General features: G+C 72.0%; 81 protein-coding genes, 2 pseudogenes and 1 riboswitch (1 of these 84 running past the window's edge). Of the genes and pseudogenes, 31 read left to right on the top strand and 52 right to left on the bottom strand.

Going from position 1 to position 114126, the window contains the following annotated elements:
• A pseudogene (locus ABD330_RS03780) lies at positions 1 to 184 on the top strand (ATP-binding protein); the annotation flags it as partial.
• A gap of 54 nt (positions 185 to 238) precedes the next feature.
• Here the strand turns inward: ABD330_RS03780 and cimA are convergent.
• The 3 genes from cimA to ABD330_RS03765 all read right to left on the bottom strand — a co-directional run bounded on the left by cimA (position 239) and on the right by ABD330_RS03765 (position 4580).
• Positions 239 to 1837, bottom strand: a complete 1599-nt coding sequence (gene cimA / locus ABD330_RS03775; RefSeq protein ID WP_344460582.1) for a citramalate synthase — start codon at positions 1835 to 1837, stop codon at positions 239 to 241.
• A gap of 446 nt (positions 1838 to 2283) precedes the next feature.
• Complete coding sequence (locus ABD330_RS03770) at positions 2284 to 3396, bottom strand: branched-chain amino acid aminotransferase (protein WP_344460580.1); 1113 nt, start codon at positions 3394 to 3396, stop codon at positions 2284 to 2286.
• A 146-nt stretch (positions 3397 to 3542) separates the two neighbouring features.
• Positions 3543 to 4580, bottom strand: a complete 1038-nt coding sequence (locus ABD330_RS03765; RefSeq protein WP_344460578.1) for a 3-isopropylmalate dehydrogenase — start codon at positions 4578 to 4580, stop codon at positions 3543 to 3545.
• 214 nt (positions 4581 to 4794) lie between these two features.
• Here ABD330_RS03765 and ABD330_RS03760 point away from each other — a divergent pair, with 214 nt between their 5' ends.
• Together ABD330_RS03760 and ABD330_RS03755 are read left to right on the top strand one after the other, a co-directional pair.
• Positions 4795 to 7377 carry a YfhO family protein gene (locus tag ABD330_RS03760; RefSeq protein ID WP_344460576.1) on the top strand — a complete coding sequence of 861 codons (2583 nt, stop codon included), beginning with the start codon at positions 4795 to 4797 and terminating at the stop codon, positions 7375 to 7377.
• 32 nt (positions 7378 to 7409) lie between these two features.
• The gene (locus ABD330_RS03755) at positions 7410 to 7814 is read left to right on the top strand and encodes a GtrA family protein (RefSeq protein WP_344460649.1); all 405 of its coding nucleotides are present in this window, start codon (positions 7410 to 7412) and stop codon (positions 7812 to 7814) included.
• On the opposite strand, the gene ABD330_RS03750 is transcribed toward ABD330_RS03755, so the two are convergent.
• The 19 genes and pseudogenes from ABD330_RS03750 to ABD330_RS03660 all read right to left on the bottom strand — a co-directional run bounded on the left by ABD330_RS03750 (position 7761) and on the right by ABD330_RS03660 (position 35161).
• Positions 7761 to 11099, bottom strand: a complete 3339-nt coding sequence (locus tag ABD330_RS03750; RefSeq protein ID WP_344460574.1) for a S8 family serine peptidase — start codon at positions 11097 to 11099, stop codon at positions 7761 to 7763. The two genes, ABD330_RS03755 and ABD330_RS03750, sit on opposite strands and share 54 nt — an antisense overlap.
• 254 nt (positions 11100 to 11353) lie before the next feature.
• Positions 11354 to 11521 (bottom strand): hypothetical protein, encoded by a 168-nt coding sequence (locus tag ABD330_RS03745; RefSeq protein WP_344460651.1) that lies wholly within the window; start codon positions 11519 to 11521, stop codon positions 11354 to 11356.
• 276 nt (positions 11522 to 11797) lie between these two features.
• The gene (locus tag ABD330_RS03740; protein ID WP_344460572.1) at positions 11798 to 12421 is read right to left on the bottom strand and encodes an LURP-one-related/scramblase family protein; all 624 of its coding nucleotides are present in this window, start codon (positions 12419 to 12421) and stop codon (positions 11798 to 11800) included.
• Positions 12422 to 12572: 151 nt separating this feature from the next.
• The gene (serA, locus tag ABD330_RS03735; protein WP_344460570.1) at positions 12573 to 14153 is read right to left on the bottom strand and encodes a phosphoglycerate dehydrogenase; all 1581 of its coding nucleotides are present in this window, start codon (positions 14151 to 14153) and stop codon (positions 12573 to 12575) included.
• Positions 14154 to 14361: 208 nt separating this feature from the next.
• The gene (gene ilvC, locus ABD330_RS03730) at positions 14362 to 15360 is read right to left on the bottom strand and encodes a ketol-acid reductoisomerase (RefSeq protein WP_344460568.1); all 999 of its coding nucleotides are present in this window, start codon (positions 15358 to 15360) and stop codon (positions 14362 to 14364) included.
• A 242-nt stretch (positions 15361 to 15602) separates the two neighbouring features.
• Positions 15603 to 16127, bottom strand: coding sequence for an acetolactate synthase small subunit (ilvN, locus tag ABD330_RS03725; RefSeq protein ID WP_344460647.1), 525 nt, complete (start codon positions 16125 to 16127; stop codon positions 15603 to 15605).
• A 36-nt stretch (positions 16128 to 16163) separates the two neighbouring features.
• A complete protein-coding gene (locus ABD330_RS03720) occupies positions 16164 to 18017 on the bottom strand; it encodes an acetolactate synthase large subunit (RefSeq protein WP_425555427.1) in 1854 nt (617 codons plus the stop codon).
• 304 nt (positions 18018 to 18321) lie between these two features.
• On the bottom strand, positions 18322 to 21345 hold the full coding sequence (locus ABD330_RS03715) for a putative bifunctional diguanylate cyclase/phosphodiesterase (protein ID WP_344460643.1): 3024 nt from the start codon (positions 21343 to 21345) through the stop codon (positions 18322 to 18324).
• A 692-nt stretch (positions 21346 to 22037) separates the two neighbouring features.
• A complete protein-coding gene (gatB, locus tag ABD330_RS03710) occupies positions 22038 to 23537 on the bottom strand; it encodes an Asp-tRNA(Asn)/Glu-tRNA(Gln) amidotransferase subunit GatB (protein WP_425555438.1) in 1500 nt (499 codons plus the stop codon).
• An 89-nt stretch (positions 23538 to 23626) separates the two neighbouring features.
• The gene (locus ABD330_RS03705) at positions 23627 to 23884 is read right to left on the bottom strand and encodes a hypothetical protein (RefSeq protein WP_344460564.1); all 258 of its coding nucleotides are present in this window, start codon (positions 23882 to 23884) and stop codon (positions 23627 to 23629) included.
• A complete protein-coding gene (gene gatA / locus ABD330_RS03700) occupies positions 23881 to 25374 on the bottom strand; it encodes an Asp-tRNA(Asn)/Glu-tRNA(Gln) amidotransferase subunit GatA (RefSeq protein ID WP_344460562.1) in 1494 nt (497 codons plus the stop codon). The genes ABD330_RS03705 and gatA overlap by 4 nt, the downstream gene beginning before the upstream one ends.
• Positions 25375 to 25379: 5 nt before the next feature.
• Entirely contained in the window at positions 25380 to 25676 is a 297-nt protein-coding gene (gene gatC / locus ABD330_RS03695; RefSeq protein ID WP_280719380.1) for an Asp-tRNA(Asn)/Glu-tRNA(Gln) amidotransferase subunit GatC, read from the bottom strand.
• A gap of 212 nt (positions 25677 to 25888) precedes the next feature.
• Positions 25889 to 27484: pseudogene (locus ABD330_RS03690) on the bottom strand (putative bifunctional diguanylate cyclase/phosphodiesterase); the annotation flags it as partial.
• 366 nt (positions 27485 to 27850) lie between these two features.
• Positions 27851 to 30181 (bottom strand): NAD-dependent DNA ligase LigA, encoded by a 2331-nt coding sequence (ligA, locus tag ABD330_RS03685; protein ID WP_344460558.1) that lies wholly within the window; start codon positions 30179 to 30181, stop codon positions 27851 to 27853.
• Between the two features lie 21 nt (positions 30182 to 30202).
• Complete coding sequence (locus tag ABD330_RS03680) at positions 30203 to 31216, bottom strand: methionine synthase (protein WP_425555426.1); 1014 nt, start codon at positions 31214 to 31216, stop codon at positions 30203 to 30205.
• Between the two features lie 134 nt (positions 31217 to 31350).
• The gene (locus tag ABD330_RS03675) at positions 31351 to 32040 is read right to left on the bottom strand and encodes an SDR family oxidoreductase (protein WP_344460556.1); all 690 of its coding nucleotides are present in this window, start codon (positions 32038 to 32040) and stop codon (positions 31351 to 31353) included.
• Positions 32041 to 32053: 13 nt separating this feature from the next.
• The gene (locus ABD330_RS03670) at positions 32054 to 32584 is read right to left on the bottom strand and encodes an LOG family protein (protein ID WP_344460554.1); all 531 of its coding nucleotides are present in this window, start codon (positions 32582 to 32584) and stop codon (positions 32054 to 32056) included.
• Positions 32585 to 32646: 62 nt separating this feature from the next.
• Complete coding sequence (gene mnmA / locus ABD330_RS03665) at positions 32647 to 33783, bottom strand: tRNA 2-thiouridine(34) synthase MnmA (RefSeq protein WP_344460552.1); 1137 nt, start codon at positions 33781 to 33783, stop codon at positions 32647 to 32649.
• 193 nt (positions 33784 to 33976) lie between these two features.
• Positions 33977 to 35161 (bottom strand): cysteine desulfurase family protein, encoded by a 1185-nt coding sequence (locus ABD330_RS03660; RefSeq protein ID WP_344460550.1) that lies wholly within the window; start codon positions 35159 to 35161, stop codon positions 33977 to 33979.
• 163 nt (positions 35162 to 35324) lie between these two features.
• Between ABD330_RS03660 and ABD330_RS03655 the strand changes: the two genes are divergently transcribed.
• Positions 35325 to 36146: an IclR family transcriptional regulator gene (locus tag ABD330_RS03655; protein ID WP_344460548.1), complete on the top strand. Its 822-nt coding sequence runs from the start codon at positions 35325 to 35327 to the stop codon at positions 36144 to 36146.
• Here the strand turns inward: ABD330_RS03655 and ABD330_RS03650 are convergent.
• On the bottom strand, positions 36082 to 36741 hold the full coding sequence (locus ABD330_RS03650) for a trimeric intracellular cation channel family protein (RefSeq protein WP_344460546.1): 660 nt from the start codon (positions 36739 to 36741) through the stop codon (positions 36082 to 36084). The genes ABD330_RS03655 and ABD330_RS03650 overlap by 65 nt on opposite strands.
• A 216-nt stretch (positions 36742 to 36957) precedes the next feature.
• Between ABD330_RS03650 and ABD330_RS03645 the strand changes: the two genes are divergently transcribed.
• Complete coding sequence (locus ABD330_RS03645) at positions 36958 to 37314, top strand: YciI family protein (protein WP_344460544.1); 357 nt, start codon at positions 36958 to 36960, stop codon at positions 37312 to 37314.
• A 101-nt stretch (positions 37315 to 37415) separates the two neighbouring features.
• On the opposite strand, the gene ABD330_RS03640 is transcribed toward ABD330_RS03645, so the two are convergent.
• The 10 genes from ABD330_RS03640 to ABD330_RS03595 form a co-directional block, all read right to left on the bottom strand.
• Entirely contained in the window at positions 37416 to 37859 is a 444-nt protein-coding gene (locus ABD330_RS03640; RefSeq protein ID WP_344460542.1) for a hypothetical protein, read from the bottom strand.
• A gap of 75 nt (positions 37860 to 37934) precedes the next feature.
• A complete protein-coding gene (locus ABD330_RS03635) occupies positions 37935 to 42386 on the bottom strand; it encodes a LamG domain-containing protein (RefSeq protein ID WP_344460540.1) in 4452 nt (1483 codons plus the stop codon).
• Between the two features lie 354 nt (positions 42387 to 42740).
• The gene (locus ABD330_RS03630) at positions 42741 to 43571 is read right to left on the bottom strand and encodes a class I SAM-dependent methyltransferase (RefSeq protein WP_344460538.1); all 831 of its coding nucleotides are present in this window, start codon (positions 43569 to 43571) and stop codon (positions 42741 to 42743) included.
• A 127-nt stretch (positions 43572 to 43698) separates the two neighbouring features.
• Positions 43699 to 44748, bottom strand: coding sequence for an ABC transporter ATP-binding protein (locus tag ABD330_RS03625; RefSeq protein ID WP_344460536.1), 1050 nt, complete (start codon positions 44746 to 44748; stop codon positions 43699 to 43701).
• 28 nt (positions 44749 to 44776) lie between these two features.
• Positions 44777 to 45871 carry an ABC transporter ATP-binding protein gene (locus ABD330_RS03620; RefSeq protein ID WP_344460534.1) on the bottom strand — a complete coding sequence of 365 codons (1095 nt, stop codon included), beginning with the start codon at positions 45869 to 45871 and terminating at the stop codon, positions 44777 to 44779.
• Entirely contained in the window at positions 45868 to 46866 is a 999-nt protein-coding gene (locus ABD330_RS03615; protein WP_344460532.1) for an ABC transporter permease, read from the bottom strand. Before ABD330_RS03615 ends, ABD330_RS03620 begins: the two co-directional genes overlap by 4 nt.
• 118 nt (positions 46867 to 46984) lie before the next feature.
• Positions 46985 to 48751 (bottom strand): ABC transporter substrate-binding protein, encoded by a 1767-nt coding sequence (locus ABD330_RS03610; RefSeq protein ID WP_344460530.1) that lies wholly within the window; start codon positions 48749 to 48751, stop codon positions 46985 to 46987.
• 126 nt (positions 48752 to 48877) lie between these two features.
• Entirely contained in the window at positions 48878 to 49876 is a 999-nt protein-coding gene (locus tag ABD330_RS03605; protein WP_344460528.1) for an ABC transporter permease, read from the bottom strand.
• A gap of 578 nt (positions 49877 to 50454) precedes the next feature.
• Positions 50455 to 51255, bottom strand: a complete 801-nt coding sequence (locus tag ABD330_RS03600; protein ID WP_344460526.1) for an enhanced serine sensitivity protein SseB C-terminal domain-containing protein — start codon at positions 51253 to 51255, stop codon at positions 50455 to 50457.
• Positions 51256 to 51435: 180 nt separating this feature from the next.
• Entirely contained in the window at positions 51436 to 52236 is an 801-nt protein-coding gene (locus tag ABD330_RS03595; RefSeq protein WP_344460524.1) for an enhanced serine sensitivity protein SseB, read from the bottom strand.
• Positions 52237 to 52427: 191 nt separating this feature from the next.
• A riboswitch (glycine riboswitch) is annotated at positions 52428 to 52531 on the top strand.
• 193 nt (positions 52532 to 52724) lie between these two features.
• Here ABD330_RS03595 and gcvT point away from each other — a divergent pair.
• From gcvT to ABD330_RS03575, 4 genes are all read left to right on the top strand, one after another.
• On the top strand, positions 52725 to 53858 hold the full coding sequence (gene gcvT / locus ABD330_RS03590; RefSeq protein ID WP_344460522.1) for a glycine cleavage system aminomethyltransferase GcvT: 1134 nt from the start codon (positions 52725 to 52727) through the stop codon (positions 53856 to 53858).
• Positions 53859 to 54018: 160 nt separating this feature from the next.
• Positions 54019 to 54396, top strand: a complete 378-nt coding sequence (gene gcvH / locus ABD330_RS03585; protein ID WP_344460520.1) for a glycine cleavage system protein GcvH — start codon at positions 54019 to 54021, stop codon at positions 54394 to 54396.
• Between the two features lie 133 nt (positions 54397 to 54529).
• Positions 54530 to 55795: a serine hydroxymethyltransferase gene (locus ABD330_RS03580; protein WP_344460518.1), complete on the top strand. Its 1266-nt coding sequence runs from the start codon at positions 54530 to 54532 to the stop codon at positions 55793 to 55795.
• Between the two features lie 175 nt (positions 55796 to 55970).
• Positions 55971 to 57338 (top strand): L-serine ammonia-lyase, encoded by a 1368-nt coding sequence (locus ABD330_RS03575; RefSeq protein ID WP_344460516.1) that lies wholly within the window; start codon positions 55971 to 55973, stop codon positions 57336 to 57338.
• A gap of 243 nt (positions 57339 to 57581) precedes the next feature.
• Here ABD330_RS03575 and ABD330_RS03570 read toward each other — a convergent pair whose 3' ends face one another.
• From ABD330_RS03570 to ABD330_RS03545, 6 genes are all read right to left on the bottom strand, one after another.
• Complete coding sequence (locus ABD330_RS03570; RefSeq protein WP_344460514.1) at positions 57582 to 58346, bottom strand: helix-turn-helix domain-containing protein; 765 nt, start codon at positions 58344 to 58346, stop codon at positions 57582 to 57584.
• 254 nt (positions 58347 to 58600) lie between these two features.
• Positions 58601 to 58930, bottom strand: a complete 330-nt coding sequence (locus ABD330_RS03565; protein ID WP_344460512.1) for a hypothetical protein — start codon at positions 58928 to 58930, stop codon at positions 58601 to 58603.
• Positions 58927 to 59196 carry a hypothetical protein gene (locus ABD330_RS03560; RefSeq protein ID WP_344460510.1) on the bottom strand — a complete coding sequence of 90 codons (270 nt, stop codon included), beginning with the start codon at positions 59194 to 59196 and terminating at the stop codon, positions 58927 to 58929. Before ABD330_RS03560 ends, ABD330_RS03565 begins: the two co-directional genes overlap by 4 nt.
• A gap of 481 nt (positions 59197 to 59677) precedes the next feature.
• A complete protein-coding gene (locus ABD330_RS03555) occupies positions 59678 to 60145 on the bottom strand; it encodes an ATP-binding protein (protein WP_344460508.1) in 468 nt (155 codons plus the stop codon).
• 309 nt (positions 60146 to 60454) lie between these two features.
• Complete coding sequence (locus ABD330_RS03550) at positions 60455 to 61675, bottom strand: L,D-transpeptidase (protein WP_344460506.1); 1221 nt, start codon at positions 61673 to 61675, stop codon at positions 60455 to 60457.
• 220 nt (positions 61676 to 61895) lie between these two features.
• Entirely contained in the window at positions 61896 to 63095 is a 1200-nt protein-coding gene (locus tag ABD330_RS03545; protein ID WP_344460504.1) for a L,D-transpeptidase, read from the bottom strand.
• 235 nt (positions 63096 to 63330) lie between these two features.
• Here ABD330_RS03545 and glgX point away from each other — a divergent pair, with 235 nt between their 5' ends.
• The 4 genes from glgX to ABD330_RS03525 are packed head-to-tail and all read left to right on the top strand — an operon-like array spanning position 63331 to position 69835.
• Positions 63331 to 65565: a glycogen debranching protein GlgX gene (glgX, locus tag ABD330_RS03540; protein WP_425555424.1), complete on the top strand. Its 2235-nt coding sequence runs from the start codon at positions 63331 to 63333 to the stop codon at positions 65563 to 65565.
• 43 nt (positions 65566 to 65608) lie between these two features.
• Positions 65609 to 67459: an ABC transporter ATP-binding protein gene (locus ABD330_RS03535; RefSeq protein ID WP_344460502.1), complete on the top strand. Its 1851-nt coding sequence runs from the start codon at positions 65609 to 65611 to the stop codon at positions 67457 to 67459.
• Positions 67456 to 69285: an ABC transporter ATP-binding protein gene (locus tag ABD330_RS03530; protein ID WP_344460500.1), complete on the top strand. Its 1830-nt coding sequence runs from the start codon at positions 67456 to 67458 to the stop codon at positions 69283 to 69285. Before ABD330_RS03535 ends, ABD330_RS03530 begins: the two co-directional genes overlap by 4 nt.
• A gap of 40 nt (positions 69286 to 69325) precedes the next feature.
• The gene (locus tag ABD330_RS03525; protein ID WP_344460498.1) at positions 69326 to 69835 is read left to right on the top strand and encodes a DinB family protein; all 510 of its coding nucleotides are present in this window, start codon (positions 69326 to 69328) and stop codon (positions 69833 to 69835) included.
• Between the two features lie 82 nt (positions 69836 to 69917).
• Here ABD330_RS03525 and glgP read toward each other — a convergent pair whose 3' ends face one another.
• On the bottom strand, positions 69918 to 72593 hold the full coding sequence (glgP, locus tag ABD330_RS03520; protein WP_344460496.1) for an alpha-glucan family phosphorylase: 2676 nt from the start codon (positions 72591 to 72593) through the stop codon (positions 69918 to 69920).
• A gap of 1079 nt (positions 72594 to 73672) precedes the next feature.
• Between glgP and ABD330_RS03515 the strand changes: the two genes are divergently transcribed.
• The 7 genes from ABD330_RS03515 to pyk all read left to right on the top strand — a co-directional run bounded on the left by ABD330_RS03515 (position 73673) and on the right by pyk (position 86781).
• The gene (locus ABD330_RS03515; RefSeq protein WP_344460637.1) at positions 73673 to 75628 is read left to right on the top strand and encodes an alpha-1,4-glucan--maltose-1-phosphate maltosyltransferase; all 1956 of its coding nucleotides are present in this window, start codon (positions 73673 to 73675) and stop codon (positions 75626 to 75628) included.
• Positions 75625 to 77346: a maltose alpha-D-glucosyltransferase gene (gene treS, locus ABD330_RS03510; RefSeq protein WP_344460494.1), complete on the top strand. Its 1722-nt coding sequence runs from the start codon at positions 75625 to 75627 to the stop codon at positions 77344 to 77346. Before ABD330_RS03515 ends, treS begins: the two co-directional genes overlap by 4 nt.
• Before the next feature lie 252 nt (positions 77347 to 77598).
• Entirely contained in the window at positions 77599 to 79074 is a 1476-nt protein-coding gene (locus ABD330_RS03505; protein WP_425555423.1) for a maltokinase N-terminal cap-like domain-containing protein, read from the top strand.
• A 38-nt stretch (positions 79075 to 79112) separates the two neighbouring features.
• Positions 79113 to 81542 (top strand): 1,4-alpha-glucan branching protein GlgB, encoded by a 2430-nt coding sequence (gene glgB / locus ABD330_RS03500; RefSeq protein ID WP_344460490.1) that lies wholly within the window; start codon positions 79113 to 79115, stop codon positions 81540 to 81542.
• A 354-nt stretch (positions 81543 to 81896) separates the two neighbouring features.
• Positions 81897 to 84029, top strand: coding sequence for a phosphate acetyltransferase (pta, locus tag ABD330_RS03495; RefSeq protein ID WP_344460488.1), 2133 nt, complete (start codon positions 81897 to 81899; stop codon positions 84027 to 84029).
• 10 nt (positions 84030 to 84039) lie between these two features.
• A complete protein-coding gene (locus ABD330_RS03490) occupies positions 84040 to 85248 on the top strand; it encodes an acetate kinase (RefSeq protein ID WP_344460486.1) in 1209 nt (402 codons plus the stop codon).
• 102 nt (positions 85249 to 85350) lie between these two features.
• On the top strand, positions 85351 to 86781 hold the full coding sequence (gene pyk / locus ABD330_RS03485) for a pyruvate kinase (protein WP_344460485.1): 1431 nt from the start codon (positions 85351 to 85353) through the stop codon (positions 86779 to 86781).
• 86 nt (positions 86782 to 86867) lie between these two features.
• Here the strand turns inward: pyk and ABD330_RS03480 are convergent, their stop codons facing one another.
• From ABD330_RS03480 to trxA, 4 genes are all read right to left on the bottom strand, one after another.
• Positions 86868 to 88349: a hypothetical protein gene (locus ABD330_RS03480; RefSeq protein WP_344460483.1), complete on the bottom strand. Its 1482-nt coding sequence runs from the start codon at positions 88347 to 88349 to the stop codon at positions 86868 to 86870.
• A complete protein-coding gene (locus ABD330_RS03475) occupies positions 88346 to 88840 on the bottom strand; it encodes a DUF6114 domain-containing protein (RefSeq protein WP_344460481.1) in 495 nt (164 codons plus the stop codon). The genes ABD330_RS03480 and ABD330_RS03475 overlap by 4 nt, the downstream gene beginning before the upstream one ends.
• Before the next feature lie 125 nt (positions 88841 to 88965).
• Positions 88966 to 89622 (bottom strand): DUF6230 family protein, encoded by a 657-nt coding sequence (locus ABD330_RS03470; RefSeq protein WP_344460479.1) that lies wholly within the window; start codon positions 89620 to 89622, stop codon positions 88966 to 88968.
• A 669-nt stretch (positions 89623 to 90291) separates the two neighbouring features.
• Positions 90292 to 91290 (bottom strand): thioredoxin, encoded by a 999-nt coding sequence (gene trxA / locus ABD330_RS03465; protein ID WP_344460477.1) that lies wholly within the window; start codon positions 91288 to 91290, stop codon positions 90292 to 90294.
• 387 nt (positions 91291 to 91677) lie between these two features.
• Here trxA and ABD330_RS03460 point away from each other — a divergent pair, with 387 nt between their 5' ends.
• The 3 genes from ABD330_RS03460 to ABD330_RS03450 all read left to right on the top strand — a co-directional run bounded on the left by ABD330_RS03460 (position 91678) and on the right by ABD330_RS03450 (position 98302).
• Positions 91678 to 92397: a TetR/AcrR family transcriptional regulator gene (locus ABD330_RS03460; RefSeq protein ID WP_344460475.1), complete on the top strand. Its 720-nt coding sequence runs from the start codon at positions 91678 to 91680 to the stop codon at positions 92395 to 92397.
• Positions 92398 to 92628: 231 nt separating this feature from the next.
• Entirely contained in the window at positions 92629 to 97656 is a 5028-nt protein-coding gene (locus ABD330_RS03455; RefSeq protein WP_344460473.1) for a polymorphic toxin-type HINT domain-containing protein, read from the top strand.
• Between the two features lie 10 nt (positions 97657 to 97666).
• Entirely contained in the window at positions 97667 to 98302 is a 636-nt protein-coding gene (locus ABD330_RS03450; protein ID WP_344460471.1) for a hypothetical protein, read from the top strand.
• Positions 98303 to 98394: 92 nt separating this feature from the next.
• Here ABD330_RS03450 and ABD330_RS03445 read toward each other — a convergent pair whose 3' ends face one another.
• Together ABD330_RS03445 and ABD330_RS03440 are read right to left on the bottom strand one after the other, a co-directional pair.
• Positions 98395 to 99381, bottom strand: coding sequence for an SDR family NAD(P)-dependent oxidoreductase (locus ABD330_RS03445; protein ID WP_344460469.1), 987 nt, complete (start codon positions 99379 to 99381; stop codon positions 98395 to 98397).
• Positions 99378 to 100556 carry a UDP-N-acetylglucosamine--N-acetylmuramyl-(pentapeptide) pyrophosphoryl-undecaprenol N-acetylglucosamine transferase gene (locus ABD330_RS03440; RefSeq protein WP_344460467.1) on the bottom strand — a complete coding sequence of 393 codons (1179 nt, stop codon included), beginning with the start codon at positions 100554 to 100556 and terminating at the stop codon, positions 99378 to 99380. The genes ABD330_RS03445 and ABD330_RS03440 overlap by 4 nt, the downstream gene beginning before the upstream one ends.
• Positions 100557 to 100621: 65 nt before the next feature.
• Between ABD330_RS03440 and ABD330_RS03435 the strand changes: the two genes are divergently transcribed.
• Both ABD330_RS03435 and ABD330_RS03430 read left to right on the top strand, forming a co-directional pair.
• Positions 100622 to 101332 carry a response regulator transcription factor gene (locus ABD330_RS03435; protein WP_344460465.1) on the top strand — a complete coding sequence of 237 codons (711 nt, stop codon included), beginning with the start codon at positions 100622 to 100624 and terminating at the stop codon, positions 101330 to 101332.
• Positions 101329 to 102699, top strand: a complete 1371-nt coding sequence (locus ABD330_RS03430) for a sensor histidine kinase (protein WP_344460463.1) — start codon at positions 101329 to 101331, stop codon at positions 102697 to 102699. The genes ABD330_RS03435 and ABD330_RS03430 overlap by 4 nt, the downstream gene beginning before the upstream one ends.
• 38 nt (positions 102700 to 102737) lie before the next feature.
• On the opposite strand, the gene icmA is transcribed toward ABD330_RS03430, so the two are convergent.
• The 3 genes from icmA to ABD330_RS03415 form a co-directional block, all read right to left on the bottom strand.
• Complete coding sequence (icmA, locus tag ABD330_RS03425) at positions 102738 to 104438, bottom strand: coenzyme B12-dependent isobutyryl-CoA mutase large subunit (RefSeq protein ID WP_344460461.1); 1701 nt, start codon at positions 104436 to 104438, stop codon at positions 102738 to 102740.
• Positions 104439 to 104610: 172 nt separating this feature from the next.
• Entirely contained in the window at positions 104611 to 104943 is a 333-nt protein-coding gene (locus ABD330_RS03420; protein WP_344460459.1) for a DUF3817 domain-containing protein, read from the bottom strand.
• A 186-nt stretch (positions 104944 to 105129) separates the two neighbouring features.
• Complete coding sequence (locus ABD330_RS03415) at positions 105130 to 105648, bottom strand: MarR family winged helix-turn-helix transcriptional regulator (RefSeq protein ID WP_344460456.1); 519 nt, start codon at positions 105646 to 105648, stop codon at positions 105130 to 105132.
• Positions 105649 to 106155: 507 nt separating this feature from the next.
• Here ABD330_RS03415 and ABD330_RS03410 point away from each other — a divergent pair.
• On the top strand, positions 106156 to 107802 hold the full coding sequence (locus tag ABD330_RS03410; RefSeq protein WP_344460454.1) for a M4 family metallopeptidase: 1647 nt from the start codon (positions 106156 to 106158) through the stop codon (positions 107800 to 107802).
• A gap of 84 nt (positions 107803 to 107886) precedes the next feature.
• Here ABD330_RS03410 and ABD330_RS03405 read toward each other — a convergent pair whose 3' ends face one another.
• Complete coding sequence (locus ABD330_RS03405; RefSeq protein WP_425555437.1) at positions 107887 to 108213, bottom strand: DUF3817 domain-containing protein; 327 nt, start codon at positions 108211 to 108213, stop codon at positions 107887 to 107889.
• 231 nt (positions 108214 to 108444) lie between these two features.
• On the opposite strand from ABD330_RS03405, the gene ABD330_RS03400 reads away from it, so the two are divergent.
• From ABD330_RS03400 to ABD330_RS03380, 5 genes are all read left to right on the top strand, one after another.
• Entirely contained in the window at positions 108445 to 109230 is a 786-nt protein-coding gene (locus ABD330_RS03400) for a DUF2127 domain-containing protein (RefSeq protein WP_344460450.1), read from the top strand.
• Positions 109231 to 109304: 74 nt separating this feature from the next.
• Positions 109305 to 109943: an AIM24 family protein gene (locus ABD330_RS03395; protein ID WP_344460448.1), complete on the top strand. Its 639-nt coding sequence runs from the start codon at positions 109305 to 109307 to the stop codon at positions 109941 to 109943.
• Positions 109943 to 110593: an AIM24 family protein gene (locus ABD330_RS03390; RefSeq protein ID WP_344460446.1), complete on the top strand. Its 651-nt coding sequence runs from the start codon at positions 109943 to 109945 to the stop codon at positions 110591 to 110593. The genes ABD330_RS03395 and ABD330_RS03390 overlap by 1 nt, the downstream gene beginning before the upstream one ends.
• On the top strand, positions 110593 to 111546 hold the full coding sequence (locus ABD330_RS03385) for an AIM24 family protein (RefSeq protein ID WP_344460444.1): 954 nt from the start codon (positions 110593 to 110595) through the stop codon (positions 111544 to 111546). The genes ABD330_RS03390 and ABD330_RS03385 overlap by 1 nt, the downstream gene beginning before the upstream one ends.
• 88 nt (positions 111547 to 111634) lie before the next feature.
• Positions 111635 to 112156 carry a MarR family winged helix-turn-helix transcriptional regulator gene (locus tag ABD330_RS03380; protein ID WP_344460442.1) on the top strand — a complete coding sequence of 174 codons (522 nt, stop codon included), beginning with the start codon at positions 111635 to 111637 and terminating at the stop codon, positions 112154 to 112156.
• Positions 112157 to 112364: 208 nt separating this feature from the next.
• Here ABD330_RS03380 and meaB read toward each other — a convergent pair whose 3' ends face one another.
• On the bottom strand, positions 112365 to 113321 hold the full coding sequence (gene meaB / locus ABD330_RS03375; protein WP_344460440.1) for a methylmalonyl Co-A mutase-associated GTPase MeaB: 957 nt from the start codon (positions 113319 to 113321) through the stop codon (positions 112365 to 112367).
• A 76-nt stretch (positions 113322 to 113397) separates the two neighbouring features.
• A protein-coding gene (locus ABD330_RS03370) for an acetyl-CoA C-acetyltransferase (RefSeq protein ID WP_344460438.1) crosses the window boundary here: on the bottom strand, positions 113398 to 114126 show its 3' portion. 459 nt of this gene lie beyond the right edge of the window; the window shows 729 of its 1188 coding nt (coding positions 460-1188); its start codon lies off the right edge, out of view; the stop codon is at positions 113398 to 113400.

The following is a 114126-nucleotide window of genomic DNA, read 5'->3' as shown; positions in this document are numbered from 1 at the left end:
CCCCTTCGTCGTCGCCCTCAACGGCTTCGACGGACACCAGCCCCACACCGCCGACGAAGTCCGCGAAGCACTCCAGCTCGGCCCCGACACCCCGGTCATAACGCTGGACGCGCGCCGCCGGGACAGCGCCAAGAGCGCCCTCATCACCCTGGTCGAGCACGCCCTGCTCGCCCGGCTCCGCTAGGGCCGGCAACGGAAAGGCCCACGGACGGCAGTCCGTGGGCCTTCTGGTGATGCGTCAGGCGGACGCCGGGTCCAGGCCTGCCCGGATCAGCCCGTAGGTGTAGGCGTCGTCCAGGGCCCGCCAGGAGGCGGCGATCACGTTGTCCGCGACACCCACCGTCGACCAGGACGCGGTCGAGTCCGAACTCTCGATCAGCACCCGGGTCTTGGAGCCCGTACCGTGCTGGCCCTCCAGGATGCGGACCTTGTAGTCGACCAGCTCCAGCCTGCCCAGCTGCGGGTAGATGTGCTCCAGGGCCGTCCGCAGCGCCTTGTCGAGGGCGTCCACCGGGCCGTTGCCCTCGCCGGTGGCGATCCGGCGCTCGCCCTTGGCCCAGAGCTTGACGGTGGCCTCGTTGCCCGGGTTCCCGTCCGGTGACTGCTCGCTGATGGTCCGCCAGGACTCCAGCGTGAAGAACCGCTCGCGCCGGCCCCGGACCTCGTCCCGCAGCAGCAGCTCGAAGGAGGCGTCGGCGGCCTCGTAGGTGTAGCCCTGGTTCTCCTGCTCCTTGACCTTGGCGACCACCCGGCCGAGCAGGTCGCGGTCGGCGGAGAGGTCGTACCCGAGCTCCTTGCCCTTCAGCTCGATCGAGGCGCGGCCCGCCATGTCGGAGACCAGCATCCGCATGGTGTTGCCGACCAGCTCGGGGTCGATGTGCTGGTAGAGGTCCGGGTCGACCTTGATCGCCGAGGCGTGCAGGCCGGCCTTGTGCGCGAAGGCGGAGAATCCCACGTACGGCTGATGGGTGGAGGGCGCGAGGTTGACCACCTCGGCGACGGCGTGCGAGATCCGGGTCATCTCGGGCAGCTTGCCCTCGGGCAGCACCCGCCGGTCGTACTTGAGCTCCAGCGCGCCGACCACCGGGAAGAGGTTGGCGTTGCCGACCCGCTCGCCGTAGCCGTTGGCGGTGCACTGGACGTGGGTGGCGCCGGAGTCCACGGCGGCCAGGGTGTTGGCGACGGCGCAGCCGGTGTCGTCCTGGGCGTGGATGCCCAGTCGCGCGCCGGTCTGCTTCAGCACGTCGGCGACGGTGTCGCGGACGCCGGCCGGGAGCATGCCGCCGTTGGTGTCGCAGAGCACGACCACGTCGGCGCCGGCCTGGTGGGCGGTGCGGACGACGGCGAGCGCGTAGTCGCGGTTGGCGCGGTAGCCGTCGAAGAAGTGCTCGCAGTCGATGAAGACCCGGCGGCCCTGCGCGCGCAGGTACTCGACGCTGTCCCGGACCATCTCCAGGTTCTCTTCGAGCGTGGTGCGCAGGGCCAGTTCGACGTGCCGGTCGTGCGATTTCGCGACCAGGGTGACGACGGGTGCGCCGGAGTTGACGAGCGCGGCCAGCTGCGGGTCCTCGGCGGCCTTGCCGCCGGCCCGGCGGGTGGCGCCGAAGGCGACCAGCTGGGCGTGCTTGAGGTCGAGTTCGGCCGCGGCGCGGGCGAAGAACTCGGTGTCGCGGGGGTTGGCGCCGGGCCAGCCGCCCTCGATGAAGCCGACGCCGAAGTCGTCCAGGTGCCGGGCGATGGTCAGCTTGTCGGCGACGGTGAGGTTGATGCCCTCCCGCTGGGCGCCGTCGCGCAGCGTGGTGTCGAAGACGTGGAAGCTGTCGTCGGGGTGACTCATGGCCCTGGATTCTCCGTTCGGCGAGTACTGCGAATTGCCGGGTTTCTACTGTCCACCATCCCCGCGCGCCACCCGGTGTCCCACGACCCCTCGTGGGGGTCACGTTCCGTCCGGGTCCTGCTCCCGGCGGCTGGAGATGGGCCGGCCGGGGCAAAACAAAAGACCCCTCGCGGGTGCGAGAGGTCTGCGCGCGGGTCTGACGCTGATGGTCGCTCCGCGAGGGTCACTGCGGAGCGGTCACTGCGGACCGGCGCGCCTGCTGCTAATAATGAGCGCGAGCGAGGACACACCCGGAGTCTGGCACACCATCCGGAATGCGGCTGCCGTGTCTCGCGATCCGGGACGGGACCGACGGGCGGCGCGGGCCGGGCGGCGCGGGCGGACTTGACCGAGCCGACGCGGGCGCCGGGCCGGGCGCCCCGCCGCAGCGGAGCGCCCGGGAGGCGTCAGACCAGCTTGTGCAGCCAGTTGTGGGTGTCCGGGATCTGGCCGCTCTGGAGCGCCAGCAGGGTCCGGCGGAGCTCCATGGTGATCGGGCCCGGGTTGCCCTCGGCGACGGTCCAGTCGGCGCGGGCGGACTTGACCGAGCCGACGGGGGTGATGGCGGCGGCGGTGCCGCAGGCGAAGACCTCGGTGAGGGTGCCGTCGGCGTTGCCCTGCTTCCACTCGTCGGTGGAGATCCGGCGCTCCTCGACGGCGTAGCCGAGGTCGGCGGCGATCGTCAGGAGCGAGTCACGGGTGATGCCGGGGAGCAGCGCGCCGGAGAGCTCGGGGGTGACGATGCGGGCGTCCTTGCCTTCGCCGAAGACGAAGTACAGGTTCATGCCGCCCATCTCCTCGATCCACCGGTGCTCGGCGGCGTCGAGCCAGACGACCTGGTCGCAGCCCTTCGCGGCGGCCTGGGCCTGGGCGACGAGCGAGGCGGCGTAGTTGCCGGCGCACTTGGCGGTGCCGGTGCCGCCGGGGGCGGCCCGGACGTACTCCTCGGAGAGCCAGACCGAGACCGGCTTGACGCCGCCGGGGAAGTACGCGCCGGCCGGGGACGCGATGATCATGAAGAGGTACTCGTTGGCCGGGCGGACGCCGAGGCCGACCTCGGTGGCGAACATGAACGGGCGCAGGTAGAGGCTCTGCTCCGGCTCGCTGGGGACCCAGGCCTGGTCCTGCTGGACGAGCAGCTCCACGGCCTCGACGAACGCCTCGGTCGGCAGCTCGGGCATCGCGAGGCGGCGGGCGGAGGCCTGCATGCGCTCGGCGTTGGCGGTCGGCCGGAAGGTCGAGACGGACCCGTCGGTCTGGCGGTAGGCCTTGAGGCCCTCGAAGATCGCCTGGCCGTAGTGCAGCGTCATGTTCGCCGGGTCGATCTCCAGCGGCGCGTACGGGGTCAGCTGGGCGTCGTGCCAGCCGCGGCCCTCGGTCCAGCGGATGGTGACCATGTGGTCGGTGAAGACCCTGCCGAAGCCGGGATTGGCCAGCCGGGCCTGGCGCTCCGCGTCCGAGAGCGGCTGCGCGGAGGGCTTGAGGTCGAACGTGATGGGCGCCTGGGTGGGCGTACTCATGGCTGTCTGTCCTTCACCGTGGGGTTCGTCCGGGCGCGGACCGGTCGGTGATCGAACACACGACGGCACGGCCCACTGTTGATAGTCGCATCTAGAGGGCCGTGCCGAACAGCTGGCGTGTCAGCTGTGGAGGTAGTACCGGCCCGTCAGCCGGATACTCGGGCGGCGAGCGCGTCGCCGACCTCGGAGGTGCTGCGGGTGCCGGTGCGGGTGGCGAGGTCGGCCGCGACGGCCGCTTCCACCGTCGCCGCCTCGGCGGTGAAACCGAGGTGCTCCAGGAGCATGGCGACCGAGAGCACGGTGGCGGTCGGGTCGGCCTTGCCCTGGCCGGCGATGTCGGGGGCCGAGCCGTGGACCGGCTCGAACATCGACGGGAACTCGCCGGTGGGGTTGATGTTGCCGCTGGCCGCGAGGCCGATACCGCCGGTGACAGCCGCGGCGAGGTCGGTGAGGATGTCGCCGAACAGGTTGTCGGTGACGATCACGTCGAAGCGCTCGGGCTGGGTGACGAAGAAGATCGTCGCCGCGTCCACGTGCAGGTAGTCGGTGCTGACCTCGGGGAACTCCTCGCCGACCGCGGCGAAGATCCGCGTCCAGAGGCCGCCCGCGTGGACCAGCACGTTGTTCTTGTGGACCAGCGTCAGCTTCTTGCGCGGCCGCGCGGCGGCCCGGCGGTATGCGTCACGGACCACCCGCTCGATGCCGTACGCGGTGTTGAGGCTGACCTCGGTGGCGACCTCGTGCTCGGTGCCGGTGCGCAGCGTGCCGCCGTTGCCGACGTACGGGCCCTCGGTGCCCTCGCGGACGACCACGAAGTCGATCTGCGGCTGACCCGCGAGCGGGGAGTCCACGCCGGGGAAGAGCTTGCCGGGGCGCAGGTTCAGGTAGTGGTCGAAGGCGAAGCGCAGCTTGAGCAGCAGCCCGCGCTCCAGCACCCCGGACGGGACGCTCGGGTCGCCGATGGCGCCGAGCAGGATCGCGTCGTGGGTCTTCAGCTCCGCCAGCACGCCGTCCGGCAGGGTCTCGCCGGTGCGGTGGTAGAGGCGGGCGCCGAGGTCGTACTCGGTGGTCTCCACCTTGACGTCGGCGGGGAGGGCGGCGGCGAGCACCTTGAGGCCCTCGGCCACGACTTCCTGGCCGATACCGTCACCGGGGATCACTGCGAGACGAAGGCTGCGAGACATGGTCCGACCCTACTCCCGCGTCCCAGTCAGTGACATCAGCTGTCCACCATTCGGACCCTCGGGTCGGAACGCCGTCCCCCCGGGGGCCGGCGCGGAAGCGGGAGCGACGGCGCGCGCCCCCGCCTCGCGCGGCTCCGCGCTCCCCTGCCGCATATGCTCGGTCCGATTGGTCAGTTATGTCACGATTCGCACCCTTACCAGGAGCCACCGCGCCGTGAGCCGGACCGCCGCAGCCGCCCGTCGACGGCTCCGCAGCCCCGAGACCCGGGCGGCCGCGCTGGCGGCGGCGCTCCCCACGGCGGCCTACTGCCTGGCCTCGGCGTTCCACGGCACCTACCCGTTCGGCGGCCGGTCGCGGGCGGTGGGCGACCTCGGCGACCGGTTCGTGCCGTTCCACGCGCACCTGTGGGACCTCCAGCACGGCACCGCCACGGGTGACCTGCTGTTCAACTGGAACAGCGGCTACGGCTCACCCTTCCTCGCGGACTTCCTGGCGTACCTGGCGAACCCGTTCTCCTGGCTGGTCGGGCTCTTCCCGCGCGCGGCCGTGAACCTCCCGGTCTTCCTGGTCACACTGCTCAGCATCGGGCTGGCCTCGGCGCTGATGACGGTCTTCCTCGGCCGGCTGCACCCCGGCCCGCCCTGGCTGCGGGCGCTGCTCGCGGCCGGGTACGGCGGGTGCGCCTGGGTACTGGAGGACGGCGCGCCCGCGCCGATGTGGATGTGGGGCCTGGTCTCGCTGCCGCTGGTCTGTCTGGCCTTCGACCGGTGCCTGGCCGAGCGGCGCTGGGCGGCGGGCACCCTGCTCGTCGCGGCGGCCTGGGCGGGCAACCTGCACACCGGCACGATGGCCGTCCTCGGCGCCGGCCTGGTGCTGCTGACCCGGGTGTTCCTGGCCCGGACCACGGTCCGGGCCAGGCTGCGGGTGCTGGGCCGGTCGGCGGCCATGGCGGCGACCGGGGCGCTGCTGGCCGCGCCCGTGATCGTGGTCGGCTACCAGGCGGGCAAGGAGGCCCAGCCCGCCCGGGTGGCCCACTACGCCGGAGCACCCGGGGTCGCGGAGTACCTGGCGCAGCTGCTGCCCGGCGGGCGTCCGGACCATCCGCTGCCGAACGTCTTCGTGGGCGTGCCGGCCCTCCTGCTGGTCGCCTCGCTGCCGTTCAACCGCCGGGTGCGGGTCCGCGAGCGGGCCGCCTGGTACCTGCTCCTGGCGGCCGTCGCGGCCAGCTTCACCTGGACGCCGGCCATCATGCTCTGGCACGGACTGGCGCTCCCGAACGGCAGCCCGTACCGGGCGGCGTTCGTACTCAGCGGGATGCTGGTGATCGCGGCCTGGGTCTCGCTGGCGCACCGCCCCGACGCGTTCGCGCTGCTCGGCGGGGCCGGGCTGGTGGCGCTGGTGGCCCTGTCGGCGCGCGGGCAGCACTCGGTGGGCTCCGCCACCTGGGTCCTGGCCGCCGCCGGGGCCGCGCTGGTGGCGGGCGCGTTCCTGGCCGTCCGGCGCCGGCCCGACGACCCGGCGGTGCGGCGGATCGTCGGCGCGGCGCTGGCGGCCGGCGTGCTGGCCGGGTCCGTGTACGCCGCGTACCGGGCCGCCGTGCTCCGTGACGGGCCGCCGGCGCCGCGTACCGTCACGACGGCTGGTGCGCGGCCTCTCGCCGCGTACGGGCTGATCCGGCGGGCGGACGACTGGCCGGGCAGCCGGACGGACCCGGGCCCGCACGAGTTCACCGGCAACGACCCGCTGCTGCTCGGCGGCGAGGGCGGTGCGTACGACAGCGCCCACGTGCCCGCCGTCACCGCCCAGCTGCTGCACGACCTGGGCGCCGGGTGGACGCTGTCGGGCCGGCACACCCTCAGCCCCGCCGACCCGGTCGGGCGGGCCCTGTTCGGGGTGACCACCTACCTGGACCCGGCGCCGGGGGGCTTCGCCGCCGGGCGGGCCACGGCGGCGCCGCTGGTCACCGTGCACCCCGCGAGCCGACCCGGCACCTCCTCCGTCTGGGCCCGGCAGGAGTCGCTGCTCGGCACGGCGGTGTACGAGGTCCCGAAGCTGGCCCCGGCCGCCGGGCCCGCGCCCACCCTGCACGGGACCAGCGGCTGGTCGATCCCGGCCACGCCCGAGGGCGGCGCCGGGACGGTGTTCGCCGGGGTCTGCACCCCCGGCAGCACGGCGTACTTCTACGGGCCGTGGTTCGCGGGCACCGTGGCGGGGCTCGGGACGGCCTTCGAGAGCCAGGGTCTCCAGCCGGCGACCGCGATGCCCGTCCGCGAGCTGGGTACCGTGCCCGCCGACGGCGCCGTCCGGCTGCTGCTGCGGGCCGGGTCGGCGGCACAGGTCCCGGTGCAGCCGGTCGGCTGCCTGGCCCCGGGTGCGCTGGATGCGGCGCTCGGGCGGCTCAGGGGCGCCGTCTCCGTCCGGGCCGGCGGGCACGGGATCGAGGCCGTGCTGCCCCCCGGGTCGGCCGGCACCGCGCTGGTGTCCGTGCCGGCCGTCCGGGGCTGGCGGTGCTCGGTGGACGGCCGGGCCGAGGCACCGCCGACGCCGCTGCTGGGCATGGTCTCGCTGCCGCTCGGCGCGGGCGCCACGCGCTTGTCCTGCACCTACCGCACCCCCGGGCTCGACACCGGGCTGGCGGTCGGCGGCGCGGCGCTGGCGGTGCTGGCGGGTGCCGCGGTAGCCGGCCGGGTGCGGGTGCGCCCGGGGCCCGGGCTCCGGCCGCCGGCCGGCCGGGCCGAGGAGTCCCGTGCTACCTTCCGCGCCGAGGACGGCCCGTGCCCGGAGGAGGAGCGGTGAAACCCCAGTTCTGGCAGATCGTCAGGTTCGGCATGGTGGGTCTGGTGAACACCGCGGTCTTCTACACCTGCTACCTGCTGCTCCACCCGCACCTGCCGTACTTCGCCGCGTTCACCGCCGCGTTCCTGGCCAGCATGGTCGGGTCGTTCTTCATGAACACCTACTTCACCTACCGGACCAGGCCCACCTGGCGGAAGTTCCTGCTCTTCCCGCTGCCCAACGTCACCAACTACCTGGTGCAGAGCGGCGGCGTGCTGGCGCTGGTCCAGTGGTGCGGGGTGGACGACCGGATCGCGCCGCTGCTGGCGGCGGTGGTCGCGCTGCCGGTCACCTTCGTGCTGTCGAAGCTGGTGCTGACCGGCCGCGACCCGGGCCGGCCGGCCTCAGCCGACGATCTCGACGCGCCGCCCGTCCACGTTGAGGTGGTGGACAAGTAGCAGCCGGGTGGTGTCCCCCGGCGTGCGGCGGACCTCCAGCACCGAGCCCGGCCGCTCCGGGGCGGTGACCGCCGCCGGGCCGCCGAAGCCGCTGCGGACGTCGAGGGCCGGGTGCAGCACGTCGATCGCCAGCGTCGGGCGCTCACCGTCCAGGCCGATCGAGGAGACCGCATCCTTGGCCTTGGGGGTGCCGGCCTGGTCCAGGCCCGTCCAGAGGGCGTAGTGCACCGTGCCGCCGCCCTGCTTCAGGCCCGGCAGGGCCGACAGCCGGACGGGCAGCACGACGGTGTCGCTGTCCAGCAGGTCGGTGTCGGTGTCACCCCAGTGCGCGTTCAGCGGCTGGACGTCCAGTTCCTTGCCCGTCCGGGCGTCCAGGGCGCGGGCCACCAGGACGTCGCTGCCCGTCAGCCGGTCGCCGACCACGATCACGTCCGGCACGCCGTCGCCGTCGGTGTCCAGCGAGGCGCGCACGCCGAAGCTGCTCACCGGGGTGGCGCCCGGGGCCCAGAAGCTCGCGACCAGGTAGAGGGTGCCCTCGGCCAGCGGGTCGCCGCCGACCGCCGGGGCGTCGCTGGCGGCGCCGGCCACCCGCAGGTTGGCCGCGCGGTCACCGGCCCGGGTGACGCAGAGGTCCTTGCTCTTCTCGCTCTCCCGCATGTCCGCGGGGCAGTCGGGCCAGCGGGCGGCCTCCCCGCCGAGCGCGAAGGCGCTCACCAGCGCGCCGCCGCCTTCGGCCGGCGCGCCGGAGCCGGTCAGGGTGAGCAGGGTGGAGGTCTGCGAGGCGCGGGCCTGCGGACCGGCCGACAGCTCGGAGGCGGGACGCGGCGCGGCGAACAGCGGGACCCGCAGGGCCGGCAGCCCGGCGGCCGCCGGGGTGAGCAGCAGCCGTCCGGACAGCTCGGCCCGGTAGCTGCGGGCCCGGCCCGCCTGGGTGAGGTCGATGGTCGGGTCGGGCGCCCGGCCGAGCTGCCCGGGGACCCGCAGTGTGACGGTGACCCGGGCCGTCCCGCCCGCCGGGACGGTGACCCGGGCCGGCGACAGGTCGAAGGCGGCACCGGGGACTTCGGTGGACGGCAGGTAGCCGGTGTCGTAGTCGAGCGGCTGGTCCGAGAAGTTGCGGATCTCGACCTCCCGGCTCTGCTCGGTCGGCCCGGTCACCGGGACGGGGCCGAACGAGACGCCGACCGCGCCGTCGACCGAGCCCTCCCCCGCCGCGTACGCCACGGCCGGGGTGCGGACGGCGAGGTCCACCCGGGCCCGCCCGGCGCCCGTCCGCTCCGGGCCGTAGGACGGGCCGGACCGGTTCTCGCCGAGCCAGGTGTCGCCCGCCGTGTTCATCAGCGCCGCCTTGACCTCGGCGACCGACCAGTCCGGGTGGGCGGCGCGGACCAGCGCGGCCAGCCCGGTGACGTGCGGGGTGGCCATCGAGGTGCCGTCCTCGCGCATACCGCCGGCGCCGGTGCCGACCCGCGCCGACCAGATGCTCTCGCCGGGCGCGGCGACGTCCGGCTTGACGACGCCGGGCACCCCGATGCCCCGGGAGGTGAAGGCGGCCAGGGTGTCCACCCGCTGCGGCTGGTCCTCGGCGACCGAGCCGTGCAGCGTGTTGCCGGGGGCGGCCAGCTGCACCCGCACCGGGCCGTCGGCCATCGCCTTGACCAGCCGGTCGCCGTCGGCGCGGGCCAGGATCGCGGTGGGGATCTTGTCGTCCCCCGCGATCTCGACCAGGTTGCCGCCGTCGGAGGCGAACAGCGCGCCGACCGCGCCGGCGGCCGCCGCGTGGTCGGCCCGGGCGGCCGAGCCGCAGGCCCGGTCCGGGTCCTTGGCGTGCCAGCCGAGCACCGCGACCTTGCCCTTGAGCCGGGCGGCGTCGGCCGCGTCGAAGGCCGTGCAGCCGTCCACCTGGTCCGCCGGCAGGGCCAGCTCGCCGCTGACGTCCGCGGTCGACCAGCCCGGGTACTTGGCGCTCCAGTACGCGGGGACGGGCCCGGCCAGTGACTGGGGGGCGAGCACCCGGATGCCGTCCGCGTCGCCGTGCCCGTCCACCGAGGCGGCCACCGCGATGGCGCGGGCGGCGGTGCCCGGGCTGCCGCCGACGCCGTACTGGTCGCCCTCGTTGCCGGCCGCCGCGACCACCACGGTGCCCAGTTCGGCGAGGTGGTCGGCGGCCAGCGCGTCGGCGTCGTCGGGGTCGCCGAAGCGGCTGCCGAGCGAGAGGTTGACGACGTCGAGGCGGTCCGAGAGGTCGCCGTCGCCGTTCGGGTCGGCGGCCACGTCCAGGGCCTGGGCGAGCTGGTCGGTCGAGCCGTCGCAGCCGAAGACCCGGATCGCGTACAGCTTCGCGCCGGGCGCGGCGCCCGGGCCGACCTTGAAGCCGGCCGGGTCCAGCCCGGGGTGGTACGGGCCGGTGTAGGGCTTGCCGTCGGCGGTGACGCCGAGGCCGGCCGCGGTGCCCGCGACGTGGGTGCCGTGCCCGTTCAGCGCGCAGTCCAGCGGGTTGCCGCTCGGGTGCGGCACCGGCTGGTAGCCGGCGGCGGACGGGTCCGGGTTGTAGTCGTCGCCGACCAGGTCCTTGCCGCCGATCACCTTGGCGGTCGGGAACAGCGCGGCCGGGGCCGGCTTGCCGCGCTCGACCGAGCGGAACGCCTGCTCGGTGCCCGGGCCGCCGAAGTCGGCGTGGGTGTAGTCGATGCCGGAGTCGATGATGCCGATCCGCACGCCCGCCCCGGTGTTGCCTGGCAGCCCGGCGTCGGCGAGCTCGCCGGACCAGACCGAGGGCGCGCCGGTGAGCGGGACGGAGTACGCGTTGCCGCGCTCCTTCCGGGTGATCGGATGCACCGCCCGCACGCCGGGCAGCGCGCGCAGCGCGGCCAGCCGCGCGGGCGGGGCCGTCACCGCGAGGCCGGTGATCAGGGTGCGGGTGCGGTAGAGCTCGCGGGCTCCCGGGGCGGCCCGGCGGACGGCGCCGGCCAGACGGTCCAGTGCCTGGTCCACCCGCCCGCGCTGCTCGGCCCCGGCCCGGGCGGCCGCCCGGCGGATCTCCTCCGGAGTGCGGCTCGCCCGGCGGGCATCGGCCCCGGCCCGGCGCCAGGCCGGGGCGGCGGCCTCGGTGTCGAGTTCGAGCAGGACGCTCTGCGGGAGGCCTTCGGCGCGGGCGCCGCCCGCGAAGGGGCCGCCCCCGAAGGCTCCGGCCGCGGCGCCGGTGGGCGGCAGGGCCAGCGCGGCGGAACCTGCGACGACGGCGAGGGTGATCCCGATCCGGGTCAGAGCAGCGTGGGTACGCACAGGTCCGCCTCCCCCAGCAGGGGTGGGCACCCTCCCGGAGGCACCAAATTAGGATCACCGCGTTGACCCTGGCCAGCGGTTTCCCTCTTCCGGGGAGGGCATGCACTCCTGTGGGTGACGACCCGTCAGGCATTCGGCCCAGTGGTGACCCGGCGCCCGCGGAGAACCACGACAGGGGCGCGTGGGGGTTCTCCCCCAGCCTTCGGCCGGGAGGTACCCCCATGCGCCCCTGCTTCGTGCGTGAGCGTGTGCGGCTACTGGCCGTGGCCGGTGGCGCCGCCGTTGTCGCGGCGGTCGAGGGCGCGCTGGAGGGCGGCCGCCGCGTGCGGGTCGGGCTCGGCGCGACGGTGGCGGCGCGGGGTGCGGGCGGTGGTGGTGGGGGCGGCGTGGTCACGGTGGGTGAGCAGGTTTGCGTGGGGCATACCGGGCTCCTCGGTTCAGGGCACAGGAACGTGCTGAGGGTGGGGAGAAGTTGGTACGCCGAGCAGGGGTCGCCTGTCGATGCGCGTACGGCACGGAGGGGCCTCGCGCTCTCGTTTGAGAGGGGTGGGCTCACCATCCGGCCCTTACAAGGTACGACGGACCCACCGTCGCTGTCTGCACAACTACTTGGATTTCCTACTATCTGAGACACCGCCGGGAACGCGCCGGGGCCCGGGCCGCCGCAGCGGTCCGGGCCCCGGCGGGGCGGTGCGGGATCAGTCGTCCAGCACCATGGCCTCGGCGCAGGCCGCGATGGTCAGCAGCAGGGCGTCGTCCTGGCCCGGGACGATGGTGACGCCGTAGTGCTCGCTCAGCAGCGACCACTTGCGGGCGATGTGCGCGACCTCCTGCTCGCCGTAGGTGATGGCGTACTGGTGGTCGGTGATGTTGCCCGTGACGTGCAGCTCGGCACCGTTCTCGAAGGTCACGGTGAACTTGTAGACCAGCGGCGAGAAGAGCGACTTCTTCACGGTGGCGATCCGCTGCTCACCGCGCTGGATGTAGCGGATGTCCCGGAGCGTCATGATCTTCTCGGAGATCCGGTACAGCTCGTTGCCGTTGACGTCCTGCAGCGCGATGACGCCGCTGAAGCTGAACATCTTCTCGTCGACCTGGAAGACCCGCTCGCCGCCACGCTTGATCCAGAAGTCGTGGGTGGGCGAGAAGAACTTCTCGTCGATCTCGTAGGTGACGCCGTTCTGGACCGGCTCGTGGCCGTCCAGGAGGCGCTGGCTGAGCCCCTCCAGGAAGTTGTCGTGCTGCTCCCCGTGGCCCTGCTGCTGGGCGTTCCCGAGCAGCTGCTGCGCTATGCCGAACAGGCTGCCGATTCCGTCGCTCATGCCGGGTTTCCTCCCCTTGGTGCGGTGATGACGGGGATGAGCATAGAGAGTCCGGATTCGACGACGACAGCCCCCCTGGTCTGCTGTTGCACAATCAGCACAACAGGCCTGGAGGGCTGTCGGGAAGTGAAGGAAAAAAGGTGGCGAACGGTCAGCCGAGGTTGACCGCGCGGGCGAACTGGGCACCGATCGCGGCGGCGATCTCGGTCAGGACCTCCTGCGAGACCTCGCTGTCCACGGTGATCGAGGCCAGCGCGCGGTCACCGTCCCGGGCGACCTGCATGCCCGCGATGTTGATGCCGGCGTTGCCGAGGATCTGGCCGAGGGTGCCGACCACGCCGGGGCGGTCCTCGTACTTGAAGAAGGCCATGTGGTCGGTGAGCGCGACGTCCACGTCGAAGGCGTCCACACCGACGATCTTCTGGATCTGCTTCGGGCCGGAGAGCGTGCCCGAGATGGCGATCTCGCCGCCGTCGGCGAGGGTGCCGCGCACGGTGATCACGTTGCGGTGCTCGGGGCTCTCGCTGCTGGTCGTCAGGCGGACCTCGACACCGCGCTCCTGCGCGAACAGCGGGGCGTTGACGTAGGACACCGTCTCCGCCACGACATCCTCGAACACGCCCTTGAGAGCCGAGAGTTCGAGCACCTTGACGTCGTGCTGGGTGATCTCGCCGCGGACCTCGACATCGAGGCGGACGGCGACCTCGCCGGCCAGCGCGGTGAAGATCCGGCCGAGCTTCTCGGCGAGCGGCAGGCCCGGGCGTACGTCCTCGGCGATCACACCGCCCTGCACGTTGACCGCGTCCGGGACCAGCTCGCCCGCGAGCGCGAGGCGCACCGACCTGGCGACGGCGATGCCGGCCTTCTCCTGGGCCTCGTCGGTGGAGGCGCCGAGGTGCGGGGTGGCGACCACGTTGTCGAAGGCGAACAGCGGGGAGTCGGTGCACGGCTCCTTGGCGTAGACGTCCAGGCCCGCGCCGGCCACCCGGCCGTCGCGCAGCGCGCTGGCGAGCGCGGCCTCGTCCACGATGCCGCCACGGGCGGCGTTGACGATGCGCACGGTCGGCTTGACCTTGTGCAGCGCCTCGTCGCCGATCAGGCCGATCGTCTCGGGGGTCTTCGGGAGGTGGACGGTGATGAAGTCCGAGACCTCCAGCAGCTCTTCGAGCGAGAGCAGCTTGACGCCCATCTGGGCCGCGCGGGCGGCCTGGATGTAGGGGTCGTACGCGACGATCTTCATGCCGAAGGCGGACATCCGCTGGGCGACCAGCACGCCGATCCGGCCGAGGCCGACCACGCCGAGGGTCTTCTCGCTCAGCTCGACGCCGGTGTACTTGTTGCGCTTCCACTCGCCCTGCTTGAGCGCGGCGTTGGCGGGCGCGATGTGCCGGGCGCTGGCGATCAGCAGACCGCAGGCGAGCTCGGCGGCGGTGACGATGTTGGAGGTCGGGGCGTTCACGACCATCACGCCGGCCTTGGTGGCGGCGGAGACGTCCACGTTGTCCAGACCGACGCCCGCGCGGGCGACGACCTTCAGCTTCTTCGCGACGGCCAGCGCCTCCGCGTCCACCTTGGTGGCACTGCGGATCAGGATGGCGTCCACGTCCGCGATGGCGGTCAGGAGTTCGTTCCGGTCCCCGCCGTTGCAGTGGCGGATCTCGAAGTCGGGGCCCAGCGCGTCGACGGTGGCGGGCGACAGCTCTTCGGCGATGAGAACTACGGATTTGCTCACGACAGTGTCCTTAACTGTCCGGTTCCCCTCGGCATGTGGCTGGCACGACGAACAGGGGGAAGGTGGCATAGCCGCGTAGGTAGACGCACGACGCTGTGGGCCTGACGCGCACTCGGAAGTGTATCGACGGGCAGAGGGCGGGGCTGCTCCCGACCGGCGAAATCACCCGGACGGGAGCAGCCTGGTTGTACAAGGCAGTTAGCCCTTGTTACGCCTTCTCGTCGACCCAGCTCATCAGCTTGCGGAGCTTCTTGCCGGTGGTCTCCAGCAGGTGCTCGGAGTCGGCGGTCTTGTACTCGTTGTACTTGGGCAGGCCCGCCTTGTACTCGGCGATCCAGGTGTTGGCGAAGGTGCCGTCCTGGATCTCGGCGAGGACCTTCTTCATCTCGGCCTTGGTGTCGGCGGTGATGATGCGCGGGCCGGTCACGTAGTCGCCCCACTCGGCGGTCTCCGAGATGGACCAGCGCATCTTCTCCAGGCCGCCCTCGTACATCAGGTCGACGATGAGCTTCAGCTCGTGCAGGCACTCGAAGTAGGCGATCTCCGGCTGGTAGCCGGCCTCGACCAGGGTCTCGAAACCGGCCTTGACCAGGGCGGCCGTACCGCCGCAGAGGACGGCCTGCTCACCGAACAGGTCGGTCTCGGTCTCCTCGGTGAAGGTGGTCTTGATGACGCCGGCCTTGGTGGCGCCGATGCCCTTGGCGTACGAGAGCGCCAGCTCCAGGCCCTTGCCGGTGGCGTCCTGCTCGACCGCGACGATCGCGGGGACGCCACGGCCCTCCTCGTACTGACGGCGGACCAGGTGGCCCGGGCCCTTCGGGGCGACCATGCAGACGTCGACGTCCGACGGCGGCGTGATGAAGCCGAAGCGGATGTTGAGGCCGTGGCCGAAGAAGAGCGCGTCGCCCGCCTTCAGGTTCGGCTCGATCGCCTCCTTGTAGACATCGCCCTGGATCGGGTCCGGCACCAGGATCATGATGACGTCGGCCCAGGCGGCGGCCTCGGACGGGGTGGCGACCGTCAGGCCGGCCTCCTCCGCCTTCGCGCGGGACTTGGAGCCCTCCAGCAGGCCGACCCTGACGTCCACGCCCGAGTCGCGCAGGGACAGCGCGTGGGCGTGGCCCTGGCTGCCGTAGCCGATGACCGCGACCTTGCGGCTCTGGATGATGGACAGGTCGGCATCGTCTTCGTAGAACAGCTCGGCCACGGGGGCACATCTCCTTGCGTGTGGTGTACCAGGTGCGTTGCGTACTTACCGTACGTCGGCCCGGCGGTGGTGTGGGGCGGTGCTTCAGGGGGTGAGACGGGGGGGCTCCGGGGAGGCAACCGGTCAACCGGTGGGGGCGCGAGGAACTGCGCGAAGTGGGAACCTGCGGACCGTAGCCTTCCGGTCCCGCGCAGTTCCCCGCGCCCCTGTCTGTGGCTCACCAGTTGCCTGAGAGCGAAGCTCTAGGCAGAGCGGTCCAGGGCCCGGAGGGAGCGGTCGGTGATGGAGCGGGCGCCTCGGCCGATCGCCACCAGGCCGGACTGGACGAGCTCCTTGATGCCGTACGGCTCCAGCATCCGCAGCATCGCCTCCAGCTTGTCGGAGCTGCCGGTGGCCTCGATGGTCACGGCGTCCGGGGAGACGTCGACCGTCTTGGCGCGGAAGAGCTGGACGATCTCCACGACCTGCGACCGGGTTTCGGCGTCGGCGCGGACCTTGACCAGGACCAGTTCCCGCTGGATCGCAGCGGCCTGGTCGAGTTCGACGATCTTTATCACGTTGACCAGCTTGTTCAGCTGCTTGGTGACCTGCTCCAGCGGCAGGTCCTCGACGTTGACCACGATCGTCATCCGGGAGATGTCCGGGTGCTCGGTCGGGCCGACGGCGAGGGAGTCGATGTTGAAACCCCGACGGGAGAACAGGGCGGCGATGCGGGCGAGCACGCCGGGCTTGTTCTCGACCAGGACGGAGAGGGTGTGCTTGGACATGATGGTCATGAGCTCTCTATCGGTTGGTCGGGGCTGTTAGTCGAGGTCGTCGCCGAAGTCGGGGCGGACGTCCCGGGCGGCGAGGATCTCGTCGTTGCTGGTGCCGGCGGCGACCATCGGCCAGACCATGGCGTCCTGGTGGACGATGAAGTCGATGACCACCGGGCGGTCGTTGATCGCCATCGCCTGCTCGATCACCGCGTCCAGGTCCTCCGGGCGCTCGCAGCGCAGGCCGACGCAGCCCATCGCCTCCGAGAGCAGCACGAAGTCGGGGATCCGGGTGCCCTGGGCGGGGGCGGCGATGCCGTCGTGCTCGGGACCGGAGTGCAGCACGGTGTTGGAGTACCGCTGGTTGTAGAAGAGCGTCTGCCACTGGCGGACCATGCCCAGCGAGCCGTTGTTGATGATCGCGACCTTGATCGGGATGTTGTTCAGCGCGCAGGTGACCAGCTCCTGGTTGGTCATCTGGAAGCAGCCGTCGCCGTCGATCGCCCAGACCACGGCCTCCGGCTTGCCCGCCTTGGCGCCCATCGCGGCCGGGACGGCGTAGCCCATCGTCCCCGCGCCGCCGGAGTTCAGCCAGGTGGCCGGCTTCTCGTAGCTGATGAACTGCGAGGCCCACATCTGGTGCTGGCCGACGCCCGCCGCGTAGATGGCGTCCGAGCCGACGAGCTGACCGATCCGCTCGATCACCTGCTGCGGGGAGAGCTCGCCGTTCGGGGCCGGCTCGTAGCCCAGCGGGTAGGTCTTCTTCCACTCGTTGAGCTTGACCCACCAGTCGGCGTAGTCGCTCTTGTGCCCGGCGTCGTACTCGGCCTGGACGGCGACGATCAGGTCGGCCAGCACCTCGCGGGCGTCGCCGACGATCGGCACGTCCGCCGGGCGGTTCTTGCCGATCTCGGCCGGGTCGATGTCCGCGTGCACGACCTTGGCGTACGGGGCGAAGCTGTCCAGCTTGCCGGTGACCCGGTCGTCGAAGCGGGCGCCGAGGGTGAACAGCAGGTCGGACTTCTGCAGGGCGGTGACGGCCGGGACGGAGCCGTGCATGCCGGGCATGCCCAGGTGCTGCGGGTGGCTGTCGGGGAAGACGCCCAGAGCCATCAGGGTGGTGACCACCGGCGCGCCGGTCAGCTCGGCGAGGATCCGCAGCTCGGTGGCGGCACCCGCCTTCAGGACGCCGCCGCCGACGTAGAGGACCGGCTTCCTGGCGCTCACCAGCATCCGCGCGGCCTCGCGGATCTGCTTGGCGTGCGGCTTGGTGACGGGCCGGTAGCCCGGCAGCGACATCTCGACCGGCCAGCGGAAGACGGTGGTGGCCTGCAGCGCGTCCTTGGCGATGTCGACCAGCACCGGGCCCGGGCGGCCGGTGGCGGCGATGTGGAACGCCTCGGCGATCACCCGGGGGATCTCGGCCGGGTCGGTGACCAGGAAGTTGTGCTTGGTGATCGGCATCGTGATGCCGCAGATGTCCGCCTCCTGGAAGGCGTCCGTGCCGATCGCCTTGGAGGCGACCTGCCCGGTGATCGCGACCATCGCGACGGAGTCCATGTAGGCGTCGGCGATCGGGGTGACCAGGTTGGTCGCGCCCGGCCCGGAGGTCGCCATGCAGACCCCGACCTTGCCGGTGGCCTGCGCGTAGCCGGTCGCGGCGTGGCCGGCGCCCTGCTCGTGCCGGACCAGGATGTGGCGCACCTTGGCCGAGTCCATCAGCGGGTCGTACGCCGGAAGAATGGCCCCACCCGGGATGCCGAAGACCGTGTCCGCGCCTACGGCCTCGAGCGAGCGGATGAGCGACTGCGCGCCGGTCATCGTCTCGACGACGGTGGTGGGACCCGGAGCGTGGGCGGCCGGGTTGTCCCCACGGCGGGGGGATGCGGCGTGCTCAGTCATCTGCCTGTCTCTTCTCGGGTTCTGCCGGCCGGGCGAGTACGGGTCTCGCCTTGGGTGACCGGTCTCCGGCTCTGCCTCCATCGTCCGCCCGTCTGGTGCCGATCGGGCGGGGTCTGGAGGCCAGGTGTATTGCGGGTTTCAACAGTTCCGGTGCAACAAAAAACCCCTCGTGCCAAGGGCATGCGAGGGGTGGCGCGTCGGTCTGTCAAAGTAGGGCACGATGGCCCACTCAGCCGACGCGCCCGCCAAGTACGAGAATTCGGGTGCGCATGGCAACGACCTTCCTCCCCGTAGGTGGGGAGTGTCAAGCAGGTGGGACGGAGGTCTCACCATGCGGACCTGTCAACGGACTGGTGGGCATCCGGCGTTCGGGCAGGTCGGGGGCCCCGTGGCGGTGTACGACCCGCCCCGAACCCGGGTCCGCACGGCCACCCGAACGGGTGTCGACCGCTAGGTAGGCGCGTCTGGCCGACAGCGATCCGAGCGGGCGCGGCAGCGGGTACACCCGGCGGGCCAGCGCCCGGCGCAGCCGGTGCTCGTCCAGCGGCTGCGCGAAGGCCAGCCCCTGTGCCTGGCGGCAGCCCAGCTCCTGGAGCGCCACCACCTGCCGGGCGTGGTCGACCCCCTCCGCGAGGGTGACCAGGCCGAGGTCGCGGCCCAGCCGCAGCGCGTGCCCGGCCAGCGCCCTGGTGACCGCCGAGTCGGCGACGTCCTGGACGAGGCTGCGGTCCAGCTTGAGCGCGTCGAACGGGAGCCGGGCCAGCGCGCCGAGCGAGCCGTTGCCCGCCCCGAAGCCGGCCACCGTGGTGCAGACCCCGGCCCGGCGCAGCGCGGCCAGCCGGCGTCCGAGCTCGTCGGCGAGGGTGTCCGGGCCCGTCCGGGCCAGCTCGATCACCAGGTGCTCGGCGGGCAGCCTGGTCTCGCGGAGCACCGCGACGATCGCCTCGTACATGCCGGGCGCGCAGAGCCGCTCGGCGCTCAGCCGGACCGAGACCGGGACGGGGACGGATCTGGGCGGGTCCAGGTCGGCCCGGCGGGCGGCGGCCGTGGTGACCGCCTCCTGGAGCATCCAGCGGGCGAACCGGGTGGCCGCGTCGCCCTGCTCGGCGGAGCGCAGGAACTCGGCCGGGGTGAGCAGCAGCCCCTGGGCGGAGCGCCAGCGGGCCTGCGCCTCGACGGCGGTGACCGCGCCGGTGCGCAGGTCCACCACCGGCTGGTGGAGCAGGGTGAAGCCGCCCTCCCGGACGGCGACCCGCAGCCGCTCCTCCAGCTCGGCCCGGCGGTCGAGCTCGGTCCGCATGGCCGGGGTGTAGAGCACCACCCGGCCCTTGCCCTGGGACTTCGCCCGGTACATCGCCAGGTCGGCGTTGCGCATCAGCTCGTCGGTGGCGGCCTTCGGGTCGGTCATCGCCGGATCGGCGGCAGGCGCGTGGCCGCGGGGCCCGAAGGCGATGCCGATACTGGCGGCGACGCCCAGTTCGGCGCCGCCGATCCAGTACGGCTCGGAGAGCGCGGAGCGCAGCCGTTCGGCGAGTTCGTGGACCTGGGTGCGGCCGAGCCGCCCGCAGACCAGGGCGGCGAACTCGTCCCCGCCGAACCGCGCGACGGTGTCCCCGGCCCGTACCGCGCCCTGGAGCCGGCGGGCCGCCTGCACCAGCAGCTCGTCGCCGACCTGGTGCCCGGCGGTGTCGTTGACGGCCTTGAAGCCGTCCAGGTCGAGGAAGAGCACGGCGATGGCGGGGCTGTCCTGGGCGGGGTGCTCGCGGGAGCCGTCCGGGCCGGTGTAGACGCTGTCGGCCGGGCCGTCGAGGCCGCAGCCGTACTGCTCGGCGGCCCGTCGGCCGGGCACCGCGGGGGCGGCCAGGGCGGCGCGGACGCGCTGGGTGAAGAGGGCGCGGTTGGGCAGGTCGGTCAGCGGGTCGTGGAAGGCGTTGTGCTGGAGCTGGGCCTGCAGTATCACCCGCTCGGTGACGTCCCGGCTGTTGAGGATCAGCCCGTCCCGGTAGCGGTTCACCGTGGACTCGACGTGCAGCCACTCGCCGCCGCCGGAGCGGATCCGGCACTCGACCCGGGCCGACGGCTCGCCGCCGGCCTCGCCCGTCCGGCGGCCGTGGCTCTTGACGAGCAGCCGCCGGACCTCCAGCAGCATCCGGTCGACGTCGTCGGGGTGGACGAGGTTGAGCAGGTTGCCGCCGACCAGCTCCTCCGGATCCCGGCCGTAGACGCCGAGGGCGGCCGGGCTCACGTAGCTGAGCGCGCCGTTGGCGCCCGCGATCATGATGACGTCGCTGGAGCCCTGCACCAGCGAACGGAAGTGCGCCTCCTTCTGGGCCAGTTCCTGCGCCAGCTTGAGGTTGTCCACCAGCATCACGCCCTGGCGCAGGATCAGCGCGAAGCCGACCGTGCAGGCGGTGGCGATCACCACCCGGTCCAACGGCTGCCCGCCCAGGGCGTTGTAGAGGATCCCGGCCGTGCAGACCGCGGCCGCGACGTACGGCGTCAGGGCGCTGAAGGTGGAGGCGACCCGCCGGCGCGGGGTGCCGCCGGCCGAGGGGTGCTCGCGGCTCGGGCGCCGGCTGGCCGACCAGGGGGCCCGGGCCAGCAGCACGCTCCCGGAGAACCAGCCCGCGTCGAGCAGCTCGCCGGAGTGGTAGCTCATCCGCAACTCCGGCGAGGTGAAGAGGGCGTCGCAGACCACGGTCACCGCGAGGGCGACCATCGCGGTGTGGACGGCGGCCCGGTTGCCGTCCCGGCTGCGCAGGCGCAGGCCGACCACCAGGCTGATCAGCAGGATGTCCAGCACCGGGTAGGCCAGGCCGAGCGCGAGCCGGACGGGGTCGTCGCCCTCGCCCGCCGCGACCCGGCCGAGCGCGAGGCTCCAGCTGAGGGTGAGCAGCGAGCCCGCGACCAGCCACCCGTCCAGCAGCAGGCAGAGCCAGGCGGCGGCCGTCCGGGGGCGCTGGGCGAGCACCAGCAGGCCGGTGATGGCGAGCGGGGCGAAGAGCAGGAAGGCGTACTCGGCGGGCGAGTTCTGCGGCACGTCGGTGTGGAGCACGAACTCGTACCAGCCCCAGGTGCCGTTGCCGAACGCCACCACGGAGGAGGACAGGCCGAACAGCAGCCAGGCCGGGCGGGACGGGCCGCCGACGGTGCAGCCGTGCAGCAGGCAGGAGAGGGCGGCGGCGAGGGCGGCGGCGGCGAGCCCGAAGTCGCCCATGAAGGTCGCCAGCGGGGGTGACCCCCAGTCCAGGGCGGCCCCCAGCGCGTACCCGAGGCAGAGCGCGACCAGGGCCGCGTCGGGCGTCCGGACGGCGCGGGTGGCCAGCACCCACGGGGTCAGGTACCAGGGGCTGCCCCACCAGGCCCTGGCCGCCGCCGACTTGGCGGCCCAGGAGGTGGCCAGCCAGCACTTCACGACTTCGGAGCGGCCGGGCGGGGGCTCGGCCGCCCAGGGGTGCAGGTGGTGCGGGCAGGTGCGGGCCTCCCCCGCCGGGGCCGGCCCGGGCGTGGGCGCGGCAGGCAGCACCGCATCGGTGGAGTTCACTCGACATCTCCCCCTCCGGCCCGGGGCCGCAGCGCGCCCGGACCTCGGCTGTGCCACCGCACGAAGCGACCTGACGCCGCGTCATCACAGTGCCCCCGAAGGCCCGTTCCGGCACCTCCGGGGCGGGCCGGCGAAGTCGATCCGCCGCGCCGTACCGGTGTTCCCACTCGGGACACTACACCACTCTGGTCACTCAATGACACATACACTCAACTTAGAGTAATGGTCAGGGTGCTGGGTTCTGCATCCGCTTCGCCCGGATCAACCCGGTCGGGTGGGGGTTGCCCTGCGGGCGGCTTCGCGGGGAGCGCTGCGCGGAGCGGGAGGTGCGGCGGCGTTGCTCCCGGTCTCGCGCAGTCCCACGCGGCCCTGGAGAGGCGCCCGGTCCCCTGAGAGGCGGCCCGCCGGGTGGGGAACAGCGAAGGGGCACGGGAAACCGGGTGGTTTTCCGTGCCCCTGGGGTCGTCGGCCTGGGGTCAGGCCTGGACGCCGAGCTTGGCCAGGATGAGGTCCTTGACGCGGGCGGCGTCGGCCTGGCCGCGGGTGGTCTTCATGACCGCGCCGACCAGGGCTCCGACGGCCGCGATCTTGCCGTCGCGGATCTTGTCGGCGATGCCGGCGTTCTCGGCGATCGCCTGGTCGACGGCTGCGCCGAGCGCGGAGTCGTCCGAGACGACGGCCAGGCCGCGCTGCTCGACGACCGCGTCCGGCTCACCCTCGCCGGCGAGCACGGCCTCGATGACCTGGCGGGCCAGCTTGTCGTTGAGCTTGCCCTCGGCGACGAGCGCGCAGACCCGGGCCACCTGGGCCGGGGTGATCGGCTGCTCGGCGAGGTCGGTGCCGGTCTCGTTGGCCCGGCGGGCCAGCTCGCCCATCCACCACTTGCGGGCCTGGTCGGCGGGGGCGCCGGCCGCGATGGTGTCCAGGATCGGCTGGACGGCGCCGGCGTTGAGCACCGACTGCATGTCCTTGTCCGACAGGCCCCACTCGCCCTGGAGGCGCGCGCGACGCAGGCGCGGCAGCTCGGGCAGCCCGGCCCGCAGCTCCTCGACCCACTCGCGGGAGGGGGCGATCGGGACGAGGTCGGGCTCCGGGAAGTACCGGTAGTCCTCGGCGTTGTCCTTGATCCGGCCGGCCGTGGTGGAGCCGTCCTCCTCGTGGAAGTGCCGGGTCTCCTGGACGATCGTCCCGCCGTCGTCGAGCACGGTGGCGTGCCGCATGATCTCGAACCGGGCGGCCCGCTCCACGCTGCGCAGCGAGTTGACGTTCTTGGTCTCCGAGCGGGTGCCGAACTTCTCCCGGCCGTGCGGGCGCAGCGACAGGTTGACGTCGCAGCGCATCTGGCCCTTGTCCATCCGGGCCTCGGAGACGTCCAGCGCCTTGATCAGCTCGCGCAGCTCGGCGACGTACGCCTTGGCGACCTCGGGGGCGCGGACGCCCGCGCCCTCGATCGGCTTGGTGACGATCTCGATCAGCGGGATGCCGGCCCGGTTGTAGTCGAGCAGCGAGTGCGAGGCACCGTGGATGCGGCCGGTCGCGCCGCCGATGTGGGAGGACTTGCCGGTGTCCTCCTCCATGTGGGCGCGCTCGATCTCGACCCGGAAGATCTCGCCGTCCTCCAGCTGCACGTCGAGGTAGCCGTTGAAGGCGATCGGCTCGTCGTACTGCGAGGTCTGGAAGTTCTTCGGCATGTCCGGGTAGAAGTAGTTCTTCCGGGCGAACCGGCACCACTCGGCGATCTCGCAGTTCAGCGCGAGGCCGATCTTGATCGCGGACTCGACGCCGATCGCGTTGACCACCGGCAGCGAGCCGGGCAGGCCGAGGCAGGTCGGGCAGGTCTGGCTGTTCGGCTCGGCGCCGAGCTCGGTCGAGCACCCGCAGAACATCTTGGTCTTGGTGCCCAGCTCGACGTGGACCTCAAGGCCCATCACCGGGTCGTAGGAGGCCATGGCGTCGTCGTAGGACACCAGGTTCATGACGCTCACAGCGTCCCCTTCGCTATCACTGAAAGTCTTGGGAGGTACGGGCCCGGCCCCGCTGCAAGGGGGCCGGGCCCGGCGGGCACTCAGCCCAGCAGGATGTCGTCGTCCCCGAGCTGCCTGAGCTCACGGACCAGCAGGGCGGTGCCGGTGACCAGGGCCACCGCGCCGACCACCGCGTTGATCAGCTTCAGGGTGTCCTGGTCGCCGCGGGCCTTCTTGACGTCCTTGACGACCGAGATCGCGCCGAACGCGCTGGTCCCGATGGACAGCCACAGGCCGGCCTTCGAGTGCTTCCACCCCTTGATCGAACCACTGGCTTTTGCCTTGGCAATCTTGCTCACAGTGCCGGTGCCTCCTCCAGCAGGGTGTGCCCCCACTTGTCGTTGAGCGCGGCCTCGACGGCGCCGCCCACGCGGTACAGGCGGTCGTCCGCCATCGCGGGAGCGATGATCTGCAGGCCGACCGGGAGATTGTCCTCCGGCGCGAGCCCGCAGGGCAGCGACATGGCCGCGTTGCCCGCGAGGTTGGACGGGATGGTGCACAGGTCGGCCAGGTACATCGCCAGCGGGTCGTCGGCGCGCTCGCCGATCGGGAAGGCGGTGGTCGGCGTGGTCGGCGAGACCAGCACGTCCACGCCCGCGAAGGCCGCGTCGAAGTCCCGCGAGATGAGCGTGCGGACCTTCTGCGCCGAGCCGTAGTAGGCGTCGTAGTAGCCCGAGGAGAGCGCGTACGTGCCGAGGATGATGCGGCGCTTGACCTCGTCGCCGAAGCCGGCCTCGCGGGTGAGGGCGGTGACGTCCTCGGCCGAGCGGGTGCCGTCGTCGCCGACCCGCAGGCCGTACCGCATGGCGTCGAAGCGGGCCAGGTTGGAGGAGGCCTCGCTCGGCGCGATCAGGTAGTACGCCGGCATCGCGAGGGTGAAGGACGGGCAGGAGACCTCGACGACCTCCGCACCCAGCTCGCGCAGCAGCTCGACGCTCTCGTTGAAGCGCTGCATCACGCCGGCCTGGTAGCCCTCGCCCGCGAACTCCTTGACCACGCCGATCCGCATGCCGCGGATGTCGCGGCGCTTGGCGGCCTCGACCACGGCCGGCACCGGCGCGTCGATCGAGGTGGAGTCGAGCGGGTCGTGTCCGGCGATCGCCTCGTGCAGCAGGGCCGCGTCGAGGACGGTACGGGCGCAGGGGCCGCCCTGGTCCAGCGAGGACGAGAAGGCGACCAGGCCGTAGCGGGAGACCGAGCCGTAGGTCGGCTTGACGCCGACCGTGCCGGTGACGGCGCCGGGCTGGCGGATCGAGCCGCCGGTGTCGGTGCCGATCGCCAGCGGGGCCTCGAACGCGGCCAGCGCCGCGGCCGAGCCGCCGCCGGAGCCGCCGGGGATCCGGGAGAGGTCCCACGGGTTGCCGGTGGTGCCGTAGGCGCTGTTCTCGGTGGAGGACCCCATGGCGAACTCGTCCATGTTGGTCTTGCCGAGGATCACCACGCCCGCGTCCTTCAGACGCGTCGTCAACGTCGCGTCGTACGGCGGGATCCAGCCTTCGAGGATCTTCGAGCCGCAGGTGGTCGGAACGCCCTTGGTGGTGAAGACGTCCTTCAGCGCGAGCGGGACGCCGGCCAGCGGGCCGAGCTCCTCGCCCTTGGCGCGCTTGGCGTCCACCGCGCGGGCGGCGCTCAGCGCACCCTCGGTGTCGACGTGCAGGAAGGCGTTGACCTTCTTGTCCACGGCGTCGATGCGGTCCAGGTGCGCCTGGGCCACCTCGACGGCGCTGACCTCACCGGAGGAGATCGCGGCGGCCGTCTCGGCGGCGGTGTAGCGGATGAGATCGGTCATCGGAACTAGTCCTCCCCGAGGATCTGCGGGACACGGAAGCGCTGCTCCTCGGCGGCGGGCGCGCCGGAGAGCGCCTGCTCCGGGGTGAGCGACGGCCGGACCACGTCCGCGCGCATGACGTTGGTCAGCGGCAGCGGGTGGGAGGTGGGCGGTACGTCCTGTCCGGCGACCTCGGAAACGCGGGCGACCGCGCCGATGATCACGTCGAGCTGCTCGGCGAAGTGGTCCAGCTCTTCGGCCTGCAACTCAAGACGCGACAGCCGAGCGAGGTGGGCGACCTCCTCGCGCGTGATGCCAGGCATGCAGCGATCCTCAGGGGGTGAGTTCTGGTGAGGCCGGGCACCGGGGGCGCCCACGGTCTCATGGTCTGTGAGGCCATCCTATGGGGCGCGGGAACTCGTCAGAGCAACCAGAGCAGGGGCGCGGGGAACGGCGCGCGCAACCGGGCACCTTCGTGGTGCCCTGGTCGCGCGCGCAGTTCATCAAAAGGGGCCCCGCGCCCCTGACAGTGCAACTACTGGGGGGTCGTCGGTGCGGGTGACGGGAGTTCGGCCTGGACCACCGGGCGCAGGGCGCGCGGGGTGAGCCACTCGACCGTCGGGGCGTTGTTGCGGTGCACCATCAGCCACGCGGTGGCCTGGTCGGCGGGCAGCGCGGCCGAGACCAGCCAGCCCTGGACGGCGTCCACGCCCATGCTGTGCAGGCGCTCCCAGGTCTCGTCGTCCTCGACGCCCTCGGCGACCACGGTCAGGCCGAGCGAGTGCGCCAGCTCGACCGAGCAGCGGACGACGGCGGCGTCGTGGTGGTCGGCGACCATCCGGGAGACGAAGGAACGGTCGATCTTGAGCTCGCCGACCGGCAGGCTGCGCAGCCGCACCAGCGAGGAGTGCCCGGTGCCGAAGTCGTCCAGCGACATCCCGACCCCGTAGCGGCGCAGCTCGGCCAGGGTGTCGGCGGCGAGCCGGGAGTCGTCCAGCAGCAGGCGCTCGGTGATCTCCAGCTGGAGGGCGTGCGCGGGCACCCCCTGCCGGGTCAGGTGGCCGGCCACCCGGCCGGCGAACCCCGGGCTGAGCACGTCGCGCGGCGAGACGTTGACGGCGACCTGCACCTCCAGCCCCTGGCGGCGCCAGGAGGCGAGCTGGCCGACGGCCGCCTCCAGTACGTAGTCGGTGAGCCGGGGCATCAGCCCGCTGGACTCGGCGAGGCCGATGAACTCGTCCGGGCCGACCCGGCCGCGGCCCGGCCGGTCCCAGCGCAGCAGCGCCTCCAGGCCGACCACCCGGCCGTCGAAGGCGACCTTGGGCTGGTAGTGCAGCTGCACCTCGTTGGTCTCCAGCGCCCTCCTGAGGTCGCCGAGAAGTCCGATCCGGTACGGCGTGTCGAGGTCCCGGGCCTCGTCGTACTGCTCGACGCCGCTGCGGCGGCGCTGGGCGTGGGCCATCGCGACGTCCGCCCGGCGGAGCAGCGCCTCGGCGTCCTGGGCGTGCCTCGGGTAGACACAGAGGCCGGCACTGGCCTCCAGGACGAGCAGCAGCCCGTCGAGCCGGATCGGCGCGGCGAGTTCGGCGATCAGGGCCTTGGCGACCCGCTCCAGGGTGTCCGCGCAGCCGACGCCGGGGAGCAGGACGGCGAACTCGTCGCCGCCCATCCGGGCGACCACCGGACGGCCGCCGCGCTGGACGGCGGGCGGCAGGCTGGAGAACACGTCGTCCGGATCGCTACGGGCGGGGTTGTGGGTGCCCGAGCGGAGCGCCCGGTGCAGTCGGCGGGCGATGTGCACGAGCAGCCGGTCGCCCGCCGTATGTCCTAAAGCGTCGTTGAGCGACCGGAACCGGTCCAGGTCGAGCAGGATCAGCCCGACGCTGAAGTCCTCCTCGTCCTGGTGGTCCGCGATCGCGTCCTGGGCCGCCAACAGCAAGGCGTGACGATTCGGCAGATCCGTCAGCGGGTCGGTGAGCTGGTCCCGGGCCCGGTCCCGGGCGATCCGCCAGGCGGCCACCAGGACGGCGAGCGGGACCGCGAAGAGCGGCAGCAGCTCGGGTTCGTGCCGGTAGACCAGGACGGCCAGTGGGATGAGCGGCGCCGCCCCGGCCAGCAGCACGCCGAGCAGCAGGACCGCACCCGCCACCCCCTGCGGCGGGCGTGTGGGCGCGCCGCCGGTCGAACGATCCATAAGCCCTGTCCTCCGTCGGGCCCGCCCCGTCAGGCCGCCTTTCGGTGACGGCGCCTCAATGGCGCCGATGGGCGTCAGTGACGGGTGTCCCCTACGGCTCCGGTCACAGGACCCTTGCCGATCACCCTTGCTGACACACTGTTGCGCTCAAGGGTAAGCCGGTGTCCGCCGGAAGGGCGGACTTTCGGACATCCGTGAGCGCCTCACCGACAGAACATCCATGAGTCACCGCCACACAGTGACAGAATGCCCCCTTTACGGCGCCGGGATCCCGGTGACGCGGCATCAGGACGGTAACGAGTGTCAGCCCTCCGCGGGGGCCGCAGCGGCCTCGGCCGGCGCCGCGGGCCCGGCGCCGTCTGCCGCGCCGTCCGGGGCGGCCTCGGCGGCCCCGGTGTCCTGGAGCCCGAGGTGTGCCCGGGCCGCCGCCGGACCGCCGGCCAGCAGGACGGCGAAGCCCGCGTCGTCCAGCACCGCGAGGCCCAGCTGCACGGCCTTGTCGTACTTGGACCCGGGGTTGTCACCGGCCACCACGAAGTCGGTCTTCTTCGAAACCGAACCCGTCACCTTGGCACCCTGCGAGGTCAGCGCCTCCTTGGCACCGTCCCGGGTGTGCCCGGCGAGCGTGCCCGTGACCACCACGACCAGCCCCTCCAGCGGACGCGGGCCCTCCTCCTCGGCCGCCTCCTCGGTGAACCGGACGCCGGCCGTGCGCCACTTCTCCAGGATCTCCCGGTGCCACTCCTCCTCGAACCACTCCTTGATCGAGCGGGCGATGATCGGGCCGACGCCCTCGGTGGCGGCGAGCTCCTCCTCGGTGGCGGCGAAGATCCGGTCCAGGTCCCGGAACTCCCGGGCCAGCGCCTCGGCGGCCACCGGGCCGACGTGACGGATCGACAGGCCGTTGAGGTAACGCGACAGCGGGCGCTGCCTGGCCTTGTCCAGGTTCTCCAGCAGGAGGGTGGTGGTCTTCTTCGGCTCGCCCTTGAGATTGGCGAAGAACGTAACCGTCTTCTCCTCGCCGGTCTCGTCGTCGAGCTTCGGCATGCCGGTCTTCTGGTCGCGGACCTTGACCGTGATCGGGAGCAGTTGCTCCAGCGTCAGCCCGAAGATGTCGCCCTCGTTCTTGACCGGCGCGTCGGCGGGCTCCAGCGGCTGGGTGAGCGCGGTGGCCGCGACGTAGCCGAGGCCCTCGATGTCCAGCGAGGAGCGACCGCCGAGGAAGGCGATCCGCTCGCGTACCTGGGCCGGGCAGAACTGGGCGTTCGGGCAGCGCAGGTCGATGTCCCCCTCGGACAGCGGGCGCAGCTCGCTGCCGCACTCGTGGCAGTGCGACGGCATCACGAACTCCCGCTCGGTGCCGTCCCGCAGGTCCTCCACCGGGCCGAGGATCTCCGGGATCACGTCACCGGCCTTGCGGAGCACCACGGTGTCGCCGAGCAGCACGCCCTTGGCCTTGACGATCTGCTGGTTGTGCAGCGTCGCGTACTGGACCATCGAGCCGGCCACCTTGACCGGCTCCGCCATCACCGCGTACGGCGTGGCCCGGCCGGTGCGGCCGATCCCGATCTTGATCGAGGCCAGCTTGGCGGTGACCTCCTCCGGCGGGTACTTCCAGGCGATGGCCCAGCGCGGGGACTTGGAGGTGGCGCCGAGCCGGCCCTGCAGCGGGATCTCGTCCACCTTGACGACCACGCCGTCGATCTCGTGCTCGACGGAGTGCCGCTGCTCGCCGTACTGCTTGATGAACGCACGGACCTCGTCCAGGGTCCCGACCACCCGGTTGTGCCGGGCGGTCGGCAGGCCCCAGTCCTGCAGCAGCTGGTAGGCGTGCGACTGGCAGTCGATGTCGAAGCCGACCCGGGCGCCGATGCCGTGCACCACCATGTGCAGCGGGCGGGACGCGGTGACCAGCGGGTCCTTCATCCGGAGCGAACCGGCGGCGGCGTTGCGCGGGTTGGCGAACAGCTTGACCAGCGCCTGCGGGCGCTTGCCCTCCTTCGCGCGCTCCTCGTTCTCGGCCCGGCGGCGGTCGTTCTCGGCCGCGAAGGAGGCGTTCAGCTCGGCGAAGGCCTCGGTCGGCAGGTAGACCTCGCCGCGGATCTCGACCAGCTCGGGGATGTCGTCGCCCTTGAGCTGGTGCGGGATCTCCTTGATGGTGCGGACGTTGGCGGTGATGTCCTCGCCGATCCGGCCGGTGCCGCGGGTGGCGGCCAGCACCAGCCGGCCGCGCTCGTACGTGAGGTTGACGGCCAGGCCGTCCACCTTGAGCTCGCAGAGGTAGTGGTATTCCAGGCCGTCGAGCTCCTTGGCGACGCGCTCGGCCCAGGCGGCGAGCTCCTCGTCGTCCATCGCGTTGTCCAGGCTGAGCAGCCGCTCCCGGTGCTCGACCTTGGTGAAGACGTCGGTGGCCGCGCCGCCGACCTTCTGGGTCGGCGAGTCAGGGGTGACCAGGACCGGGTGCTCGGCCTCGATCCGCTCCAGCTCGCGCATCAGGGTGTCGAACGCGGCGTCGCTGATGGTCGGCGCGTCCTGCTCGTAGTAGCGCGCGCGGTGCTCCTCAAGCTCGGCAGCCAGCTCGACGTGCCGCTTGCGCACCTCTGCCGGAACCTCTTCCCAGCCCTCGACCGCCACCGCGTCCTCCAGATCTTCTGACTACTCCGGGTTGTCCACCAGGCTCTGCGCGGCCTGCGCGCTGAGTGACAGCGCCTTGCGGGCGTAGGCGGGGCTCGCCCCGGCCAGACCGCAGGTCGGCGTCACCAGCACGCGGCTGCCGAGCAGCTCCGGGGACAGCCCCAACCTGCGCCACAACGTCCTGACACCCTGGACACTACCGGCCGGGTCCGACAATCCTTGGTCGGTGGAGGGCACCACACCGGCCAGGAAGCGCGTCCCCGCCTCGACCGCCTCGCCGAGGTCGTCGTCGTCACGCTCCGTCAGGAGCGAGAAGTCCAGGGACACTCCGGCCACCCCCGCCCGGCGCAGCAGCGGGATCGGTACCCCGGCCGCACAGCAGTGCACCAGGACGGGCGCGTCCAGGGCGGTCACGACGGAGCGCAGCACCTCCTCGGCGACCTGCCGGTCGACCGGGCGCAGGCGGGAGAAGCCGCTGGCGGTCTTCACCGAGCCGGCCAGTACGGCGGGCAGCGAGGGCTCGTCCAGCTGGAGCACGAGCTGCGCGCCCGGGATGCGCCCCCGGACCTCCGCGAGGTGGCGGCGCAGCCCCTCGGTGAGCGACTCGGCGATGCCCCGGCAGGCCCCCGGGTCCTTGAGCGCCTTCTCGCCGCCCCGCAGTTCGATCGCGGCGGCCAGCGTCCAGGGCCCGACGGCCTGCAGCTTCAGCGCGCCCCGGTACCCCTGGGTGAACTCCTCCAGCGCGTCCAGGTCCTCGCCCAGCCAGGAGTGCGCCCGCTTGGTGTCCCGGCCCGGCCGGTCGGCGAACCGCCAGCCGCTCGGCTCGGTCTGTGCGAACAGCTCGACCAGCAGCCCCGCCCCACGGCCGATCATGTCCGCACCGGGCCCGCGCGCGGGCAGCTCCGGCAGGTGCGGCAGCCGCTCCAGCGCGCCGACGGCGGTCTTCGCGGCCTCGCGGGCGTCGGTACCGGGCATCGAGCCGACACCCGTCGCGGCGCCGGTCAACTCGGGAAAGGTCTGTCCATCAGTGCTCACACGGCTGAGCCTACGCAACCGGGCAACCGGAAGGGGCGCGGGGAACTGCGCGAGCGCGGAAGGCAACGGTCTGCACTCTTCCGGTTTCGCGCAGTTCCCCGCGCCCCTCAATGGTCGGCCCGACCCGCAGGGTCCTACTTGCCCGGGCGGACGGTGATCTCGGTGATCTCGGCGTCGCGCGGCAGGTCGAGGGCCGTGAGGATGGCGGTGGCCACCGACTCCGGGGCGATCCAGCGGGTGGGGTCGTACTCCTTGCCCTCCTGCTGGTGCACCTTCACCTGCATCGCGGTGGCGGTCCGGCCCGGGTAGACCGTGGTCACCCGAACGCCGTTGGCGTGCTCCTCCGCCCGCAGCGAGTCGGCGAGCGCCCGCAGGCCGAACTTGCTCGCCGCGTACCCGCCCCAGGTCGGGCCCGCGCTCAGCCCGGCACCGGAGTTGACGAACACCACGTGACCCCGGACGAGGCGGACCGACGGCAGCACCAGCCGGGTCAACTCGGCCGGCGCGACCAGGTTGACGTTCAGCTGCTCCTGCCAGGCCTTGACCGGGAGGTCGCCGATCTCACCGAGCTGGACCACCCCGGCGATGTGCAGCAGCGAGTCGATCTCGACCGGCAGCTCCTGGTGCCCGAGCGTCCAGGAGAGCTTGGCGGGGTCGGCCAGGTCCGCGACCAGGGTCTGTGCGGTGGGGAAGCGCTCGCGCAGTTCGGCGGCCCGGCGGGCGTTGCGGGCGAACAGCCAGATGTTCTCGCCGCGCTCGGCCAGCCGCTCGGCGACGACCGCGCCGATGCCCGAACCGGCGCCGGTGATCAGGTGGTTACCCATGGTCCGTACCCTCTCAGGCGGTGGCTTCGAGGTGCGCGAACACCTCGGCCGGGTCGGCGGTGAAGGTGATCAGCTCGGCGACCGGCCGGGGCAGGAAGCCCTCCTGGTCCATCCGCACCAGCTGGGTGTGCAGGCCCTCGTAGAAGCCGTCGGTGTCGAGCACCACGACCGGCTTGTCGTGCAGGGCGTGCTTCTTGAGCTCCAGCACCTCGGACACCTCGTCCAGCGTGCCGAGCCCGCCGACCAGCACCACCACGGCGTCCGCACGGGCCAGCAACTGCGCCTTGCGCTCGGCGAGGTCGCGCGTCATCACCAGCTCGTCGGCGCCCTCGTACGTCTTGTGGGCGAGCAGGTCGACCGAGATGCCGACCAGCCGGCCGCCGGCCTCCTTCACCCCGTCGGCGAGCAGGCCCATCAGCCCGGCGTGCGAGCCGCCCCAGACCAGGGTGTGCCCGCGCTCACCGAGCAGCCGGGCGAAGTCGGCGGCGGGCGCGGTGTAGCGCTCGTCGAGCGAGTAGGCGGAACAGAACACGGTGATATTCATGATGCCCCCAGGTTTACCACTTGCGGCCCGCCCGCCCCGCACGGTTTCGGCGCCGTGCGCGGTTACGCGCTGACCGCGCGCCGCGCGGTGGTGGCGATGGTGGCCGAGCCGACCACGCGGGTGCCGTCGTAGAGCACGACCGCCTGCCCGGGCGCGATGCCCCGGGCCGGGGTGGCCAGCTCGACCCGCAGCTCGCCGTCGACGACCGAGGCGGTCACCGGCACCTCGGCGCCGTGGGCGCGCAGCTGGGCGGTGTACGCGCCGTCGGCCAGCGGCTCGGTGCCGCACCAGCGCGGCCTGATCGCGGTGAGCGACAGCACGTCCAGGCCCTCGGCCGGACCGACGGTGACGGTGTTGTCCACCGGCGAGATGTCGAGCACGTAGCGCGGCTTGCCGTCGGCGGCCGGGCGGCCGATCCGCAGGCCCTTGCGCTGGCCGATGGTGAAGCCGTACGCGCCCTCGTGCTCACCCAGCTTGGTGCCGTCGGCGTCCACGATGTCGCCGGTGGCGGTGCCGAGGTGCTTGGCCAGGAAGCCCTGGGTGTCGCCGTCGGCGATGAAGCAGATGTCGTGGCTGTCCGGCTTCTTCGCGACGGCCAGCCCGCGCTGCTCGGCCTCGGTCCGGATGACGTCCTTGGTGGTGTCGCCGAGCGGGAAGAGCGAGTGCGCGAGCTGGTCGGCGTCGAGCACGCCGAGCACATACGACTGGTCCTTGGCCATGTCCACGGCGCGGTGCAACTGCCGCTCGCCGGAGGGGAGGTCGACGATCCGGGCGTAGTGGCCGGTGCAGACGGCGTCGAAGCCGAGCGCGATCGCCTTGTCGAGCAGCGCGGCGAACTTGATCTTCTCGTTGCAGCGCAGGCAGGGGTTGGGGGTGCGGCCGGCCGCGTACTCGGCGACGAAGTCGTCGATCACGTCCTCGCGGAACCGCTCGGCCAGGTCCCAGACGTAGAACGGGATGCCGATCACATCGGCGGCGCGGCGGGCGTCCCGGGAGTCCTCGATGGTGCAGCAGCCGCGCGCGCCCGTCCGGAAGGACTGCGGGTTCGAGGAGAGCGCCAGGTGCACCCCGGTCACCTCGTGGCCCGCCTCGGCGGCGCGGGCGGCGGCGACGGCGGAGTCCACCCCGCCGGACATCGCGGCCAGCACGCGCAGGCGGCCGTTGCTTGCGGCGGTCGGGGCACCAGGGAAGTCAGTCATGATTCCCCAAGCGTACGTGGTGCCCGGAGGTGCCTTCCAAGGTGCGGGTCACCCCAGGGGCGCGTGGGGGTACCTCCCGGCCGAAGGCTGGGGGAGAGCTGCGCGAGGCGGGAGGGTGCGGACCGTTGCCTTCCGATCTCGCGCAGTTCCCCGCGCCCCTGTCCGAAGCTGATCGGGTGCGCAAAGTGGCACGTCAGCGCCGCGACGCCGCCGCGAGGCCCGCGTTCCGGGCCCGCTGGACGGCGGGGCCGATCGCCTCGGTCAGGGCCCGCACGTCCGCACGGGTCGAGGTGTGGCCGAGCGAGAAGCGCAGGGAGGCGCGGGCCGTCAGCGGGTCGGCGCCCATCGCCAGCAGGACGTGGCTGGGCTGCGGCACCCCCGCCGAACACGCGGAGCCGGTCGAGCACTCGATGCCCTGGGCGTCCAGCAGCATCAGCAGGGCGTCGCCCTCGCAGCCGGGGAAGGAGAAGTGCGCGTTGGCGGAGAGCCGCCCGGCGCCGGACGGGTCGCCGTTGAGCACCGCGTCGGGGACGACCCCGAGCACCCCGGCGATCAGCTCGTCCCGCAGCGCCGCCACCGCGGCGGCGTGCTCGGCCCGGCGCTCCACCGCGATCGCCGCCGCCGCCGCGAACCCGGCCGCCGCCGGCACGTCCAGCGTGCCGGAGCGCACGTCGCGCTCCTGGCCGCCGCCGTGCAGCAGCGGGACGGGGGTCGCGCTGCGGGCGAGCAGCAGCGCTCCGACGCCGTACGGGCCGCCGATCTTGTGGCCGGTCACGGTCAGCGCGTCCAGGCCCGACTCGGCGAAGGAGACCGGGACCTGACCGAGCGCCTGTACCGCGTCGGCGTGCATCGGGATGCCGAACTCACGAGCGATCGAGGAGAGTTCGACGATCGGCTGGACGGTGCCGACCTCGTTGTTGGCCCACATCACGGTGATCAGCGCGACGGAGGCCGGATCGCGCTCGATCGCCGCCCGCAGGACCTCCGGGTGCACCCGGCCGTAGGCGTCGACGGGCAGGTACTCGACCAGCGCGCCCTCGTGCTCGGAGAGCCAGTGCACCGCGTCCAGCACCGCGTGGTGCTCGACCGGGCTGCTCAGCACCCGGCGCCGGGCCGGGTCGGCGTCCCGGCGGGCCCAGTACAGGCCCTTGACGGCCAGGTTGTCCGACTCGGTACCGCCGCCGGTGAGGACGATCTCACTCGGCCGGGCGCCCAGGGACTGCGCCAGCGACTCCCGGGATTCCTCGACCACCCGACGGGCGCGGCGTCCGGCGGCGTGCAGGGAGGAGGCGTTGCCGACGACCCCGAGGTGCGCACTCATGGCGGTGATCGCCTCGGGCAGCATCGGGGTGGTGGCCGCATGATCGAGATATGGCATGGCGGCTCCCAGTGTAGGGGCCGCCCGGGCCCGTCCCGGCCGGAGGCCGGCCGACGGCCCGCCGAGAGTCACGATTTGGCCATTGCACGCACTGCAACAGGCCGTTAGCCTCCTGCCACACCAGCGGGGCGGGACCGGCGGGGCGTGGATGGGGTGGGTGCGGATGTCGCAGTCGGTCGACCGGGCGCTGACGATCCTGGCCTCGCTCGGCGACGGCCCGGCCTCCCTGGAGCAGGCCGCCGCCAAGGTCGGCGTGCACAAGTCCACCGCCCTGCGCCTGCTGCGCACCCTGCAGGAGCACGGCCTGGTGGACCGTCGCTCCGACCACCGCTACCGGCTCGGCGGGCGGCTCTTCTCGCTCGCCCAGCAGGCCCTGGAGGGCATCGACGTACGGCAGGTCGCCGCGCCGTACCTGGCCTCGCTCAACGAGCGGTACGGGCACACCGTCCAGCTCGCGGTACTGGAGGAGGGCGAAGTCCTCTACCTGGACCGGGTGGACGGCCGCTACCCCGACCGGCCCGGTTCCTGGCCCGATCCGGTCGGGCGGATCGGGCGGCGCGTCCCGGCGGTCGCCACCGCCGTCGGCAAGGTCCTGCTGGCCGACCTGCCGGAGGATCAGCTGACCGTCTTTCTGGCCGGGCAGGACTTCCCCGCCCGGACGGCGCACAGCATCCGCTCGGCCGAGCAGTTCCGGGCCGAGCTGACCGGTGTCCGGCGGCAGGGCTGGGCGGCCGACCAGGCCGAGTACCAGGAGAGCGTCAACTGCATCGCCGCGCCGATCGTCGGGACGGACGGCACCGCCATCGCCGCCTGCTCGATCTCCGCGCCGGTGCGGCTCACCCCGATCACCGAGCTCAGCCGGCTGCTGCCGGAACTGCTCTGCACCGTCGAGGCGATCTCACTGGCGTACGGCGGGGCGCCTACTCCTCGCTGGTGCGAGAACCGTTGCGGTGCCAAGCACGAGGTGCGCGCCAGCCGTACCTGAGCGCGAGCATCCGGATCACGAAGGCGCAGAGCGCGGCGGCCGTCGCCGTCCAGGCGTCGAGGTGGCCGGTTCCGATCAGGACGGCCACCGCCGTGGCGCCGACCAGCGCGGGCACGGCGTAGATCTCGCGGTCCCAGCGGAGCAGCGCCGGGCTCTCCAGCGCCAGCACGTCGCGGATCACGCCGCCGCCGGCCGCCGTGAGTATCCCGAGCGCCACCGAGGGCACGAAGGAGAGCCCGTAGTCGTGCGCCTTGACGGTGCCCGTCACGCAGAACAGCCCGAGCCCCATCGCGTCCAGCGTCTGCACCGCGCGGTTGATCCGCTCCACCTCGGGGTGCAGGAAGAACACCACCAGCCCCGCCGCGAGCGGCGTGGAGAAGTACCCGACGTTGCTGAACGCCGCGACCGGCGTGGCCCCGATCACCAGGTCCCGCAGCACGCCGCCGCCGAGCGCCGTCACCTCGGCCAGCACACAGATGCCGAAGATGTCCATGTTCTTGCGGACGGCCATCAGGCCGCCGGACAGGGCGAAGACGAAGATGCCGATCAGGTCCAGCGTCTGCTGGAGCCCCGGCGAGAAGATCTGCGAGGTCACCTGGACAGTCTCCACCGGAAACCGTTGCCCGGCCGAACCCGCCCCGGGACACGCCACGCCACGGCCGCCCGCAGCGGTCCGGCCGGCCCCGCCCGGTCCGGTCCGGCGGAGAGCTCCGGAAAACCGCGTCCGGCCGGCTGTCGATCCGGCCGCCTCCCGTTCGACGCATGGGTGAGAGGCGGGGAGAAGCCCCGCCCGGCCGACCGAGGAGCCACCATGCCGCGCTACCTTTCGCTGATCCGCGTCGACGAGCAGAACCCGCCCGCGCAGGGCCTGAGCCCCGAGTTCCACGAGCGGATGGGAGCCCTTTTCGAGGAGGTCACCAAGGCCGGGGTGATGGAGCAGACCGCCGGGCTCACCCCGACCTCCGAGGGCACCCGGGTGACCTGGTCCGGCGGCCGGCTCAGCTACACCGACGGGCCCTTCACCGAGACCCGCGAGGTGATCGGCGGCTACGCCATCCTGCGGGCCGAGAACAAGGCCGAGGCGCTGGAGTGGACCAAGCGCTTCCTGGAGATCCACGACGACTACATCACCGTCACCGCCGAACTCCGCGAGATCGCCGAGGGCTGACCGGGCCGCTCGGCCCGACGGCCGGGCCGCGCCGCCGTCGGGCGGCGGCCCGGCCGCCGCCGTGCCCGGCGGGTCCCGTGGTCCGAAGCGGCCGCGGGCGGTCAGCCGAGACGTCCCCAGACCGCCTCGAAGTCCGCGCAGGTGACGGCGACGACACCGGCGATCAACTGGATGGTGTGCGTGCAGCCGCCCGGTACGGGCAGCGTCTCGTCGAGCTGGACCGGGCCGAGGCGGCCTGCCTCGCCGTCCAGGCGGAGCTGGGAGACCTGCCGGTAGGAGAGGGTCAGGATCTCGTCGGACACCTCGTTCCACCTGAGGACCAGCTCCACGGCGAGCCCCTCCGGCGGGTGGGTGACGGCGAGCCGGTGGACCTTCAGGTCCTTGACACAGTGCTCGTCGTGGAAGTCGTAGTGGGCGGGGTCCGAGGCGAACCGCCGGGCCCCGGGCGGCAGGGCGGCCGCGATCTCGGGGAGCTTCGCCAGGTAGGCGGACGGGTCCAGGAGGAACCCGGTCCCGGTGGACTCGATGGTGATGAACTGCAGCACGGGTCTCCTCGGGTGGACGGGGTGGGCGGCACCGCAGGCGCCACCCACCCCGGAAAAACGCTGGAGCAAGGCTACTCAGCAGGAACGCGGGCGCATCCAGTCGTCACCCTTGATGCTGTCACCCGCCCTCAGCACACCGGCACGCCGCATCCAGTCCACGGCGTAGCCCTTGAGCACCGACACCAGCTGCGCCGGCGCGTCCTTCGGGATCGGCAGCCCGTGCTTGGAGAACCAGCCGTTGCTGCTGTAGAAGCCCCACTCCACGCCCTGCTTGTAGACGTGGATCTCGAAGTCCGACTGACCGCCCTTGGCGGGGAACTGGTCGAGCCGGCCCGTGAAGTCCTGGAAGAACGTCAGCGGGTCGAGCGGACCGCTGACGGCCCGGGAGCCGATCCCGGCCGGCGCCTGCGCCGACCGGAGCGGTGCGGCCGAGGCGGTCCGCGCGCTGAGCGCGAGGCCGGCCGCCAGCGGGCAGGACGGCACCTTGCGGGCGTCCTCGATCAGCTTGCGGAGCCGGTCGAGCGTCCGCTTGGCGAGCTCGCACTCCTCGAAGAACTTGGCCAGCCCCTCGCTGATCCGCACCACGGCCTTGGCCACGGCGGGCGCCTTGCCCACGACCGCGACCAGGCTGGCCACGTTCAGGGCCGTCCACAGGCACCCCTCGATGTCGGCGTCCGCGAAGCACTTCTTGGCGTCGGTGACCCCGAGGACGTCCAGCAGGATCTGCCCGCCGTTCGCCTGGACCCACTGCAGGACGTCGCGCCCGGCATCGCTCTTGGCCTGGTTGAACTGGTCGACGCAGGTCTGGCCGCACTGCGCGAGCAGCACGGACGCGTCGTCGGTGCTGAGGCCCGGCCCGGTGTTCTGGCTGCCGGCCGCCACCATGGCGGCCTGCGCGGCCTGCTGGTCCTTGCGCTGCTGCTCCTCCGCACGCTGGGCGGCCTGGTCGGCCTGGGTGGCGTCGCCCTGGGCCCGGGACGCCGACTGCTCGGCCAGCCCGGCCTGCTGGTCGGCGGTGCCGGCCACCGTACGGGCGGTGGAGGCGTCCTGCTCCGCGCCGTTCGCGGCGCCTCGGGCGCTCGCGGCGTTCTGCTCGGCGTCGGTGGCCGAGGCCCGCGCCGCCGTCGCGTCCGCCGCCGCGTCGCGGGCCGCGACTCCGGCGTAGAACGCGTCGGTCTGGGCCTGCAGGTCGGACGCGGTGGTGGCGGCGTCCGCGTCCTTGGTGGCCTGGGCGTCGGCCGCCGCCTGGGCCGCGAAGGCCCGGGCGCGCTGCAGGGACACGGTGGCGGCAGCGGCGTCGGCTGCGGCGTTGGCGCTCAGCTGCGCCGCGGCCTTGGCGTCGGCGGTGGCCTTGGCCGCGAGCGTGGCGGCGTCCTTGGCGGCCTTGGCCGCCTCGTCGGCACGGGCCTTCGCCACGTCGGCCTGCTGCTGGGCCAGGGTCTTGCCGACCTGGCCGACCAGCACCGCGAGCCCGGCGGAGGAGTCGCTCTCCCGGAACGGCGTACCGAGGGTGATGGCCGTGTTCCCGGCGTCGACCGCCGACGCGGCCGCGTCCCGGGCCGCCACGGCGGACTGCGCCGCCGCGAAGGCCTGACCCGCCGTACGGGCGCTGTCGGCGTTGGCCTGGACGGCCTCCGCCCTGGCCGCCTGCGAGGCCGCCAGCGCGGCGGCCGAAGCCGCCTCCGCCTTCTGGACCTGGGCCTCGGCGTTCTTGACGTTCTGCGCGGCCTGCTCGGAGGCCGCGATGGCGTCGGCTGCGGCGGCGTGCGAAGTCGCCGCCGCCGCAGCGGTGGTGGTGGCGTCGGCCTGGGCGGCCGAGGAGGCGGCGTCGGCCCGGAAGGCCGCGCCGTCCGCCTGGGTGGCCGCGGCGCGGGCGGAGACCGCCGCGCCACCGGCCTGGTCGGCGGCCGTCCGCGCGCCGGTGGCGGCGGTCGCGGCCTGGCCGGCGGCGGTCGCCGCGTCGTTCGCGGCCTGCCGGGTCTCCTGCGCGTCCGAGGTGCCGGCGGCGGCTGCCGCGAGCGCCTCGGTGGCCTTCTGCCGGGCCGCGGTGGTGTCCCGGTTGTGCTCGGCGGTCACCGCCGCGTCCCGCGCGGCCGCGGCCTGGCCCTCGGCCGCCTCGGCGGCGGCCTCCTTGGCGGCGGCGGTCTGTCCCGCGCTCTGGGCGGCACCCAGTGCGGCGTCGGCCGCCGTCTGCTGGGTCTTCGCGGTGGCCTCGGCCGCGACGGCCTTGGCGCGCTCGGTGTCGGCCTTGGCCCGTGCGGTGGCCGCGTTGGACCGCTCCGTCTCGGCGATGCCGCGTTGGGTGTGCGCGTCGGCGGCGGCCGCCTGCGCGGTCTGCTGGGCCTGCTGGGCCTTCACCTTGTCGGCGGCGGCCCGGGCGGCGGCCTGCCCGGCCTGGTCCGCCTGGGCGGCGGCGGCAGCGGCGGCGGCGTGCGCCTGGTCGGCCGCCTCCTGGGCGGCGGCGCGCTGGAACTCGGCCTTGGCGGCGTGCGACTGGGTGTCGCCGAGGGCGTAGAGCGCGGCGCTGTCGGCCTGGGTCGCCGAGACGGACGCGAGGGTCGTCTCGACCGCCTTGGACGCGGACAGCGCGGCGGCGGCCGAGGCCTTGACCACCTGCGCCGACTGCCTGGCGTAGCCGAGGCCGCGCCCGTACGGGGTGTTGTTCGCGGTGGCGGTCTTCCCGGCATCGGCCTCCGCCGCGGTGGCCTTGTCCGCCTGGGACTTGGCGGAGGCGGCGGCGTTCCTGGCGATCGTCAGCTGGGCGGCGACCGCCTTCTTGGCGTTGGCGATGTTGGTGGTGGCCTGGGCGAGCACGGCCGGCTTGGGGTAGAGGATGTTGGACTTCGGCTGGCCCTGCCAGTACTTCTGGAAGACCAGCATCCGGCTGACGATGTACGCCTGGCCCTGGGCCTCGACCATCGCGTCCGAGGCGGTCTGCACGTCCTTGGCCGCCTGGAGGTCGGCGGCGGTGATGTCGGCCCGCTGCTTGGCCTGGGCGGCCTGCTCGGCCTGCCACTCGGCGTCGGCGGTGGCGATCACGTCACCGAACACGTGGAACGGGTCGAACGGTTCGGACGGGTCGCAGCCGGCCCACTGGATCTTGAGGTCCTCGACCTCCATCCGGAACTCGACCGAGTCCTTCGCCGGAGCCACCGACGGGAAGCCGCCGAGGCGGATCCAGCGGGCTATCTGGTACGAGGACATCGCCTTCAGCGAGTCCGCCGACACCCAGAAGCCGTAGACCCCGCCCCACGGCTGGCTCGCGGTCTCGGCCTTGCGCTGGTTCATGATGGCGGTGGCCTGGTCCAGCACCGCCTGGGTCGGCTTGGGGAGCGGCGGCGGGTCGAAGCTCTTGTCCCCGCTCTGCATCAGGAAGTCGCGCATCGGCTTGCCGTAGTCCGGCGGCGTGTAGAACGACTGGTAGTCGGGCGCCACCGCGAAGGACTTCGTGGTGGTGGACCAACCGGTCTGCCGGGCCGCCTCGGCCGCATTGGCGTCGTGCTGGGCGCTCTGGTCGGCCATCCGGGCGGCGCCGAGCGTACCCGTGCCCCACCACTGGATGGCCCGGCGGACGTCGGCCGGTGTACCGCCCAGGGCCTGGCCCGCCAGCGCCTTGACCTGCGGACCGCCCGCGTGCAGCCAACTGCCCGTGGTGCAGCGGTCGGCGCGGGTGGTGGAGGCCGGGATCGCGGCCTCCCCGGCCTCGATGTCCGGCAGCGCGCGCTGCCAGACCCGGACCTCGTCCATCCGGCCCGGGAAGTAGTCGGACGGCTGCCCGGCCCACATGCCCCGGCCGACCTGGACCTGGCCGGTGGCCTGCCAGGTCGCCGTGTGCGGCGCGGTGGCGACCAGGTCGCCGTTCACGTACAGCTTGATCTGACCGGCCGCCGCGTCGAACACGCCGGTCAGGTGCGTCCAGTCGTAGGAGGTGGGGGTGGCGACGGCGACGACGGCCGGGCCGCCCGCCGTGTCCCAGCCGGCCTTCTCGTCGTCACCGCGCGGCATGCCGAACAGCGGCTTACCGTCCGGGTTGACCTTCAGGTAGAAGCCGGAGACCCGGCTGCCGTCCTCGGACACCACGGTGTAGGACTGGCCGCTCTTCGACAGCTGCACCCAGGCCGAGACCGAGAACGACTGGTCGGTCGGCAGCGTGACCGGGACGGTCAAGTAGGCGGCCGTACCGTCCAGCCGCAGCGTCCGGCCGCCCGAGCCCGGGTTCCCCCAGATCGCCTCGTTGTCCGTCCGGGGCCCGGCGAACGCGCCGTTGTGGTGGACGGCGTTCGGACCGCCGTCCACCAGGTTCGGCGAGGAGTCGGGCTGGCTGTTCTCGAAGTCGTAGTGCGCGAGTTCGCCGTTGGCCGCGTAGGCCGGAGGCGGGGTGGCCGCCGCCCTGGGGGCGGGCTTGACCGGGACGGCATGGGCCTCGGTCACCACCAGCGCCGTGGACGTCACCAACGCGGTGACCGTCAACGTCCGGGCGAGGGCGCGCCGCGCCCACCCCGCACGTAGGGGAAGTCTCTTCTGCATGTGTGTCAGTCGCCGTTTCCTGGGTGAGTGAACTGCACTCCAGGAGGAGGCGGAACAGCCTGACCGCCTTGGCCGGACCGAGCTGCCGTCAACTACTCGCGCTCGGCCCGGGATGATGATCCTGCGGCGGTCGAGTGTGCGGTCGGCACAGCCCTCCCCCGAAGGCGACCACATCCTCACACGACTTCCGGACCACCGACACCCGCCCGACGGCGGGCCGCCACCCCGCCGAACGGGGGGTCAGCCGACCGCGCGGGCCGGGCCGGGGGCCCTCAGGCGCCGGATCCCTCCGGCCGCTGACCAGCCGTCACCCGACGGCCTGCCACCCCCCGCCGGCCGGGCCCGGCGGGCCGCTTACGGGCGCTCCGGCCGGGTCCCCACCGCGAGCAGCGCCGCGACCGGGAGATCGACCGTGCCGTCGCCGCCCGCCGGCGCGTGGGCCGCCACCAGGCCGTCGTAGGCGGCGCGGATCCTGGCGAGCGTCCCGGCCGGCTGCCCCTCGATCAGGGAGGAGGTGAGGACCGTGCCCGTCAGGACGTCCCGCCACCACCGGTCCGGGTCGACCCGGTGGGTCCAGGTGACGTGCTCGACCCGGACGTCGGTCAGGCCGGCGGCGCCGAGCAGGGCGGCGAACCCGGCCGGGGCCGCGTGGCGGGCGAAGGGGGAGGCACCGGGGAGGCCGGCGGGCGGGGTGGCGCCGACGGCGGTGACGGCGTCGAAGAAGACGCCCTGGGCGCGGTTGCGGGCGAGGGTGTCCCAGCAGGACAGGGCGACCCGGCCGCCCGGGCGGACCACCTGGGCCAGTTCGCGGACGGCGGCGGGCGGGTCGGGCACGTGGTTGATCACGAACGCCCCCACCGCCGCGTCGAACCCGCCGTCCGGGAAGGGCAGTCCGGGCAGCTCCGCGTGCAGCACCCGGACGCCCGGCAGCGCCTCGGCGGCGACCGCGACCATCTGCCGCACCCCGTCGGTGGCGACCACCTCGGCGCCCCGGGCCACCGCCCCGGCGGCCAGCCGGCCGGTGCCGCAGCCGACTTCGAGCAGCCGGACGCCCGGGGCGGCTCCGGCCGCGTCGAGCAGGGCCTCGTGCAGGCCGGCCGTCATCGCGCCGAACCCGCCGTCGTACGTACCGCTGCGCCGCGCCCACCCGCTGCGCTCGAACTCCGCGAAGTCCGTCGTGCTCATCTGTGTTCTCCTACGCCGTCCGGCCCGATGGCCGTCCGGTCGTGCCCCGGCCACCCTACCTATGCCGGAGGCCGGGCCGGACGTCCCTGGGGACGTCCGGCCCGGCCTCGGTACGGCTGGGATCAGCTCACTTGGCGGCGGTCTCCGAGCCGGTGTTCTCCGGGAAGTGGCAGGCCACCTGGTGGCCGGTCTTCATGAGTGCCAGCGGCGGCTCCTGGGAGGCGCAGATGTCCTGGGCCTTCCAGCAGCGGGTGCGGAAGCGGCAACCGCTCGGCGGGTTGATCGGCGACGGGACGTCACCGGTCAGCAGGATGCGCTCCCGCTGCTCCTTGCGGCTCGGGTCGGGCGTCGGGACGGCCGACATCAGCGCGTTGGTGTACGGGTGCAGCGGCGCCTTGTACAGCGAGTCCCGGTCCGCGATCTCGACGATCTTGCCCAGGTACATCACCGCGACCCGGTCCGAGACGTGCCGGACCACCGAGAGGTCGTGCGCGATGATCAGGTACGTCAGCCCGAGTTCCTTCTGCAGGTCGTCGAGGAGGTTGACGACCTGCGCCTGGATGGAGACGTCCAGCGCCGAGACCGGCTCGTCCGCGACGATCATCTTCGGCTTCAGGGCCAGGGCACGGGCGATGCCGATGCGCTGGCGCTGGCCGCCGGAGAACTCGTGCGGGTAGCGGTTGTAGTGCTCCGGGCTGAGACCGCACAGCTCCAGCAGGTCCTGGACGGCGCGCTTGGTGCCGTGCTCGGTCTCGACCTTCTGCAGCTTGAACGGCGCACCGACGATGGTGCCGACGGTCTGCCGCGGGTTGAGCGAGGAGTACGGGTCCTGGAAGATCATCTGGATGTCGCGGCGGAACGGACGCATCGCCGAGGTACCCAGGTGGGTGATGTCCTTGCCGTCGAACTCGACCTTGCCGTCGGTGGGCTCGTCCAGCCGGGTGACCAGTCGGCCCATGGTCGACTTGCCACAGCCGGACTCGCCGACCACGCCGAGGGTCTCCCCCGCGTTCACGGTGAAGTCGATGCCGTCCACCGCGTGGACGGCGCCGGTCTTGCGCGCGAACAGACCCTTGGTGATCGGGAAGTGCCTCTTGAGGCCCGTCACCTTGAGCAGCGGCTCGCGGTCGGACGCAGGTGCCGGCGCGGGGATCGTCGCCGTCTGACTGTCCGTCATGAGTTTTCTCCTGAAAGGTGGTACGGGCTCACAGCCGGGGCGCGATCTCGTCGGTGAAGATCCGGTGCCGGTCGGCCGCCGGGATGTGGCAGGCGGCGAAGTGCTTCGGGCCGGCCTCGGCCAGCACCGGCAGTTCGCTCGTCGACCGGCCCCCGGTCAGCTCCGCGTACGGGCAGCGCGGGTGGAACGCACAGCCCGACGGCACGTTGATCAGGCTGGGCGGGGTGCCCTTGACCGGGATCAGCCGCTCCTGGAGCTCGCGGTCCAGGCGCGGCATCGAGCCGAGCAGACCCCAGGTGTAGGGGTGCTCGGGGGACTCGAACAGCTGCGCCGCCGGGCCCTTCTCGATGCACTTGCCGCCGTACATCACCAGGATGTCGTCGGCGAGTTCGGCCACCACGCCGAGGTCGTGCGTGATGATGATGACCGCCGAGCCGAACTCCTTCTGCAGGTCCCGGATCAGGTCCAGGATCTGCGCCTGGACGGTGACGTCCAGGGCGGTGGTCGGCTCGTCGGCGATCAGCAGCGACGGGTCGTTGACCAGGGCCATCGCGATCATCGCGCGCTGGCGCATACCGCCCGAGAACTCGTGCGGGTAGCCGTCGACGCGCTTGTCGGGCTGCGGGATGCCGACCCGGTCGAGCATCTCGATGGCCCGGGTGCGGGCCTCCTTCTTGCTCGTGCCGGGGTGGTGCGCCCGGTAGCCCTCGATGATCTGCTGGCCGACCGTGTAGTACGGGTGCATCGCGGTCAGCGGGTCCTGGAAGATCATCGCCATCTTCTGGCCGCGCAGCTTCCGGACCCGGTCGGGGTCGGCGGAGATCAGCTCCTCGCCGTCCAGCCAGACCTCGCCGGAGATCTTCGGGGCGCCGCGCTTGGTGCCCATCCGGTGCAGGCCCATGATGGACAGCGAGGTGACGGACTTCCCGGAGCCGGACTCGCCGACGATGCCGAGGGTCTTGCCCTTCTCCAGCGAGAAGTTGAGCCCGTCGACGGACTTGACCAGGCCGTCGTCGGTGGGGAAGTGCACCCGCAGGTCGCGCACGGTGAGGAAGCCCTCGGGGCCTTCCGCACTCGGCACCGACAGCGCGGAGGTGGCGGTGGAGTTCTGGGTCTTGCTCATGCCAGCCTCACCCGAGGATCGACAACGGCGTACAACACGTCAACCAGCAGGTTTGCCAGGATGATGAAGAATCCGGCGAAGAGGGTCACACCCATGATCACCGGGAGGTCGCTGGCGCTGATCGCCGCGACCGCCTCGTAGCCGAGCCCGCGGAAGTTGTACGTGGTCTCGGTGAGGACCGCGCCACCGATCAGGCCGCCGAGGTCCATGCCGAAGACGGTGAGGATCGGGGTGAGGGTGGAGCGCATGGCGTGCTTGCCGATGACCGTCCGCTCGCCGAGGCCCTTGGCCCGGGCGGTGCGGATGTAGTCCTCGCCGAGTACCTCCAGCAGCGTGGCCCGGGTGAGCCGGGCGTACGTCGCGGCGTACAGGAAGGCGAGGGTGACCCAGGGCAGCACCAGGTTCTGGAACCAGGCGACCGGGTCCTTGGCCAGCTCGACGTAGCCGTTCGGGAACCAGCCGAGCTGGTGCACGAAGATCGCGATGCTGATCATGCCGGTGAAGTAGATCGGCAGCGAGACACCGGCGAGCGCGGTGGTCATGGTGAAGCGGTCGAGCAGGGTGCGCCGCTTGAGGGCGGAGACGACACCGGTCAGGGTGCCGAACACCAGCCACAGGACGGCCGCGCCGGCAGCCAGCGAGGCGGTGACGCCCAGCCGGTCGAGCAGCAGGGGCCACACCTCCTGCTCGGTCTTGAAGGAGTAACCGAAGCACGGGGCGGAGCAGTGGGTGACGTCCACGCCGGTGCTGTAGTCGCGCCCGACGAACAAGCCCTTCAGGAACAGGAAGTACTGCTCGATGATCGACTTGTCGAGGCCCATCTTGTGCCGGATGCCCTCGATCGCGGCCTTGTCGGCGATCTTGCCGACGTACAGCAGGGCCGGGTCGCTACCGGTCAGCTTCGGCACCATGAAGAAGATGCCGAACGTGACTGCGGAGACCACCAGCAGCATGGCGACGACATTGACGAGCCGTCGAATGAAATACACGAGCATTGCGGTCGGCGCCGCCGGGCGCCGGCCGGTCCCCCTGTAGGAGTCCCGGCCGGCCCCGGCGAAGCCCTCACCTGCCCTTCGGACTAGCTGAGCGAACTACGGAAGCGGGCGGTTCAGGTCACTTGCCGTCGGAGACGCCGAGAGCCTGGAAGTCGACCTCGCCGAAGGCGTCGGTGACGTAGACGTTGGTCAGACGCGGGTTGCGGTAGTTCAGCGCCTTGTCGGCGACGATCGGCAGCCACACCGCGCTGTCGGTGACCTTGTGGTTGATCTGGGTGTAGAGCGCCGCAGCCTTGGCCGGGTCGGTCTCCGCAGCAGCCTGGTCGAACAGGGAGTTGATCTGCGGGTCGTTCGTCTCCGGGTAGTTGCTGTTGCCGTTCTGCGTGATGAAGCGGCCGTCCATCAGCGGCTGCATGAAGCCGGCGCCGTTCGGGTAGTCGGCACCCCAGCCCATGACGATCAGGCCGTAGCCCTTGCTGTGGACGACGTCGGGCGCACCCACGACGGACTGGTACAGCTTGCCGTCGTACTGGTACACGTCGATCGTGACGCCGATGGCCTTCATGGCGGTCTGCAGGGCGATGGCCGAGTTGACCTCCTTGGCCTTGTTCCCGCGGACGGCGATGGTGGTCTTGAAGCCGTCAGGCTTGCCACAGGCCGCGAGCTCCGCCTTGGCCTTGGTCAGGTCGGGCTTGCCCTTGGTCAGACCGAACGGGTCGTAGTCGTCCGAGCCGAGGATGTTCGGGGGCAGCATCGAGCCGAACAGCGAGCCGGCCGACGAGCCGCCGCGGGCGGTCTGCAGCGCGGTGGTGTCCGCCGCGTACATCACCGCGTTGCGGCAGTGGATGTTGTCGAAGGGGGCGACCTTCGGCTGGATCGAGATGAAGCGGATGAAGCCGTTGTACGGGTCGTCCGAGTTGGCCTTCAGCTTCGGGTCCTGGAGGACCTTCACCTGGGCGGCCTGCGAGAGACCGGTCTGGCTCCAGTCGAGGTCCGCGGTGCCGTCCAGCAGACGCTGGTCCATGTCGTCGGAGTTGGTGGTGACCGTGAGGTCGACCTCGTCCGGCAGGGCCTTGCGGAACGGGTCCGAGGCCGGGTCCCAGTTCTCGTTGCGGACGAGCGTGTAGCTCTTGCCCGGCTGGATGGTCTTGAACTTGTACGGGCCCGAGGAGACCGGGTGGTCGCCGTACTTGGAACCGGTGTCCTGCTTCTGCGGGACCGGCGCCGAGGTGCCCATGGCCAGCAGGTACGGGAAGGACGAGTCGGCCTTCGCCAGCGAGAAGACGATGGTGGTGTCGTCCGGGGTGGTGACCGTCTTGAGCCCCAGCTTGTTGGGGTCGGTGTCGGTGTACGGGCCCTTGTAGTTCTGGCCCTGGTCCAGCTCGTTGATCATGTACGTCGGGCCGCCGGAGACGACGTCCTGCGCGAAGACGCGCTCGATGCCGTACTTGATGTCCTTCGAGGTGATCGGCGAGCCGTCCTCGAACTTCAGGCCGGAGCGCATCTTGAAGGTGTAGGTCTTGCCGTCGGCCGAGACGGTCGGCTGCGCGGAGGCGAGGTCCGGGACGAGCTTGAGGCCGTCCTTGCCGGGCTTGCCGTCGAACGCGAGCAGCGTACGGGCGTAGTAGCGCTCGTAGTTCCAGACCGAGGCGTAGTACGCGCGGCCCGGGTCGAGCGAGTCGACGTCCGTGCTGGTCCAGAGGTTGAGCGTGCCACCCTTCTTGTCAGAGGGGTTCAGCACCTTGTCGACGGCGCCGTTGAAGCCGCCGGCGCTGGCGCTCGCGGAGGCGCCGGAGCCGCCACTGCTCGAACCGCCGCACGCGGAGGTGGTGAGGGCCAGCGTCGCCACCAGAGCGGCGGCTGCGAGCGTCCTGTTACGCGTCATGGGTACGGATCCTCCTGAAGGGTGTGCGGGCCTGAGCGGTCCGCCGAGGGTGTGGTGACGCCCCCGAGTTGGTGGGCCGGTTCATGGGGGTGCGGCCGGCCGCAGGGGTTGGGAAGTGCGGCGGGCTCAGTTGCCCTTGGGGTCGAGCGCGTCGCGCAGGCCGTCGCCGAACAGGTTGAAGGCGAGGACCGTGATGAAGATCGCCAGACCGGGGACGACCATGTAGGTCGGGTCCGCGGTGTAGATCTTCGTGGCGTCGGAGAGCATCTGACCCCAGGAGGGAGTCGGCGGCTTGACACCGGCGCCGAGGAAGCTGAGAGCGGCTTCGCTCAGGATGTTGGTGGGGATGATCAGGGTCGTGTAGACCAGGATCGGGGCCACCAGGTTGGGGAGCAGCTCGCGCAGCAGGATGTGGACACTGCCGGCGCCCAGGCTGCGGGCCGCGTCGACGAACTCGCGTTCGCGCATCGACAGGGCCTGGCCACGGACGATGCGCCCGATGTAGGGCCAGCCGAAGAAGCCGATGACCAGGACGAGGATGGCCATCCGGACGCCGCTGCCGGTCAGTCCGAAGAGCGTGTTGGGCATCACGGAGACCAGGGCGATGCTGAAGAGCAGCTGCGGGAAGGCCAGCAGCACGTCCATCGTCCGGCTGATCGCCGCGTCCACCCAGCCGCCGAAGTAGCCGGCCGCGATACCCATCAGCACACCGATGACCACCGAGACGCCGGCGGCCAGGAAGGCCACGGTCAGGGAGATCTGGGCGCCGTAGACGATCCGGCTGAAGACGTCGCGGCCGAAGGTCGGGTCGACGCCGAGCAGGTAGTCGCTGCTCATGCCGCCGAACGCGCCCTTGGGCAGGCCGAGGTCCGGGTTGATCTGGTCCGGGTGCGGCTGGTCGACCGGGTGACCGAAGAGCGCGGTCAGCACCGGGGCGAAGATCGCCGCCAGGATCAGCAGGATCACCACGATGCCGCCCGCGAGGGCGACCTTGTCTCTCTTGAGGCGGTCCCAGGCGATCCGGCCGGGCGACCGGCCTTCGATCTTCTTCGGCGTGACGGCGGCCACGGCCGGGTCAGGCTCTGCCCCGGCGGCGGTGCCGGTGGTCTCGGTGGGTGTGATCATGAGTCAGTTCGTTCCCCTCGCCGACGGTGGCCGGCCCACGGTCCAAGCCGTACACGATGCGCCCGGGCCCGATCAGGACCCGGAGCCGAGGACGGTCCGGTTGTCGCGTACTGGTGCGGTGCGGTGCGTCGGTGCGGTGGTGCCGTTGCCGGTTCGGCAGTTCGGCGGTGCAGAAATCGTTGTCAGGGGTACGCACCTGGCCGGCGCGCTGTGTGGGGGGCGCGTCGTCGGGTGCGGGCGGTACGGAGAGCTACGAGTGGAGCTTGGAGGTAGGGCTCTTGCAGGCGGAGCAGGGCGCACCGGGGTGCTGCCGCGCGGAGGTGCACATCGCGCGGTGATCATGCGTCCAGGATGCGCGTTCGCCTTTTTGAGGCCCGTCCCGCGCACTGCACTGCGCAGACTCTCCGTCATTCGGACGGACTTACGCCAGACCTGGCCGCCGAAGGATGCCCAACTGTGATCTGTCGACATACACCGGTGATCTTGCGGCATAGGCCTCTTCACGCGCCCGCAACAAGTCTGTCAAGACCCGTGCACCATTGTGACTGAGAGTCAACCCGGTTGGGTACGAACGTGGTTCAGCGCGCGGGGTGCCCTGTCCAGGGCTGCTGCGGCCAGCCGTACCCGGGCTGGGCGGACGTCTGCGACGGGCCGGGCCGGGCCTCGCGGTCGAAGAACGGCCGGGCGTGCGCGCGCATCCACAACGCGACCGGATCGTAGTCGTCGGCCAGCACCACGGTGGAGACGGCGAGGCCCTCGGGCGCGTGCGGGAGCGCCCGCTGCACCAGGGCCCGGACGGCCTCGACGGCGGGCGGCGAGGTGTCGTACAGGTCGAGGCCGATCGCGAGGTACGGCTCGCCGAGCGCGGGGCGCACCCAGGCCCGGCGGAGCGCCCGGACGGGCCGGACGTCGACGGCCTGCTGTTCGAGCAGCGCGTAGAACTGCGGCGCGGACACCTGCGGCTCGCTCAGCCCGAGCGGCCCGGCCGGCAGCCGGTCCAGGCCGCCGGCCACCCGTCTGAGGTCGGCCCACGGGATGCCGACGCCGCCGCCGGGGACGTGCGGGTCGAGCCAGAGGCCCCAGCGGGTGCGGTAGAGCGCGGCGGCGATCTCCGGGCCGGAGATCACCTCGTGCGCCCGGGCCCAGCCGCTGGCGGCGAGCTGCCCGGAGGAGGTGGCGGCGGGGGCGTAGCCCTGTCCGGCGACGTCCATGTTCCCGTACTGGGCGTCCGGGCTGCCCGGACTGCCGTGCCAGAGCAGCATCCAGACCTGGCCCTCGGCGAGGGCGCGGAGCAGGTTCTCGTACGCGTCGTAGCGCTCCGGCGCGACCTCGCGCAGGGCGCGTTCCAGCGCGTTGCCGCCTGCCGCTCCGGCGCTCACGTCGAGTCCTCTCTGCGTCGTCCCCGCTTGTCGGGGCCACGTGTCGGGGGGCAGCCTATGCTTCACCGCCCACACCCGGCCCCAGGGGCGCGGCCCACTGCGCGCGGCGGGAGATTCCGGTGCCGTCGGGCCCGCTTGCGCGCAGTTGCGCGCATCCGGGGCCGCGCACGGCCGGCCCCCTCAGCCCCTGGCGTAGAACGGCCGCACCCGGGTCAGCAGCCACTCGACCACCGGGTCGGCGACCAGGTCGAGGAGCACCAGGTGGACGCCCCAGGGCGGCGGGGCGGTTCCCAGGGCGCGGCCGAGCGCCTCGTTGACGTGGGCGGGGTCGGCGGCCCAGGCCGGGTCCAGCTGGACGCCGACGAACAGCGCCGGCGCCTCCCCCTCCACGCTCGCCAGCGCCCGACGGGCCGTCAGCACGCCCGGCAGCTGGGACATCTCGGTGATCGCGGCGGCCAGGAAGGCGTACGGCTCCTCGTGCGGCTCCGGCTCCCGCAGCGCGACCCGGCCGCCCTCCGCCCGGCCGGCCGCCTGCTGCTCCCAACGGGCCTCCTGCGGACCGCGCCGCAGCTCACCGACCCCCTCGGGCGGCACCGGGATGCCGACCGGCGCCTCCGGGTTGACGGCGATGCCGATGCCGAGCGGCAGCCCGCGGGCGAACTCCCAGGCCGGGGCGATGGCGAACGGCACGCCGGGGGCGTGCTGGAGGAACTGCTCCTGCGAGGAGAAGACCGGTACGTACGGGGAGCCGGCCAGCTCGATCGTCGGCAGGTCCAGCGCCTGGCCCTGCGGATCGGCCCCGGCCGGCAGCGGGATCCACAGCTGGCTGCGGGCCAGCACCTCGATCACCCTGGGCGTGGCGCCCGGGTCGCCGAGCGCGGCCGTGAGCACCTGCTCCAACTCGTTGGCGGGCCAACCGCCGCCCTGCGGAGCCGTCCCCGGCTCGGCCCATGACTGTGTCCCTACCGCCGGGTCGTCCATCCGCCTCTGGTACCGCCCCTCGTGCCCGTGTTGACCGACATCAAGAGGGTAGCGGTCGGGCCGGTACCGCAGGAGGACCGGCGAGGCCGCCGAGATGACAGGGAGATCCGGGCCCCTCTCCCGTGCGCCCGCGCGGCATGCCATGATGGGCGCGTCTTCCCAGTAGGACCCTCAACTCCATAACGGCCGCTCGAACCCGCGCGGGAGAGTCCGGAGTGCCCCCACGGGCACGGGCCGGCGCCGAAGGAGCAAGTCCTCCCCGGAATCTCTCAGGCACCCCTACCGCACGGGCTAGGCACATCTGGAAAGTGGACACGGCCGCGCCGTGCGCCCACCCACGGTGCAAGCCGCCATCCTTGTCCTCGGGACAGTGGCGGTGAAGCTCTCAGGTTGCGACGACAGATGGGGAGACTTCGCCCCCGCATGCCCGTACGCAGGTCACACGCCCCGCGTGCCACCCCTGAGTGCCCAGCCAAGGAGCCACCGTCATGTCTGTTGAGCAGGCCGTTCCCCGTCTCACCGCGCTCGACGCGCTGCACCGCTCGCTCGGCGCCACGATGACCGACTTCGCGGGCTGGGACATGCCGCTGCGCTACGGCAGCGAGCGCGAGGAGCACCTGGCCGTCCGCACCAAGGCCGGCCTCTTCGACCTCTCGCACATGGGCGAGATCACCGTGACCGGCCCGCAGGCCGGCGAGCTGCTCGACCACGCGCTGGTCGGCTTCATCTCCGCGCTCGGCGAGCTGCGCGCCCGCTACACGATGATCTGCCGCGAGGACGGCGGCATCCTGGACGACCTGATCGTCTACCGCACCGGCGAGACCGAGTTCATGGTCGTCGCCAACGCCTCCAACGCGCAGGTCGTGCTGGACGCGCTGACCGAGCGCGCGGCCGGCTTCGACGCCGTCGTCCGCGACGACCGGGACGCGTACGCGCTGCTCGCCGTCCAGGGCCCGGAGGCGAACGGCATCCTGGCCTCGCAGACCGACGCCGACCTGCCCGGCCTGAAGTACTACGCGATCCTGCCCGCCGTGGTGGCCGGCCGGAACGTCGAGCTCGCCCGCACCGGCTACACCGGCGAGGACGGCTTCGAGATCTTCTGCGCCCCCGCCGACGCCGAGCACATCTGGAACGCGCTGACCGAGGCGGGCGCCCCCGTCGGCCTCGTCCCGTGCGGCCTGTCCTGCCGCGACACGCTGCGCCTGGAGGCGGGCATGCCGCTGTACGGGCACGAGCTGAACACCGACCTGACGCCGTTCGACGCGGGCCTGGGCCGGGTCGTCCGCTTCGACAAGACCACCAACAACGGCGAGTTCGTCGGCCGCAAGGCGCTGGAGGCCGCGGCCGCCGAGGCCGAGTCCAACCCTCCGCGCAAGCTGGTCGGCCTGGTCTCCGAGGGCAAGCGCGTCCCGCGCGCCGAGTACGCGGTCGTCAGCACGGACGGCACCCCGATCGGGCGGATCACCTCCGGCGCCCCCTCCCCCACCCTCGGCAAGCCGATCGCCATCGCGTACGTGGACGCGGCCCACGCCGCGCCCGGCACCGCGGTGGCCGTGGACGTCCGCGGCAAGCACGAGCCGGTCGAGGTCGTCGCGCTGCCGTTCTACAAGCGCGCCCGCTGAGCGACTCCGCCGGCCGGCCTGCCGGGCACGGGTCCACCGTGCCGCCGGGCGGCCGTTCCCGGCGGGGACCCCAGTCCGGCTCCATCACCCCTCTGGTCCGGTCCGGTCCGCTCAGCGGACGGCTGCGCCCTACCCTCTTGCGATCCTGGAGAATGACGCCATGAGCAACCCCACGAACCTGCAGTACAGCAAGGAGCACGAGTGGCTGACCGCCGTCGAGGACGGCGTGTCGACCATCGGCATCACCAAGCACGCGGCCGACGCGCTCGGTGACATCGTCTACGTCCAGCTGCCCGAGGTCGGCGCAGAGGTCGAGGCCGGTGAGACCTGCGGCGAGCTGGAGTCCACCAAGTCGGTCAGTGACCTGTACTCGCCGGTCACCGGCAAGGTCACCGAGGTCAACACGGACGTCGTGGACGACCCGGCCTCGGTGAACGCGGACCCGTTCGGCAACGCCTGGCTGTTCAAGGTCCAGGTCGAGTCCGTCCAGGACGAGCTGCTCAGCTCGGCCGAGTACGACGCCTTCATCGGCGCCTGACCCAACCTCCTGCCGGGGGCGGCCGCAGCGCGGCGGCCGCCCTTCCCCCTTGGTCCACTGCCCTCCGCGCCGCCCGGCCATCCCCCTTCTCGGTCGTGCCGGACGCGGAAGCCCCATGACGGGAAGACCCACCATGACGGTTCTGAACCAGTCCCTGCACGCACTCGACCCCGAGATCGCCGCCGCGGTCGACGCCGAGCTGCACCGCCAGCAGACCACCCTTGAGATGATCGCCTCCGAGAACTTCGCCCCGGTGGCGGTCATGGAGGCCCAGGGCTCGGTCCTGACCAACAAGTACGCCGAGGGCTACCCCGGCAAGCGCTACTACGGCGGCTGCGAGCACGTCGACGTGGTCGAGCAGATCGCGATCGACCGGATCAAGGAGCTGTTCGGCGCCGAGCACGCCAACGTGCAGCCGCACTCCGGCGCGCAGGCCAACGCCGCGGCGATGTTCGCGCTGATCCAGCCGGGCGACACCATCCTGGGCCTGAGCCTGGCCCACGGCGGCCACCTGACCCACGGCATGAAGATCAACTTCTCCGGCAAGCTCTACAACGTGGCCGCGTACCACGTGGACGAGACCGGCGTGGTGGACATGGCCGAGGTCGAGCGCCTGGCCAAGGAGACCCAGCCCAAGCTGATCATCGCCGGCTGGTCCGCCTACCCGCGCCAGCTGGACTTCGCCGAGTTCCGCCGGATCGCCGACGAGGTCGGCGCCCTGCTCATGGTCGACATGGCGCACTTCGCCGGTCTGGTCGCCGCGGGCCTGCACCCCTCCCCGGTGCCGTACGCCGACGTGGTCACCACCACCACCCACAAGACCCTGGGCGGCCCGCGCGGCGGCGTCATCCTCTGCAAGGCCGAGTACGCCAAGAAGATCAACTCCGCGGTCTTCCCCGGCCAGCAGGGCGGCCCGCTGGAGCACGTCATCGCCGGCAAGGCCGTGGCCTTCAAGGTCGCCGCCTCCGAGGAGTTCAAGGAGCGCCAGGTCCGCACCCTGGAGGGCGCCAAGATCCTCGCCGAGCGCCTGCTCCAGGACGACGCCACCGCCGCCGGTGTGTCCGTGCTGTCCGGCGGCACCGACGTGCACCTGGTCCTGGTGGACCTGCGCAACAGCGAGCTGGACGGCCAGCAGGCCGAGGACCGCCTGCACGCGGTCGGCATCACGGTCAACCGGAACGCCGTCCCGAACGACCCGCGCCCGCCGATGGTCACCTCCGGCCTGCGGATCGGCACCCCGGCGCTGGCCACCCGCGGCTTCCAGGCCGAGGACTTCCGCGAAGTCGCGGAGATCATCGCCGAGACGCTGCTCCCGGGCTTCGACGAGGCCCGGACGGCCGTTCTGAGCGCCCGCGTCGCCGCGCTGGCCGCGAAGTACCCGCTGTACCCGAACCTGTAATCCGTTCTTCCTTTGGAAGGCGCGGCACTACCCCCGTCGCGCCTTCCGAAACCCCGGGGCACCGCGCACACTGGAACGTGGCTGCGGTGCCCCGTGCCATGCCGCGCCATGCAGTTCTGCGCTCCCGCTTTTCTGCCTTTCTGCCTTTCCACGAGACCTGACAAGGACGTCCCCCGTGGCCCTCAGCGTGTTCGACCTCTTCTCCATCGGCATCGGGCCCTCCAGCTCCCACACCGTCGGCCCGATGCGGGCGGCCCGGATGTTCGCCCGCCGGCTGAAGTCCGAGGGACTGCTGGCCGAGGTCTCCTCCGTCCGGGCCGAGCTGTTCGGCTCGCTCGGCGCGACCGGACACGGCCACGGCACGCCGAAGGCCGTCCTGCTGGGCCTGGAGGGCAACTCCCCGCGCACGGTCGACGTCGACCAGGCCGACCGGGACGTCGAGCGGATCAAGGCCGACAAGCGCCTGCACCTGCTGGGCACCCACGAGATCGCCTTCGACACCGACACCCAGCTGATCCTGCACCGCCGCCGCTCGCTGCCGTACCACGCCAACGGCATGACGCTGTTCGCGTACGACGGCAACGGCGCGCCGGTCATGGAGAAGACGTACTACTCCGTCGGCGGCGGCTTCGTGGTGGACGAGGACGCGATCGGCGCGGACCGGGTCAAGCCCGACGACACCGCCCTGCGCTACCCCTTCCGCACCGGCGAGGAACTGCTGCGCCTCACCCGGGAGACCGGGCTGTCGATCTCCGGCCTGATGCTGGAGAACGAGAAGGCCTGGCGCAGCGAGGCGGAGATCCGGACCGGGCTGCTGGAGATCTGGCGCGTCATGCAGGAGTGCGTCGCGGCCGGCATGTCCCGCGAGGGCATCCTGCCGGGCGGCCTGAAGGTCCGCCGCCGGGCCGCCTCGGGCGCCCGGGCGCTGCGCGCCGAGGGCATCGGGCCGGCCAACGCGATGGAGTGGGTGACGCTCTACGCGATGGCGGTCAACGAGGAGAACGCCTCCGGCCAGCGGGTGGTCACCGCGCCGACCAACGGCGCGGCGGGCATCATCCCGGCCGTCCTGCACTACTTCCTGAACTTCATCCCGGGCGCCGACGACGACGGCATCGTCCGCTTCCTGCTGGCGGCCGGCGCGATCGGCATGCTCTTCAAGGAGAACGCCTCGATCTCCGGCGCCGAGGTCGGCTGCCAGGGCGAGGTCGGCTCCGCCTGCTCGATGGCGGCCGGCGGCCTGGCCGAGGTCCTCGGCGGCTCCCCCGAGCAGGTCGAGAACGCCGCCGAGATCGGCATCGAGCACAACCTCGGCCTCACCTGCGACCCGGTCGGCGGCCTGGTCCAGATCCCGTGCATCGAGCGCAACGGCATGGCCTCGGTCAAGGCCATCACCGCCGCCCGGATGGCCCTGCGCGGCGACGGCCGGCACCACGTCTCCCTCGACAAGGCCATCAAGACCATGAAGGAGACCGGCGCCGACATGAAGGTCAAGTACAAGGAGACCTCGCGCGGCGGCCTCGCGGTCAACGTCATCGAGTGCTAGAAGACAGGCTCTGACCTGCGGGTTTGATCCTTTCAGAGCTGTCACCGGCTTCCCGGCTTGCACGGCAGAAAGTCCCTGAAAAGTCCCTCGGACGGCTCTGAAAGTCCCTGGAAAGTCCCTGGCGAACCCCTGGTCAGCAGAACACTGACCAGGGGTTTCTGGTCTCCCGGCGAAGCCGTAGAGCAGCCCGATAGGCACGGCTACGCCTGCTCTCCCTACGCCGGTACCAGCCGGCGGACCGGGTCAGCGTCTGCCGTACCGAGTCCTCCCACTGCTCGGCCGGTAGGCGTCCTTCACGATCTGCTCGAGGTCCTCCTCGCTGAACATCCGGTGACTCCCGATCAGCCGGTACGGGACCCTTCCGGCGGAGGACTCAGTACGGAGCCACGACACCGCTACTCCCAGGTGCTCCGCCGCCTCAGCGAGGGAGTGGAGCAGCCGCCCCTTCCTGACCGGCGGCGAATCAGTCCGCTTCGCTGCGGGATTCTTCACTGGCAACCCCACCGCAGCCGCGTCAGCCGCAGCCAGCAGAACACCGAGGCCCCGGAGACGAGCAACGTCCCCGACGCCGTCGTTCGGCCCAGGCAGCCCCAGAGCCCGTCGCCCCTGCGTCGCGGGGTCCGGCGACGGGAGAATCAGCGCTGCGAGGCGATAATCCTCCTCGGTGAGCGAGGCGCCAGCCTCAAGCTCACGAGACAGTCGAAGCCGCTCGCGCTGCAACGCTCGCTTGTCCAAGTTCCAGAAGCGCTCGCGTACTTGCTCCCAACTCGCATGGTTCTGAAGGGCAGCAAGCGCGTATGTCGCAACATCCGCCCCAGGCTTCGCCTTGACTCGCCGGTGCTGGTAGCAGACTTCCATATCCGCCTCGACCGGAACCTTGCAGGGAAACCCGTAGAACGAGGTAACCGGCTCCGGACAGCGCGGCCGGTCTCGTGCGAGTGAGCGGTCGGTACCGGCGCGGATCTGCTTGATCTGCTCTGCGGCGTTAGTCAGGCCTTCCTTGGGCACTCCCCATGCCTTCGCCGCTTCGCGCGGACTGAGATGATCAAGCGCTCGCATACGCTCGATCGGTGTGCCTACGCCCTCCACAGGATGCTTCCCCTTTTTGGTCTCCTGTGGACAGCCTGACTGAGCACAGGGGGCGACCGGGCCGTCTGACCGATCTCGGCCAACAGTCGCCCGAACTGGTTCCAGTCAGTCCGCAAAAGGCGAGTGACAGCCGAAACCGCGTCTGCGGCTGCCCTCTCAAGGCGCAAGCGGCTTCAGAAGCCGTCGGGGTAATCGTCCGTGCGCACGACCCTGGCAACGTAGAACCCCGGTCCGTACGGGGTCTCGGTCGCGTGGTACTGAATCAGCCCGAGATCCCGCACCAACGGGGCCAGGTAAGCGCCTGGCAGACCCGGGATCTCCTCGGCGTGCTCCGGGTGCCGCCCACCGTCCAACGTCTCGCGCAGGCCGACCAGGAACGCGGCGATCGCCGAGACCACGTCCGGCGGCGTGACCTCGTAGTCGAATACTTCCTCAACCTGCGGCGACAAGACGATCGGGTCGTGCTCCTCGTCGCCGTCGTACGGGTCGTCCCAGTCGCTCACCGCGGCCCGAGCTCCCTCAGGACTGCCGACAAGGCCCGCCCAGGAGCCGTCCCCTGCTGGACCGCGGCGTGAACGCGCGGCGTGGCAGGGTCGTTGTAGATCTCCAGCCGCAGCCGCCAGCGACGCAACACACCTGCGATCTCGTCCTCGTTGGCAGATCCCATGTCGCGGTAGAAAGCCATCCGCTGGGAAGGCGGCAGCGCAGCCCCGATCTCATCCTGCGTTCTGGGATGCGCGCCGTACGCCTCAGTGGGCTGTGCGCTCATCGGCTCCTCCTGCTCTGCGCTGTGGCCGGCGACTTCTGTGGGAGATCCTGGCAGCTAGCCTCCACTCTAGCGAGCAGCGCTCACTGTCGGAGCGCCTTCCCAGCGGTCGGCGCGGCAGCAGCATCCGCGTCACTGCCGGGTCCGGCTTCGGCACCCTGCGGGTCACCTCGGCGTACTGTTCCAACAACTGTCGCAGGTCAGAGCCTCGATTGACCGAGGTCTCCTCGAAGGTCACGTACAAGGAGACCTCGCGCGGCGGCCTCGCGGTCAACGTCATCGAGTGCTGACGGACCGGCCCCGGCTGTTTTGCCCACATAGTGAGACCGTGGGATAGTCGGGGGCGACGGCCGGCCCCGTGGCGGGCCGGTCGGCGGAGCCGCGCGGCACGCACCCCCATGGCCGGCGCGGTGATCCTGCAGGGGCCCCCAGAGCGCCGATCCGGCGGACCGGGGGCCCCGCATCATGTCCGGGCCCGGGTGCCTCAGAGGGGCGACGCCCGCTCCCTGACCTTCAGTTCGAACCAGACGCCCTTGCCGCGCGGCAGCAGGTCGGCGCCCCAGCGTTCGGCGAGCGCGTCCACCAGCAGCATGCCGTAGCCGGTCTCGTTGCCCGGCTCGGAGAGGATCCGGCAGGGCAGCGCCCGGGAGGAGTCGCGGACCTCGATCCGCAGCCGCCCCGGCCGGCGGGCCAGCCGGAGGCCGGCCGTGCGGCCGCCGGTGTGGCGGACGGCGTTGGCCATCAGCTCGCCGGTGAGCAACTCGCCCGCCTCCAGCTGCTGGTGCAGTTGGAAGCCCTGGAGGACGGCGAGGATCAGCCGGCGGGCCACCCCGACGAACTCGGCCCGGGAGGGCAGGAACACCTCGCGCTCGGCGGCGAGTTCCTCGCAGAACCGGGCGAAGTACCGCTGCTCCAGCTCGTCCGGAGTCAGCCGCTCCAGCGACTCCAGCACCAGCGAACTCCCCCTGGACGAGTCGTCAGAACCCGGCCCGGCCCCAGGGAGTGCCGCCCATTCCGCCTCGCCCCATCCCGCCATGCGCCAATCATCGCGGAACGCATGCGGCCGCGTACGGACAATGACGAAACGATCACTATTCAATTGGCATATGACAGAAGCATGTCGGGGTTTCACGCCCCGGACGACGCCGGGGGCGCGTGGGGCGCGCGAGAACGGAGGCGGCGGTGCCGCACCTTCCGCTTCGCGCAGTCCCACGCGCCCCCGGTCGGGGTCCTGCCGGGCCCTGCCCGGCCACGCCGGCTGTTACCAGCTGCCCCAGGCGATGTTCCAGCCGCTGAGGCCGTTGTCCGGGCTGACCTGCTCGCCGACGGAGTGCTGGATCGTCACCACGTCGCCGACCATCGCGTCGGAGTAGTACTTGCCGGCCGAGGAGTTGTCGTCACCCGCGTCGCCGGGGGCGTCCTCCAGGCCGACGCAGCCGTGGCTGACGTTGGTGTTCCCGAAGACGCTGTGCGACGACCAGTTGTTGCCGTGCACGTACGTGCCGCTGTCGGTGAGCCGCAGCGAGTGCGGGACCTTCTCCTTGTACGCCGCGCCCTGGAGGCCCGGGACGGTGGAGGAGTCCATCACCGCCGTGCCCTCCTTGGCCTCGATCACCATGGTGCCGTTGTAGGCGTTCCAGGACTTGGGCTCGGAGGCGCCGGTGCTGATCGGGATGGTCTTGTACGGCTGCCCGTTGCGGACCACCGTCATCTGGTGCGTGCTCGCGTCGACCGTGCTGATCTGCGAGCGGCCGATGGTGAACGGCTCGTCGCTGTCCACGCCGCCGTAGATGCCGGGCTGCACCTCGACGCTCTTCAGCCGGTAGTGGATGGTCACCTTGGTGCCGGGGGTCCAGTACTTCTCCGGGCGGAAGTCCACCCGGCGGTTGCCGAACCAGTGCCCCTTCACCACGGAGTTGTCGGAGGTGTCGAAGGTGATCCCGCTCGTCACCGCCGTCTTGTCCTTGACGTCGTGGTCGAAGGTCAGCGAGACGATCATCCCGACGCCGTACGTGCCGTTGTCGGAGATGTTGTCGTGCGGGTTCGCCTGCTTGTCCGGCGTCAGGGTGGTGAAACCGCTGGTGGAGACCGCGACCAGGCCGTTGGCGTCGGCCGCCTGGGCGCTCACCTGGTACTCGGTGCTGATCGAGAGGTTGCCCGTCGGGGCCCAGCTGGAGCCGTCGGCGGATATCGCGCCGGCCACCGCCTTGCCGCTCTTGTCGGTCACCTTGACGGTGCTGAGCTTGCCGCTCGCCACCGACACCTTGAGCGCCCCGCTCGGCTTCACGTCCGTCGCGCCGTTGGCCGGCTCGATGCTCAGTACCGCCGCCGAGACGGCGGACTTGGAGGCACCCGGGGCCTTGGCCGCCGCGCTCCCGGAGCCACCGCTCCCGCCGGTCCCACCGCCACCGCTGCACGCGGTGGTGAGTGCCAGTGCTCCGCCGAGCACTCCGGCTGCCAGGGCCCTGCCCATGGACTTCATCCGTACTCCCCCATCCCTGGTTCCAGCCGTAAACACGCTCACGCCTGCCGATCAGTTGCGCCCTGGCGCGGTCAATACCGTCACGAACGGGCAACGGCCCGGACCGGCTCCGGGCTCGGATCGGGCATACGGGCGGTGCGGGTGGTCAGGATAACCGGGATTCCGTTGTGAATCTTCGGCGGGAGGGTGGGGGCGGCCGGTGACCACGGGGTGAACGGAGTCAGTGCGCGGTGAGCGCGCTGCCCTTCACCCACTGGGCCCAGCCGAGGTTCCAGCCGTTCAGGCCGTTGTCCGGCGGCACGGCGTCGCCGTCCTCGCCCACCACGTCGACGACGTCGCCGACGATCGAGTTGTCGAAGAACCAGCCGGCCGGGGTGTCCGGGGAGCCGCCCTTGGCGTCCGCCAGGCCCACGCAGCCGTGGCTGGTGTTGGCGCTGCCGAAGATCGAGCGGTCGGCCCAGTAGTTGCCGTGCACGAAGGTGCCGGAGCTGGTCAGCCGCATCGCGTGCGGGACGTCCTTGATGTCGTACTCGTCGCCCATGCCGACCGTCTGCGAGTTCATCCTGGTCACCTCGTACTTCTCCGAGATGACCATCGCGCCGAGGTAGGTGGTGTGCTCGGGGCTGCCGCCCGAGATCCGCAGGGTGCGCAGGAGCCGGCCGTCCTGCCGCACCGCCATGGTGTGGGCGTCCAGGTCCACGGTGCTGATCTGGGAGCGGCCGACGGTGAAGTGGACGTCCTTCTCCTGGGTGCCGTAGTCGCCCGGCGCGCCCTGGACGTCCTTGAGGCGCAGCGCCAGCACGACCTTGGTGCCGGCCGCCCAGTACTTCTCGGGGCGCAGGTCCAGGCGCTGGCTGCCGAACCAGTGGCCGACCACCGGGACGGGCGGGTCGGCGGTGACGGTGACCCCCTTCTCCACCGCGGCCCGGTCGGCGATCGGCCGGGTGAAGCGGAGCGAGACCGGCATGCCGACGCCGACGGTGCTGCCGTCCTCGGGGGTGAAGAAGGCGGCGAAGGTGTGCGCCGGGGTCAGGGTGGCGAACGCCGCGTGCTGGGCGGCCCGCAGGCCCGCGGCGTCCTCGGCGACGGTGTCCAGGGTGTAGGGGGTGGCCAGCTGGAGCCTGCCGTCCGGGGCCCAGGAGGCACCGTCGGGGCTGATCTTCCCGGCGACCGCGGCGCCCTTGTCGTCGGCGAGGCGGACCGAGACCAGCCGCCCCTGCGCCACCGCCACCTTCACCGGCGCGTCGGCGGCCACCTCCTGGGTGCCGTCCTTCGGGGACGCGGTGATCACCGCCGCGGAGACCGGGGGCCGCGACGGCGCCGCCACGTCGCCGCTGCCCGCCGCCGGCGGCGGGCCGGCGGAGCAGCCCGCGAGCAGGCACATGCCGAGGACCGCCCAGACTCGTACTCCCGGGTGCATCGCGGCCCTCCGCCTCAGTCGTCCGTCCGGGGCATAACGACCGCACCGCCCGCTGGACACGAGCGGGCCGGCGCCGCCCGCCCCGCCGAGGCCGCGCGGATGTCCGGCCGACGCCACGACACGGCGCAAACGTGCACAGTCCGTCACAAGATGATCGATCGCGTGACAGCGACGTCCGTTCAGGGAACAAGAGGGAAGCGGGGAAAGGGACTCCCCGCGCTGGGAGGTGCGGTCGATGACGGCGTGGCAGGAGCTGCAGCAGAACATGAGCCGGGGCACGCCGGTCCGGGCCCACCCGGGCCCCGCCGGTACCTGGCCGGGCAGCTGGCAGCCGCTCGGCGCCCGGTTCCGCACCACCCCGGACGGCACCCGGGGCACCAACTTCGCGCTGTGGGCCCCCGACGCCGAGGCGGTCGAGCTCTGCCTGTTCGACGAGGCGGGCCAGGAGAGCCGGCACGCGCTCACCGAGCGGACCTTCCAGACCTGGCACGGCTTCGTGCCCGGCGTACTGCCCGGCACCCGGTACGGCTACCGGGTGCACGGCCGGTGGGACCCGTGGACGGGCGCCCGCTGGAACCCGGCCAAGCTGCTGCTGGACCCGTACGCCCGCGCCGTGGACGGCGCCTACACCGCCGACGACGCGGTCTGCGCCTCCGTCCGCAACTGGCCCGAGCCGGAGGTCGCCGACACCGTCCGGGACAACCGGGACTCCGCCGCGTACGTGCCCAAGGCCGTCGTGGTGCACGACGACGACGACTGGTACGACGACCAGCGGCCGAAGACCCCGTGGGCCGAGACGGTGCTCTACGAGCTGCACGTCCGGGGCTTCACCATGCGCCACCCCGGCATCCCGCCCGAGCTGCGCGGCACCTACGCGGGCCTCGCCCACCCGGCCGCGATCGACCACCTGACCGGCCTCGGCGTGACCGCCGTCGAGCTGCTGCCCGTCCACCAGCACGTCAGCGAGGACCACCTCCAGCGGCGCGGGCTGACCAACTACTGGGGGTACAACACGCTCGGCTTCTTCGCCCCGCACGGCGGCTACTCGGCCTCCGGCACCCGGGGCCAGCAGGTCGGCGAGTTCAAGCGGATGGTCCGGGCACTGCACGCGGCGGGCATCGAGGTGATCCTCGACGTGGTCTACAACCACACCGCCGAGGGCGGCGTCGCGGGCCCCTCGCTGAGCCTGCGCGGCATCGACAACGGCGGCTACTACCGGCTGGACCGCAGCCGGCGCGGCTACGCCGACTACACCGGCTGCGGCAACACCCTGGACACCCGCCAGCCGCACACCGTCCGGCTGATCACCGACTCGCTGCGCTACTGGGTCACCGAGATGGGCGTGGACGGCTTCCGTTTCGACCTCGCCGCCGCGCTCGCCCGGGGCAGCGACGGGGTCGAGATGCACCACCCCTTCCTCGGCGCCGTGTCGCAGGACCCGGTGCTCAGCCGGGTCAAGCTGATCGCCGAGCCCTGGGACGTCGGCGCCGGCGGCTACCAGGTCGGCGGCTTCCCGCCGCTGTGGGCCGAGTGGAACGACAAGTACCGCGACACCGTCCGGGACTTCTGGCGCGGCGCCAGACCCGACGTCCGCGAGCTCGGCTACCGGCTCTCCGGCTCCTCCGACCTGTACCAGCGCGGCGGGCGCCGCCCGTACGCCTCGGTCAACTTCGTCACCGCGCACGACGGCTTCACCCTGCGCGACCTGGTCTCCTACAACGGCAAGCACAACGAGGCCAACGGCGAGGACAACCGGGACGGCACGGACGACAACCGCTCCTGGAACTGCGGCGCCGAGGGCGGGACGGCCGACCCGGCCGTCGACGAGCTGCGGCACCGCCAGCTGCGCAACCTGATGACCACCCTGCTGCTCTCCACCGGCGTGCCGATGCTCACGGCCGGCGACGAGCTGGGCCGCACCCAGGGCGGCAACAACAACGCGTACTGCCAGGACGACGAGACCAGCTGGCTGGACTGGTCGCTGCTGGAGCAGCCCGAGTGGCGGGCGCTGTACGAGCTGACGGCCCGGCTGATCGGGCTGCGCCGGGCGCACCCGGTGCTGCGGCAGCGGGCGTTCTTCTCCGGGCGGGCCGCCGTGCCGGGCGGTCAGCGGGACCTGGCCTGGTTCACCGTCCGGGGCCGGGAGATGACGGAGTCGGACTGGTTCGCCCCGACCGCCGTGCTCGGGATGCTGCTCTGCGGCACCGCGATGTCCGAACGGGACCAGCACGGCTGCGCGGTCACCGACGACAGCTTCCTGCTGCTGCTCAACGCCGGTGACCAGCCCACCCCGTTCGTGCTGCCGGGGGAGCCGTGGGCCTCCGGCTACGAGGCGGTGGTGGACACCGCCCAGGCCCGCACCCCGCAGACCTGGCACCCGGCGCTGACCACCCTGACGGTGCGCGGCAGGTCGGCCCGGCTGCTGCGCACCGGCGGCGACCATGGCCGGTTCTCGCCGACCGGCCGGTAAAACCGGATGAGAAAAGCGGGCCTCGCGGCCTACTCTCTCCGCGATGGACGAGAACCAGATACCGCCACCGCACACCCCCGCGGACCAGCAGGATCCGTCCACCGACAGATCCGCCCCGCCGTCACCCGCCACGCCGAGGTCCACGGTGCGCTCGCTGCTGCGCCTGTGGCCGTACGCGCGCCCGGTGCGCTGGCGCCTCGCCGGTGCCACCCTCGCCGCCGGCATCGCCTCGGGCAGTGTGCTGCTCGTGCCGCTGGTGCTGCGCTCGATCGTGGACGGCCCGGTCGCCCACCACGACTACGGCGGGCTCTGGCCGCTCGCCGGGCTGCTCCTGCTGCTCGGCCTGATCGAGGCCGGCCTGTTCGGCGTCCGCCGGGTGATCGTGGCCCGCCCGCTCGCCAAGGTCGAGAGCACGATGCGCGGCGACCTGTTCGCCAAGCTGCAACGGCTGCCGGTCTCCTTCCACGACCGCTGGCCGTCCGGGCAGCTGCTCTCCCGGGCCACCTCCGACATGTTCACCATGCGGCTGTTCCTGGCCTTCCCGCTGGTCTTCCTGATCGTCAACTCGCTGGTCTTCGTGACCGGCTCGGTGATGATGCTGGTCCTCGACTGGCGGCTCGGCCTGGTCACCCTGACGCCCGCGATCCCGCTGGTGCTGCTCAGCCGGTACTTCGAGAGCCGCTACGCGCTGGCCGCCCGCCGCTCCCAGGACCAGACCGGCGACCTGGCCACCCTGATCGAGGAGTCGATCCTCGGCATCCGCGTCCTCAAGGCCTTCGGCCGGCACCGGACGATGGCCGAGCGCTTCCAGCAGCAGAACCGCGAACTGCGCGAGACCGAACTCGGCAAGGCCCGGCTGCTCGCGAACCTCTGGGCGATGATCGTCGGCCTGCCCGAGATCGCGCTCGGCTGCGCACTCGCCGTCGGCGCCGTCCTGGTCGCCCACGACGAACTGACCACCGGCACCCTGGTCGCCTTCCTGTCCACCGCGCTGGCCCTGCGCTGGCCGGTCGAGTCGCTCGGCTGGCTGCTCGCGTACGCCAACGAGGCCGCCACCGCCACCGACCGCTACTTCGAGGTGATGGACGAGCCGGACGACCCCGAACGCCCCTCCGGCAACCCGGTGGCGGCGGACCGGGGCATCCGGTTCAGCGGCGTCCGGTTCCGCTACCCCGACGCGCCCGCCGACACCCCCGACCTGCTGTGCGGCATCGACCTGCACATCCGCAGCGGCGAGACGATGGCCCTGGTCGGCGCGACCGGCAGCGGCAAGACCACGCTGACCGCGCTGCTGCCCCGGCTGTACGAGGTCACCGGCGGCTCGATCACGCTGGACGGCCGCGACCTGCGCGACATCCCCCGGCAGCGGCTGCGCGAGCTGGTCGCCGTCGCCTTCGAGGAGCCGACGCTGTTCTCCGCCACCGTCCGGGAGAACGTGCTGATGGGCGCGCCCGGGGCGAGTCCGGAGCAGCTCGCCACCGCGCTGCACACCGCCCAGGCGGCCTTCGTCGAGAAGCTGCCCGCCGGGGTCGAGACCCAGGTCGGCGAGCAGGGCCTGAGCCTGTCCGGCGGCCAGCGGCAGCGCCTGGCGCTGGCCCGCGCGGTGGTCGGCGAGCCCGGCTTCCTGGTGCTGGACGACCCGCTCTCCGCGCTCGACGTGCACACCGAGGCGCTGGTCGAACAGGCGCTGCGCCAGGTGCTCGGCTCCACCACCGCCCTGGTGGTCGCCCACCGCCCGAGCACCGTGCTGCTCGCGGACCGGGTCGCCGTCCTGGACGGGGGCCGGATCACCGCCGTCGGCACCCACCAGGAGCTGCTGAAGAGCTCGCCGGCCTACCGGGAGCTGATGTCGGGCGAGAGCGCCCCGCTGCTCGAAGGGAGCCCCGCGCGATGACCACCACCCTCGAACCGCCCACCGACACCGAGGAGCCGGCCCTCCCGGTGGCGGAGGACGAGGACATACCCGTCCCGCCCGGCGCCGCCCGGACGCTGCTCGGCCGGCTGCTCGGCCCGCACAAGGCCCGGATCGCCTTCGCGATGCTGGTCATCATGGTCCAGCAGGCGGCGTTGCAGACCGGCCCGCTGCTGGTCGCGGTCGCGATGGACCGGGGCATCCCGGCGCTGCGCGCGCACGACAGCGGCCCGCTCGTCGCGGTGATCGCGGGCTACCTGGGCTGCGCCGCGGTGAGCACGGTGCTGCAACGCGCGTTCGTCCGGCTCAGCGCCGTGATCAACCAGGACATCCTGCTCGACCTGCGCGGCCGGATCTTCGAGCACGCCCAGCGGCTCGGCCTGGACTTCCACGAGCGCTACACCTCGGGCCGGATCATCTCCCGGGCCACCAGCGACGTGGACGCCCTGCGCGAGCTGCTCAACGAGGGCCTGCAGGAACTCCTCACGGTGATCCTCTCGGTCTGCTACATCGCGGTGCTGCTGCTGGTGATGGACTGGCGGCTCGGGCTGGCCGCACTGGCCTCCTTCCTGCCGATGTACCTGGTCATCCGCTCGTTCCGGCGCCGCTCGCTGCGGGTCTACCGGCGCTCGCGGACGGCCGTCGCCTCGGTGATCGTCAAGTTCACCGAGACCATGAACGGCATCCGCCCGGTGCAGGCCTTCCGCCGCGAGGCCGCCAACGACGCCGCCTTCGACGCCTCGAACCGGCAGTCCGCCGCCGCCACCGCCGACGGCCTGCTGGAGATGGCCCGGTACGTGGGCCTCTCCCGGGCGACCGCCAACGTCTGGATCACCGGCGTGGTGGTGCTGGGCGCCGTCCTGGTCACCGACGGCAGCCTGCAGCTCGGCGTGCTCACCGCCTTCGTGCTGTACCTGCGGCGGCTCTACGACCCGATCGACCAGCTGGCGATGTTCCTGAACAGCTACCAGTCGGCCGCCGCCGCCCTGGAGAAGATGGCCGGCCTGCTGGCCCACGAGCCGACCGTCGCCGAACCGGCCGCGCCCGTCGCGCTGCCGGCCGCCACCGGCGAGGGCCGCGAGGTCGTGTTCGCCGGGACGCGGTTCGCCTACCGCACCGGCAAGGAGGTGCTGCCCGTCTTCGACCTGGTGCTGCCCGCCGGGCGGACCACCGCCGTGGTCGGCGCGACCGGCGCGGGCAAGTCCACCCTGGCCAAGCTGCTGGCCCGGTTCTACGACCCGACCGACGGCCGGATCACCCTGGACGGCGTCGACCTGCGCGACCTGCCCGCCGCGGAGCTGCGGCGCTCGGTGGTGATGGTCACCCAGGAGTCCTTCCTGTTCTCCGGCACGGTCGCCGAGAACATCGGCATCGGCCGGCCGGGCGCCTCCCGCGCGCAGATCGAGCAGGCGGCCCGGGAGATCGGCGCGTACGAGTTCATCGCCGAGCTGCCGGACGGCTTCGACACCGACGTCCGCAAGCGCGGCGGCCGGATCTCGGCCGGGCAGCGGCAGCTGGTGGCCTTCGCCCGCGCCCTGCTGGCCGACCCGGCGGTGCTGATCCTCGACGAGGCGACCTCCTCGCTGGACGTCCCCGGCGAGCAGGCGGTGCAGCGCGCCATGCGGACCGTCCTGGCCGGACGGACGGCTGTGATCATCGCGCACCGGCTCTCCACCGTGGAGATCGCCGACCGGGTCCTGGTGATGGAGCAGGGCCACATCGTCGAGGACGGCACCCCGGCCGACCTGATCAGCGGTCAGGGCCGCTTCGCCGGCCTCCACCAGACCTGGCGTGACAGCCTGGTCTAGTTCGGCAACCGGTCGCCCCTTCAGAAAAAAGGATTCAGCTTTGATCACCGACAACCGCATCGACCCGCCCCGGACGGGGAACGAGCGTGAGACGCTGCGTGGGTACCTCGAAGTCCACCGCGAGACGCTCGCGATGAAGTGCCAGGGGCTCTCCGACGAGGACCTGCGGAGTCAGTCGATGCCGCCCTCGACGCTCTCCCTGCTCGGGCTGGTCCGGCACATGGCCGAGGTCGAGCGGAACTGGTTCCGCCGGGTGATCGGCCACGAGGACATCCCGCTCGTCTGGTCCGACACCTTCGACTTCCAGGAGGCGTACGACGCGAGCGCGTCCACCCGTGCCGAGGCCTTCGCGGCCTGGCAGGCGGAGGTCGAGCACTCCCGCCGGATCGAGGCCGCCGCGGACTCCCTCGACGTGACCGCCCACTTCGCCCGCTGGGGCGAGGACGTGTCCCTCCGGATGGTCATGCTCCACGTCATCACCGAGTACGCCCGGCACAACGGGCACGCGGACTTCTTGCGCGAAGGCATCGACGGCGTCGTCGGCGCGTAACGGGGTCCCCCAGGGGCGCGTGGGGGTACCTCCCGGCCGAAGGCTGGGAGGTACCCCCACGCGCCCCTGTTGGGTCAGCCCGTTACCGAAGAACTCCCGTGTCCATGCCGGAAGCTTCCGCCGGGAGGGCTACCAGCCCGAGTTCTGCCGGGGAGGCCAGCAGGTGATGGGCCGGGAGCACCCGGACGGTGTAGCCGAACGGGCCGGTGCGGGAGAGCTCCAGCGAGCCCTCGTAGCGCTGGCGTCCGTCCAGGTCGGGGCCGCCGACCGGCTTGAGCGCGAGCGAGACGGCGTCGGAGAGCCCGTCGGCCTCGTCCACCCGACCCGAGACCACCTGGACCTCGACGTCACCCGGGCGGAGCTGCCCGAGCGAGACCTGCGCCCGCAGGGTCAGCGTGGAGCCCAGCTCCTGGGCCTCGGCCGGGCCCTCGGCCTCGACGTGCTCGACCCGGACGGCCGGCCAGCCCTGCCGGACCCGGGTCTTCCACTCGGCCAGCGTCCGGGCACCCGCGTACGCGGAGCCGCCCGGACCGGCGGACAGCTCGCGCTGCGCCGCGGCCGCCGGGGCGTAGAGCCGCTCGACGTACTCCCGGACCATCCGGCCGGCCAGCACCTTCGGGCCGAGGGTGACCAGGGTGTGCCGGACCATCGCGATCCAGCGGTGCGGCAGCCCGTCCGAGGCGCGGTCGTAGAACCGGGCCGCGACCTGGTGCTCGATCAGGTCGTAGAGCGCGGCGGACTCGATGTCGTCCCGCCGCTCGGCCTCGGCGCTGTCCGGGTCGAGCTCGGAACTGATGCCGTCGGCGGTCGGGATCGCCCAGCCGTTCTGCCCGTCGTACCACTCGTCCCACCAGCCGTCCAGGACGGAGAGGTTGAGGCACCCGTTCAGCGCGGCCTTCATCCCGGACGTGCCGCAGGCCTCCAGCGGGCGGAGCGGGTTGTTCAGCCAGACGTCGCAGCCCGGGTAGAGGTGCTGGGCCATCGCCATGTCGTAGTCCGGCAGGAAGACGATCCGGTGCCGGACGGCCGGGTCGTCGGCGAAGGCGACCATCTGCTGGATCAGCCGCTTGCCGCCGTCATCGGCGGGGTGCGCCTTGCCCGCCACCACGATCTGGATCGGGTTGGTCGGGTGCAGCAGCAACGCCCGCAGCCGGGCCGGGTCGCGCAGCATCAGGGTCAGCCGCTTGTAGGAGGGGACCCGGCGGGCGAAGCCGATGGTGAGCACGTCCGGGTCGAGCACGGCGTCCACCCAGCCCAGCTCCGCGTCGCCCGCGCCGCGCTGGCGCCAGGAGGCACGGACCCGGCGGCGGGCCTCGTCCACCAGCTGGGCGCGCAGGCTGCGGCGCAGCTCCCAGATCTCGGCGTCGGGGATCTTCTCCAGGCCCGTCCAGCGCTTGGTGTCGCCCGTCGTCATGGCGTTCTCGGCCCGCTCCAGGCCGAGTTCGGCCACGCCGAGGCGGACCACCGCCGGGTCGATCCAGGTCGGCGCGTGGACGCCGTTGGTGACGGAGGTGATCGGCACCTCGGCGGCGTCGAAGCCCGGCCAGAGGCCGTTGAACATGCTCCGGCTGACCTCGCCGTGCAGGGTCGAGACGCCGTTGGCGCGCTGGGCCAGCCGCAGGCCCATCGCGGCCATGTTGAAGAGCTTCGGGTCGCCGCCGTGCCAGTTCTCCGCGCCGAGCGCGAGCACCTGGTCGGCCGGGACGCCGGACAGCGCGGCGTCGCCGCTGAAGTGCCGGGCGACCAGGTCGCGGTCGAAGCGGTCGATCCCGGCCGGGACGGGGGTGTGGGTGGTGAACAGCGTGCCGGCCCGGACGGACTCCAGGGCGGACGGGAAGTCCAGGCCCTCGGCGGCCAGCTCGCGGATCCGCTCCACGCCGAGGAAGCCGGCGTGGCCCTCGTTGGTGTGGAAGACCTCGGGCGCGGCGTGGCCGGTGAGCCGGCAGTACGTCCGCACCGCGCGGACGCCGCCGATGCCGAGCAGCATCTCCTGGAGCAGGCGGTGCTCGCTGCCGCCGCCGTACAGGCGGTCGGTGACGTTCCGGTCGGCGGCGGTGTTCGGTTCGATGTCGGAGTCGAGCATCAGCAGGGGGACGCGCCCGACCTGGGCCTTCCAGATGTGGGCGGCCAGGGTGCGGCCGGCCGGCAGCGCGAGGTCGATCCGGCAGGGGGTGCCGTCGCTCTCCCGGAGCAGGCTGACGGCCAGTTCGTCCGGGTCGAGCAGCGGGTAGCGCTCCTGCTGCCAGCCGTCCCGGGAGAGCGACTGGCGGAAGTAGCCGTGCCGGTAGAAGAGCCCGACCCCGATGACCGGCACGCCGAGGTCGCTGGCGGCCTTGAGGTGGTCACCGGCGAGGATCCCGAGACCGCCGGAGTACTGGGGCAGCGCGGCGGCGATGCCGTACTCGGGCGAGAAGTAGGCGATGCCGGCGGGCAGCGGGCTGCCGCCGTCGCCCGGGGGGATCGCGGACTGGTACCAGCGCGGGCCGGTCAGGTAGTCGCGCAGGTCGTCGGAGAGGTCGCCCAGTCGGCGGAGGAAGCGGCGGTCGGCCGCCAGTACGGCGAGCCTCCCGGCCGGGACCTCGCCGAGCAGCCGCACCGGGTCCTCGCCGACCGCCGCCCAGACCTCGGGATCGACGGAGCGGAAGAGCTCCCTCGTCTCGGGGTGCCAGGACCAACGGAGGTTCAGCGCGAGTTCGTGCAACGGCTGGAGTTGTTCGGGCAGGACGGTGCGGACGGTGAATCTGCGGATTGCCTTCACGGCCTGAAGCCTAGACCCGGAACATCAGGTGATGGGGCGTCAACTCTCGTCTTGCACACCCGTTCGGAGCATTGATGAGATCACATTCGGCGCACTCGGTGGCACGGGGGGCGCGAGGGGGCGCATCCCGTGCGAGGCACGCGCTCCCAGCGTGTGAACAGTCCGGAACGACTGCATTTCCACTGGCCGATCTGCCCCCGCCTACCGTCCGAAATCACGCGCTTACCCACCCGTAGGTCTTGCCGGTGGTGCGAGGATGCACAAAGGTCGTTGGAGCTGCGGGGAGTGCGATCCGCTCGGTGCCCCCTGCTGCCCTACGTCCGGACACTTCCCCCTGGCGAACCGTCATCTTCTGTAGCCCATTCGGCCTCCGTGGTGCCCATCAGGCGTGTCCTCATCCTGCTTCCGATCGTTTTCGGATGGGTTGGGTCACTCCAGGGCGCGCCCGGAGGGCCGCGCGCCGGGACGCGCGCGGTCCTCCGGGCTCCGGTCGGAGCCGGGCAGGTCGGCGACTGTGGCGGCGGGGGCGGGTCTCCGGGCGCACGTCCTCTCTCACCCCAGCAGTCCTCCCGGTACTCCCCCTGGCCCCGCACCGGCCGGCGGGAGCTGCCGCCGATCTCGGGCAGGAGTTTGGCATGCACGGCGACACGCGGGACCAGTCCACCTCGGCGAACAGCCAACCCGACACACCGTCAGGAGCGGAGCCTCCGCTCCCGGCCCCGCGCGCCCCCCGCGCCCCTCGCAGGACCGCCGCCGCCGGGACCACCGCCCCCGCGAGCACCGCCCCCAAGGCGGCCGCAGCGAAGACCACAGCCGGCCGGGCCACCGTGACGGAGCCGGCCGCCGCGGTGCGGAGGCCGGCGAAGCCCGGCACCCGCACCGCTACGAAGACCACGGCGAAGACCACGGCGAAGACCGCTACGAAGACCGCCGCGGGGACGGCGGCGAAAGCCCCCGCCGAGCAGCCCGCCCCCGCGCGCAAAGCCGCTCCCCGCACCGCCTCCGCCGCCCGCAGCACCTCCCCTCGTACCTCCGCCGCCCGCAGCACCTCCGCCCGCAAGACGACAGAGAGCGACACCGTGATCGGCCGCATCCCCGTCCTGGACGTCTCCCCCCTCATCGACGCCGGGCGGCGCCCGGCCAAGGCCGTGGCGGGCGAGCGGTTCCCGGTCACCGCCACCGTCTTCCGGGAGGGGCACGACGCGGTCAACGCCAACGTGGTGCTGCGCGACCCGCGCGGCCGCAGCGGCCCGTGGACGCCGATGCGCGAGCTGGCCCCGGGCACCGACCGCTGGGGCGCGTACGTCACGCCGGCCACCGAGGGCCGCTGGTCCTACCTGGTCGAGGCGTGGAGCGATCCGGTCGCCACCTGGCGCAAGGCCGCCGCGGTGAAGCTGCCTGCCGGGATCGACACCGCGCTCGTCCTGGAGGAGGGCGCGCAGCTGCTGGAGCGCGCCGCCTCGGGCGTCCCGAAGAAGGAGGGCCGGGCGCACGTCCTGGCCGCCGTCGACGCGCTGCGCGACACGGCCCTGCCACCGCTCAGCCGGCTCGCCTCCGCACTCGTCCCGGAGGTGACGGAGCTGCTGGCGCGCTACCCGCTGCGGGAGCTGCTCAGCACCTCGCGGCCGCTGCCGCTCCAGGTCGACCGGCAGCGGGCGCTGTACGGCGCCTGGTACGAGTTCTTCCCGCGCTCCGAGGGCGCGGTGGTCGACCCGGACGGCAACACCCCGCCGGTCTCGGGCACCTTCCGCACCGCCGAACAGCGGCTGCCCGCCGTCGCGGCGATGGGTTTCGACGTGCTCTACCTGCCGCCGATCCACCCGATCGGCCGAGCCTGGCGCAAGGGCCCGGACAACACCCTCACCGCCGGGCCGCACGACGTCGGCTCCCCGTGGGCGATCGGCTCGCCGGAGGGCGGCCACGACGCGGTCCACCCGGACCTCGGCACCATCGAGGACTTCGACCACTTCGTCGCCGAGGCCGCCGCGCTCGGCCTGGAGATCGCCCTCGACTTCGCCCTCCAGTGCTCGCCCGACCACCCGTGGGTCAACAAGCACCCCGAGTGGTTCACCCACCGGGCCGACGGCACCATCGCCTACGCCGAGAACCCGCCGAAGAAGTACCAGGACATCCACCCCGTCAACTTCGACCTGGACTTCGACGGCCTGGTCAAGGAGACCCTGCGGCTGCTGCGGTACTGGATGGCCCACGGCGTCCGGATCTTCCGGGTCGACAACCCGCACACCAAGCCGGTGGTCTTCTGGGAGAAGGTGCTCGGCGACATCGCCCGCACCGACCCCGACGTGGTGTTCCTCGCCGAGGCGTTCACCCGCCCGGCGATGATGCACACCCTGGGCCGGATCGGCTTCCACCAGTCCTACACGTACTTCACCTGGCGCACCACCAAGGCCGAACTCACCGAGTACCTCACCGAGCTGACGGGTGAGGCCGCCGCCTACATGCGCCCCAACTTCTTCGCCAACACCCCGGACATCCTGCCCGAACACCTCCGGACCGGAGGCCGGGCCGCTTTCGCCCTGCGCGCGGTACTCGCGGCCACCCTCGCCCCGAGCTACGGCGTCTACGCCGGGTACGAGCAGTACGAGAACGAAGCCGCCGGACCGGGCAGTGAGGAGTACGCGCACTCGGAGAAGTACGAGCTCCGGCCGCGCGACTGGAGCCGTACCGACACCCTCGCCCCGCTGCTCACCACGCTCAACCGCCTGCGGCGCCGCCACCCGGCCCTGCAGCAGCTGCGCGACCTGCGGTTCCACCCCACCGACAACGAGCACGTGATCGCGTACAGCAAGACCGCCGCCACCGAGGACGGTCTCACCGACCGGGTCGTCGTGGTGGTCAACCTCGACCCGCACCACCCCCAGGAAGCCACCGTCACCCTCGACGACGACGGCCCGCTCGCCGTGCACGACGAGCTGACCGGCGCGAGCTACACCTGGGGCCGGCACAACTACGTCCGGCTCGACCCTTCCGCCGCGCCGGCCCACCTCCTCACGGTTCGGAGGAACCCGCAGTGACAGTGAACGAGCCCGTACCCGACACCTTCGCCGAGACACCTCCGAAGAACCTGGACCCGGAGTGGTTCAAACGCGCGGTCTTCTACGAGGTGCTGGTCAGGTCCTTCCAGGACAGCAACGGTGACGGCATCGGTGACCTCAAGGGGCTCACCTCCAAGCTGGACTACCTCCAGTGGCTCGGCGTGGACTGCCTCTGGATCCCGCCGTTCTTCGCCTCGCCGCTGCGCGACGGCGGCTACGACGTGGCCGACTACAAATCGGTGCTGCCGGAGTTCGGCGACCTGGCCGACTTCGTGGAGTTCACCGACGCCGCCCACGCGCGCGGCATGCGGGTGATCATCGACTTCGTGATGAACCACACGAGTGACCAGCACCCGTGGTTCCAGGAGTCCCGCAGGGACCCGGACGGCCCGTACGGCGACTTCTACATGTGGGCCGACGACGACAAGCAGTACCCGGACGCCCGGATCATCTTCGTCGACACCGAGTCCTCCAACTGGACGTACGACCCCGTCCGCAAGCAGTACTTCTGGCACCGGTTCTTCTCGCACCAGCCGGACCTGAACTACGACAACCCGCGGGTGCAGGAGGAGATGATCGCGGGGCTGCGGTTCTGGCTGGATCTCGGGATCGACGGCTTCCGCCTCGACGCGGTGCCGTACCTGTTCGCGCGGGAGGGCACCAACTGCGAGAACCTGCCCGAGACGCACGAGTTCCTGCGCCGGGTCCGCAAGGAGATCGATGCGGACTACCCGGACACCGTGCTGCTGGCCGAGGCCAACCAGTGGCCCGAGGACGTGGTCGACTACTTCGGCGATTTCGCCTCCGGCGGCGACGAGTGCCACATGGCGTTCCACTTCCCCGTGATGCCGCGGATCTTCATGGCCGTCCGGCGGGAGAGCCGTTATCCGGTCTCCGAGATCCTCGCGAAGACGCCCACCATTCCCGGCAATTGCCAGTGGGGTATTTTCCTGCGCAACCACGACGAGCTGACCCTGGAAATGGTCACCGACGAGGAGCGCGACTACATGTACGCGGAGTACGCCAAAGATCCGCGGATGCGCGCCAACGTGGGGATCCGGCGCCGGCTCGCGCCGCTGCTGGAGAACGACCGGAACCAGATCGAGCTGTTCACGGCCCTGCTGCTCTCCCTCCCCGGCTCCCCCGTCCTCTATTACGGGGACGAGATCGGGATGGGCGACAACATCTGGCTCGGCGACCGGGACGGCGTCCGGACCCCGATGCAGTGGACCCCCGACCGGAACGCGGGTTTCTCCTCCGCCGACCCGGGCAGGCTCAGTCTGCCGCCCATCATGGATCCGGTGTACGGCTTCCAGGTGACCAACGTCGAAGCGCAGCAAAGCAGTTCGAGTTCACTGCTGCACTGGACGCGTCGCATGATCGAGATCCGCAAGCTCAACCCGGCGTTCGGCCTCGGCAGCTACACCGAGCTGCCGTCCAGCAACCCCGCGGTCCTGGCCTTCGTGCGCGAGCACGAGGGCGACCTGGTCATGTGCGTGAACAACTTCTCGCGGTTCGCGCAGCCGACCGAGTTGGACCTGCGGCGGTACGGCGGGCGGTACCCGGTGGAGCTGATCGGCGGCGTGCGCTTCCCGTCCATCGGCGAGTGGCCCTACCTGCTCACGCTGGCCGGGCACGGCTTCTACTGGTTCCAGCTGCGCAATCCCGCGCGAAACGGCGACTCCCGTGGGAAATAAGAGGCATTCCCCGGCAGTCGCGAAGTAACGATCCATCAGCTCGTCACCTCCGGGGGCGCGAGAGGGAAAACTCGCGCCCCCGGAGCTCTCTGCACCACCGCGTACGGAGAACAGCCCAACGGCCACCCACACTAAGGCGTGACACCCGAGCCCGGCTCGCGTGCCGTCGCCGTCGCGCCGCCGAAATCCGGAAGACTGACGGACCCGGCCAGACCCGTCGGGCAGTCGGCCCGCTTCCGGGGAAAGGGAGTCATGTCCGAAACCTCCCGTTCTCAAGCCCGTGTGCACCACGAGCCCTCCGAAGGCACTCCCGTGCCCGTGGGGCCCCGTGGCGCCGGGCTTCGCAGAACCACCCCCGGGGTCAGCGAGCTGGTGCAGGCCGCCCTGCCGCTGATCGCCGCCTGGCTGCCCGGCCAGCGCTGGTACGCCGGCAAGGGGCGCGCCATCACCGGCCTGACGCCGGTCCTCGGCACCCCCCTGCAGGTCGGCGACCCGGCCCTGCTGCACCTGCTGCTGAGGGTCGAGCACGCCGGCGGCGGCGACATCTACCAGCTCCTGCTCGGCACCCGTTCGCAGCAGCCCCCGGGCCTCGCCCCCTCCACCGTCCTCGGGCGGCTCAGCGGCGGCCCGTACGACGGTGCCGTGCTCTACGACGCCCTGCACGACCCGGAGCTGACGGGCCGCCTGCTGGAGCACCTGGCGACCGGGGACCGGTTCGGCGCGCTCGCCTTCCGCCGCACCCCGGGCCCCGGGCTGCCCGCCAACCTGCCGGGGCGCGCCAGCACCGCCGAGCAGAGCAACAGCTCGGTGATCTACGGCACCTCGTTCATCCTGAAGCTCTTCCGCCGCATCAGCCCCGGCACCAACCCGGACCTGGAGCTGTCCCTGGCGCTCTCCCGGGCCGGTTCGACGCGCATCCCCCGGGTCGCCGCGTGGTTCGAGAGCCGGATGGAGCGATCGGAACCGGCCACTCTGGGACTGCTCCAGCGCTACCTGCCGGACGCGGAGGACGGCTGGGAGCTCGCACTCGACCAGGTGGCCCGGCTCAAGGGCGACCCGTCCCCGGGCAACTTCGCGATCGAGGCGCACCGGCTGGGCCGCGCCACCGCCGAGGTGCACCGGGTACTGGCCCGCTCGATGCCGGTGGCCCGGCTGGACCGGGCCCAGCTGGGCCTGCTCGCCGGGGCGATGGCCGACCGGCTGGACAGCGCGGTGTCCGCCGTCCCCGGCCTGCTGCGCTACCGCCCGGCGCTGCGCACCGCCTTCCGGCAGCTGACGGCCGATCACCTGGACGGCGTACCCGTCCAGCGCATCCACGGGGACCTGCACCTCGGGCAGGCGATGCGCACCCCGCACGGCTGGGTCCTGCTCGACTTCGAGGGCGAGCCGGCCAAGCCGCTGGCCGAACGCAGGCTGCCGCAGCCGGCCCTGCGCGACGTCGCGGCCATGCTGCGCTCCTTCGACTACGCGGCCGCGCACCTGCTGGCCGGCGGCCCGCCCGACCCGGAGCTGGCCCACCTCGCGGCGGCCTGGGCGGCCCGCAACCGCACGGCGTACTGCGCGGGGTACAGCGCCGGCGGGGGCAGCGACCCGGGCGCCTCGCCGGAGCTGATGCGGGCGCTGGAGATCGACAAGGCGGTCTACGAGGTGGTCTACGAAGCCCGGCACCGGCCCAGCTGGCTGCCCATCCCGCTGGCCGCCATCAACCGCCTGGCCCTCACCGTCTGACGCCCGGCACCACCGACCCCCCGCAGGAGGACTCCGCCGTGACTCCGCTCGGCCCGAAGCACGACCGCAGCACGCCCGCCGTGCCCGCCACCTTCCTGTCCGGCAGGCCGGCGACACCGGCGCCCACCCGGCGGACGGGGAGTGCGCGCCGGAGCGCGGAGCCTGCGCCGGCTCCGCGGGCCACCCCTGCGGGGGGCGCGCAGCCGGACGGCGCGTCGGAGCAGGCGCACGCCCGCACGCACACCGGTTCACCCGGCAGCCCGCACGCCGTCCTGCGGCTGCCGGAGGCTCCGCTGCCGCCGTCCGAGATCGAGCGGCTGCTCTCCGGCGTGCACCACGACCCGCACGCCCTGCTGGGCGCGCACGTCGCCACCGAGGGCGTGACGATCCGGGTGCTGCGCCCGTTCGCCGAGCGGGTGGTGATCGAGACGGCGCACGGGCCGGCCGAGCTGACCCACCTGCGCTCCGGCCTGTTCACCGGGCTGCTGGCGGGCCGGCGGATCCCCGACTATCACCTGCTGGTGACGTACCCGGACGGCGAGCCGATCCGCCAGGAGGACGGCTACCGGACGGCGCCCACCCTCGGCGAACTCGACCTGCACCTGATCTCCGAGGGCCGGCACGAGCAGCTCTGGCGGGCACTCGGCTCCCACGTCCGGACGGTGGACGGGGTCCGCGGCACCGCCTTCGCGGTCTGGGCGCCGAACGCGGCGGGTGTCCGCCTGGTCGGCGACTTCAACCACTGGGACGGGACGGGCCACCCGATGCGCTCGCTCGGCTCCTCCGGGGTCTGGGAGCTCTTCGTACCGGGCCTCGGCGAGGGCGCCCAGTACAAGTACGAGATCCGCACCCGGCAGGGCTGGGTGCTCCAGAAGGCCGACCCGCTGGCCCGGGCCACCCAGTGCCCGCCGGCCACCGCGTCCGTGGTGCACACCTCCGCGTACGAGTGGGGCGACGACGAGTGGCTCGCGCGCCGGGCGCGCACCGTGCACCACCGCGCGCCGATGTCGGTCTACGAGCTGCACCTCGCCTCCTGGCGCCCGGACCTCACCACGTACCGCGAGATCGCCGAGGTACTGCCCGGCTACCTACAGGAGTTGAACTTCACCCACGTGGAGTTCATGCCGGTGATGGAGCACCCGTTCGGCGGCTCCTGGGGGTACCAGGTCTCCGGGTTCTACGCCCCGACCGCCCGGCTCGGCAGCCCGGACGACTTCAAGCACCTGATCGACGTGCTGCACCGGCACGGCATCGGCGTGATCATGGACTGGGTCCCCGCGCACTTCCCCAAGGACGACTTCGCGCTCGCCCGCTTCGACGGCGAGCCGCTCTACGAACCGGCCGACCCGCTGCGCGCCGAGCACCCGGACTGGGGGACGCTGGAGTTCGACTACGGCCGCACCGAGGTCCGCAACTTCCTGGTCGCCAACGCGGTCTACTGGTGCGAGGAGTTCCACATCGACGGCCTGCGGGTCGACGCCGTCGCCTCGATGCTCTACCTCGACTACTCGCGCGAGGGCGGCGCCTGGACGCCGAACCAGTTCGGCGGGCGGGAGAACCTCGACGCCGCCTCCTTCCTCCAGGAGATGAACGCGACCGTCTACCGCCGCTGCCCCGGCGTGGTCACCATCGCCGAGGAGTCCACGGCCTGGGACGGCGTGACCCGGCCCACCGACAGCGGGGGCCTCGGCTTCGGCCTGAAGTGGAACATGGGCTGGATGCACGACTCGCTGGTCTACATCTCCAAGGAGCCGGTGCACCGCAAGTTCCACCACAACGAGATCACCTTCTCGATGGTGTACGCCTACTCGGAGAACTACGTCCTGCCGATCTCGCACGACGAGGTGGTGCACGGCAAGCAGTCGCTGGTCTCCAAGATGCCCGGCGACTGGTGGCAGCAGCGCGCCAACCACCGCGCCTACCTCGGCTTCATGTGGGCCCACCCGGGCAAGCAACTCCTCTTCATGGGACAGGAGTTCGCCCAGGGCGCGGAGTGGGACCACGAGCAGGGCCCGCAGTGGTGGGTGCTCGCCGACGACTGGCCGGGCGCGGCCGGCCACCAGGGCGTGCAACGGCTGGTCGGCGCCCTGAACGCGGCCTACCTCGACGCGCCCGCGCTCTGGGAGCAGGACACCACCCCGGACGGCTTCCGCTGGCTGGACGGCGGCGCGGCCGAGGACAACGTGCTCTCCTTCGTCCGGTACGCCGCCGACGGCACCCCGCTGGTCGCCGTCAGCAACTTCTCCCCCGTCGTCCGGCACTGCTACCGGGTCGGCCTGCCCCCGCTGGACGGCCCCGAGCAGCTCTGGGAGGAGGCCTTCAACACCGACGCCGAGGAGTACGGCGGCAGCGGCGCCGCCAACTCCCAGCCGGTCAAGGCCGAACCGACCCCCTGGAACGACCAGCCCCGCAGCGCCGAACTGATCCTGCCCCCGCTCGCCACCGTCTGGCTCCGCCCGGCCCGCTGACGCGCGGGGCTCGCGTACGCACACGGGCAACCAGAGCAGGGGCGCGGGGCTCGCGCACGCACACGGGCAACCAGAGCAGGGGCGCGGGGAACTGCGCGATCAACCGCCGACGTACGTTGTGCCTCGGTCGCGCAGTTCCCCGCGCCCCTGGGAGGTGCCTGGCTGATCGGCGAGCGAAGGTGCACGTACGTCGTGCCTGGTCGCGCAGTTCTCCCCCAGCCTTCGGCCGGGGGTACCCCCACGCGCCCCTGAGGGAACCCGGTTGCGTACGCGCGTCCCCGTGCGAACGCTTGATCCGGACGCGCAGTATGGTCGGAGGAGCCAGAGGCGGACCGACCGGAACGGAGTGACCACGTGGCGCGCAGCGTGTACGTGACCGGGATCGACCGGGGTGACGGCCGGCAGGCCGTCGAGCTCGGGGTCATGGAACTGCTCACCCGCCAGGTGGACCGGGTCGGCGTCTTCCGCCCGCTGGTGCACGCCGGGGCGCCGGGCGAACGCGGCACCGACCACGTGGTCGAGCTGCTCCGCGCCCGCTACCGCCTCGACCTGCGCCAGGACGAGCTGTACGGCCTCAGCTACGAGGAGGCCGCCGCACTGCAGGCCGCGCAGGGGCAGGACGAGCTGGTCTCCACCCTGGTGGAGCGCTTCCGGGCGGTCGAACGGGGATGCCAGGCCGTGCTGGTGCTGGGCACCGACTTCGCCGACACCAACATCCCGGACGAGCTGGCCTTCAACGCCCGGCTGGCCAACGAGTTCGGGGCCTGGGTGCTCCCGGTGGTCGGCGGCCACGACGAGGACGCGCAGGCCGTCGTGGCCGAGGTCCGCAACGCCCACCGCGCCTACCGGGACCTGGGCTGCTCCACCCTCGCGATGATCGCCAACCGGGTGGCGCCGGGCGCCAAGCAGCAGGTGCTGCGCGGCCTGGCCGAGAAGCTGCCGATCCCGGCGTACGTGATCCCGGAGGAGCTCGCGCTCGCCGCGCCGACCGTGGCGCAGCTGGTCGACGCCACCGGCGCGGAGGTGCTGCTCGGCGACGCGGCCGGACTGGCCCGGGACGTCCGGGGCTTCGTGTTCGGCGGTGCGATGCTGCCGACCTTCCTGCCCGCGCTGACCGAGGGCGCGCTGGTGGTGACCCCGGGCGACCGCGCCGACCTGCTGATCGGCTCGCTCGCCGCGCACGCGGCCGGCGCCCCGCCGATCGCGGGCGTACTGCTGACGCTCGGTCAGCACCCGGGCCCGAACGTGCTGGCGCTCGCCGCCCGGCTCGCTCCCGGCACGCCCGTCGCGGTCGTCCCCGAGGGCAGCTGGCTCACCGCCGCCGCGCTCACCCACCTGGAGGGCAAGCTCACCTCGGCCGGCCCGAGGAAGGCCGAGATCGCCCTCGGACTCTTCGAACTGCACGTCGACACCGCCGAGTTGACCAGCCGGATCGAGCTGAGCCGGACGGAGCGGGTCACCCCGATGATGTTCGAGCACGCCCTGCTGGAGCGCGCCCGGGCCGGCCGCCGCAGGGTGGTGCTGCCCGAGGGCACCGAGGAGCGGGTGCTGCGGGCCGCCGAGATCCTGCTGCGCCGCAACATCTGCGACCTCACCCTGCTGGGCGACCCGGAGACCGTCCGCCGCAAGGCCGCCGGGCTCGGCATCGACCTCCCGCAGCCCGACCCGGCCGCGGACCGGGCCCAGCTGCAGATCGTCGACCCGGCGACCAGCCCGCTGCGCCAACAGTTCGCCGAGCTGTACGCCAAGCTCCGCGCCCACAAGGGGATGACGGTCGAGCTCGCGCTGGACGTGGTCACCGACGTCTCCTACTTCGGCACCCTGATGGTCCAGGAGGGCATCGCCGACGGCATGGTCTCCGGCGCCGTGCACTCCACCGCCGCGACCATCCGCCCCGCCTTCGAGGTGATCAAGACCGCGCCGGGCGCCGCGATCGTCTCCTCGGTCTTCTTCATGTGCCTGGCCGACAAGGTGCTGGTCTACGGCGACTGCGCCGTCAACCCCGACCCGGACGCCCAGCAGCTCGCCGACATCGCCGTCCAGTCGGCCGACACGGCGGCCCAGTTCGGCGTCGAGCCGCGGGTCGCGATGCTCTCGTACTCGACCGGCACCTCGGGCTCGGGCGCGGACGTGGACAAGGTCCGCAAGGCCACCGAGATCGTCCGCGCGCTGCGCCCGGACCTGCTGGTCGAGGGCCCGATCCAGTACGACGCCGCCGTGGACGCCCATGTCGCCGCCACCAAACTGCCGGGCTCCCCGGTCGCCGGGCGGGCGACGGTGCTGGTCTTCCCGGATCTGAACACCGGCAACAACACCTACAAGGCCGTCCAGCGCTCGGCCGGCGCGGTGGCGGTCGGCCCGGTGCTGCAAGGGCTGCGCAAGCCCGTCAACGACCTGTCGCGCGGCGCGCTGGTGGAGGACATCGTCAACACCGTCGCGATCACCGCGATCCAGGCGCAGAACCCCGGACCACCCCAGAACCCCTAGGAAACACCCAGTGAGCACAGGCACCCGTGTCCTCGTCCTCAACGCCGGCTCCTCGTCGGTCAAGTACCAGCTGATCGAGATGCTCGACGGCTCCCGGCTCGCCGCCGGCCTGGTCGAGCGGATCGGCGAGCCCAACGGGCGCCTCGTCCACACCCCCCGCGGCGGGCCCCGGCGGGAGACCCTCCAGACCTTCCCGGACCACGGCGCGGCGCTGAAGTCCGTCGCCGAGGAGCTGGCCGCCGACGGGGTCGGCCTGGACTCCCCCGAGCTGGCGGCGATCGGCCACCGGGTGGTGCACGGCGGGCTGCGGTTCACCGCGCCGACGCTGGTCGACGACGAGGTGCTGGCCGAGATCCGCCGCCTCGTCCCGGTCGCCCCGCTGCACAACCCGGCCAACATCACCGGCATCGAGGTCGCCCGCGCGCTGCGCCCGGACCTGCCGCAGATCGCGGTCTTCGACACCGCCTTCCACGCGACGATGCCCGAGTACGCCGCCCGGTACGCGATCGACCGGGCCGTCGCGGACGAGCACCGGGTCCGCCGGTACGGGTTCCACGGCACCTCGCACCAGTACGTCTCGCGGGCGACGGCCGCGCTGCTCGGCCGGGACCCGGCCGAGCTGAACGTGATCGTGCTGCACCTGGGCAACGGCGCCTCCGCCTCGGCGGTGGCGGGCGGGGTCTGCGTGGACACCTCGATGGGCCTGACGCCGCTGGAGGGCCTGGTGATGGGCACCCGTTCGGGCGATGTCGACCCCGGCGTGGTCTTCCACCTGCACCGGGTCGGCGGGCTGACGATCGATCAGATCGACGACCTGCTGAACCGTCGCAGCGGCCTGCTCGGGCTGTGCGGGGACAACGACATGCGCGAGATCATGCGGCGGTCCGAGGAGGGCGACGCGGCGGCCCGGCTGGCGTTCGACACGTACGTCCACCGGCTGCGCAAGTACATCGGCGGGTACTACGCCGTCCTCGGGCGGGTGGACGCGATCGCGTTCACGGCCGGGGTCGGCGAGAACGCCGCGCCGGTGCGCGCGGCCGCCACGGCGGGGCTGGACCAGCTCGGGATCTCGGTGGACCCGGAGCTGAACGCCGTCCGGTCCGGGGAGGCGCGGGTGATCTCACCCGAATACTCACGGGTAACCGTGGCGGTGGTGCCGACCGACGAGGAGCTGGAGATCGCCCAGCAGGCCTTCGCCCTGGTGCACGCGGCCGGCTGACCGGAAGTCAGCGCTCCATCCCACCCCTTGGAATGCTTCGTTGGCGATTCCTCACGATTCGGGCGGAATGCACCTATAACACGAACGGATAGACTGACGGATATGCGCCGAGCGAAAATTGTCTGCACCCTGGGTCCGGCCACGGACTCCTACGAACAGCTGAAGGCCATCGTCGAGGCGGGCATGAACGTCGCCCGACTGAACATGAGCCACGGCTCCCACGCGGAGCACGAGGAGCGGTACCAGAAGGTCCGCCAGGTCGCCGGGGACACCGGCCGTACCATCGGGATCCTCGCCGACCTGCAGGGCCCCAAGATCCGTCTGGCGACCTTCGCCAACGGACCGGTGACCGTCGACAACGGCGACGAGTTCACCATCACCACCGAGGATGTGCCCGGGGACCAGCACATCTGCGGCACCACCTACAAGGGCCTGCCCGGCGACGTGAAGCCCGGCGACCCGATCCTGATCAACGACGGCGTCATCGCCCTGGAGGTCGTCAGCGTCGACGGCCCCCGGGTGAAGACCGTGGTCGTCGAGGGCGGCGTGCTCTCGAACAACAAGGGGATCAACCTCCCCGGTGCGGCCGTCAACGTGCCGGCCCTGTCCGAGAAGGACAAGGACGACCTGCGGTTCGCGCTGGCGTTGGGCGTCGACATGATCGCGCTCTCCTTCGTCCGCAACGCCGGGGACATCGACGACGTCCACAAGGTGATGGACGAGGTCGGCATCCGCGTCCCGGTCATCGCCAAGATCGAGAAGCCGCAGGCCGTCGAGGCCATGGAGGAGATCGTCCTCGCCTTCGACGCCATCATGGTCGCCCGTGGCGACCTGGCCGTCGAGTACCCGCTGGAGCGGGTGCCGCTGGTCCAGAAGCAGCTGATCACGCTGGCCCGCCGCAACGCCAAGCCGGTCATCGTCGCCACCCAGATGATGGAGTCGATGATCCACGCCTCGCGGCCGACCCGCGCCGAGGCCTCGGACGTCGCCAACGCCATCCTGGACGGCGCGGACGCGGTCATGCTGTCCGCCGAGTCCAGCGTGGGCAAGTTCCCGGTCGAGACGGTCAAGACCATGAGCCGGATCTGCGAGACGGCCGAGGAGGAGCTGGTCAGCCAGGGCCTCCAGCCGCTCAACCCGGGCCGCAAGCCGCGCACCCAGGGCGGCTCGATCGCCCGCGCCGCCTGCGAGCTGGGCGACTTCCTGAACGCCGAGTCGCTGGTGGCCTTCACCAAGTCCGGCGACACCGCCCGCCGGCTGTCCCGCTACCGCTCGCCGATCCCGGTGATCGCCTTCACCCCGGACGCCGCCACCCGCAACCAGCTCTCGCTGAGCTGGGGCGTCGAGGCGTACGTGACGGAGCAGGTCGAGACCACCGACGAGATGGTGCTCCAGGTCGACCGTGAGCTGCTGGCGATGAACCGCCTCGGCGTCGGCGACACCGTCATCGTCACGGCCGGCTCGCCCCCCGGCATCCCCGGCAACACCAACATGGTCCAGGTCCACCACCTGGGCGCGCGCGGCGAGGCCTGACCGGCCCCGCCCACCGCACGAACGCCCGTGGGGCGCCCCTCCGCCGGAAGCGGAGGGGCGCCCCACGGGCGTTCGCGGTCCTGCTCTCAGCCGCCGTAGGGCTGGTTGTCGTTGTACATCTGCATGCCGGGGATGGTCAGCGCGCCGCCGAACTGGCCCGCCTGGATGGCCGTGACCTGCTTCAGCTCCAGGTCCAGCGGGATCGGGATCGCACCGATCAGGTCGTAGAGCCACTGCGGCAGGGTCGTCGGCGTGAGGGTGATCGCGCCGAGATCGATCGGGATCGGCAGGCCGATGATCTTGCTGAGGTGCCCGGACAGGCTCTCGACGTACATCGTCACCGGGCCGTGGTGGATGGTGGAGGTCGAGCCCGCGCGGCCCTTCACGTGGAAGGTCATGCCGTTGCCCTCAAGTGTCGACATGTCGAGGTTGTCGATCTCGACGTTCTGCACGACGAACTTCAGCACCCGCTTCGTCCCGGACTGGGTCCGGACGTCGTACAGGCCGTAGAACTGCGCCTGGTTCAGCCCCAGCCGGGTGGTGCGCAGCGTCCAGTTCTGCTCGGGGACGACCCAGCCCGACTCCTCCGAGTGGGCCACCAGGGCGTGGGCGTCGACCTGGCAGTTCGGGTTCTTGGACGGCGCGGCGGACGGCGGGGCCGTCGGCTGCGCCTTCTTGCCCGTACCACCGCTCGGGACCCCGGAGACCGGGGCGCTCGGCGCGCTCGCGGAGGACGCGGGCGAGGCGCCGACGGCGTCCGGGACCTGGCCGGCTCCGGCCTGGCCCGACGGGGGCGTACCGGGCGCGGACGCCGGAGTACCCGGGGCGCCCGGGGCCGACGTGGGCCCGGGGGCGGGCGCGGACGGCGGCTGCGGCGCCGGCGTGGGCGCGAGCGTCGGCACCGGGGCGGGGGTGGGCTTCTCGGTGGGGTGCAGGCCGTGGCCGGGCTCGAACGGGTGCAGGATGCCGTCCAGGATGTCGTCGATGATCCCGTTCGGCTGCACCGCGGCGGCCCGCGCGGGCGCGCTGGGTGCGGCGGAGGCGCTGGGCGACGCGGAGGCACTGGGCGACCCGGAGGCGGACGCGCTGGGTACGGCGCTCGGCGAGCCGGACGCGGCGGCCGCGTGCGGTGCGGCGGCGAGGCGCGGAGCGAGCGGGGCCGACGGCAGCGTGGTCGGGGTGGACCCGGCCGGGGTGGACGCGGTCGGCGCGGGCGTGACCGGCGGCCGGGTGGGCGCCTGGGTCGGCGGCACCGGGGCCTGCGTCGGGTTCGCCGTCGCGGTGGGCGGCTGGAGCGGCCCACCGGTCGGGTTCGGCACCGGGGTGATCTCGCTCTTCGGGACCGGCGTCTCCTCCAGCACGGTGTCCGGAGCTATCGCACAGGCCGGGGTCTTCTGGGTGTCGGCCATCGCCAGGGTCGGGATCATCGTCCCCATCACCAGCGCGGTCGGCATCGCGGCGATCGCCAGGGCCCGCCCGCGCAGGCGGCTGCGGGCGCTGACTCTGGGCAGCGCGTGCCGGGGGCCGGGCACCCGGGCCCCCTCGGCCCGCTCTCCGTCGGCGATCACAGCTGCTCCCCGGGGGCCGTGTCCTCCGCCTCGGCTTGCTGCTCGTCAAGCGCCTGCGGGGCGGCGGCGGCGGCCGACGGCTGCACCTTCAGCGGCGTCCAGGCGGCGAGCAGGCCGCCGCCCAGCAGGCCGGTGATCAGGCCCATCCCGAAACCGCCGAGGTTGGAGACCGGGACGGAGACCAGCGCCAGGATGGTGACCGCCACCCCGCAGAAGACCCGCACGAGCGGCTGGAACCAGGCGGTCAGACCGAGGGTGATCATCAGCAGTCCGATGATCAGTGACCCGGCACCGGCCGTGGTGGCCATCGTCATCGTGAGCCCGGCCAGGTGCAGCTTGGCGTAGGGGAAGTACATGATCGGAAGGCCCGCGATCATGGCCAGCAGGCCGCCCCAGAACGGGCGGGTACGCCGCCACGTGCGGAACTTCAGCCTCAGACGGCTGAAGCCGCCCGTCTCTTCGGGCCACTCGGCGGCGATTGCGCTGGACATGGTGCGAGCTCCTCGATGATGGGTACGAGGGGATATCTGACAGTGCGGCCGGGAGCGGCCGAACAGCGACGCTCCCGACCGCTGGGTCCGGGGGCCGACGGCATCAGCCGTCGGCCCCCGGACTCCTAGTAGCACTCCTTGGCGTCGTCGCCCGGGGCCGCGGCGCTGGTCACCGTGAGGTGCAGACCGGGCAGCTTGAACGTGCCGGCCGAGGTCGACCAGGCGGTCTGCTGCACGTTGGTCAGGTGCGCGTGCGGGGCGGACTGGCCGAACATGCTGCTCATACCCTGCGCGTGACCCGGCAGGGTCGCCGCGTCCTGGCCGATGTTGATGCCGTTGACCTTGTTGTAGTTCGGGTCGTCGGTCTTCAGCCCGTTGTCGAACTGCGCGTCGGCGTTGAGCGAGTCGAGGCCGATCATCAGGTTCGTGGCCGTGACCGGGTCGGTGGCGCCGTTGCCCGCGTGCAGCTTCAGGATGTACGTGCCCAGCCCCGGGACGGGGATCGGCACGGACTGGCACAGGTGCTGGATCGAGGCGGTGTCGAACGCCGAGATGGCCACCGGGTGAGCCGCGCCCGAACCCGAGACCACATCGCCGTACTGGGCGAAGTTGGTACCGTCCAGGTCGTCGGCGGTCACCTTGAACTTCATGCCGGAGACGCTGAACGAGGCGGCGAGCGCGCTGCTCGCGAGGCCGACGCCGATGGCGGCGGTCGCAGCGATGCTGGGCACCATCACCAGGGCGAAGCGCTTCCAGCTGGTCTTGCCGTAAGTCTGGGACATGCGAGTCCTCCTTCTAGGACGTACATCTCCAGCCGCGCCCGGTGCTTCCCGCACGGGAGTCGGCCTGGGATGGGAGAGAGCTACGTCCTCGGTAGCGGAGAGCGCCTCGGGAATCGGCGGAACGGGGAGCTGCCGTCACTGCGGGGCTCCCTTCCTGGCACCGGCTGCCTCACGGCAGCGGGTACGACCGACGACACCGGCGATCACCCCCGAGCGACAACCAGCGACCGCGCGGGGTGCGCGGCCGCAAGAGGACAGGAACCGCGCGTGGGATCCGCGGATACCCCCCTGCCCTGAAGCCTCCGGCCGGAGCCGGGGGCTGCCCGGTGGGGATCCCACTGAGGGGACCGGGCGTGGCCGATCGTGCTTGAATCCCGGGCGAAGCACAAGGGGTTCATTACTGACGGGTAATCCAACATCAGATGTCGCTGATCATGGAATCGAAGGCATCGGCACGCAGGGTGACACCATGAAGGATTTGTGTTGCCGAAACTCCCTCGAAACAGGGGCGAAACACCCCTCGGCGGCCACCATTGGTGACCGCCGAGGGGCATTGTCAAGATTTGATAAAGCTCCGCCGGTGCGCCTGTTTTGTCGCCAAATCACCACAGACACCGCAGGTCACCCACCGTGCCAACCCGGCACCGGCCACCGGCTCCTGCCCAGCGGTCAGAACAGCACCCGCGCCAGCGCGCCGCGCGCGACCGTGACCCGCGGGTCCTCCGGGCCGATCACCTCGAAGAGCTCCAGCAGCCGCAGCCGGGCGGTGTCGCGGCCCGCGCCGAACGTCCGTCCGACGGTGTCGACCAGGCGCCCGAAGGCGTCCTCCACATGGCCGCCCACCAGGTCCAGATCGGCGGCGTCCAGCTGGGCCGCGACGTCCTTCGGGTCGTTCGCGGCGGCCGAGCGGACCTTCTGCGGGTCCAATGCCTCGACCCGGTGCAGCAGTTGGGCCTGCGCCAGCCCGAGCTTGGCCTCGGTGTTGCCGGGCTGGTCGAGCAGCACGTTCTGGTACGCCTGGACGGCGCCGCCCAGGTCACCGCGGTCCAAGGCATCGTGCGCGGCCGCGAGCGCCGGGTCCTCGGGGGCGTACGAGGACGGCTCGGCCGCCCCCTCGCCCGCCGGGGCGCCGGTGCCGCCGACGATCCCGAAGCGCTGCTCGGCGACGGCGATCAGCTGGTCCAGGATCTTGCGGACGTTGGCCTCGTTCTCGGCGCCCTGGAAGAGCGGGACGAGCTGGCCGGCCACGACCGCCATCACGGCCGGGATGCCCTGGATGCCGAACTGCTGGGCGATCTCCTGGTTGGCGTCCACGTCGATCTTGGCGAGCACGATCCGGCCGGAGTACTCCTCGGCCAGCCGCTCCAGGATCGGGCTGAGCTGCTTGCACGGGCCGCACCACTCGGCCCAGAAGTCGACGACGACCGGGACCTCGGCCGAGCGCTGGACGACCTCGACCTCGAAGGTGTCCTCGCTGACGTCGATGACCAGCGGGTAGAGCTGCCCCTGCGGGGCCGTGCCGTCCGCTTCGGCCGTGGCCGCCTGGCGGGCCCGCTCGGCCCTGGCCTGCTCGGCCTTCTGAGCGGCCTCGCCGGCCGCCTTCACTGCGGCGAGGTCGACCGCACCGCGCAGGGCGGAGCTGTTGAGACGCGAATTCCGTGGCTGCATGGCACTATCCTCCCCCGTTCGCCCGGGTGACGGGCACCAACCGCCGGGAAATCCCCCACCGGGTTTCCGACGGGAGTCCACCTCCCCGGGCTGTTGCGACGCGCCCCTGCGGGGGTCTCCTCCCCCGAGGGCCGGCTCAGAGCCGGCGCGGATCCCCACCCGCGCCCCGCGTCCGCCCGATCCATGGGTCCGGACACGTGGTTGCCGCTCTTTCGCTACGAGTCGTAGCGTATCTCCATCCGGGTGCCCCGTCGCAAGACCCCCTGGCGATCCGGGGACGTGAGCTGTCCCACTTTCCCGGCATGTCCGACTGCCGCAGAGGTCCACATGTCGCTACCGTTACGAGCCTCAGACAAGTTACTGGCAAGTAAATCGCAAGGAGGCTCGGTGGCCCCCACCACCCGGCAGCCCACGCCCCCGGGCCCCGCCGCGCCCCCACGAGGCAAGGGCCGCCCGCGCAGCGCCACCGCCGACCGGGCGATCCTCGACGCCACCCGCGATGCCCTCGCCGAACTCGGCTGGGGCGGGCTCACCATGGGCCACGTCGCCGCCCGGGCCGGAGTCGCCAAGACGACGCTGTACCGCCGCTGGCCCTCCAAGAACGAACTGGTGGTGGACGCGGTCGCCTCGCTCTTCGACGAGCTGGAGGTGGCCGACCTGGGCAGCCTGCGGGCGGACATCGAATCCGTGGTCGCCCAGTTCGCCGACCTGCTCGCCCGCCCGGAGACCCAGGCCGCCCTGCTCGCCCTGTTCGCCGAGGGCTCCCGCGACCCCCAGCTCCGCCTGCGCATCCGCGAACGGATCGTCGACCCGCAGAAGCACCTCGTCCAGCAGGGCCGCGCCCTCGCCCAGGCGCGCGGTGAGCTCGGCCACGACGAGGACGAGGCCAGCGCCACTGCGGAGATCGACATCATCTTCGACATCATCGCGGGCACCGTCGAACACCGCATGCTCGTCAGCGGCGAACCCGTCACCGGCGACTGGGTCAGCCGCTTCACCACCCTCCTCCTCAGCCCCCTCCCGGGGCTCACCGCCGCCCCGACCCCCTCCGACCAGGGGGGACACCCCCGCCGAAAGTCGGTGTTGCCGGGCGACCGCAGTGTGTGACGATTCGCGTTGCTGCCGGGGGGTGGCATCCGTTCGCGTCCGTGCGACCCGTGGGGTCGCGCCCTGCGAAAAGGGCGAATTCTGATGATATTTCAGCATCTCTGCTAATTGCGTCACCTGAAGACGCAGTCTCCTCCCTGGGCACAGCTGTCCATCGAGGAGAACGGCGAAAGTATGCGGAAGAAAGTCCCCAGGCACGCGGGCGTAGCGCGGCGCGCTCTGGCACAGGTGTTGGGCGCAACCGCCGTCGCCACTGCGGCATCGCTGGTCGTGGCGGTGGCACCGGCCACCGCCCACGCCACTGCCCGGGTCGCGGCTGATGCGGTGTCGGCCACGGAGCTGGCTTACTACCCCCTGAGCGATGGCTCCGGCACCACGGCGCACAACTACGTGCCGGGTGCGGACGGCGCACTCAGTGCTTCCGGGACCCGCTGGGACTTCGACGGCTGGGCCGACACACAGCACCCCGACTCGCTGTACCTGGACGGTTCGGCGGGCCAGGCGTCGACGCCGGTGCCGGTGGCGACCGACCGGTCCTTCGCGGTCGCGGCCTGGGTCAGCGACCGCACCACGCCCTTCATTCCGCCTGCGGCCCGGGTCCTGCTGTCCGAGGACGGCAGTCAGGTCTCCGGCTTCGCCCTGAAGATGAACGCGGACCGCACCTGGCAGTTCTCCATGCCAACCTCCGATTCCGCGAACGCCGCCTGGGACACCGCCGCCGCCCCCTCGCCCACCCCAGCCCCGGACCCCTTCGGCAAGCCCACGTGGATGCACCTGACCGGGGTCTACGACGCCGCCAAGGGCGAGATCAGGCTCTACGTCAACGGGACCAAGGTCGCGAGCGCCCCGCACACGTCGACCTGGAAGGCAAGCGGTGGCCTGCAGATCGGCCGTGGCCTGTCGGCCGGAGCACCGGCCGACCACCTGCTGGGAGACGTGCAGGAAGTCCACGCTTGGCAGGGCACGCTGACCGACGCGGACATAACGCGCGTGGTAGCCGCACCGTCGGCCCCGGACTACATGGCGCAGGCGGCGAAGGTCCGGGACGCCGTCTGCCGGCTCGGCTATGCCTTCCACACCGGTGGTCCGGCCGTGAAGGCAGCGGCTCTGGCAGGCCTGTCCGGCAGCGACGCCCAGAAGATCACCGCTTCGACCTCGTTCATCGGCCCCAACTCGACGGACCGTGACGCGGCACTGGCCAAGACCGACGAGCTGAACAAGCGGCACGATGCCTGGAACAGCCAACTCGCCGGCCTCACCGGGCCGCCCGCGAGGTCCGACTGGGATTTCCAGCACTCGCCCGACTTCGGCAAGGAGATCGGCGGCTTCTACGGCAACCGGATCTTCCTGGACGACCTGTCGTTCACCGACGCCGAGCTGTCGCCGCGAGCCTCGCAGACCTCGGTGGACGCGGCGGTGAAGGTCTACAACGCCCGCTACGGCCAGGACACCCCTGCGAATGCCGGGGACCGCCAGACCTGGGAGAACGTCCTTCACCCGAAGGATCCGACGAAGCCGCTACAGGCGGACGACTACCGCATGTTCCTGCAGTACGGCGGATTCCCGACCGCCGCACCGGCGCCCGGCTCGGTGGACTTCCGGACGGACGTGGAGGCGCTGAAAGTCCGCTTCGCGGGCTGCACCAGCACCTACCCGATCGACCCCCACAATGTGCTGAAGCCGGAGTCGATGTCAGCGGCTGCGGAGTGGAAGGCCGAGCTCGACGCACAAGCCGGGCCACGGGCCGACATCCTGGCCGCCGAGTCCATCGCATCCGCCGACCTGGCCACCGCCTCCGAGGCGATGGTTGAGGCGGTCGGACGATCCTGGACCGCCGGTCAGCTCACCAAGTGGCAGGCGTACTGGCTGAATTTCAAGCCGAAGGACTCCCTCTCCTTCCCCAAGCCCGCCATCTTCGACCAGGTCAAGCGAGCGATCGCGGACGACCAGAACCGGGCGAAGGCCCAGCTCGACATCGCCAACAAGGCCGCCGCCGAAGCCCAGAGCCAGGCGGCGAAGGTGACGGCCGCCCAGGCCACGGCGGGCGCCATCGCCGCCGCCAACAACACCCCGTACGGCCGAGGCCTCGCCTACGCCCAGCAGTCGGCGCAGGTCGCCAAGGCATCGGCCGCCGCCGCACAGGCTGCTGCCAAGTCCACCGAGACGGCCTACAACGCGACCAAGGCGAACAGTGCGGACAGTGCCGCACTGGTCGCGCTGGCGCAGACCCAGGCGCACGGGCAGCAGGCCGAGTTCCAGCGGGCCGCTGCCCAGGAAGCCGCTGACCAGGCCCACACGGCAGCGGTCGCGGCCAAGGCGCAGGCCGCGCAGGCCGCCCAGCAGGCGGCTCGGGCTCACACCGACCGGGCGACCGCCGAGAAGGCGGAGCAGACCGCCCGGGACGCGGCCGGCCGGGCCGCCCAGCAGCAGGCGGTCGCGGAGCAGGAGCGTGGCAAGGCCGCCCAGTTCCGGGCCACCGCCGACAGCGAGCGGGCCAAGGCCGGTGCGGCAGAGGCCACGGCGAAGTCCCAGGACGACGCCGCCCAGGCCGCCCGCGACAAGGCGCAGGCCGCCGCCGGCACCGCCGCGACCAAGCGCAGCGACGCCGAGGCCGCCGAGGCCAAGGCCGCCACGGCCCGCAACACCGCATGGGACTCCGAGGCCAGACGCGACGCGCTGGCCGCCAAGGCCGCCGCCAGCGAGGCGGCGGCAGCCGCTGCGGACGGCACCCAGTCGGCCGCCGACGCACGGTCGGCGGCAACGCAGGCGCGCGCCGAGGCGGATGACGCCGGCACGGCCGCTACGGCGGCGCGTGCGGCGGCAGTCGACGCCACCACGGCTGCGGTGGCCGCCCGGCAGGCCGCCACCGAGGCCACCGGCGCCGCCGACCGCTCCCAGGCCGCCGCCAACGCGGCCGGTGCCGATGCCGCGACCACCAAGGCCCAGGCGGCGACAGCGCATTCGGCCGCCGCCGACGCGATCAACGCGACCGACCAGGCGAACGGCAATGCCAACATCGCCCAGGCGATGGCCGGCAAGGCCAAGACCGAGGCGGACGCGGCGAAGGCCGACGCCGCGGCGGCCCGCGCCGAGGCCGACCAGGCCCAGGCAGGCAGCGCGGTGACAGCCGGTCAGGCATACGCGGCCGCACTCGCCGCGAGCGCGGCGGGCGACTCCGCCGCAGCCGTGACCAGGCCCGCCAACGACGCGATCGCCCTGGGCACCCCGTTCCGCGAGACCGACTCCTCCGCCGGTCTGGCCGTCCTGGTCGGACAGGACGCCAAGACCTTCGCCCAGCAGCAGGACGCGCTGGCCAAGGCCAAGGCGGCCCAGGCGACCCAGGCCGCCAAGGACGCGGCAGCGGCTGCGGCCAAGGCCGACAAGGACGCCAAGGCAGCGGCCCAGTCCGCCGCCACGGCAGCGAGCGAGGCTGCCAACGCGCTCCAGTCCGCCGCCGACGCACACGCCTCGGCAGCGGCGGCAGCCACCGACGCGGCAGCAGCCGCCAAGGCCGACGCGGACACTGCCCAGCTCAACGCCCAGGCACAGCAGAGTGCAGCAGCGGCAGCCACCGCAGCAGCAGCGGCGGCAGGCGACGCGGCAGCGGCGCGTAACTCCGCCACCGCCGCCGAGCAGGACGCCGCGAGCGCCCGTCAGGCGGCGTCGGCGGCCACCACGGCCGCCGACCAGGCCCGGGCCGCGGCAACCCAGGCCGACAAGGACGCCACCGCCGCCGAGCAGGCGGCAGCGAATGCCCGGCAGAGTGCCGAACAGGCCCAGCAGGCCGCGCAGCAGGCCGACGCGCAGCAGGCCCAGACCACGCTCAGCAACGGCGGAGCCAGCGGCATCGCGCACATGTTCACCCAGCAGAAGATCGTCCCGCTGGAAGACCCGAAGCCTGAGAACGACTGCGTAGTCGGGTTCGGCAACAGCGGCTGCGACGTCACGTTCACGCTGCACTTCAGCCTGACGATCGACTTCTACGTCTGCGACGACCCGTCCGCCCCGGGCGATGTCACCGCTGCCACCTGCCCGGCCGCGAGCATCACCTGGCTCGGCAACCAGACCAGCGAGCAGACCGCACACGTCAAGAAGCACTTCAGCACCTTCGACCTAGCCAAGATCATCGACACGGCATTCCTCAAGGGCCTGTGGGTCGGCCTCACCGACGACTTCGTCAACTGCTCCAAGGGCAGCGTCAGCGGCTGCCTCTGGGCCGCCTCCTGGTTTGTCCCACCGGCCAAGATCGCCAAGGCCGCCGACCTGGCCCGCGCCCTCGACGCGGCGCTCGTCACAGGCGTCGGCGTCACCGACGCGTTCAAGGCCCTGAAGGCGCTGGACCTGGACGCCAAGGCGCTCGCCGCGATCGAGGCGGAGGTCCATGTTGTCGAGGATGCCCTCGGCGGCTGCCTCCGCAACAGTTTCACAGGCGACACCCAGGTACTGATGGCCGACGGTTCGCACAAGGCGATCAGATCCGTTCGGATCGGCGACCGGCTGACCGCGACTGACCCGGCGACCGGTGAGCTGCGAGCGGAGCCGGTGACCGCCGCCTTCGCCCACGGCACCGAGCACCTAGTGGACATCTCCCTCGCCGACAGTGGCCGCCTGACCAGCACCACCGGTCACCGGGTGTACGTCACGCAGCGCGGCTGGGTCTTCGCTTCCGAGCTTCGAACCGGTGACCTGCTGCGGGCAGAAGACGGAACCGTCCACGCCGTCAGCGCTCTGCGCGACCGTGACGGCCTCGCTCCGCAGACGGTTTACGACCTGACCGTCGACGGCCTGCACACGTTCTACGTGCGCACCGCCGGAGCCCGGCCGCAGGACCTACTGGTCCACAACTGCAACAATCTCGCGGCTGACGGGCTAAATTACCCTGACCTGGCCCACACCCTCACCGAGCACGTCAACGTCACTCCTGAGAAGGCAATCGAACTGGCTGAGAAAAAATTGGAGAGAGGTCTGGCAGGTATCAACGGCGTCTTCATCGACGAACAGCTCGCCCAGCAGGTGACCGACTACGGAATCGCCAACGACGTGGTCAACAGGCCCAGAAAGCTCGCCAACTGGCTGTCCGGCAGCAGCACCGCAAACTACGAGATCCCGGTGATCTTCGGCGCGAAGAACTCGATCGGCACCATGTACAAGGCCGACGGCAGTTTCGCCGCCGCCGGCAACCGAGCCATGGTGGTGCTCAAGAAAATGCCTGGTCACTCTCGCGGATACATTGTCCTGACGGCCTTTCCGGTCGGGTGAAAGAGGAATGATGACAGAACACCTCACAGAGTTCGACTTCGGCCTGACCGGACTCACCACCCAGTTCCACAGCGACTGGACTGGGACACCGCAGGAGATCATCGAGCGTTGCGCCGACAGCTCGCCGGCCGCGCACGCGATCCTTGAGGACGTGCTCCGACTTCTTGAGTCACCGCTTCCCACCTGGGCGATTACCGTGCTCTGGCAGGCGGCAACAGGACGGGAGTTCGACCTGGCCTACCTGGGAATCGACGGCCGTGACTGGTTGCACCAGATCGTGGACGTCTGCACAGAACGGGTCCGGCGGGACGACCCAGCCTTCGTGGCCGCCACCCCGCCGCCTGCACCAAACGCGCTCACCGGCGCGGTGCTGGACGAGCTGCTGGCGGCGGGCCCCGCACTGACGACTTCAACCATGAGCCGTGACAGCTGCGAGGTCTCCGGTGTAGTGCCCGCGTTGGAGCTGGTCATCACTCAGGTCAGCCCGGACCTGGGGTTCCGGCTCTTCCTGCGAGCCATGGCGAGGTACTGGGTTCCGATCAACTCGGTCCAGTACAATCGGTTCATCGCCCTGGGAGAGCTGTTCGGTTATGGCGATTTCCATGTCAACGATGTGCAATTCCTGCTGGATGTGGCCGCCGACTGACCGCCAGTAGAAATAACCGGAACGTAGACCTACGGTGCGAGATTCCTTGCATCCCGCACCGTAGGTCTACGTGCGTCTGGGGATTCCGAAGGTCACACCTGGTACCGGTCCGGGGCGAAGGCGTGGAGGTTGGCCGCGATCCAGGCGGAGGTGCGCCGCAGGCCCTCGTCCAGGGTGACGCGCGGGTGCCAGCCGGTCAGCTCGCGGGCCTTGGTGTTGTCGGAGAGCAGGCGTTCGACCTCGCTGCCGGCCGGGCGGAGGCGGGACGGGTCCACGACCACCCGGGCGTCGGTGCCGGAGGCGGTGATCAGGGCCTCGACCAGGTCGCCGATGGAGATCTCGGTGCCGGTGCCCAGGTTGAGCACCTCGCCGTACGCGCGCTCGGAGCGGGCCGCCGCGAGGAAGCCCTCGGCGGTGTCGGTGGCGAAGGTGAAGTCGCGGGTGGGGGTGAGCGAGCCGAGCCTGATCTCCCGTCCGCCCGAGTGCAGTTGGGCCAGGATGGTGGGGATCACCGCGCGGGCCGACTGGCGCGGGCCGTAGGTGTTGAACGGGCGGACGACCGAGACCGGCAGCTCGAAGGAGTGCCAGTACGAGAGGGCCGTCATGTCCGCGCCGATCTTCGAGGCGGAGTACGGCGACTGCGGCTGCAGCGGGTGCTGCTCGCTGATCGGCGCGGTGATCGCCGTCCCGTACACCTCGCTGGTGGAGGTGTGGACCAGGCGGGCGCCGTGCCGCAGGCAGGCCGCCGCGACGTTCTGGGTGCCGACCACGTTGGTCTGGACGTACGCCTCGGGCGCCTGGTAGCTGTACGGGATGCCGATCAGCGCGGCGAGGTGGAAGACGGTGTCGCACCCCTCCACCGCGTCCAGCACCCGGCCCGCGTCCCGTACGTCGCCTGCGAGCATCTGCACCTCGCCGCTCGCCAAGTAGGGGGCGAGGTAACCGCGTTCGGCGTACGGCTTGTAGTGCACCAGGGCCCGCACCTCCGCTCCGCGCTCCACCAGCAGGTCCACCAGCGTGCTGCCGATGAAGCCCTCCGCGCCGGTCACCAGTACGCGCTTGCCGGTCCAGTCGTTCATGCGGCACTCCTCAGGTCGTTGGGGATACAGGGCTCGTCGGGGATGCAGGGCGTTCGCCCGATGGTTCGCAGCACCTTGGCCGCCAGCAGGTCGGCCGCCCGGGCGTGGGTGCCCGGGTCGGCGGCGCGGCCCATGGCGGCGAGCCGCAGCGGGTCGGCGAGCAGTGGCTCGACGAGGGAGGCGAGCCGCTCGGCCGTGCAGTCGCCGTCCGGCAGCAGCACCCCGGCCCCGGCGTCCGAGAGGACGCGGGCGTTGTGGGTCTGGTGGTCGTGCGGGGCGTGCGGGTACGGCACCAGGACGGACGGCAGGCCGACGCTCGCCAGCTCGGCGACCGTCGCCGAGCCGGCCCGGCAGACCACCAGGTCGGCGGCGGCGTACGCGAGGTCCATCCGGTCCAGGTAGGGCACCGCCGTGGCGATCGGCGAGCCCGCCAGCCGGGCCCGGACCTCGTCCAGCGCGGCCGGACCGGTCTTGACCAGCAGCCGGACGTCCGTCCGGTGCCGCCAGCGCGCGGCGAGGCCCACGGCCGCCTCGGTCAGCCGGGCCGCGCCCAGGCTGCCGCCGTTGAACAGCACCAGCCGCTCGCCGGGCGCGACGCCCAGCAGGAGCCGGGCGGCCGGCCGCAGCGCGGCCCGGTCCAGACCGGCGACCGCGCCGACCATCGGCATCCCGACCGTCTCGGCCGAGGCGGCCGTGCCCGGCGGCAGGTGCTCGCGGGTCCGGTCGAAGGCCAGTGCGATGTGCGGGGTGAGCCGGGCGGCGAAGCGGTTGGCCCGCCCGGGGACGGCGTTGGACTCGTGCACCACGCTCGGCAGCCCGGCCAGCCGTGCGCCGACGATCACCGGCGCGCTCGGGTAGCCCCCCATTCCGACCGCGATCTGGGCGCCCTGCTCGCGCAGGATCTCCCGGCACTGCGCACCCGAGCGCAGCAGGTCGGCGGGCAGCAGGTAGCGGCGCAGCCCGAGCGAGGCGTCGAACGGGATCATGTCGACGGTGTGCAGCCGGTAGCCGGCCTCCGGGATCAGGCGGGTCTCCAGGCCGCGTTCGGTCCCGACGAAGGAGACCACCGCCGCCGGGTCGGCCCGGCGCAGCGCCTCGGCGAGCGCCAGGCCCGGGTAGATGTGGCCACCCGTCCCACCTGCTCCGATCACCACGGACAAGCTGTTCTCTGTCATGACACCGGAGCCTGTCCGGCCGGGGTAAGAGAGTTCTAATAGGCCGGTTTGAGACTCTTGTCCCCATGAGCAGCCCGTTGAACGGTTCGTTGAGCAGCGCTTTCAAGGTCCTGGTGGTGGACGACGACCCGGAGGTGCGGGCGGCGGTCGAGGACGGACTCGCCGTCGAGGGGTACGTGGTGCGGGGCGCGGCCGACGGGCTGGCCGGGCTGACGGAGCTGGCGGCCTGGCAGCCCGACGCCGTCGTGCTGGACGTGATGATGCCGGTGCTGGACGGCCTGGCGGTGTGCCGCCGGGTGCGGGCGCTCGGCGACCGGGTGCCGATCCTGGTGCTGACGGCGCGGGACTCGGTGAGCGACCGGGTGGACGGGCTGGACGCGGGGGCCGACGACTACCTGGTGAAGCCGTTCGCGCTGGACGAGCTGACCGCCCGGCTGCGCGCCCTGCTGCGCCGGGCCGCACCCGCCGAGCCGGACCGGGCGTACACCTTCGGCGACCTGACGGTCGACCCGGTCAGCCGGTCGGGCCGCCGGGCCGGGCGGGCGCTGGAGTTCTCCCGGACCGAGTTCGCCCTGCTGGAGTTGCTGCTGCTGCACCCCGGGCAGGTGCTGCCGCGCGAGTTGATCATGGAGCGGGTCTGGGGGTCGGACTTCGGCCCGGACTCCAACTCCCTTGCGGTGTACGTCGGATACCTGCGCCGCAAGCTCGAAGCGGGCGGCGAAACACGGCTCGTGCACACCGTGCACGGGGTCGGCTACCGGCTGGACGAAGGATGAGGGCGCACGCCCGCTGGCGGGCCCGCCGCCCGCTGCGCACCCGGCTGGCACTGGTCACCTCGGCGGCGGCGGCGCTGGTCACGCTGGGGGTGTGCGCGGCCGGATTCACCATCATCCGCTACGAGTTGGTGCACCAGCTCGACCTGACGCTGACCCAGCACGCGACGCTCGTCCAGCAGCAGTACCGGGGCCAGGGCCCGCAGGTGGTCTACGGCGAGTGCGGGTACCTGGCGGCGCCCGCGTGCACCCAGATCGTCCCCGCCGACCCGGCCGCCGACCCGCCGAGGCCCTACCTGCTGCCGGTCACGGCGGCGACCCGCGAGGTCGCGGACGGGCGGCGCGGCGGCTACTTCAGCGGCGTCACCGTCAGCGGGCACCCGGCCCGGATGCTCACCACCCGGTTCGGCACGGGCCAGGCGGTGCAGGTGGCGCTGCGTTCGGACGCCGTACAGAACGGGATCACCCAGGCCGGTGAGCTGATGGCGGTGGTGGCGGGCGCGGGCATCCTGCTGGCGGGCGGCCTCGGCTACGCGGTGGCCCGGACGGGGCTGGCGCCGGTCGCCCGGCTGACGGCGACGGCCGAGCGGATCGCGGCGACCCGGGACGCCGGGGTCCGGATCGACCTCCCGGCGGGGCGCGGCGAGGACGAACTGACGCGGCTGGCGCGGACGTTCAACACCATGCTCGGAGCGCTGGAGCAGTCCGTGACGGCCCAGCGGCGGCTGGTCGCGGACGCCTCGCACGAGCTGCGGACACCCCTGACGGCGCTCCGCACCAATGCCGAACTGCTGGCGAAATCGGACAGGTTGACGGAGGCCCAGCGAGCACGGGCGACCGCCGGGCTGCAACGGCAGTTGCGCGAGGTGACGGGTCTGGTCAACGACCTGATCGAGCTGGCCCGGGACGAGGAGCCGCAGGCGCTGGTGGAGTCCGTCCGGCTCGGCGCGCTGCTGGCGCACTCGGTGGACACCGCCCGGGGGCACTGGCCGCAGATCGAGTTCCGCACCGCCGGCACCGGCGACCCGACCGTGCCGGGCGTACCGGCCCGGCTCTCCCGGCTGCTCGCCAACCTGCTGGACAACGCGGCGAAGTTCAGCCCGCCGGGCGGGCCGGTGGAGGTCACCCTGCTCGCCCTGCACGAGGGCGACGGGCCAGAGCTGACCGTCCGCGACCACGGCCCCGGCATCGCGCCCCAGGACCTGCCGTACGTCTTCGACCGCTTCTACCGGGCCTCCACCGCGCGGGCGCTGCCCGGCTCGGGTCTGGGCCTTGCGATGGCCCGGCAGATCGCCCGCGCGCACGGGGCCGACCTCACGGTGGAGGCGGCCCCGGGCGGCGGTGCGCTGTTCAGGCTGCGGTTCGCCTAGACGGTAAGGCGAACCTCAAGGAGTGCCTGCCCGCTTGCCTAGAAGGACGGGATCTCGCGGTAGACGCCCCACTCGGCCCGCAGCGCGTTGCAGATCTCGCCGAGGGTGGCCTCCGCGCGGACGGCGTCCAGCATCGGCGGGATCATGTTGTCGCCCGAGCGGGCGGCGGCGAGCATCGCGTCCAGGCCGGCCCGGACGGCGTCCTCGTCGCGGGCGGCCTTGCGGGCGGCCAGCACCCGGACCTGCTCGCGCTCCACCTCGTGGCTGACCCGGAGGATCTCCAGCTCGGGGGTGACGCTGCGCGGGTGGCAGTTGACGCCGACGACCCGCTTCTCGCCCTTCTCCAGCGACTGCTGGTACTGGAAGGCGGCCTCGGCGATCTCGCCGGTGAAGTAGCCCTCCTCTATCCCGCGCAGGATGCCCGAGGTCATCGGGCCGATCGCGTGCTCGTCCCGGCCCTTGTAGAGGCTGGCCTTGTCCAGGATGCGCTGGAAGATCTCCTCGGCCTGCGCCTCGATCTTGTCGGTCAGCGCCTCGACGTACCAGGAGCCGCCCAGCGGGTCGGCGACGTTGGTGACGCCGGTCTCCTCCATCAGCACCTGCTGGGTACGCAGCGCGATCTCGGCGGCCTGCTCGGACGGGAGCGCGAGCGTCTCGTCCAGGGCGTTGGTGTGCAGCGAGTTGGTGCCGCCGAGCACGGCCGAGAGGGCCTCGACGGCGGTGCGCACCACGTTGTTGTACGGCTGCTGGGCGGTCAGCGAGACGCCGGCCGTCTGGGTGTGGAAGCGGAGCCACTGCGCCTTGTCGGTCTTGGCGCCGTACTTCTCCTTCATCCAGCGGGCCCAGATCCGGCGGGCCGCGCGGAACTTGGCGATCTCCTCGAAGAAGTCCAGGTGCGCGTCGAAGAAGAACGACAGACCGGGCGCGAAGACGTCCACGTCCAGGCCGCGCGAGAGGCCCAGCTCGACGTAGGCGAAGCCGTCCGCCAGCGTGTACGCCAGCTCCTGCGCGGCCGTCGCACCGGCCTCGCGGATGTGGTAGCCGGAGACCGAGAGCGGCTTGTACGCGGGGATGCCCTCGGCGCAGTACGCCATCAGGTCGCCGATCAGGCGCAGGTGCGGCTCGGGGGCGAAGAGCCACTCCTTCTGGGCGATGTACTCCTTGAAGATGTCGGTCTGGAGGGTGCCGTTGAGCACCGCCGGGTCGACGCCCTGGCGCTCGGCGGCGACCAGGTACATGCAGAAGATCGGGACGGCCGGGCCGCTGATCGTCATCGAGGTGGTGACACCGCCGAGCGGGATGTCGTTGAACAGCACCTCCATGTCGGCGGCCGAGTCGATGGCGACACCGCAGTGGCCGACCTCACCGAGCGACTTGGCGTCGTCGGAGTCGTAGCCCATCAGGGTCGGCATGTCGAAGGCGACCGAGAGGCCGCCGCCGCCGGAGTCCAGGATCATCCGGTAGCGCTCGTTGGTCTGCTCGGCGTTGCCGAACCCGGCGAACTGGCGGATGGTCCAGGTGCGGCCCCGGTAGCCGGTGGCGTGCAGGCCACGGGTGTACGGGTACTCGCCCGGCCAGCCGATCCGCTCGAAGCCCTCGACCGGCTGCCCGGCGGGCGGGCCGTAGACCGGCTCGACCTGCTCGCCGCTCAGGGTGGTGAAGTCCGCGTCGCGCTTGCGGGCCTTGTCGTACCGCTGCTGCCAGCGCTGCCGGCCGGCCTCGATCTCGTCGGCGTCCATCGACTCCGTACTCCACTCCGTACGGCCGCCACGGCATCGGGACGGCACAGCTAGTAGGACGTCCTACCAATTTACTCGGACGTCCTAGTATCTGTCGATGGCTGCCCGGTAATGGAACGGCGCCCCTGCGCAGCCACGGGCTGCGCAGGGGCGCCGGAAGACCTCGGCCCGGTCAGGCGCTGACGGGCTCGGGTGCCACGACCAGGGGCGCGACCTCGCGGGAGACCTTGCGCTCGACGAAGAAGGCGGCCGTCGGCACGGTGCCCGCGAGGAGCACCCAGACCAGCTTGCCCATCGGCCACTTCGCCTTGGTCCCGAGGTCGAAGGCGAAGACCAGGTAGACCACGTACAGCCAGCCGTGGGCGATGCCGACGGCGGTGGTGAAGCCGGCCGCACCCGAGATACCCAGCACGTACTTGGCGATCACGCCGAGGGTCAGCAGGACAAGGAGGACACCCGTGACATACGCCATGGCCCGGTAGCGGGTCAGCACACTCTGCTTCATGCCAACGAGGGTAGCCGTCCACTTCGGGTGCTTTTGCCGCACCCCCGCCGCACCTCGTCGCGCACTCCCGCCGCACCCCGTCGCGCACCCCCGTCGCGCACGCCCGCCGAGCACCCCCGGCTCACGGGGCCCCGCCCCGGGGAGCGGCGCCGGGGAGCGGCCCCGGCGGGCGGCGCCGCTACGCACTCAGGGCTGCTCGGGCGGGGTGAAGTCGCCGGCGTCCACCCGCAGCGGGCGGAGCAGCTCGAAGACCTCGTGGCACTGCTCCGCGCCGTAGCCCTCCAGGCCGAAGTCCATCGCCATCAGCTCCCTGGTCGCCTGCTCGACCACCTCGCGTCCGCGCTCGGTGATGCTGGCGAGCACGCCCCGGCCGTCCATCGGGTTGGGCCGGCGGGCGACCAGTCCGGCCCGCTCCAGGCGGTCGACGGTGTTGGTGACGCTGGTGGGGTGGACCATCAGCCGCTCGCCGATCTTCGAGAGCGAGAGCTCACCGGTACGGCTGAAGGTGAGCAGCACCAGCGCCTCGTAGCGGGCGAACGTCAGCCCGTACGGCTTGACCACCGAGTCCACCCGAGACAGCAGGATCTGGTGGGCACGCATCACCGAGGTGATCGCCGACATGGCGGGGACGCCGCCCCACCGGCGGGTCCACAGTTCGTCGGCGCGGGCGATCGGGTCGAAGTCGAGAGCGAGGGGCTTGGCCACGCCCCCACCGTACCGGCGGGGCCGCGAGCGGGTAGCAGGTGTCCACGATGCCGGACAAGGCGGCGAGGCTGGCGAGGTCCCGCCACCGGCGGCCCGCACTCGGACCCTGCCCCTCGGTGATCGCAATGTGTCGGCAATGTTCGGGCCAGGACGGGCCGTTCCGCGAATTCGACGGACATTCAGCCTCCATTCGCACGGAAACCCTTGACCCGGGTAGCAGTATGCCCGATTTGTCAGGTCTTTTGACGGTCGGTCAACTCGATCCGAACCGAAGCGAACTGGCGGGATTTTGCCAATCCTTGCCGTAGATCTGTCATTTCATCACCAGCGTTGTCATGCTTGCGCCCAGCCCCGTTCGGCACCGGCCCCCCACCCCACCGGCCGCGCTGCCGTCTGACCGCACGGAGCAGCACGTCAGCATCCGTTCCGCCCCAGCAGGCGCCATCCCAGGTGCCCCGGAGCGCGATGCGACCGCGCACACGCGGTTGACCCGGAAGGAACCCGTACGTGAAGCGAAAGCTGACAGTCGGAGCCGTTCTGTCCGCCTCGGCGATCCTGGCCGGCGCGATCCAGGTGAGCGCCGGTACGGCGCAGGCCAACCCCAGCCCGGCCTCGGCCTCCCAGGCCGGACAGCAGCACAGCGAGCTGCTCGCCCTCGCGGCGAAGGCGGCCCCGGCGGCCGCCCGCGCCCTCGGGCTGGGCGCCCAGGAGCAGCTGATACCCAAGGACGCGGTGGTGGACGCCGACGGCACCCGCCACCTGCGCTTCGAGCGCACCTTCGGCGGCCTGCCGGTGCTCGGCGGCGACCTGGTGGTGCACGAGAGTGCGAGCGGTGCGCTGAAGTCGGTGGACGAGGCGGTGACCCGGCAGCTCACCCTGCCGAGCCTGACGCCCAAGCTCTCGGCCGCCCAGGCCTCCGCGCAGGCCACCGGCACCGTGCGGGCCGACATCGGGGTCAGCAAGGACGCGGACGAGGCCGCTCTCCAGGAGGTCGGCTCGGCGAGCCCGGCCGCGCTGGTCGTCTGGGCCGACTCCGGGGCCCCGCGCCTCGCGTACCGGACCACCGTCGAGGGCCTGCGGGCCGACGGCACCCCGAGCCGGCAGATCCTGGTGACGGACGCCACCTCCGGCGCGCTGCTCTCCTCGCACGAGGAGATCCAGACCGCCAACGCCACCGGCAGCGGCAAGGGCGTGTTCGTCGGCAGCGTGCCGCTGACCACCAACTACACCGGCAGCACGTACCAGTTGAAGGACGCCACCCGCGGCGGCCAGTCCACCACCAACCTCGCCGGGAAGACCTCCGGCAAGGGCACCCTGTACACCGACGCCGACAACGCCTGGGGCACCGGCGCGGCGTCCAACACCCAGTCCGCCGCCGTGGACGCCCAGTTCGGCGCGGCCGCCACCTGGGACTTCTACAAGAACACCTTCGGCCGCAGCGGCATCCGCAACGACGGCGTCGGCGCGTACAGCCGGGTCCACTACGGCAAGAACTACGTCAACGCGTTCTGGGACGACACCTGCTTCTGCATGACGTACGGCGACGGGGCCAGCAACACCCACCCGCTGACCGCGCTGGACGTCTCGGGCCACGAGATGAGCCACGGCGTCACCGCCGCCACCGCGGGCCTGAACTACTCGGGTGAGTCCGGCGGCCTGAACGAGTCCACCTCGGACATCATGGGCACGATGGTGGAGTTCTACGCCAACCTGCCCGCCGACAAGCCGGACTACCTGATCGGCGAGCTGATCAACATCAACGGCGACGGCAAGCCGCTGCGCTACATGGACCAGCCCTCCAAGGACGGCGGCTCGGCCGACTACTGGTCCGCCGGGGTCGGCAACCTGGACGTCCACTACTCCTCGGGCGTCGGCAACCACTTCTTCTACCTGCTGTCCGAGGGCAGCGGCGCGAAGACCGTCAACGGGGTCAACTACAACAGCCCGACCTCCAACGGCAGCAAGGTCACCGGCATCGGCCGGGACAAGGCCGCGCAGATCTGGTACCGCGCGCTGACCACGTACTTCACCTCGACCACCAACTACAAGGCCGCCCGCGTCGCGACCCTGAAGGCGGCGGCCGACCTGTACGGCGCGAGCAGCACCGAGTACGCCCAGACCGCCGCCGCCTGGAGCGGAGTCAACGTCAACTGACCCGGAGCACCCCGAACGCGCTGATGCCGGGCCCTCCGGAGGGGAGGCCCGGCATCAGCGCTGCGGCATTGCGCCCGGCAGGGCTCAGACGGTTACGGGCTCGGCCTTCGCCGGGGCCTCGCCGCGCTCCTCCTTGGCCAGCATCCGCTCGGCGAAGAACCCGCCGGTCGGCAGCACGGCGAGCAGGAAGAACAGGGCGGCGCGCTTGGCGGTCCAGCGCTGCTGCTGCCAGGCGAGGTAGAGGAACACCACGTACATGATGAAGAGCCCGCCGTGGATCCAGCCCATCGGCATCACGGCGTCGAAGCTCGTGGTGCGCTTGAGGACCGAGCAGGTCATCAGCAGGAGGAAGGACAGGCCCTCGGGGCCGGAGACAAGGCGCAGGCGGTGGACGGCGCTGCTCTTCACGATGGCTACCTCTTACTAGACGGTCGGCGGGCTTGTCCCGGTTCAGCGGCACTGTTCGGCGACGCTGTTCAACGACATTGTGAACGGGCGCACAAGCCGACACCCATTATCACCGACCGCACACCAGTGCCCCCGGCGGGGTGCCCCGGACCGCCGTCGCCGGCGGCGGACCCCCTATTCTTCTGCCGCACGCTTCTGAGGGACAGACGTGCGCGGACCCACGGGGGAGCCACCTTGTTCAAGATCGACTGGAATCGCCGGACCTGCTCGAAGCGCGGGCACGTCACCTACGCGCCCGCCGAGCCCGAGCTGCGCGCCCGGCTCGAAGCCCGTACCGAGCTCGGCGAGGCCTGGCGCTGCCTGCGCTGCGGGGACTTCGCGCTCGGCACGCCGCACGGCTCGGGCCCGGCGGCCGAGGCGCCGCTGGTGCCGCGCGGCAAGGCGCTGCGGGACCTCTTCATCCTGCGCTTCCTGGCGATCGAGCGGCTGTTCCGCGGCGTGCTGATCATCCTGGTGGCCTGGGCGGTCTGGAAGTTCTCCAACAGCCAGGACGCGGTGCGGCAGTTCTTCGACCAGAACCTGACCGTCTTCAAGTCGGTCACCGACCACTTCCACTACGACCTTGAGCACTCCCCCATCGTCGACACCATCCGCAAGACCTTCGACTACAAGCACAGCACCCTGCTGATCGTGGCGGCGGCGCTGCTGGCGTACGCGCTGATCGAGCTGGTCGAGGCGGTCGGCCTCTGGCTGGGCCGGCGCTGGGCGGAGTACCTCACGGTGGTGGCGACCGCCGCCTTCCTGCCGCTGGAGGGGTACGAGCTGACCCACCACGTCAGCGCGGTGAAGGTCGGCACGCTGCTGCTGAACGTCGCGGCGGTGGTCTGGATCCTGCTCTCCAAGCGGCTGTTCGGGCTGCGCGGCGGCGTGGTGGCGTTCGAGGCCGAGCGGCACTCGGCCTCGCTGCTGGAGGTCGAGGAGGCGGCCGGCACGGCGCCGGTCGCCGTGAAGAACCGGTAGTCATATGTCCCGAATGGGTAGCAGTACGCCCGTGCCCCTCCCCTGAAGCCGGAACCGGCCGTTACATTCACCCGGTGGCACAGTTTCGACTTCAGGGGTCCAAGGTCCTCGCCGTGGACATGGCGGGCGACTCGGTCAAGGCGCGCAACGGCAGCATGGTGGCCTACACCGGCCGGATGAGCTTCAAGAAGCTCAGCGGCGGCGGTGACGGCCTGCGCGGCATGGTCACCCGCCGGCTCACCGGCGAGCAGATGACGGTCATGGAGGTGAAGGGCGAGGGCACCTGCTACTTCGCCCTCAAGGCCACCCAGGTGAACCTGGTCCGGTTGAACGGCGAGACGCTGCACGTCGAGGCGGACAACCTGCTCTGCACCGAGGCGGGCCTGCGGACCGGCACCAGCTTCACCGGGCTGAACGGCATGGCCTCCGGCAACGGCCTGTTCACCACCACGGTGGAGGGCAACGGCTGGGCCGCCCTCACCTCCAACGGCCCGGCGATCGTGCTGCGGGTCTCCCAGGGCATGCCACTGCGGGTCGACCCCGGCGCGTACGTCGCGCACACCGGGAGCCTGAACCGGAGCCTGAAGTCGGGCGCGGGCTGGACGACCCTGATCGGCGAGGGCGGTGGCGAGGCGATGCAGGTGGAGTTCACCGGCGAGGGCCTGGTGTACGTCCAGCCGTCCGAGAAGCTGACCTTCGGGGGCGACGTCTGATGGGCTTCCAGCAGATCAACCCGAAGATGGTCGAGGCCCGGGTGGTTCCCGGCATGCGGGTGTTCAGCCAGCGCGGCGCGATGCTCGCCTACACCGGCGAGGTCGGTTTCACGCCCAACGTGATGGGCGGCCAGGGCGGTGTGATGTCGATGATCGGACGCCGGGTGGCGAACGAGGACACCCCGCTGATGACGGTCGAGGGCCAGGGCACCGTGCTGTTCGGCCACGGCGGGCACCACGTGCACGTGATCGACCTGGCCGGCGACGTGCTCTACGTGGAGGCGGACCGGCTGCTGGCCTTCGAGGGGTCGTTGCAGCAGTCCACCATGTTCATGGGCGCGCAGGGCGGCGTGATGGGCATCGTGCGCGGCCAGGTCACCGGCCAGGGCCTGTTCACCACCCAGCTGACCGGCAAGGGATCGGTCGCGGTGATGGCCCACGGCGGGGTGTTCGAGCTGCCGATCACCCCGGACCGGCCGGTGCACGTCGACCCGCAGGCGTACGTCGCGCACCGCGGCGACGTCCGCAACAAGCTGTCCAGCGCGCTCGGTTGGCGCGACATGATCGGGCGCGGCTCGGGCGAGGCGTTCCAGCTGGAACTGTCCGGGCACGGCGTGGTGTACGTGCAGGCGAGCGAGGAGAAGCTCTGATGTCCTACCCGCCGCAGCCGCCGTCGCAGCCCCCGTACCAGCCGCCCTACCAGCCGCAGCCCGGCTACTCGCAGCAGCAGGTCCAGCAGTCGTACCAGCCGACCGAGACCGCGCTGTCCGTCCCGCCGCAGTACCAGCAGCAGCCCCCGGGCGTCGGCACCGGCGGCGGCCCGGTCGTGCACGACGCACACAGCCTGCCCGTCAACGACAACGTCAACCCGTACGCCTTCTCGGTCGACCTGAACGGCCCGTACTACCTGCAGAAGGGCAAGATGATCGCCTACTACGGCGACATCAGGTTCTCCGGCATCGGGCAGGGCCGGATCGACCGGGTGCTGGAGCGGAACTTCAACTCTCCGCTGCACGCCTCGGACTGGGTGCTCGCCGAGGGGCGCGGCAAGCTGCTGCTGGCCGACCGGGCCTTCGACCTCAACTCGTACGACCTGGAGCAGGGCAATCTGACCGTCCGCTCGGGCAACCTGCTGGCCTTCGAGCCGTCGCTGGCGCTGAAGCAGTCGATCATCCCCGGGTTCCTGACGCTGCTGGGCACCGGCAAGTTCGTGGCCGCCTCCAACGGCCCGGTGCACTTCGTCGAGCCGCCCGTCCGGGTCGACCCGCAGGCACTGGTCGGCTGGGCGGACTGCCCGGCCCCCTGCCACCACTACGACCACGGGTACATGCACGGCCTGATCGGCGGGCTGCGCCATCTGACCGGACTGGGCGGGGCCTCCGGCGAGGAGCACCAGTTCGAGTTCGTCGGGGCCGGGCAGGTGCTGATGCAGTCCTCCGAGACCCTGATGGCCGAGCGCTCGGTGGGCCGGGTGGACGCCGAGCCCGGCGTGCCCGGCGGCGGGCCGCAACGGCAGTACCAGCAGCCGCAGAACGAGCTCAACGTGCCCGGGCTCGGCAATCTGGGCAACCTCGGCGACCTGGGCCGGCGGTTCGGCCTCTGACCCACCGCTCGTGACCCCTGCCGGGTGCGGAGCCGACGACCGGAGTCCTATTGTACAATATTTAACAATCACGGCTATGCTGGTCGGTATGGACACGCACACCAGCGACCCCGCAACGGACTCCGCCACTCCCCCCGCAGTCACGGAGGAGACCCCCTGGCTCACCGCCAAGGAGCAGCAGTTCTGGCGTGCCCATCTGGAGGTCAGCAAACTCCTCGACTACCAGCTGGGCCGTGAACTCCAGCCGCACAACCTGGCCAGCAACGACTACGAGATCCTGGTGGTCCTCTCCGAAGCCCCCGAACGCCGGCTGCGGATGACCGACCTCGCCACCGCGACCCTCCAGTCCAAGAGCCGGCTCTCGCACCAGATCACCCGGATGGAGACCGCCGGCCTGGTCCTGCGCCAGGACTGTCCCGGCGACCGCCGCGGCCTCTTCGCCCAGCTCACGGAACTCGGCTGGGCGACCATGCAGAAGGTCGCCCCGCACCACGTCCGCAGCGTCCGGGCCCACTTCATCGACCGCTTCACCCCCGAACAGATCGACACCCTGTACGCGGCCCTGGCCCCCGTGGCCGAACACCTCCGGGACCTGCGCGGCCGCGCCTGAGCTTGCAGCTCGCTCCCCTGTGCAGCTCGCCCGCCATGCAGTACCCCGGGGGCGCGGGGAACTGCGCGAGGCGGGAGGTGCGGCGCCGTTGCTTCCGGTTTCGCGCAGTTCCCCGCGCCCCCATGGGGTTAACCGTGAGCGTTCGGTGAACCCAGCGGAGCGTGCGGCGTAGTTCCCCGCGCCCCTGGGGGCCCTGCCCGGGTAGGGGCTAGCGGTCGGTGAGGCCGGAGACGAGTTCGTCCGCCGCGCCGTACGGATCCAGTTCGCCCGCGGCGACGCGTCCGGCGAGGGCGTCGAGGTGGCGGTCGCCTCGGAGGTCGCCGATCCGGGAGCGGAGGGCGGCCAGTGCGATGGCCTCGATCTCGGCGGCGGCCCGGCGGCGGCGGCGGACGGTCAGTTCGCCGGTCTCGGCCAGCCAGGCGCGGTGCTTCTCCAGGGCGTCGACCAGTTCGTCGATGCCCTCCTCGCGGGCGGCGACGGTCTTCACGATCGGCTGCCGCCAGTCGCCGGGCTCGCGGGCCTCGCCGAGGCCGAGCATGTGGTTGAGCTCGCGGGCGGTGGCGTCGGCGCCGTCCCGGTCGGCCTTGTTGACCACGAAGAGGTCGCCGATCTCCAGGATGCCGGCCTTGGCGGCCTGGATGCCGTCGCCCATGCCGGGCGCCAGCAGGACGACGGTGGTGTCCGCCTGGGCCGCGACCTCGACCTCGGACTGGCCGACGCCGACGGTCTCCACCAGGATCACGTCGCAGCCGGCCGCGTCCAGCACCCGCAGTGCCTGCGGTGCCGCCCAGGAGAGCCCGCCCAGGTGTCCCCGGGTGGCCATCGAGCGGATGAAGACGTCCGGGTCGGTGGCGTGGTCCTGCATCCGGACGCGGTCCCCGAGCAGCGCCCCGCCGGAGAACGGCGAGGACGGGTCGACGGCGAGCACCGCGACCCGCTTGCCGAGCCGCCGGTACGCCGAGACCAGCGCGGAGGTCGAGGTCGACTTCCCGACGCCGGGCGAGCCGGTGAGCCCCACGGTGTAGGCCCGCCCGGTGTACGGCGCGAGCGCGGCCATCACCTCGCGCAGTTGCGGCGAAGCGTTCTCCACCAGCGAGATCAGCCGTGCGACGGCCCGGGGCCTGCCCGCTCGCGCCTGCTCGACCAGCGTGGGGACGTCGATCATCAGGGGTTCTCCTCGATCGCGGAAGGGGCCGCACGCCGCTTGTGACGGCGTGCGACCCCGGAGGTACGTCGGACGGTCAGGCCTTGGGGGCCTTCACGATCAGCGCGGAGCCCTGACCGCCGCCGCCGCACAGCGCGGCCGCGCCGACACCGCCGCCACGGCGCTGGAGCTCCAGCGCCAGGTGCAGCACCAGGCGGGCGCCGGACATGCCGATCGGGTGGCCGAGCGCGATCGCGCCGCCGTTGACGTTGACGATCTCCTCGTCCACGCCCAGGTCCTTCATGGACTGGTACGCGACGGCCGCGAACGCCTCGTTGATCTCGATCAGGTCGAGGTCCTGGACGCCGATGCCCTCCTTGGCGAGAGCGTGCGAGATCGCGTTGGACGGCTGCGACTGGAGCGCGTTGTCCGGGCCCGCGACGTTGCCGTGCGCGCCGATCTCGGCGATCCAGCTCAGGCCCAGCTCCTCGGCCTTGGCCTTGCTCATCACGACCACGGCGGCGGCGCCGTCCGAGATCTGCGAGGCGGTGCCGGCCGTGATGGTGCCGTCCTTGGTGAAGGCCGGGCGCAGCTTGCCGAGGGTCTCGACGGTGGTCTCGGCGCGGATGCCCTCGTCCTGGCTGAACAGCACCGGGTCGCCCTTGCGCTGCGGGATCTCGACCGGGACGATCTCCGCGTCGAAGGCGCCGTTCTTCTGGGCGGCGGCGGCACGCTGGTGCGAGAGGGCGCCGATCGCGTCCTGCACGTCGCGGGCGATGCCGAGCCGGCCGTTGTGCTTCTCGGTGGACTCGCCCATCGGGATGTT

The organism is Kitasatospora kazusensis, from assembly GCF_039529945.1.
Classification (GTDB): Bacteria; Actinomycetota; Actinomycetes; order Streptomycetales; family Streptomycetaceae; genus Kitasatospora; species Kitasatospora kazusensis.
This window is presented reverse-complemented; position numbering and strand designations above follow the sequence as displayed.

Coding starts and splice junctions, on each gene's coding strand:
- ABD330_RS03580 (WP_344460518.1), top strand. CDS start 54,530: ATGACGGTTCTGAACCAGTCCCTGCACGCACTCGACCCCGAGATCGCC.
- ABD330_RS03475 (WP_344460481.1), bottom strand. CDS start 88,840: ATGTCCAGCGCAATCGCCGCCGAGTGGCCCGAAGAGACGGGCGGCTTC.
- ABD330_RS03545 (WP_344460504.1), bottom strand. CDS start 63,095: ATGCACCCGGGAGTACGAGTCTGGGCGGTCCTCGGCATGTGCCTGCTC.
- ABD330_RS03505 (WP_425555423.1), top strand. CDS start 77,599: ATGTCCGAAACCTCCCGTTCTCAAGCCCGTGTGCACCACGAGCCCTCC.
- ABD330_RS03380 (WP_344460442.1), top strand. CDS start 111,635: ATGGACACGCACACCAGCGACCCCGCAACGGACTCCGCCACTCCCCCC.
- meaB (WP_344460440.1), bottom strand. CDS start 113,321: ATGATCGACGTCCCCACGCTGGTCGAGCAGGCGCGAGCGGGCAGGCCC.
- ABD330_RS03550 (WP_344460506.1), bottom strand. CDS start 61,675: ATGAAGTCCATGGGCAGGGCCCTGGCAGCCGGAGTGCTCGGCGGAGCA.
- glgX (WP_425555424.1), top strand. CDS start 63,331: ATGACGGCGTGGCAGGAGCTGCAGCAGAACATGAGCCGGGGCACGCCG.
- gatB (WP_425555438.1), bottom strand. CDS start 23,537: ATGAACCTGGTGTCCTACGACGACGCCATGGCCTCCTACGACCCGGTG.
- icmA (WP_344460461.1), bottom strand. CDS start 104,438: ATGGACGCCGACGAGATCGAGGCCGGCCGGCAGCGCTGGCAGCAGCGG.
- ABD330_RS03610 (WP_344460530.1), bottom strand. CDS start 48,751: ATGACGCGTAACAGGACGCTCGCAGCCGCCGCTCTGGTGGCGACGCTG.
- ABD330_RS03635 (WP_344460540.1), bottom strand. CDS start 42,386: ATGCAGAAGAGACTTCCCCTACGTGCGGGGTGGGCGCGGCGCGCCCTC.
- ABD330_RS03770 (WP_344460580.1), bottom strand. CDS start 3,396: ATGAGTACGCCCACCCAGGCGCCCATCACGTTCGACCTCAAGCCCTCC.
- ABD330_RS03605 (WP_344460528.1), bottom strand. CDS start 49,876: ATGATCACACCCACCGAGACCACCGGCACCGCCGCCGGGGCAGAGCCT.
- trxA (WP_344460477.1), bottom strand. CDS start 91,290: ATGCAGCCACGGAATTCGCGTCTCAACAGCTCCGCCCTGCGCGGTGCG.
- ABD330_RS03615 (WP_344460532.1), bottom strand. CDS start 46,866: ATGCTCGTGTATTTCATTCGACGGCTCGTCAATGTCGTCGCCATGCTG.
- gatA (WP_344460562.1), bottom strand. CDS start 25,374: ATGACCGATCTCATCCGCTACACCGCCGCCGAGACGGCCGCCGCGATC.
- ABD330_RS03450 (WP_344460471.1), top strand. CDS start 97,667: ATGACAGAACACCTCACAGAGTTCGACTTCGGCCTGACCGGACTCACC.
- ABD330_RS03620 (WP_344460534.1), bottom strand. CDS start 45,871: ATGAGCAAGACCCAGAACTCCACCGCCACCTCCGCGCTGTCGGTGCCG.
- ABD330_RS03430 (WP_344460463.1), top strand. CDS start 101,329: ATGAGGGCGCACGCCCGCTGGCGGGCCCGCCGCCCGCTGCGCACCCGG.
- gcvH (WP_344460520.1), top strand. CDS start 54,019: ATGAGCAACCCCACGAACCTGCAGTACAGCAAGGAGCACGAGTGGCTG.
- ABD330_RS03530 (WP_344460500.1), top strand. CDS start 67,456: ATGACCACCACCCTCGAACCGCCCACCGACACCGAGGAGCCGGCCCTC.
- ABD330_RS03435 (WP_344460465.1), top strand. CDS start 100,622: ATGAGCAGCCCGTTGAACGGTTCGTTGAGCAGCGCTTTCAAGGTCCTG.
- ABD330_RS03445 (WP_344460469.1), bottom strand. CDS start 99,381: ATGAACGACTGGACCGGCAAGCGCGTACTGGTGACCGGCGCGGAGGGC.
- ABD330_RS03745 (WP_344460651.1), bottom strand. CDS start 11,521: ATGCCCCACGCAAACCTGCTCACCCACCGTGACCACGCCGCCCCCACC.
- mnmA (WP_344460552.1), bottom strand. CDS start 33,783: ATGACTGACTTCCCTGGTGCCCCGACCGCCGCAAGCAACGGCCGCCTG.
- ABD330_RS03740 (WP_344460572.1), bottom strand. CDS start 12,421: ATGAGCGACGGAATCGGCAGCCTGTTCGGCATAGCGCAGCAGCTGCTC.
- ABD330_RS03655 (WP_344460548.1), top strand. CDS start 35,325: ATGTCGCAGTCGGTCGACCGGGCGCTGACGATCCTGGCCTCGCTCGGC.
- ilvN (WP_344460647.1), bottom strand. CDS start 16,127: ATGTCCAAGCACACCCTCTCCGTCCTGGTCGAGAACAAGCCCGGCGTG.
- ABD330_RS03535 (WP_344460502.1), top strand. CDS start 65,609: ATGGACGAGAACCAGATACCGCCACCGCACACCCCCGCGGACCAGCAG.
- ABD330_RS03765 (WP_344460578.1), bottom strand. CDS start 4,580: ATGTCTCGCAGCCTTCGTCTCGCAGTGATCCCCGGTGACGGTATCGGC.
- ABD330_RS03385 (WP_344460444.1), top strand. CDS start 110,593: ATGTCCTACCCGCCGCAGCCGCCGTCGCAGCCCCCGTACCAGCCGCCC.
- ABD330_RS03755 (WP_344460649.1), top strand. CDS start 7,410: ATGGTGGGTCTGGTGAACACCGCGGTCTTCTACACCTGCTACCTGCTG.
- cimA (WP_344460582.1), bottom strand. CDS start 1,837: ATGAGTCACCCCGACGACAGCTTCCACGTCTTCGACACCACGCTGCGC.
- ABD330_RS03720 (WP_425555427.1), bottom strand. CDS start 18,017: ATGACTGAGCACGCCGCATCCCCCCGCCGTGGGGACAACCCGGCCGCC.
- ABD330_RS03595 (WP_344460524.1), bottom strand. CDS start 52,236: ATGGACGACCCGGCGGTAGGGACACAGTCATGGGCCGAGCCGGGGACG.
- ABD330_RS03660 (WP_344460550.1), bottom strand. CDS start 35,161: ATGCCATATCTCGATCATGCGGCCACCACCCCGATGCTGCCCGAGGCG.
- gatC (WP_280719380.1), bottom strand. CDS start 25,676: ATGCCTGGCATCACGCGCGAGGAGGTCGCCCACCTCGCTCGGCTGTCG.
- ABD330_RS03670 (WP_344460554.1), bottom strand. CDS start 32,584: ATGAATATCACCGTGTTCTGTTCCGCCTACTCGCTCGACGAGCGCTAC.
- ABD330_RS03630 (WP_344460538.1), bottom strand. CDS start 43,571: ATGAGCACGACGGACTTCGCGGAGTTCGAGCGCAGCGGGTGGGCGCGG.
- ABD330_RS03420 (WP_344460459.1), bottom strand. CDS start 104,943: ATGAAGCAGAGTGTGCTGACCCGCTACCGGGCCATGGCGTATGTCACG.
- ABD330_RS03440 (WP_344460467.1), bottom strand. CDS start 100,556: ATGACAGAGAACAGCTTGTCCGTGGTGATCGGAGCAGGTGGGACGGGT.
- ABD330_RS03675 (WP_344460556.1), bottom strand. CDS start 32,040: ATGGGTAACCACCTGATCACCGGCGCCGGTTCGGGCATCGGCGCGGTC.
- ABD330_RS03390 (WP_344460446.1), top strand. CDS start 109,943: ATGGGCTTCCAGCAGATCAACCCGAAGATGGTCGAGGCCCGGGTGGTT.
- ABD330_RS03625 (WP_344460536.1), bottom strand. CDS start 44,748: ATGACGGACAGTCAGACGGCGACGATCCCCGCGCCGGCACCTGCGTCC.
- gcvT (WP_344460522.1), top strand. CDS start 52,725: ATGTCTGTTGAGCAGGCCGTTCCCCGTCTCACCGCGCTCGACGCGCTG.
- ABD330_RS03645 (WP_344460544.1), top strand. CDS start 36,958: ATGCCGCGCTACCTTTCGCTGATCCGCGTCGACGAGCAGAACCCGCCC.
- pyk (WP_344460485.1), top strand. CDS start 85,351: ATGCGCCGAGCGAAAATTGTCTGCACCCTGGGTCCGGCCACGGACTCC.
- ABD330_RS03560 (WP_344460510.1), bottom strand. CDS start 59,196: ATGAGCGCACAGCCCACTGAGGCGTACGGCGCGCATCCCAGAACGCAG.
- ABD330_RS03470 (WP_344460479.1), bottom strand. CDS start 89,622: ATGTCCCAGACTTACGGCAAGACCAGCTGGAAGCGCTTCGCCCTGGTG.